The organism is Pseudomonas sp. GD04015, assembly GCF_029837675.1.
GTDB lineage: Bacteria > Pseudomonadota > Gammaproteobacteria > Pseudomonadales > Pseudomonadaceae > Aquipseudomonas > Aquipseudomonas paralcaligenes.
In genome coordinates this window covers 1-112349 of record NZ_JAOEEE010000010.1, presented here as the reverse complement: position 1 = coordinate 112349, position 112349 = coordinate 1, and the positions used below count along the sequence as shown (strand labels likewise).

Genomic DNA, 112349 nt, shown 5'->3' with positions numbered 1-112349 from the left:
GAGCTGCCCGGCGACGCGCGCCTGCTGCTGCGCCGCGCCGGCCACATCCTCGGCGCGGCCACCGCGCAGATCGACATCGGCGGCCGGCGCGTGGTGTTCTCCGGCGACCTGGGCCGCTACGACGATCCGGTGATGCTCGACCCCGAGGACGTGCCGGAGGCCGACTACGTGGTGATCGAGTCCACCTACGGCAACCGCCACCACGACCCCGCCGACCCGCTCGACGCCCTGGAGGAGGTGATCAAGCGCACCGCTCAGCGCGGCGGCACCGTGGTGATTCCCGCGTTCGCCGTCGGCCGCGCCCAGTCGCTGATCCACAGCCTCTGGCAACTGCGCCGCAGCGGTCGCCTGCACAACCTGCCGGTCTACCTCGACAGCCCGATGGCGACCAGCGCCAGCGAGCTGCTGCACCGGTACCCGAAGGACCACCGCCTGTCGGCGCAGGAATACGAGGCCGCCTGCGACTCGGTCACCTACGTGCGCGACGTGGAGGAATCCAAGGCCCTGTCGGCCAACCGCTACCCGAAGGTGATCATCTCGGCCAGCGGCATGGCCACCGGCGGGCGGGTGCTGCACCACATCGCCGCCTTCGCCCCGGACCACCGCAACACCCTGCTGTTCTCCGGCTACCAGGCCGCCGGCACGCGCGGCCGCAAGCTGCTGGAAGGTGCGCGAGAGACCAAGGTGTACGGCCAGTGGCTACCGGTGAACGCGGAAATCGCCGAACTGCCGATGATGTCGGCCCACGCCGACAGCGACGAGCTGATGCGCTGGCTGTCCGGCTTCCGCCGCGCGCCGCGCAAGGTCTTCATCGTGCACGGCGAGGCCGATGCCTCGGAGGCGCTGCGCGAGCGCATCCAGCGCGAGCTGGGCTGGAGCGCCTGCGTGCCGCTGCAGAACCAGGCGTTCGAGTTGTAAGCAGAGGGTTGAGAGCCAGGGAGAAGCAGGTGTGGGAGCGACCTTGGTCGCGATGGTTTTGCGCGGGCACTCATCGCGACCAAGGTCGCTCCCACAAAGATTGTTCCCTGGATTGCTTCCACCAGGTGGAGTGGGCGCCGGTAACAAACCTGCCCACTTTCGGGGTGGAGGAGAAACACCTCGCCCATTCGTGGTGCGTGGCCGGGACGGCGAGAGCGGCTGAAACCCGGTGGCAGGAGGGAAGTAGAGAATGCTGGCCCGCTTATTGCTGCTTTCAAGGGTTTGAGTTTCTGTCTCGCTGGTCATCTTTTGGATGGCCTGTCAATATGCGCGCCGCGCCTGTCCTGGGCTTCTGTAATTTGTTGTCGCTTTGAAGAAATATCGACCTACCCCTGGTCGATAGAATGCCGCCCACTTGGCCAAACCCTCTCGCCGGGCATCCATGCCGGCAAAGACGGGGACACTTTCTACAATTCACCCACGGCCATGGCGAATTCATTCTGCCCATGCGGTACCCCATTCGAAGGAGCACAAGATGAAGAAGATCGTACTTCTCGGCGCGCTGGCGCTGACCGCTTTCAGTGCGCTGGTTCAGGCAGATGAGAAACCCCTGCGCATCGGCATCGAGGCGGCCTACCCGCCCTTCGCCTACAAGACCCCGGACGGCAAGATCACCGGCTTCGACTACGACATCGGCAACGCCCTGTGCGCCGAGATGAAGGTCGAGTGCAAGTGGATCGAGCAGGAGTTCGACGGCCTGATCCCGGCGCTGAAGGTGCGCAAGTTCGACGCCATCCTGTCGTCCATGTCCATCACCGAGGAGCGCAAGCGCTCCGTCGACTTCACCGGCAAGTACTACGCCACCCCGGCGCGCCTGGCGATGAAGGCCGGCAGCGAGTACACCGACGTGGCCGGCCTCAAGGGCAAGAAGATCGGCGTGCAGCGCTCCTCCATCTACGACCGCTACGCCAGCGACGTCTTCGCCCCGGCCGGCGCCGAGATCGTGCGCTACAGCTCGCAGAACGAAATCTTCCTCGACCTGGCCTCCGGTCGCCTGGACGCCACCCTGGCCGACGTGGTCAACATCGACGACGGCTTCCTCAAGACCGACGCCGGCAAGGGCTTCGCCCTGGTGGGCCCGGACTTCACCGACGAGAAATACTTCGGCGAAGGCCAGGGCATCGCCGTGCGCAAGGGCGACAAGGCCCTGGCCGACAAGATCAGCGCCGCCATCCTGGCGATCCGCGCCAACGGCAAGTACCAGGAAGTGCAGGACAAGTACTTCCAGTTCAACGTCTACGGCGAGTAACGCCGCTCAACCTTCCCGGCGGGCGCCTCTCCCATCCGTGGGAGCGGCGTCCCGTTAGCCCGGACACCATCCGGGCTACGCTTGCCGGGAGGGCGCCGCGTCAGCGACGAACAGTCGCCTCCGCCCTCGCTCCGAGCAGGAGCGCTCCTGCTGTCTGCAGAGGATAGATTTCATGTTCAACGGCTACGGCTCGACCATTCTCGAGGGCGCCTGGCTCACCGTGCAGCTGGCCCTGCTGTCGATGGCGGTGGCCGTCACGCTCGGCCTGATCGGCGCGGCGTTCCGCCTGTCCCCCGTGAAATGGCTGGCCCTGATGGGCGAGACCTACGCCACCGTGATCCGCGGCATTCCCGATCTGGTGCTGATCCTGCTGATCTTCTACGGCGGCCAGGACCTGGTGAACCGCCTCGCGCCGCTGGTCGGCTTCGACGACTACATCGACATCAACCCCTTCGTCGCCGGTGTCGGCACCCTGGGCTTCATCTACGGCGCCTACCTGTCCGAGACCTTCCGTGGCGCCTTCATGGCGATCCCGAAAGGCCAGGGCGAGGCCGGCATGGCCTACGGCATGAGTTCGCTGCGGGTGTTCCTGCGCATCCTGGTGCCGCAGATGATCCGCCTGGCGATCCCCGGCGTGACCAACAACTGGCTGGTGCTGGTCAAGGCCACCGCGCTGATCTCCCTGGTCGGCCTGCAGGACATGATGGCCCGCGCCAAGAGCGCCGGCGACGCGACCCGCGAGCCCTTCACCTACATCCTGCTGGCGGCGGCCATCTACCTGGTCATGACCAGCGTGTCGCTGCTGGTGCTGCGCTACCTCGAACGTCGCTATTCGGTCGGCGTGAAAGCCGCCGAAATCTGAGGGAGTTGCCATGCTTTTCGACTACAACGTGGTACTCGACAGCCTGCCGCTGTACTTCGGCGGTGTGCTGGTCACCCTCAAGCTGCTGGCGGTCGCCCTGGCGTTCGGCCTGGCGCTGGCCGTGCCGCTGGCGCTGATGCGGGTGTCCAGGCAGCCGGCGATCAACTTCCCGGCCTGGCTCTACACCTACGTCATCCGCGGCACGCCGATGCTGGTGCAGCTGTACCTGCTGTACTACGGCCTGGCCCAGTTCGAGGCGGTGCGCGAGAGCTTCATGTGGCCGTACCTGTCCAACGCCACCTTCTGCGCCTGCCTGGCCTTCGCCATCAACACCAGCGCCTACAGCGCGGAAATCCTCGCCGGCAGCCTCAAGGCCACGCCCCACGGCGAGATCGAGGCGGCCAAGGCCATGGGCATGTCGCGCGCCAAGCTGTACCGCCGCATCCTCCTGCCGTCCGCCCTGCGCCGCGCGCTGCCGCAGTACAGCAACGAGGTGATCATGATGCTGCACACCACCAGCCTGGCCTCGGTGGTGACCCTGATCGACATCACCGGCGCCGCCAAGACCGTCAGCTCGCAGTACTACCTGCCGTTCGAGGCCTACATCACCGCCGGCGTCTTCTACCTCTGCCTGACCTTCATCCTGGTGCGCCTGTTCAAGCTGGCCGAGCGCCGCTGGCTGGTCTACCTCGCGCCGCGCAAGGCCTGAGCCGCGCGTCCCCCGTATTCGATATCGAGAGCCGAGACCATGTACAAACTCGAAATCCAGGATCTGCACAAGCGCTACGGCGACCACGAAGTGCTGAAAGGCGTGTCGCTGGCGGCCAAGGCCGGCGACGTGATCAGCATCATCGGCTCCAGCGGCTCGGGCAAGAGCACCTTCCTGCGCTGCATCAACATGCTGGAGCAGCCCCACGCCGGCAAGATCCTGCTCAACGGCGAAGAACTCAAGCTGGTGAAGAACAAGGAAGGCGCGCTCAAGGCCGCCGACGCCAAGCAGCTGCAGCGCATGCGCTCGCGCCTGTCCATGGTGTTCCAGCACTTCAACCTGTGGTCGCACATGAGCGCCCTGGACAATGTCATCGAGGCGCCGGTGCACGTGCTCGGCGTGCCGAAGAAAGAGGCCATCGAGAAGGCCGAGCACTACCTGGCCAAGGTCGGCGTGGCGCACCGCAAGGGTGCCTATCCGGCGCACATGTCCGGCGGCGAGCAGCAGCGCGTGGCCATCGCCCGTGCCCTGGCGATGGAGCCGGAAGTCATGCTGTTCGACGAGCCGACCTCGGCGCTCGACCCCGAGCTGGTCGGCGAAGTGCTCAAGGTGATGAAGGACCTGGCCGTGGAGGGCCGCACCATGGTCGTGGTGACCCACGAGATGGGCTTCGCCCGCGAGGTCTCCAACCAGCTGATCTTCCTGCACAAGGGCCTGGTGGAAGAAACCGGCTGCCCGAAGGAGGTGCTGGCCAACCCGCAGTCCGAGCGCCTCAAGCAGTTCCTTTCCGGCAGCCTGAAGTAGGCACTAGACTCCTCCCATGACGTCCACTGCCCACTGCATCGGTTTCCTCATCTGGCCGGAAACCAGGCCCATGACCCTGGCCCTGGCCGAAGAAGCCCTGCGCGTGGCGCAGCGCGTCCACCCGGAGGTCGTCTACGAACTGCGCTTCCTGCAGGCCGAAGCGCCGGTCCAAGGCGCCTGGCAGATGCCCGGCGAACCCTGGGCCGGGCGGCTGGAGGGCTGCCACAAGCTGTTCCTGCTGGCCGACGAGCCGCCGGCCCAGGTCGCTCCGGGGCTGGCCTCGGCGCTCAAGCAACTGGCCCGTGGCGGCCTCGCCATCGGCGGCCTGTCCGCCGGCGTCTACCCGCTGGCCCAGCTCGGCCTGCTCGACGGCTACCGCGCCGCCGTGCACTGGCGCTGGCAGGACGATTTCACCGAGCGCTTCCCCAAGGTCATCGCCACCAGCCACCTGTTCGACTGGGACCGCGACCGCCTGACCGCCTGCGGCGGCCTGGCCGTGCTCGACCTGCTGCTGGCCGTGCTGGCCCGCGACCACGGCGCCGAGTTGGCTGGCGCGGTGAGCGAGGAGCTGGTGGTCGAGCGCATCCGCGAGGGCGGCGAGCGCCAGCGCATTCCGCTGCAGAACCGCATCGGCTCCAGCCATCCCAAGCTGACCCAGGCGGTGCTGCTGATGGAGGCCAACATCGAGGAGCCGCTGACCACCGACGAGATCGCCCAGCACGTCTGTGTGTCGCGGCGCCAGCTGGAGCGCATCTTCAAGCAGTACCTCAACCGCGTGCCCAGCCAGTACTACCTGGAGCTGCGCCTGAACAAGGCGCGCCAGCTGCTGATGCAGACCAGCAAGTCGATCATCCAGATCGGCCTGTCGTGCGGGTTCTCTTCCGGGCCGCACTTCTCCAGCGCCTACCGCAACTTCTTCGGCGCCACGCCGCGGGAAGATCGCAACCAGCGACGCAGTGCCAGTCCGTTCGAGATCGCGCCGGCGGCGGTTGAGCGGGGATAGTCGGCTCGTTTTCGGAGCTTCGTGCAAAAGCAGTCAGAAACACTTGCCCCACCTCTGGCCCTTGGTTTCGCTCCCTCCTGAAGAGGCTGTGGTGCCGCTGACGTAGGGTGCGCCGTGCGCACCGCCTCCGAGCCATCGGTGCGCACGGCGCACCCTACCCGTAGCCCGGATGAAATCCGGGAAAAGGCGCCGACCCACCCCGGATTGCATCCGGGCTACATGAAAGCGTTGCTTTCATTCAACTCCGCCAGAGCTTTCAGGCAACTCGTAGCCCGAGTCCTCGTCAGGAGGCTGTATGTCGAAGTGGTCTTCTCTCTGGTCACTTTCTCCCGGTCACAAGGGCAAGTGACCCGCGCTGCGCGGCGAAATCTGTAGCCCTGGCCGAGGAAAGCGCCGAGCTCAGGCTGTTAAGCGAATTACCCCGCCCCAGCCCCTCTGCGTTTAAACTGCGCAATTCCGGACCTTTCTGTCGCATTGCCGAAAGCCCCGGAAAATCACGGGTGGCCGCTGTAAGAAGTTGTCGCATGGCGACAATGCGGGCCCGTGGGCAGTCCCTACAATCCTTTCATCACCTGTGTGCCTTCTTCAGGAGAGCCCCGATGTCCGTTCAGCACGAGCCGGTGCAACGCGCCGATTTCGACCAGTACCTGGTGCCCAACTATGCTCCAGCCGCCTTCATTCCGGTGCGCGGCCAGGGCTCGCGAGTCTGGGACCAGAGCGGTCGCGAGCTGATCGACTTCGCCGGCGGCATCGCCGTCAACTCCCTCGGCCACTGCCACCCGGCGCTGGTCAAGGCGCTGACCGAGCAGGCGAATACCCTGTGGCACATCTCCAACGTGTTCACCAACGAGCCGACCCTGCGCCTGGCCCACAAGCTGGTGGACGCCACCTTCGCCGAGCGCGTGTTCTTCTGCAACTCCGGCGCTGAGGCCAACGAGGCCGCGTTCAAGCTGGCCCGCCGCGTCGCCCATGATCGCTTCGGTCCGGAGAAGTACGAGATCATCGCTGCGCTCAACAGCTTCCACGGTCGCACCCTGTTCACCGTCAGCGTCGGTGGTCAGCCCAAGTATTCCGACGGCTTCGGGCCGAAGATCGAAGGCATCAGCCACATCCCGTACAACGACCTGGACGCTCTGAAGGCGGCCATCTCCGACAAGACCTGCGCCGTGGTGATCGAGCCGATCCAGGGCGAAGGCGGCGTGCTGCCGGCCGACCGGGCCTACCTGGAAGGCGCCCGCCAGCTGTGCGACCAGCACAACGCGCTGCTGATCTTCGACGAAGTGCAGAGCGGCATGGGCCGCACCGGCGAGCTGTTCGCCTACATGCACTACGGCGTCACCCCGGACATCCTCTCCAGCGCCAAGAGCTTGGGCGGCGGTTTCCCCATCGGCGCCATGCTGACCACCACCGACCTGGCCAAGCACCTGGCCGTCGGCACCCACGGCACCACCTACGGCGGCAACCCGCTGGCCTGCGCGGTGGCCGAGGCGGTGCTGGACATCGTCAACACCCCGGAAGTGCTGAACGGCGTCAAGGCCAAGCACGCGCGCTTCAAGCAGCGCCTGCAGGCGATCGGCGAGCAGTACGGCCTGTTCAGCGAGATCCGCGGCCTCGGCCTGCTGCTCGGCTGCGCCCTGACCGACGCCTGGAAGGGCAAGGCCAAGAGCGTGCTGGACGCCGCCACCGCCGAGGGCGTGATGGTGCTGCAGGCCGGCCCGGACACCGTGCGCTTCGCCCCCAGCCTGGTGGTCGAAGACGCTGACATCGACGAAGGCCTGGACCGCTTCGAGCGGGCCGTGGCCAAGCTGGTCCAGGGCTGATCCGCCCGTGACCGGCAGCGGCGGCGCAGGGAGGCGCCGCCGTGCGCTCAGGAAGAGCCGTTCCATGCGTGATCGGATTGCGTTCCGATCTTTTCTCCAGAGGGCCGCGCGCCTTTTGGAGCTTTTATTCGAGAGACGCTCCGCCGTGGCGGAGTGCGGTTCCTGAAGGAGTGACGCCATGCTGGTGATGCGCCCTGCGCAGATGTCGGACCTTGCCGAGGTACAGCGTCTGGCCGCGGACAGCCCGGTGGGCGTCACCTCGCTGCCCGACGACGCCGGCCGCCTGGGTGACAAGATCGCCGCGTCCGAGGCCTCCTTCGCCGCGGAAGTCAGCTTCAACGGCGAGGAGAGCTACTTCTTCGTCCTCGAGGACGCGGCCAGCGGCAAGCTGGTCGGCTGCTCGGCCATCGTCGCCTCGGCGGGCTACTCGGAACCCTTCTACAGCTTCCGCAACGAGACCTTCGTGCACGCCTCGCGCGAGCTGAAGATCCACAACAAGATCCACGTCCTCTCGCTGTGCCACGACCTCACCGGCAACAGCCTGCTGACCAGCTTCTACGTGCAGCGCGACCTGGTCGACAGCCCCTTCGCCGAGCTCAACTCCCGTGGCCGCCTGCTGTTCATGGCCGCCCACCCGGAGCGCTTCGCTGACGCGGTGGTGGTGGAGATCGTCGGCTACAGCGACGAGCAGGGCGACTCGCCGTTCTGGGACGCGGTCGGCCGCAACTTCTTCGACATGCGCTACACCGACGCCGAGCGCCTGTGCGGGCTGAAGAGCCGCACCTTCCTCGCCGAGTTGATGCCGCACTACCCGATCTACGTGCCGCTGCTGCCGGACAGCGCCCAGGAAGCCATGGGCCAGGTCTACAGCCGCGCCCAGGTGACCTTCGACATCCTGATGCGCGAAGGCTTCGAGACCGACCACTACATCGACATCTTCGACGGCGGCCCGACCCTGCACGCGCGCACCTCGGGCATCCGCTCCATCGCCCAGAGCCGGGTGGTGCCGGTGCGCATCGGCGAGCCGGGCAAGGGCGGGCGCCAGTACCTGGTGTGCAACGGCCAGCTGCAGGACTTCCGCGCCATCATCGCCGAACTCGACTGGGTGCCCGGCAAGCCGGTGACCCTGAGCCCGGAAGCGGCCGAGGTCCTGGCGGTGGGCGAGGGCGCCAGCGTCCGGCTGGTGGCGGTATAAACCCGAGCGGCAAGCTGCAAGCCACAAGCGGCAAGCCAGTCTGCCCATCTACTTGTAGCTTGCCGCTTGAAGCTGATAGCTGATCCGGAGGATCCATGATCGTTCGTCCCGTCCGTAGCGCCGACCTGCCGGCGCTGATCGACCTGGCCCGCAGCACCGGCACCGGCCTGACCACCCTGCCGGCCAACGAGGAGCGTCTGGCGCACCGGGTCGGTTGGGCGGAGAAGACCTTCAACGGCGAAGCCGAGCGGGCCGACGCCGACTACCTGTTCGTGCTCGAGGACGACGACGGCAAGGTCGTCGGCATCTCCGCCGTGGCCGGCGCCGTGGGCCTGCGCGAGCCCTGGTACAACTACCGGGTCGGCCTCACCGTCAGCGCCTCCCAGGAACTGAAGATCCACCGCGAGATCCCGACCCTGTTCCTGGCCAACGACCTGACCGGCAACTCCGAGCTGTGCTCGCTGTTCCTCCACGCCGACCACCGCAGCGGGCTCAACGGCCGCCTGCTGTCCAAGGCGCGCTTCCTGTTCATCGCCGAGTTCCGCGAGCTGTTCGGCGACAAGGTGATCGCCGAGATGCGCGGCATGTCCGACGCCGGCGGCCGCTCGCCGTTCTGGGAAAGCCTGGGCCGGCACTTCTTCAAGATGGAATTCAGCCAGGCCGACTACCTCACCGGCGTCGGCAACAAGGCCTTCATCGCCGAGCTGATGCCCAAGTTCCCGCTCTACACCTGCTTCCTCTCCGAGGAGGCGCGCGGCGTCATCGGCCGCGTCCACCCGGACACCGAGCCGGCGCTGGCCATGCTCAAGGGCGAGGGCTTCAGCTACCAGGGCTACGTCGACATCTTCGACGCCGGCCCGGCCATCGAAGTGGAGACCGACAAGATCCGCGCGGTGCGCGACAGCCAGACCCTGGTGCTGGCCGTGGGCACTCCGGGCGAGGACGCCATCCCCTACCTGATCCACAACCGCAAGCGCCAGGATTGTCGCATCGCCGCCGCCCCGGCGCGGGTGGCCTCCGGCACCCTGGTGGTCGACCCGCAGACCGCCAAGCGCCTGCAGATGAGCGCCGGCAGCCAGGTGCGCGCCGTGCCGCTGTCGGCCAAGGAGAGCAAGCAATGACCACCCACTACATCGCCGGTCTCTGGCAGGCCGGGCAGGGCGAGGCCTTCGACTCGCTCAATCCGGTGACCCAGCAGGCCGTGTGGAGCGGCCAGGGCGCCGACGCCGCCCAGGTCGCCGCCGCCGTGGCCGCCACCCGCGCCGCCTTCCCGGCCTGGGCGCGCCGTCCGCTGGACGAGCGCATCGCCATCCTCGAACGCTTCGCCGCCACCCTGAAGAGCCATGCCGACGAGCTGGCCCGGGCCATCGGCGAGGAGACCGGCAAGCCGCTGTGGGAGTCCGCCACCGAGGTGACCAGCATGGTCAACAAGGTCGCCATCTCCATCCAGAGCTACCGTGAGCGCACAGGTGAGAAGAGTGGTCCGCTGGCGGATGCGACGGCGATTCTGCGCCACAAGCCGCATGGCGTGGTCGCCGTGTTCGGCCCCTACAACTTCCCCGGCCACTTGCCCAACGGCCACATCGTACCGGCACTGCTGGCCGGCAACGCGGTAGTGTTCAAGCCCAGTGAGCTGACTCCCAAGGTCGCCGAGCTGACCGTGAAGTGCTGGGTCGAGGCCGGCTTGCCGGCCGGCGTACTCAACCTGGTGCAGGGCGCCCGCGAGACCGGCGTAGCCCTGGCCGGCCATGCCGACATCGACGGCCTGTTCTTCACCGGCTCCAGCCGCACCGGCAACCTGCTGCACGCTCAGTTCGCCGGCCGTCCGGACAAGATCCTGGCGCTGGAGATGGGCGGCAACAACCCGCTGGTGGTGGACGAGGTCAAGGATCTGGACGCCGCCGTCTACACCATCATCCAGTCCGCCTTCATCTCCGCCGGGCAGCGCTGCACCTGCGCGCGCCGCCTGCTGGTGCCGCGCGGCGAGTGGGGCGACGCCCTGCTGGCGCGCCTGGTGGCGGTGGCCTCGACCCTCAAGGTCGGCGCCTTCGACGAACAGCCGGCGCCGTTCATGGGCTCGGTGATCTCCCTGGCCGCCGCCGAGCACCTGCTCAAGGCCCAGCGCCACCTGCTCGACAAGGGCGCCACGGTGCTGCTGGAAATGATCCAGCCGGTGCCCAACGCCGCGCTGCTGACCGCGGGCATCCTCGACGTGAGCGAGGTCGCCGAGCGCGTCGACGAGGAATTCTTCGGCCCGTTGCTGCAGGTGATCCGCTACGACGACTTCGAGGGCGCCATCCGCGAAGCCAACAATACTCAGTACGGCCTGGCCGCCGGCCTGCTGTCCGATTCGCCCGAGCGCTACGAGCAGTTCCTGATCGAAAGCCGCGCCGGCATCGTCAACTGGAACAAGCAACTGACCGGCGCCGCCAGCAGCGCGCCGTTCGGCGGCGTGGGCGCCTCCGGCAACCATCGCGCCAGCGCCTACTATGCGGCCGACTACTGCGCGTACCCGGTCGCCTCGCTGGAGAGTGAAACCCTGAGCCTGCCCGCCACCCTGACCCCGGGAGTGAGTCTGTGATGTCCGCCTATGAAATGAACGTCGACGGTCTGGTCGGCCCGACCCACAACTACGGCGGCCTGTCCTACGGCAACGTGGCGTCGCAGAGCAACAGCCAGGCGGTCTCCAGCCCGAAGGAAGCGGCCCGGCAGGGGCTGGGCAAGATGAAGGCGCTGATGGACATGGGCTTCAAGCAGGGCGTGTTCGCCCCGCAGGAGCGCCAGGACGTCGCCGCCCTGCGCAGCCTGGGTTTCACCGGCACCGACGCCGAAGTGATCGCCAAGGCAGCCAGGGAATCCATGCCGCTGCTGGCCGCCGTCAGCTCCGCGTCCAGCATGTGGACGGCCAACTCCTGCACCGTCAGCCCCAGCGCTGACACCGTGGACGGCCGTGTGCACTTCACCGCCGCCAATCTCAACTGCAAGTTCCACCGCTCCATCGAGCACCCGACCACCAGCCGCGTGCTGCGCGCCATGTTCAATGACGAGCAGCACTTCGCCCACCACGCCGCGCTGCCGGCCGTGGGCCAGTTCGGTGACGAGGGCGCGGCCAACCACACCCGTTTCTGCAAGGGCTACGGCGAGGCCGGCGTGGAGTTCTTCGTGTTCGGCCGCAGCGCCTTCGACAGCCGCTTCCCGGCACCCCAGCGCTACCCGGCGCGGCAGACCCTGGAAGCCTGCCAGGCGGTGGCCCGCCTGCACGGCCTTTCCGACGACGGCGTGGTCTACGCCCAGCAGAATCCGGACGTGATCGACCAGGGCGTGTTCCACAACGACGTGATCTCGGTGGGCAACGGCGAGGTGCTGTTCTATCACCAGGATGCCTTCCTCGACACCGACAAGGTGTTGGCCGAGCTGGGCGACAAGCTGGCCCGCCGCGGCGGCAACTTCCAGCCGGTGAGGGTGCCGCGCGACGCCGTGAGCGTCGACGACGCGGTACGCTCCTACCTGTTCAACAGCCAGCTGCTGACCCGCGAAGACGGCGGCATGCTGCTGATCGTGCCGGAGGAGTGCCGCAACAACGCCAACGTATGGAACTACCTGAGCGAGCTGACCCGCGGCAACGGCCCGATCCGCGAGGTCAAGGTGTTCGACCTCAAGCAGAGCATGCAGAACGGCGGCGGCCCGGCCTGCCTGCGCCTGCGCGTGGCGCTCAACGAGCGGGAACTGGCGGCGGTCAACCCGGGCGTGGTGATGACGCCGACGCTGTTCGACACCCTCAACGCCTGGGTCGACAAGCACTACCGCGACCGCCTGACCGAGAGCGACCTGGCCGACCCGCAACTGCTGATCGAATGCCGCACGGCATTGGATGAACTGACCCGGATCCTTAAACTGGGCTCCGTCTACCCCTTCCAACTCGCCTGAGAATCCTGAACATGTCCGAAGCCCTGCAACTCATCCTCGAAGATACCGACGGCACCCAGCTGGAAACCTCCTGCACCCGCTTCGCCGTGGTCTGGCAGGGCCGGGAAGTGTGGATTCAGGCGGTCGGTGACCAACTGCTGATCGGCGTGGACGTGGAGGAAGGCGATACCGAGTACGCCAACCTGCTGCTGCGCCCGCAGGCCACCAACCTGGTCGGCCTGCAGCTGGAAATGGAGCCGGCCGACCTGGCCGGCGATGACGACGAAGACCATGTCCACGGCCCCGACTGCAACCACTGAGAGCCTGTTTGCGATCTGCTGCGCGTCGGCCAGGTGTCGTTAAAAACAGCTCGGAAAGCAGCTTGCTGCTAACGCGCTAAAGCGCAGCCCGAAGGGCGAACGCAGTGAGTCATGCTCATTTATCACTTATAAACTGCGCTTCCTCGCCTGTTTTTGCCTAACCTGGCTCTAGCTCGCGAGATCGTAAACAGGCTCTGAGGTAGTTATATGCTCGCCCTCGGCAAACTGCTCGAACTGACCCTGGCCGGCCGCGAGCCGACCGAGAAGATTCAGCTGACCCGCGAGGGCGCTCGCCTGCACTGGCTGGGCGAGGGCGCGCTGGAGGTGACCCCGCCGGCCAGCGAGGACAGCGGCCTCGACCTGCTGCTGTCGGCCGGCATCCACGGCAACGAGACGGCGCCGATCGAACTGCTCGACCGTCTGGTGCAGGCGGTGGCGTCCGGGCAGCTGCTGCCCAGGGCGCGCATCCTGTTCCTGTTCGGCAACCCCGAGGCCATGCGCCGGGGCGAGCGCTACGTGGAGCAGGACATCAACCGCCTGTTCGACGGTCGCCACGAGCAGAGTAGCGGCTTCGAGGCCCTGCGCGCCAACGAGCTGGAACGCCATGCGGCGGTCTTCTTCGGCAAGGAAGGGCGCACCCGCCTGCACTACGACCTGCACACCGCGATCCGCGGTTCGAAGATCGAGCAGTTCGCCCTCTATCCCTACGTCGAGGGTCGCGAGCACTCGCGCGCCGAGCTGGCCCGACTGAGCGCCGCCGGCATCGACGCCGTGCTGCTGCAGCGCAAGACCGGCATCACCTTCAGCTCCTACACCTACGCGCGCCTGGGCGCCGAGGCCTTCACCCTGGAGCTGGGCAAGGCACGACCGTTCGGCCAGAACCAGCTGGTCAACCTCGACCTGCTGGAGAAGCGCCTGCGCGAACTGATCGAGAACTGCGAGCCGCAAACCGACTCGCTGGGCGACATGCAGCTGTTCGCCGTGTCCCGTGAGGTGATCAAGCACAGCGACGCCTTCAAGCTGCACCTGCCGGCCGACATCGAGAATTTCACCGAACTGGAGCCGGGCTTCCTGCTGGCCGAGGACATCGCCGGCACCCGCTGGCTGGTGGAAGAGCAGGGTGCGCGCATCATCTTCCCCAACCCCAGGGTCAAGAACGGCCTGCGCGCCGGCATCCTGATCATCCCCACCGAACTCTGACCCACCCCTCTCCCCCTGGGAGAGGGGGAGGGGCGGCCCGCGTAGGGTGAGGGTGTTCTTGGCCGCTCGTTCCCGTGACCAACTCGGTACTCGATAGTCGCTTTCTATCCAAATTCCCCGCAAACGGGCTGTCCAGCCCGCGCCGGGCCTATATAATGCGGCCCTTTGCCGGCTTTGCCGTGGCCGCCGTTTGCCTGGATGAAATAGATGAAAAGCGCAGAAATCCGTGAAGCCTTCCTCCGCTTCTTCGAAGAGAAGGGGCACACCCGCGTCGCCTCCAGTTCGCTGATCCCGGCGAACGACCCCACGCTGCTGTTCACCAACGCCGGCATGAACCAGTTCAAGGACTGCTTCCTCGGCCTGGAGAAGCGCGCCTACACCCGCGCCACCACCAGCCAGAAGTGCGTGCGCGCTGGCGGCAAGCATAACGACCTGGAAAACGTCGGCTACACCGCGCGCCACCACACCTTCTTCGAGATGCTGGGCAACTTCAGCTTCGGCGACTACTTCAAGCGCGATGCGATCCACTACGCCTGGGAATTCCTGACCAGCGACAAGTGGCTGAACCTGCCGAAGGAAAAGCTCTGGGTCACCGTCTACGCCACCGACGACGAGGCCTACGACATCTGGACCAACGAAGTCGGCGTGCCGGCCGCGCGCATGGTGCGCATCGGCGACAACAAGGGTGCGCCCTACGCCTCCGACAACTTCTGGGCGATGGGCGACACCGGCCCATGCGGCCCGTGCACCGAGATCTTCTTCGACCACGGCGAGCACATCTGGGGCGGCCCGCCCGGCTCCCCGGATGAGGACGGTGATCGCTACATCGAGATCTGGAACAACGTGTTCATGCAGTTCAACCGCACCGCGGACGGCGTGCTGCACCCGCTGCCGGCGCCGAGCGTGGACACCGGCATGGGCCTGGAGCGCATCAGCGCCGTGCTGCAGCACGTCAACTCGAACTACGAGATCGATCTGTTCCAGAGCCTGCTCGACGCCGCGGCCAAGGCCATCGGCTGCGCCAACCAGGCCCAGGCCTCGCTGAAAGTGGTGGCCGACCACATCCGTTCCTGCGGTTTCCTGATCGCCGACGGCGTGACGCCGTCCAACGAAGGTCGTGGCTACGTGTTGCGCCGCATCATCCGCCGCGCCTGCCGCCACGGTAACAAGCTGGGCGCCAAGGGCAGCTTCTTCTACCAGATCGTCGCGGCCCTGGTGGCCGAGATGGGCGAAGCCTTCCCCGAGCTGAAACAGCAGCAGGCGCACATCGAGCGCGTGCTCAAGACCGAGGAAGAGCAGTTCGCCAAGACCCTGGAGCAGGGCCTGAAGATCCTCGAGCAGGACCTGTCCGGCCTGCAGGGCACCGTGATTCCCGGCGATATCGTGTTCAAGCTGTACGATACCTACGGCTTCCCGGTGGACCTGACCGGCGACATCGCCCGCGAGCGCGAGCTGACCCTCGACGAGGAAGGCTTCGAGCGCGAGATGGAGGCCCAGCGCGAGCGCGCCCGCTCCGCCAGCGCCTTCGGCATGGACTACAACAGCCTGGTCAAGGTCGACAGTGACACGGTCTTCCTCGGCTACGCCGGCACCAGCGGCAGCGGCAAGGTCGTCGCCCTGTTCAAGGCGGGCGGCTCGGTCGACAGCCTGGGCGAAGGCGAGGAGGGCGTGATCGTCCTCGACCGGACGCCGTTCTACGCCGAGTCCGGCGGCCAGGTCGGCGACAGCGGCTACCTCTCCGCAGCCGGCGTGCGCTTCGACGTGCGTGACACCACCAAGGTCGGCGGCGCCTTTCTGCACCACGGCATCGTCGCCCAGGGCGGCCTCAAGGTCGGTGCCGAGCTGCAGGCCGAGGTCGACGCCTCGGTGCGCCAGGCCACCGCGCTGAACCACTCCGCCACCCACCTGCTGCACGCCGCGCTGCGCCAGGTGCTCGGCGAGCACGTGCAGCAGAAGGGCTCGCTGGTCGACAGCCAGCGCCTGCGCTTCGACTTCAGCCACTTCGAGGCGATCAAGCCCGAGCAGCTGAAGCAGCTGGAAGACATCGTCAACGCCGAGATCCGCCGCAACTCCGCGGTCGAGACCGAGGAAACCGACATCGACACCGCCAAGGCCAAGGGCGCCATGGCACTGTTCGGCGAGAAATACGGCGACCAGGTGCGCGTGCTGAGCATGGGCGGCGGCTTCTCCGTCGAACTGTGCGGCGGCACCCACGTGGCGCGCACCGGCGACATCGGCCTGTTCAAGATCACCAGCGAAGGCGGCGTGGCCGCCGGCGTGCGTCGCATCGAGGCAGTGACCGGCGCCCATGCGCTGGCCTGGCTGAACGGCGCCGAGGAGCAGCTCAAGGAAGCGGCCGCGCTGGTCAAGGGCAGCCGCGACAACGTGCTGGACAAGCTGTCCGTCCTGATCGAGCGTAATCGCCAGCTGGAGAAGGAACTGGAGCAGCTCAAGGCCAAGGCGGCCAGCGCCGCCGGCAACGACCTGGCCGGCTCGGCCGTGGACGTTAAAGGCATCAAGGTGCTGGCCTCGCGTCTCGACGGCCTGGACGGCAAGGCCCTGCTGGCCATGGTCGACCAGCTCAAGAACAAGCTCGGTAGCGCGGTGATCCTGCTCGGCGGCGTGCAGGACGACAAGGTCGTGCTGGTCGCCGGCGTCACCCAGGACCTGACCGCCAAGCTCAAGGCCGGCGACCTGATGCGCCAGGCCGCGGCGGCGGTGGGCGGCAAGGGCGGTGGTCGCCCGGACATGGCCCAGGGCGGTGGCGTGGATGCTGGCAAGCTGGACGAGGCTCTGGCGCTGGCGGCGACCTTCGTCGAGCAAGGCGCCTAGAGACGTTGAAACCAGGGCCCGCAGTGCGTCCGGCAGGCCTTGGCAGTGTGACCCGATGCGGGTTTAATGGGCGCCCTTCGAGGAATCAGGCGGCTTTTTGACATGGCGTTGATCGTACAGAAGTTTGGGGGCACCTCAGTCGGTACCGTGGAGCGTATCCAGCAGGTGGCCGACAAGGTGAAGAAATTCCGCGAGAAGGGCGACGACATCGTCGTGGTGGTCTCCGCCATGAGCGGCGAGACCAACCGCCTGATCGACCTGGCCAGGCAGATCAGCGACGGTCAGCCGGTCCCGCGCGAGCTGGACGTGATGGTCTCCACTGGCGAGCAGGTGACCATCGCCTTGCTGGCCATGGCCCTGATCAAGCGTGGCGTGCCGGCGGTGTCCTACACCGGCAACCAGGTGCGCATCCTCACCGACAACGCGCACACCAAGGCCCGCATCCTGCAGATCGACGACCAGAAGATCCGCGCCGACCTCAAGGCCGGCCGCGTGGTCGTGGTCGCCGGCTTCCAGGGCGTGGACGAGGAAGGCAACATCACCACCCTCGGCCGCGGTGGCTCCGACACCACGGGCGTGGCCCTGGCCGCGGCGCTGAAGGCCGACGAGTGCCAGATCTACACGGACGTCGACGGCGTCTACACCACCGATCCGCGCGTGGTGCCCAGGGCCCAGCGTCTGGACAAGATCACCTTCGAGGAAATGCTGGAAATGGCCAGCCTCGGCTCCAAGGTGCTGCAGATCCGCTCGGTGGAGTTCGCCGGCAAGTACAACGTCCCGCTGCGCGTGCTGCACAGCTTCCAGGAGGGTCCGGGCACCCTCATTACCCTTGATGAAGAGGAATCCATGGAACAGCCGATCATCTCCGGCATCGCCTTCAATCGCGACGAGGCCAAGCTGACCATCCGTGGCGTACCGGATATCCCCGGCGTGGCCTTCAAGATCCTCGGCCCGATCAGCGCCGCCAACATCGAAGTCGACATGATCGTGCAGAACGTGGCCCACGATAACACCACCGACTTCACCTTCACCGTGCACCGCAACGACTACCAGAACGCCATGGGCGTGCTGGAGAACACCGCGCGCGAACTGGGCGCCCGTGAAGTGATCGGCGACACCGACATCGCCAAGGTCTCCATCGTCGGCGTCGGCATGCGCTCCCACGCGGGCGTCGCCAGCCGCATGTTCGAGGCGCTGGCCAAGGAAACCATCAACATCCAGATGATCTCCACCTCCGAGATCAAGGTCTCCGTGGTCATCGAGGAGAAATACCTGGAACTGGCCGTGCGCGCGCTGCACACCGCCTTCGAGCTGGATGCCCCGGCCCGACAGGCCGAGTGATGTTCTATTCGAAAGGCGCGGTCATCCGCGCCTTTCTCGTTTTTGGCCGGTTTGGCAGGGGACTTTTCTTTTGCTCTTGCTGGTCAATACTTGGGTGAAGGCGCCGCGCTTGATATACGTGGAGCCGTCACCATTTTATTTCTTGCAGACTGTTGTCCCGTAATTCAATCCGTAAGGAGAAAGGAATGCTGATTCTGACTCGCCGGGTCGGAGAGACCCTGATGGTGGGTGATGATGTCACTGTCACCGTGTTGGGTGTGAAAGGTAACCAGGTGCGCATCGGCGTCAACGCTCCGAAGGAAGTCGCCGTGCACCGTGAGGAGATTTACCAGCGTATCCAGAAAGAGAAGGGCGACGAACCAAGCCACTAATTTTTCTCGAAATTTTGTCTTTGCAAACGGGGAAAACATGGTTATCATGCGCCCCGTGTTGCGGAGAGGTGGCCGAGTGGCCGAAGGCGCTCCCCTGCTAAGGGAGTACACCTCAAAAGGGTGTCGGGGGTTCGAATCCCCCCTTCTCCGCCATATTCACAACTCCGGTTGTGTTTGCGCTAGGTTCGGTAAGTCATTGAGCTTATTCGGAAAAGTGCTTGACCGTAAGGTGAGGCTCTTTATAATGCGCAACCCACGCACTCATAGCTCAGCTGGATAGAGTACCCGGCTACGAACCGGGCGGTCGGAGGTTCGAATCCTCCTGAGTGCGCCATCTTGAAATGGCTTGCAGCGATGCAAGCCATTTTGCTTCAACCAGCGGTGATCTGGTCTAAAAGCGCCACACGCACTCATAGCTCAGCTGGATAGAGTACCCGGCTACGAACCGGGCGGTCGGAGGTTCGAATCCTCCTGAGTGCGCCATACTTGGAAGGCCCGCAGAGATGCGGGCCTTCTGCTTTTCAGTGTCTGCCTTTTTCCCTCACGCAGCCGTGCTCGTCGAACGTCACCTGGCGGCGATTCCCTTGCCTGTCGGCGTAGTGGTAGCGGGTCTGGCCGTCGGTGCTGGTGACCTTGTCCGGCGTGCCCAGGGCGCTTTCCACGTCCCGGCGGCTCATGCCGCCGCGCACCTCCTGGCGAATGACTGCGCTGCGCCGCTCGCTGGAGCTGAGCCTGTTGCCGCAGCCGTCCTGCCGGGTGCCGACTACCACGACTTGCGATTCGTCCTTCTTCTCGCCTTTCTCCTGGCTACGAGTCTTGCTGGTCTTGGCCAGTGGCACGGCCTTGCCCTTGCCGGGCGTTAGGTTGCGGGCTTCCTGTAGGTCCTGGCTGGCGCTCTCCGGGCAGCCGTGCAGGGTATAGGTGACATGGCCCTTGGCGTCCTCGCAGCGGAGCACGGTGGTGGCCTGGGTGCCGATGGCGGGGTAGAGCAGGGATGCGCAGATTCCGGCGCGGATGACTCGCAGCATGATTCGTCCTCCATGACGATTTCATTCTCCAGCCTAGCCGGAATTTTTCCTGGCGCCAGCGTGTCCTCTCATGGGATGGATGCGTCGGAAAGGGCAGGGGCAAGCGAGCCGAGGGATGCCGCAAGTGCTTGTTCTAGCCCTGATTTTATCGCGTCGGCGCGGGCGGGAGTGCTATCATTGAAGCGTCAGCCCCGCCGGGGCTCGTGGATCGCCACCATGGACTTACCCAGTAGTTACTCAAACTGTTCTTCGCCCAATCGCGTTTTGACTGATTGACCCCTGCGGCGCGCCCTGCTGCTGGGGTGGAGCGTGCCGTATGACTGAAGTAGAAGCCAAGAAGCCGCAAGAGAGCCTGCAGGACCGCCTCGCCCAGGTGGTTGAACTGCTGCATCGCCACCGCCTGGTGGAGAGCCTGACCCATCGCCAGGAAGGTCAGCATCAGGATCTGGTGGAAAGCCTGGTTCACCGGCAGAACCTCGTCGAACTTCAGCGCAAGCTCGATGAGCTGCACTCCGCCGACGTCGCCCACATTCTCGAAGCCCTTCCTCTCGGTGACCGCCTGACGGTCTGGCAGCTGGTCAAGGCCGAGCGCGACGGCGACATTCTCCTCGAGGTATCCGACGCTGTTCGCGAATCGCTGATCGCGGACATGGACAATCACGAGATCCTGGCCGCCGCCAGGGATCTGGATGCCGACGAGCTGGCCGACCTGGCGCCGGAGCTGCCGCGTGACGTCGTGCTCGAACTCATGGAGTCCCTGGACGCCCAGCAGCGCGAGCGGGTGCGTTCGGCCTTGTCCTACGAGGACGACCAGGTCGGTGCGCTGATGGACTTCGAGATGGTGACCATTCGCGAGGATGTCAGTCTCGAGGTGGTGCTGCGCTACCTGCGTCGCCTGAAGGAGCTGCCGGGGCACACCGACAAGCTGTTCGTGGTCGACTACGACGGCATTCTCAAGGGGGTGCTGCCGATCAAGCGCCTGCTGGTCAACGACCCGGACAAGCAGGTCGGCGAGGTGATGGCCAGCGATCCGGTGAGCTTCCATCCGGACGAAGATGCTCACGATGCGGCTCAGGCCTTCGAGCGCTACGACCTGATCTCGGCTCCGGTTGTGGAAAGGGATGGCAAGCTGATCGGTCGTCTGACCATCGACGAGATGGTCGACCTGATCCGTGAGGAGAGCGAAAGCGAAGTGCTCAACATGGCCGGTCTGCGCGAGGAGGAGGATATCTTCGCGTCGGTGTGGAAATCGGTCGGCAACCGCTGGGCGTGGCTGGCGGTCAACCTGGTCACCGCCTTCCTGGCATCGCGGGTGATCGGTTTGTTCGAGGGCTCGATCGAAAAGTTGGTGGCCCTGGCCGCGTTGATGCCGATCGTGGCTGGCATCGGCGGTAACTCCGGCAACCAGACCATCACCATGATCGTGCGCGCCCTGGCGCTGGACCAGGTCAGTACTGGTAACACGTCACGTCTGCTGCGCAAGGAGCTGGGTGTGGCGCTGATTAACGGCGTGCTGTGGGGCGGCGTGATTGGCGTGGTGGCCTTCTGGCTTTATGACAGCTGGTCGCTGGGGCTGGTGATGACGGGTGCCATGACGCTCAACCTGCTGCTCGCCGCGCTCATGGGCGTGCTGATTCCCATGACGCTGATCCGTCTGGGGCGGGACCCGGCGATGGGCGCCAGTGTGATGATTACCGCCATGACTGACAGTGGCGGCTTTTTCATCTTTCTCGGCCTGGCGACCCTGTTTCTCCTCTGACGGGGCGCCGAAAACAAAAATGCCAGTCGGCATGGCCGACTGGCATTTTTTGTTGCTCGTCGCTGGAGGCTCAGGCTTCCTGGGCGGCAAGCTCCGTGTCGTGGGCAATCAGCGCCACGAGGGCATTCTGTTGTCGGTGGGAGAGTTGGCGAAAGCGCTGGAGCAGTTCGCGTTCGTGCAGGGAAAGCTCGGGGCTGTCCAGGCGCAGATTGAGTTCGTCGCCCAGCGCACCTTCCTGAACCAGGCTCTGTTCCAGGCGGGCGATGATTTCCGAGTTCATGCTGCGGTGATGGTTACGCGCCACGTCGGCGATGCGTTCACGCATTCCGTCAGGGAGGCGGACTACGAATTTGTCAGCTGTACGGCTGGAATAGATGGCCTGTTTCATAGGGGCGTATATATAAACCGGTTAGTTCAGGAGGGCGATGCTGGCATTCAGCTACTGACTGTCGCTCGTTTGACCGCAGCAGCTGTTGCTCGTTCAGTGAGGCGGCAGCATCGGGTTATTTGCTGGTTGTCCTGCTAATTGGCGCCAATTATACGTCGTTTATTTTGGTTCGGGTGAAGGCGCATTGCCAGCACCGGCCGTCAGAAATGTGTTCGGTTAGGCAAAACGCGACAAAGGGCGAACTGCTGAGCAAGTGCGCGCGTCTGGGGTGGGTGCTGGGCAATGGGCGTGGTGTGCGGTGGAGCGGGTGTAAATCACATGACAAACATGCGGATGCCAGTTAGCATACGGCGCGCTGTACGAGGCAGTTGTCCAGATAATTCAAATGGATAGCTGAGGTCGGTGGCTCTATCGGCAGCATATGTCCCCTTAGTTCAATGGATAGAATAAACCCCTCCTAAGGGTTAGATGCTGGTTCGACTCCAGCAGGGGGCGCCACTTCGCGGGTGTGCCGACACGGTGCGGCATCTTCGAGTCCGATCTCCTTCTCCGGAATTCTCTTTTGATCGCCTTCAGGCCATGGAGGCGGTCGTCGCGGTGTGCATGATGGCGCGGTTGCGACCTTCCTTCTTGGCCTGGTAGAGGCACTGGTCTGCACGCTGCAGCCAGTGGCCCCAGGGCTCCTCGGCATTCAGTAGGGCTCCTCCGATCGAGACGGTCACCGGGCCGCCGGGGCCGCGGAGGCCTTCATGCACGGTCTTCAGCAGGTTCTGTGCTGCTGCCTCGAGGCCTTGTGCATCGGTGTCCGGAAGCAGCAGGAGAAACTCCTCGCCGCCGAAGCGGAACAGTCGGTCTTCCTGGCGGGAGCAGTCCTTGATCAGCTTCACGTAGTCGATCAGCACCTGGTCCCCGGCCTGATGGCCATACAGGTCGTTGATCTGCTTGAAGTGGTCCAGGTCCATGACCAACACCCCGTAGCTGCGTCCATGCCGGCGCTTGCTGGATACCGCGATCTTCAGCTCCTCGTTCATCGCTCGCCGGTTGCGGGCGCCAGTCAGCGGGTCCTGGATGGCCAGCAGTTGCAGTTGTTCGCGCTGGGTGCGGGTGCGGTAGGCGAAGATGAAGGTCAGTACGCCGGCCATGGCATTGGTCACCAGGAAGGAAACCATCTGGTAGTGGCTTTCGAACACGCTGCCGGGCGTCCACAGGGCGTGCCCCACCAGTCCCGCGAGCACCAGCAGGCTGGCGGCTATCGCCTTGCCTGGTGACACCATGAAGAAGTTGAAGAGGATCAGCGGGTAGATCCAGAAGAGGCCGTTGACCCCCAGGTTGATGGCGATCAGCGTGGCGCCGACGGAGAAGACTCCTGCCAGGTAGAGGCCGGGCTTTTCCGTATCACCGGTGCGCCAGGCGTAGATGACGGCGATCAGGGTTGATAGCACGATCACCGTGTCGGCAATGCCCACCATGAGGTTGCCGTGCAGCAGGCGGTAGAACGCATAGGGTGTGATGCCACCCACCCCGATGATGCCCATCAGCGTGATGATGGACAGCTGAAAGTCGTTGCGCAGTCGCTTGAACATCAGCGCGGCTCTCTACCTCATGGCATGTTGTCATTGTTATGAGCCAAGAATGCAGGGCTTTGTTCGTATCGGCAAGGATGTTCGGGCAAAGTGCCATTATCTGCCGATTACTGGAAGGGTCTACTTCCTGCTGATGACGATGTGGCGGCTGGGGGCGGACCAGGATTGGCCGCTGACGCCCTTGGCGATCTGCTGGATTTCACCACCCGAATTGAGGAAGGCGGCTACTTGGGCTTCGAGGGATTCGCGGGTTTCCACTGCCGGTTGCGGCTTGGGTTGCTGGACTTTCTTGACGCGCATGGTTTCCCCCTCGAGGAATGTCGGAGCTATACGAAGGCATAGCAAAAGTGACAGGGATAAAAAAACCGGCCCGTGGGCCGGTTTTTTCGGCAGAGCTGAGGGTCAGATGACCTGAACCTCGTCAGCCTGCATGCCTTTCTGGCCTTGTACAGCGATGAAGGAAACCTGTTGGCCTTCCTTCAGGCTCTTGAAGCCGGCGCTCTGGATGGAGCGGTAGTGCACGAACAGGTCGGCGCCGCTTTCCGGAGTGATGAAGCCGAAACCCTTCTCGTCGTTGAACCATTTGACGGTGCCGGTTTGACGTGCGGACATGGAATATCTCCTTGAACAAAGTGAACATAGCGCTGGAACAGCCCAGGCGATGACTGAGTGCAAAGAGTAAAGAAACCGAGGTAGGTCGGACCGAGATCTAAACCGGTCGATTTGCGGTGACACATGCAACACAGTCCCGCCACCCTACAGGTAAAACGTCCATTTATCTAATCTTTTCTGCCTTTTCCGTTAAATGGTCCGGGGCAGGCGCGCAGGTCCGCTTCTTCGACGAAGGGGTTGCTCCAGCCCATGACGCAGGCGATGCGCTGGTTGCGCTGGCGCTCCCAGGGCTTGGCCGGATAGTGCCGGTTCCACACGTCGAACAGCTGGCGTTCCTGCCGTGACAGACGCAGGCCGTAGCGCTGGCTCATGTAGAGGTAGGTGCGGGCGATCATGCCGCGTACTTCCGGGCGGGGCATGGCCTTGCCGGCCTTGAAGTCGACCACCATCGGGCAGGTCCCGTACTGGTGGGGCTTCTGCGGCAGCCAGGCGAAGGGGAAGTTGCTGCGGTCGCCATTGATCTCGCCGATGCTGGGTACCAGGTTGAACAGGTCGGCCTCGGCGCGGCGGAAGGTGTCGTCGCTGTGCGCGCAATGCTGCCTCCCGCCCTGCTTCCAGCAGCGTCGCTGGTGGCCTATGACCCAGGCCGGCACCAGGTGCTCCCATTCGATGCGTGCGGCGCGCTGCGGGTTCTTGCGGGGCGTGTAGCCGCAGCTTCTCAGGTCGATCCGGTTGCCGCTGTAGCGGCAGCCGCAATAGAACTCCACCGACTGCGGGGCATAGAGTTGCCAGGCGATCTTCTTCGCCTCGGCGAAGGTGCGTGGCGGCGCGGCGTGGGAGGGCAGGGAGATACAGCAGAGCAACAGCAGGGCACAGCGCCAGGGCATGGAGATGGCATCCCGAAAAAAGCGCCGCATGATAGCGGCGCCGCTCCGCTTGCCAATCGTGGCGCGGTGCTGGCCAGGCTTCGCAGCCCGTGCCTTGGGGCGTAGCATCGGCTGATCGAAGAGGTGGAGGTTTCCCATGCGGATCGTCGTACTGCTGCTGACCGGCGCCCTGAGCGGAGCGGTGCTGGCCGCCGAGCCGATATACTGGCCGATCCCCATCGAATACGTCAGCCCCGGCGCCAGTGGCAGCGTCAGCACCTACAGCCGCAGCCAGAGCTATCCGCTCTACGGCGGCCACGCCGTGCCGGGGCTGGGCTACGGCCGCAGCCAGGTGGAGATACGTGGCGGTTCCGCCGTGCGTCAGAGCGGCGGCATCCGCCAGAGCGTCGAGTACCCGGGCGGGCTGGAGGTGCAGCGCTATCCGGGGCAGCGCGGTTATGAGATACGCCGCGAACGCTGATGACTGCTTAACACTTCGAGCGCTTCGGGCTGACAGCGCCGGCCCGGCCCAGCATCATGCGCGGCAATGCATTTCGGAGGGTGAGCGACTGTCATGTCGATGCAGTTCCTGGGGTTCGCGGCGCAGAGCGTGACGGGGCGGGTGCGCGGGCACAACGAGGATGCCGTGCTCTGTCTCCCCGAGTTCGGCCTGTGGGCGGTGGCCGACGGCATGGGCGGGCACCAGTTCGGCGAGGTGGCCAGCGCGCTGGCGCTGGACACCCTGCGCGCGGCGGTTGCCGCCGGCGACGATCTCGAGGCCGCGATCCACGCCGCCAACCAGGCGGTCCTCGACGCGGGCAGGGACAACGGTGGCCGGCGCATGGGCAGCACCGTCGTCGCCGCCCGTTTCGTCGGCGCCGACTTCGAGGTGGCCTGGATCGGTGACAGCCGCGCCTACCTCGTCACTCTGGACGGGATCGCCCGCCTGACCCGCGACCACAGCTGGGTGCAGGCGATGATCGACGCCGGCGAGCTGAGCGTCGAGGAGGCCCGCCAGCATCCGCGGCGCAATATCGTTACCCAGTGCCTGGGGCTGAGCGAGGAGTTCCTCGAGGTCGGCAGGGTGCAAGGGCGCCTGGCGCCCGGTGAATTGCTGCTGCTGTGCAGCGATGGCCTGACCGGCGAGTTGAACGACGGCCAGATCGAGGAGGTCTGTGCTGGTGCGGCGACCCTCGACGAGCTGGTCGAGCAACTGATAGGGCTGGCAAACCGGCTGGGCGGCAAGGACAATATCTCCTGCATCGTCCTGGGCCACAGCCTGCCCGAATCGACGAAGATCGACGCCAAGCCGCGCAATTTCCTCAGCCGGTGGCTCCACTCCCGCAAGCACTGAACGATCGACATCATGGCCACCACTCTGCTTGAGATTCCCGGCTACCGGGTGCATGGACAACTGGGCAAGGGCGGCATGGCCGAGATTTTCCTGGCCACCCAGGAATCGCTGAGCCGCAAGGTGGCGATCAAGGTGCTGCGCCGCGCCGAGGACGAAGCCTTCAGCCAGCGCTTCGTCAGAGAGGCGCACATGGTCGCCTCGCTCAACCACCCCTCCATCATCACCATCCACGACATCGACCGCCTCGCCGATGGCCGCCACTACCTGGCCATGGAGTTCCTGCCGGGCGGCGACCTGGCGCGGCACAAGGGCGAGCTGTTCGCCCCCGAGCGCGCGCTGGAGGTCGTCAGGCAGATCGCCAGCGGCCTGGCCGTGGTCCACGACAAGGGCATGGTGCACCGCGACGTGAAGCCGGCCAACGTGCTGTTCCGCGCCGACGGAACCGCCGTGCTCACCGACTTCGGCGTGGCCAAGGACCTGGACATCGACAGCGAGCTGACCCAGTTCGGCGTCGCCGTCGGCAGCCCGGCCTACAGCAGCCCGGAGCAGGCCCAGTGCCAGCCGCTGGACGCGCGCAGCGACATCTACAGCCTGGGCGTGATCCTTCTGGAGATGCTGACCGGCAGCAATCCCTTCCGTGGCGGCAACTACACCCAGACGGTGGTCAATCACGTGCAGATGGAGCCGCCGCTGGCGGACAGCCTAGGCGCCTTCCGTGGCGTGCTGGCGCGCATGCTGGCGAAGAGCCCGGACCAGCGCTTCGCCGACTGCCGCGCCCTGCTGGCCGCGCTGGACGAGGTGGAGCTGAGCGACCTGGAGCAGACCCAGATACGCCCCGCGGCGCCGGTCACGGGGGCGCCCGCGCCGCGCCGCCGCCGGTCTGCCATGCCGCTGCTGGCGACGTTGAGCGTGCTGGTGCTGATCGGCACCCTGACCTTCGCCGGCCTGTACCTCAAGGAGCGCCGGGAACTCCAGGCCCTGCTGGACGAGGCCGAGCAGCGCTTCGCCAGCGGCCATCTGGTCGAACCGGAGGGGGACAGCGCCGAGCACTACTTCAACCGGGTGCTGGCGCTCGACGAGCAGAATGGCGAGGCGCTGAATGGCCTGCGGCGCATCCGCGAGTCGCGCATCGGCGCGCTGCTGGTCCAGGCCGACCAGCGCCTGGCCGAGGGCCTGCTGACCGAGCCCGCCGAGGACAACGCCGACTTCTACTATCGCCAGGTCCTGGCCATCGACCCGCAGCACGCCGGGGCGCTCGAGGGCCTGCAGCGGCTGCTGGCGGCGCGTATCGCCCGCTCCCTGGCGCTGGCGGAGCAGAGCATCGCCGACAAGCGCCTGCTGCTGCCGGAGGGCGACAGCGCGGTGCACTACTTCCGCCAGGTGCTCGGCTGGTCGCCGGACAACGCCGAGGCCCTGGCCGGGCTCAACCGGGTGGCCCTGCGCTACCGCGAACTGGCCGGCAGCGCCTACCGACGTAGCGACTTCCCCGGCGCGCTGGCGATGATCGAGCGGGGCCTGGAGGCCGAGCCGCAGAACACCGAGCTGCTGCGCATGCGCGGCGAGCACCAGCGGCTGCTTGACGAGGCCCGTGTCGCCAGCACCCGCGCCGCGGCCGCCAAGGTCGAGCGCGAACACGACAGCAACCCGATCAAACGTGTCTGGAACAACCTCTTCGGTCAGTAGGAACGCATCCATGCTCAAACTGCATTTCAAGGACAGCCGCCAGGCCCCCGTCTGGCTGGTCGAGGAGCGTTTCACCCTGGGCCGCGACCGGCGCAACGACCTGGTGCTGGAAGACCCCGGCATCAGCGCCTTCCACGCCGAGATCCGCCAGGAGGGCGGCCTCTACTACATCAGCGACTGCGAGAGCGAGCAGGGCACCTTCGTCAATGACGAGCGCGTTGCCAGCCGCTACCAGCTGCGCTCGGACGACCGGGTGCGTCTGGGTGACGTCGAGCTGCTGCTGGTCGACCCGGGCAAGGCCGGCGCCCGTGCCGAGGTCGGCCAGCGCTGGTTCCTGCAGGTGATCCAGGGTGAGCACGAGGGGCGCAAGTTCCACATCAGCGGCTCGATGACCTTCGGCCGCTCGGTGAAGTGCGAGCTGTGCTTCAGTGATGCCCAGCTGTCGCGCCGCCACTGCGAGTTCTTCCTGCGCGATGATGGCCTGGAGGTCAAGGACCTGGCCTCCGCCAACGGGCTGACGGTCAACGGCGAGAAAACCAGCGGCGCGGTGCTCGAGCCCGGCGATCAGGTGCGCATGGGCTCGGTGGTGTTGCTGGTGATCGGCCCCAGGGTCGAGGCCCGGGAGGCGGAAGAGGAGGTCGGCGAGGACGCCACCGTGTTCGTGCGTGCCGTCGATCTGCCCCGGCCCATGCCCCGGTCGACCCCCAGGAGCGCCCAGGGGACCGTCAACCCGCTGCACGCCGCCGCCCGCGCCCAGGCCGCGCCGCCTCCGGTAGCAGCCAAGAGCGGCGGCGCGGCGCTGGGCATCGGCCTGATGCTCCTGGTGCTGGCGGTGGGTGGAGGGTTGGCCGCCGCCTTCCTGCTCTGAGAGCCTGTTCACGATCTTCTGGCTGTCGGCCACACAGCGTTAAAAACGGCTCCGTTACGTGTGGTAGCGCCCCCTTCTGGATCCCCGCCTGCGCGGGGATGACGAGGCTGGGGTGAGGGTTTCTTCCGGAGCCGTCATTCCCGCGTAGGCGGGAATCCAGGGGCAGGCAGCTGCAGTGCCCAGATAGAGGGCCTTGATCCAGAGGACCGTGAACAGGATCTGAATCCGGCCCGGGTCACTACCGCTCGGCATTCTTCATCAAACTGTCATCGAACTGTGGCAGCGGGAACCCTTGAACGTCAGCAAACTTGCGTCCTACTGGGGTTCTGCGTTCTGGGTGTTTCCGATGCGTGCGTGGCTTCTATTCGCCGCACTCTTGTGTGGCTGGCCGTCCTTTGCGGCCGCGAAATGCGATGTGCAGGTGCCGGCCGCCACGGCGGACGTGGGCGACGTGCGCCTGGTCTACCAGAGCATCGGCCGCGACAGCGATCCAGCCCTGCTGCTGGTGATGGGCCTGGGCGGGCAACTGATCCACTGGCCGGACGAGGTGGTCGAGCGCCTCTGCCAGCAGGGTTTCCGGGTGATCCGCTTCGACAACCGCGACGTCGGCCTGTCGACCTGGCGCCATGAGCCGCCGCCCGCCAATCTGGGCTACGAGGTATTGCGCTTCCAGCTTGGCCTGGGAGCCACCGCGCCCTATTCGCTGCGCGACATGGCGGGTGACGCCCTCGGCCTGATGGACGAGCTGGGCGTGCGCCGCTTCCACGTGCTTGGCGCCAGCATGGGCGGGATGATCGCTCAGCACATGGCCGACCTCGCGCCGCAGCGGGTGGAGAGCCTGACCCTGGTGATGACCAGCTCCGGCGCGCCCGGCCTGCCGCCACCCAGCGCCGAACTGCTGACGCAACTGGCGCGGCGCGAGGCACCGAGCCGGCAGGCCGCCATCGAGCAGCAGGCCGATCTGCTGGCCGCCCTTGGCAGCCCCGGCCAGCCGGTGGAGCGCATCCAGTTGCTGCACGAGGCCGAGCGCAGCTACGACCGCGCCTTCAATCCGCAGGGTGTGCAGCGGCAGATCCTGGCGATTCTCGCCGAGCCGAGCCGGGTGGAGATGCTCAACCGCCTGCGGGTGCCGACCCTGGTGGTGCATGGCACGGCCGATCCGCTGCTGCCGGTGATGCACGGGGTGCACGTGGCCGCACATATCCGTGGCAGCCAGCTGCGCCTGATCCCGGGACTGGCACACCGCTTCCAGAGCGCCTTCCGCGAACCGTTGCTGGCCGCCGTGCTGCCGCACCTGCAGGCACATCGCCTGGACGACACCCAACTGGCCCACCTGGAACCGTACAGCCCGGCGGCATCGAGCCTCTAGAGCGAAGCGGCCTGGATGACCGGCTGCGGCGCCGGCTGGCTGCCGTGCAGGTAGTCGCGCAGGCGCGCCTGCTGGCCGGGTGTCATGAACAGGCCGAGCTTGGTGCGACGCCAGAGGATGTCCTCGGCCTCCTGCGCCCATTCCTCGCGGCGCAGATAGTCCACTTCGCGGGTGTAGAGGCCGGCGCCCAGGTGCTCGCCCAGGTCGCCTTGCTGGCGCACGCCTTCCAGCAGGCGCCAGGCGCGGCTACCGTAGGTGGCGGTCCAGCGCCGGGCCAGGTCGCGGTCGAGCCAGCCGAAGCGGGTGACCAGTTGCTCCGCCAGCGCCTCGCGGCTGGTCATATCCTCGCCGCCGGGCAGCGGCGCCTGGGCGGTCCAGGCCGGGCCGAGGCGGGGGAAGGTCGGCGCCAGCAGGGCCATGGCCGACTCGGCGAGCTTGCGGTAGGTGGTCAGCTTGCCGCCGAACACCGACAGCAGCGGCGCCTCGCCGGGGGCGCCGGCCAGCGACAGGGTGTAGTCGCGGGTGATCGCCGAGGGCATGTCGGATTCGTCGTCGCACAGCGGGCGCACGCCGGAGTAACTGTGCAGGATGTCGGTGCGGCCCAGCTGGCGCTTGAAGTGGGCGTTGACCACGGCCAGCAGGTAGTCGGTCTCCTCGTCGCTGATCGTCACCCGCGCCGGGTCGCCAGTGAATTCGCGGTCGGTGGTGCCGATCAGGCTGAAACGCTCCAGCCAGGGGATGACGAAGACGATGCGCTGGTCCTCGTTCTGCAGGATGTAGGCCTTGTCCTGGTCATGCAGGCGCGGCACCACGATGTGGCTGCCCTGGATCAGGCGGATGCCGTAGGGCGCCTTCTGCTTCAGGTCCTCGCCGAGGAAGCGGGCCACCCAGGGGCCGGCGGCGTTGACCAGGGCGCGCGCGCGGATCGAGAACAGGCTGCCGTCGGCGCGCTCCAGGTGCAGGTGCCACAGGCCCTTGCTGCGCCGGGCGCTGACGCAGCGGGTGCGGGTGTGGATGTGGGCACGCCGTTCGCGGGCAGCCATGGCGTTGAGCACCACCAGACGGGCGTCGTCGACCCAGCAGTCGGAATATTCGAAACCGCGCACCATCTCCGCGCGCAGCGGGCTGCCGGCGCCGAAGCGCACGCCGTGGGAGCCCGCCAGCTTCTCGCGCTTGCCCAGGTGGTCGTAGAGGAACAGGCCGGCGCGAATCATCCAGGCGGGGCGCAGGTGCGGACGGTGCGGCAGGATGAAGCGCATCGGCTTGACGATGTGCGGCGCCTTGGCCAGCAGTACCTCGCGCTCGGCCAGCGCCTCGCGCACCAGGCGGAATTCGTGGTGTTCCAGGTAGCGCAGGCCGCCGTGGATCAGCTTGCTGCTGGCCGACGAGGTGTGGCTGGCCAGGTCGTCGCGTTCGCAGAGGAACACCGACAGGCCGCGCCCGGCCGCGTCGGCGGCGATGCCGGCGCCGTTGATGCCGCCGCCGACCACGGCCAGGTCGTAGATTTCGGCGATGGGGGGCGTCTGGCTGTGCGGCATGGCGAGGCACCTTTGTTTGAATTCGAAATTAAATATTCGTTTCCGAAAATAGCCTAGCCGAACGAGCGCGCTTGCGCCAGCCCGGACGTCGGCAAGTGGGAGTAGGGCGGGTGCAACCCGCATGTGCATCGGAGGCAGGGGCCGCGCGGGTTGCGCCCGCCCTATGTTCAGACGATATGCAGGCGGATCTGCTGCTCGGCCAGCAGCTGGGCGATGGCGGGGGCGGGCGGGGCGTCGGTGTAGAGGTGGTCGACCAGGGCGATGGCGCCCAGGCGCACCACCGCGTTGCGCCCGAACTTGCTGGAGTCGGCGGCCAGCAGCACCTGCCGGGCGTTGTCGATGATCGCCTGGGAGACGCGCACTTCCTGGTAGTCGAAGTCCAGCAGGCTGCCGTCCTCGTCGATGCCGCTGATGCCGACCACGGCGAAGTCGACCTTGAACTGCTGGATGAAGTCCACCGCCGTCTGGCCCACCACGCCGCCGTCGGCGCGCACGCTGCCGCCGGCCACCAGCACCTCGAAGTCGGCCTTGTCGGCCAGGGTGGCGGCCACGTGCAGGTTGTTGGTGATCACCTTGAGGTGCTTGTGCCCGAGCAGCGCGCGGGCGATGGCCTCGGTGGTGGTGCCGATATTGATGAACAGCGAGGCATGGTCGGGGATGGCTGCGGCGACGGCCTCGGCGATGCGCTGCTTTTCGTCGCGCATCTGCCCGGCGCGCATGGCGTAGGCGGTGTTCTGGATGCTCGATGCCTCGCTCGCCGCGCCGCCGTGGGTGCGGCGCAACAGCCCTTGTTCGGCGAGCTGGTTGATGTCGCGGCGGATGGTCTGCGGGGTCACGGCGAAGGCCTGGGCCAGCTCGTCGATGCTGACGTAGCCGCGCTCGCGGGCGCGTTCGAGGATGCTCTGCTGGCGGGGCGGGAGGCTCATGGGCTGTCCTTCGGCGTGGGTCGGGCGATTATAGCGAGCTGCCGGCCGCAGGCGACCGTCATGCCAGCCATCCATGGCAGCCACTCTTGCGGGCCGTCGCCGGGCGAGGTTAAAAACTGCTCCCGGCGGTTTTTTCCGCTAAGGTACGCGAATTCCGACTGGGATTTTCACATTCGAACATGACGCCCGCCATCGATCTGCTGAAAAAGGCCAAGGCCGAGCACAAGGTGCACAGCTACCATCACGACCCCAAGTCTGCCTCCTATGGCCTGGAGGCCGCCGAGAAGCTCGGCCTGGACCCGGCGCAGGTGTTCAAGACGCTGCTCGCCGCCACCGAGAAGGGCGAGCTGCTGGTGGCGGTGGTGCCGGTGGCCGGCAGCCTCGACCTCAAGGCTCTGGCCCACGCCGCCGGCGCCAAGAAGGCCGACATGGCCGATCCACAGCAGGCCCAGCGCAGCACCGGCTACCTGGTGGGCGGCATCAGCCCGCTGGGGCAGAAGAAGCGCCTGCGCACCTTCATCGACGAGAGCGCCCGGCGCTACCCGACCATCCACGTCAGCGCCGGCCGACGCGGCCTGGAGGTGGAGCTGGCAGCCGAGGTGCTGGCCCAGCACACCCAGGCGAGCTTCGCCGACATCGGCCGGCCCTGAGCGGCCGATCACCACCAGGGAAGGAGGACAGCATGGCGTACGACAGGATCGACTGGCATTCCGGCGGCGACTATCCGGCGGGCCTGCCGGAGGAGAACGGCGGCATCCATATCGGCATGTTCCTGGCCTGGGCCTTCGGCCAGGGCATGGCGGGAGAGGTTCACCGCGAGGACTCGGCAGACCTGCTGGCTGCGCTGCAGCGGCGCGAGATCACCGGCCTGGAGTTCCTGTTGCGGGCCTGTGACAGCAAGTTCTGGGACGAGGATCTGAACGAGGAAGGCAACGCCTTCGCCATCGACTACTACAACACGGGCGACGAATCGCCGTTCGCCCGCCAGCACGGCGACTACCTGGGCGACTACTGCGATTTGTTCAACCGCCACGCCGAGGCGCACGGCTTCGAGTACGAGAGCACCTACCACGTCGAGAACACCTGGGAGAACTTCGAGCGGGTGCGGGCGATGCTCGACCAGCGCCTCGCCCAGTGGCGCGCCTGGCGCGAGGACGATGCCAATCGCACGCTCGACCCGAAGGCGCAGTTCCTGCGTGCCTGCGCCGAGGTCGGCGACGTGCTGGCGGCGCAGGGCTTCAAGCCCAACAAGCACGGCACGCTGTGGAAGAAGGCGGCGGCCGACCGCGATACGCTGTTCGAGGTCGAGTTCGAGGCGGAGCGCTACAACACCCGCGCCAACGTGCAGATGACGGTGAACGTGCGCATCTCCAGCAAGCGGCTCAAACATTGGCTGCAGGAGATCACCGGCAATAGTCACTGCGACGGCTACCTGCTGTTCGGCTCGCTGCGTCGGCCGGAGAAGGCCGCCAGGGTCATCGTCTGGCAGGTTTCCGGCGTCTCCCTGGCACAGTCGGTGCGGGAGATGCGCGAGGCGATAGCGCAATACCTGCTGCCGCTGTTCGAGCTGTTCGGTGACCGAGAGCGTGCACTGGAGCACCTGGCCGCCCATGGTGCCGGCTTCACCGGCGTGTGCCAGCCCGAGGCCACGCCGATGGCCTTCATGTTGTTCTACGGCAGCAGGGAACAGGCCCAGCGCTTCTTCGAGCACTACTACGCGAGCCGTCCCGGACCGTGGCGCGGCAACATCGCCAAGACCTTCGCCCGGCTCCAGGCGGGGGAGGAAATCCGCTGGAACATGTCCGCCTATTCCGACGAGCACCGCATCAAGCTGGCCTTCGCCCAGGGCCTGGCGCTGCCTGCCCGGACAGGCGGGAGCTGAGGCGGCCGCCGTGCCGACAACCCGATTACAAGTAGAACAAGGAAGCAAGACGCCATGACCCAGTACCTCCTGGCCATCGACCAGGGCACCACCAGCTCCCGCGCCATCGTCTTCAGCGCCCAGGGCCTGCCGCTGGCCAGCGCGCAGCGCGAGTTCAAGCAGTACTTCCCGCAGGACGGCTGGGTCGAGCACGACGCCGAGGAAATCTGGCTGAGCACCTTGGAGGTGTGCCGCGAGGCGCTGGCCAGCAAGGGCCTGAAGGCCGAGGAGGTGCTGGCCATCGGCATCACCAACCAGCGCGAGACCACCCTGGTGTGGGACGCGGCCACCGGCACGCCGATCCATCCGGCCATCGTCTGGCAGGACCGGCGCACGGCCGATTACTGCGCCGGGCTCAAGGCGGCCGGCCACGAGGCGCGGGTGACGGACAAGACCGGCCTGCTGATCGACCCCTATTTTTCCGCCACCAAGCTGCGCTGGATTCTCGACCAGGTACCCGGCGCCCGCGAGCGCGCGGCGCGCGGCGAACTGCGCTTCGGCACCGTCGACAGCTTCCTGCTGTGGCGCCTGACCGGCGGCAAGGCGCACCGCACCGACGCCAGCAATGCCTCGCGCACCCTGCTGTTCAACATCCACGAGCAGCGCTGGGACGACGAGCTGCTGGCGCTGTTCGACATTCCGCGCAGCCTGCTGCCGGAAGTGCTCGACTGCGCCGCCGGGTTCGGCACCACCGAGCCGGGCCTGCTCGGCGCCGCCATCCCGGTGCTGGGCATGGCCGGCGACCAGCAGGCGGCGCTGATCGGCCAGGCCTGCTTCCGCCCCGGCATGGTCAAGAGCACCTACGGTACCGGCTGCTTCATGATCCAGAACACCGGCGACACCCCGGTGCGCTCGCGCAACCGCCTGCTGACCACCGTCGGCTACCGGCTGAACGGTAAGGTCACCTACGCGGTGGAGGGCAGCATCTTCGTCGCCGGCGCCGCCGTGCAGTGGCTGCGTGACGGCATCAAGCTGATCGGCCACGCCCGCGACAGCGAGGCGCTGGCCGAGCAGACCGGCGACGCCTGCGGGGTGTACCTGGTGCCGGCCTTCACCGGCCTCGGCGCGCCGTACTGGGACCCCAAGGCGCGTGGCGCCATCTTCGGCCTGACCCGCGACACCGGGATCAAGGAGATCGTCACCGCCGGCCTGCAGTCGGTGTGCTACCAGACCCGCGACCTGCTCGAAGCGATGCGCCAGGACGGCGCCGCCGAGCCCAGCGCGCTGCGCGTGGACGGCGGCATGGTAGTCAACAACTGGGTCATGCAGTTCCTCGCCGACATCCTCGGCGTGCCGGTGGAGCGTCCGGTGGTCACCGAGACCACCGCCCTCGGCGTGGCCTACCTGGCCGGCCTGCAGGCCGGGCTGTACCGCGACCTGGACGAGATCGCCGGCCACTGGCACCGCGAGCAGCCGTTCGCCCCGCGCATGGCCGGCGCCCACCGCGACCGCCTCTACGCCGGCTGGCTGGACGCGGTGAAGCGGGTGCGCAGCGAAGCCTGAGGGTGATACAAGTGCATCGGTTCCCTGCGCGAGGTCGTCGCATGCCTGGAAGTCGCCTGCCTGCCTTGATCGCCCTGCTGGCCAGCCTGAGCGCACCCCTGGCGGCGCGCGGCGAGACGCTGGTGATCGCCGCCGATCCCTGGTGCCCGATCAACTGCGCGGCCGATGCCGAGCGGCCGGGCATCTTCGTCGAGCTGGCGCGGGACATCTTCGCCGAGGCTGGCATCGAGGTGCGCTACGAGACACGCAACTGGGCGCGGGTGCTGCAACAGGTGCGCCGCGGCGAGATCAACGCCGCGGTCGGCGCCGGCCGCGAGGACGCCCCCGACTTCCTGTTCACCGACACGCCGGTGGCGCTGTCGCGCAACTGCTTCTATACGCTGCCGGCGTCGACCTGGCGCTACACCGGGGTCGATTCGCTGCCGGGTGTGCGCCTCGGCGTGATCAACGACTACAGCTACGGCGAGCTGATCAACGCCTACGTCGAAGCCCATCGCCGCGACGATCAGCACGTGCAGGTGGCCGCCGGCGACCGCGCGCTGGAGATCAACCTGAACAAGCTGCGCCTCGGCCGCCTCGATGTCGTGCTGGAGAACAGCTGGGTGCTGCAGGCGCACCTGGCCGCGCGGGGGCGCCCGGTCGAGGTGCGCGAGGCCGGCTGCCGCGAGCCGGACGTGCCGATCTACCTGGCCTTCTCCCCGGCGCGGGAGGACAGTGCGCGCTACGTCGAGCTGTTCGAGCGGGGCCTGCGGCGCTACCGCGCCGACGGCCGCTTGGAGGCGCTGCTGCGGGCCTACGGTGTGGACCTGTAACGGCGCAATCGTCGGCGACTGTATCGGGCGATGCCGGCCCGTGCCCGGCATGCTGGAGACTCACGCACAAGGAGCCTCGCATGTCCCTCGAATTCCACCAGATCGACGCCTTCACAGACCGGCCCTTCCACGGTAACCCGGCCGTGGTCTACCGCCTGGACGCCTGGCTGGACGAGGCGCTGATGCAGCGCATCGCCGCCGAGCACAACCAGGCCGAGACCGCCTTCGTGGTGCGCGAGGGCGCCGCCTGGCGAATCCGCTGGTTCACCCCGGCCTGCGAGGTACCGCTGTGCGGCCACGCCACCCTGGCCAGCGCCCATGCGCTGTTTACCCTGTATGACGAGCCGGGCGAGCGGCTGGATTTCGTCTGCCAGTCCGGCGCGCTGGCGGTGACCCGCGAGGCCGGTCGGCTGGTGCTGGATTTCCCGGCCATGACGATGGAACCGGCAGCCATGGAGAGCGAACTGGCGACGATCCTCGGCCAGCCGGTGCTGGCCGTGCGCCTGGGCAAGGAGCTGCTGGCGGTGCTGGAGTCGGAGGCGGCGGTGCGCGCCTGCACGCCGGACCTGGCGGCGCTGGCGCGGTTGCCGGGGCTGGGCGTGATCGTCACCGCGCCGGGCGAGCGGCACGATTTCGTCTCGCGCTACTTCGCGCCGGGCATCGGCATCGACGAGGATCCGGTCACCGGTTCCACCCACTGTGGCCTCGTGCCCTACTGGGCGGAACAGCTCGGCAAGACGGAGCTGAGCGCCTTCCAGTGCTCGGCGCGGGGCGGCGAACTGCACTGCACGTTGCAGGGCGAGCGGGTGAAGATCGCTGGCCATGCGGTGCTGGTCGCCAGCGGCAAGTTGTTCCTGTAGGGCGGGTGAAACCCGCGTTCTCGATCTGCGCGGGTTTCACCCGCCCTACGGTCCTCAGTTACCGCTGTAGCGGCGCACGCCGGATTCCGCCAGGTTGACCTGGGCCGCCACGCTGCCCTGGGCGGCGAACACCACCAGATGCTCGGCGGCGATGCGGATGCCCACCTGCTGGCCCGGCAGGTGATCGGCGTGGCTGGGGAAGATGGCTTCGAGCTGGGTGCCGGTCGGCAGCTGCAGGCGGTACAGGGTGGCGGCACCGAGGAAGGTCTTGCCGACCACCTGGGCGTGCAGGCCGCTGTCCGCCGCCGGCACGATGTCGTCCGGGCGCAGCAGCACGTCCACCGCGCTGCCTTCCGGCCACTGGTAGGCGCGGTTGCCGCGGATCACGCCGAGTTCGGTCTGCACCGTGTCGGGGCTCTGCAGTTGGCCGCGGATGAAGTAGCCCTGGCCGACGAAGCTGGCGACGAAGGGCGTGGCCGGCTCGTGGTAGAGGTTGAAGGGGGTGTCCCACTGCTCCAGGCGGCCCTTGTTGAACACGCCGACTTGGTCGCTGACGGCGAAGGCCTCTTCCTGGTCGTGGGTGACCAGGATGGCGCTGGTGCCGCGCGCCTTGAGGATGTCGCGCACCTCGTGGCTGAGGCGCCGGCGCAGCTCGCCATCGAGGTTGGAGAAGGGCTCGTCGAGCAGCAGCAGCTGCGGTTCCGGCGCCAGGGCGCGGGCCAGGGAGACGCGCTGCTGCTGGCCGCCGGACAGCTCGTGGGGGTAGCGCTTGCCCAGGGCGGTGAGCTTGACCAGCTCCAGCAGCTCGGCCACCACCGCATCGCGCTGCGGATGCTTGCGGATGCCGAAGGCCACGTTCTCCGCCACGGTCAGGTGGGGGAACAGGGCGTAGTCCTGGAACACCATGCCGATGCGGCGTTTCTCGGGGGCGAGGGTGAAGCCGGGGCGGGAGATCACCTCGCCGGCCAGCTCGATCTCGCCTTCCTGCACCGGCTCGAAGCCGGCGATGGCGCGCAGGGTGGTGGTCTTGCCGCAGCCCGAGGGGCCGAGCAGGCAGCCGATGTCGCCGGCGTTGAGGTGCAGGTTGAGGGTCTGCACCACGCGGTGGTCCTGATAGCCGCAGGCGAGGCCGCGCAGCGACAGCAGCACCTGGCTCATGGGCGGTATCCCGGGGCGACCAGCAGCTCCAGCAGCGCCTTCTGCGCATGCAGGCGGTTCTCGGCCTGCTGCCAGGCCAGCGAGCGCGGGTCGTCCAGCAGGTCCTCGCTGATCTCCTCGCCGCGGTGGGCCGGCAGGCAGTGGAGGAAGATCACGTCGTCCGCGGCGGCGTCGAGCAGCGCGCGGTTGACCTGGTAGGGGGCGAACAGGCGCAGGCGCTTGGCGCTTTCCTCTTCCTGGCCCATGGAGGTCCACACGTCGGTGCTCACCAGATGGGCGCCGGCCACCGCCTCGCGCGGGTCGCGCACGATGCGCGCGCGGTCGCCGGCCAGGGCGAGGAACTCGGCCTTGGGCTCGTAGCCCTCGGGGCAGGCGATGCGCAGCTGGAAGTCGAAGCGCACGGCCGCCTCCAGATAGGTGTTGCACATGTTGTTGCCGTCGCCGACCCAGGCCACGGTCTTGCCGGCGATGGCGCCGCGCGCCTCCTCGAAGGTCTGCATGTCGGCCAGCAGCTGGCAGGGGTGCAGGTCGTCGGACAGGCCGTTGATCACCGGCACCGCGCTGTGGGCGGCGAACTCGGTGAGGTTGCTGTGGGCGTAGGTACGGATCATCACCGCGTCGAGCATGCTCGACATGACGATGGCGGTGTCGCCGATCGGCTCGCCGCGGCCGAGCTGGGTGTCGCGCGGAGACAGGAAGATGGCCTGGCCGCCGAGCTGGATCATGCCGGCCTCGAAGGACAGGCGGGTGCGGGTGGAAGCCTTCTCGAAGATCATGCCCAGGATGCGGCCTTTCAGCGGCTCGTGGGCCACGCCTCGGCGGCGCAGGTCCTTCAGCTCGATGGCTCGACGGATCAGGCCGCTCAGTTCCTGCGGGCTGTAATCCATCAACGAGAGAAAGTGCCTGGCGCTCATCTGCTTCACTACCTTGGTTTCGAACAACGGTCGCGGCCCCGAATTTTCCGGGGAAAAACCATCCACACGGCGGCTGTAACCGCCCGGGCGCGACGAATGGGGGAGGCGCGATCTTATAAGCAAATGTCGCGGCGTGCCAACCTGGCACAGGATCGAGGGGCTGCCGAAGGATCTTCAGGGTGCCGCCATGGACTTGTCATGGCGGCGCCGGATGGCTATCGGCGATAGCCGGTTTTCGTCAGATTCGGGTCCATCCTCCCAGGTAGACCCCTACATTGATGAACCACTCCGCGAACTTGCCATGGCCTGCCTCATTCAGGTGAAGGCCGTCCACGAAGTCGGAGGCGGCCGCGCTGAAGGTGAGGGTGGCCACGCCATACTCAGCGCAGACGTCGGTCATCGCCTGCTGGTAGTGGGAAAGCGTGAGGCCGACGGCATTGGGCACATCCTGGCTGATCTTCCAGATCGGCTTGATGCACATCACGCCCAGTCCCTTGGACTGGATGCCCGAAACCAGCGTGCGCAGGCTGCTTTTATAGGTTTCCAGCGGGACGCCCAGGCCATGGTCGTTGGTGGATACCTGGATGAACACGCCGTTCATGCCGCCGCGACCGCTGATGAACTCGATGGCGTCCAGCATGTCGGCCGCGCCCAGATAGCCGCCCTGCGGGGCGACCGTGGCGCCGGGGGAGCCGACGACATGGACGATGGCGTCGATCCTGGTGTTGACGAGGTTGAATGCCATCTTGCTCGGCCGCGTGGTGCCGTAGGCCTGCGTGAAGATGCTGTCCGACAGGACCACGTACCGGTTGGCTGCGCTGGCGCCGAGACTGGCCAGCATCAGCGAGGTGGCGACGATGATCGTTTTCATGTTCATGGCAATGCTCCTTGCTCGTTATTGTGGTTTTCCGGGTCGAGCGACCCGGTGCAATCCTGCCGCCTCGCCGGCACAGATGCCAGCGGTCTGCCGGTGCTCTTGAATCCGTGGCCCTGATGCCTGTCGATTCATGAAGCTGAGGGCCCTGGCCAACCCGTGCCGGGCGCTCCATAGTCAGCGGATGACGACTAGACCGGTCGTCTCGAACAGAACAATAGAGGCTAGGCCATGACCAAGACCCTCCATTACCGTGCCTGTCACCTGTGCGAGGCCATCTGCGGCCTGACCATCGAAACCGAAGACCAGGAGGACGGCAGCCGCCGGATTCTCTCCATCAAGGGCGACGCCCAGGACGCGTTCAGCCGTGGCCATATCTGCCCGAAGGCGGTGGCGCTGCAGGACATCCAGAACGACCCGGACCGGGTGCGCCAGCCGCTGCGCAAGGTCGACGGCCAGTGGCAGCCGGTCGGCTGGGACGAGGCCTTCGAGCTGGTCGCCGAGCGCCTGTCGGCGATCCAGGCCGAGCACGGCAAGAACGCCGTGGCCGTGTACCAGGGCAACCCCAGCGTGCACAACTATGGGCTGATGACCCACAGCAACTACTTCCTCGGCCAGTTGAAGACGCGCAACCGCTTTTCCGCTACCTCGGTGGACCAGTTGCCGCATCACCTGACCAGCTACCTGATGTATGGCCACGGCCTGTTGCTGCCGATCCCGGACGTCGACCATACGCAGTTCATGCTGATCCTCGGCGGCAACCCGCTGGCCTCCAACGGCAGCATCATGACCGTGCCGGACGTGGAGAAGCGCCTCAAGGCGCTCAAGGCGCGCGGCGGCACGCTGGTGGTGGTCGACCCGCGGCGCAGCGAGACGGCGGCCATGGCCGACCGGCATCTCTTCGTGCGCCCGGGTAACGACGCGGCGCTGCTGCTCGGCCTGCTCAACACCCTGTTCGAGGAGGGCCTGACCCACGAGGGCGGGTTGCCGGTGAACGGCCTGGCGCAGGTGCGCGAGGCCGTAGCGCCGTTCAGCGCCGAGGCCATGAGCGCGCGCTGCGGCGTGCCGGCGCAGGACATCCGCCAGCTCGCCCGCGACTTCGCCGCCGCCGAGTCGGCCGTGTGCTACGGGCGCATGGGCGTCTCCACCCAGGCCTTCGGCAGCCTCTGTCACTGGTTGATCCAGTTGATCAACCTGGTCACCGGCAACCTCGACCGGGTCGGCGGCGCGCTGTGCACCAGCCCCGCGCTGGACCTGGTGGCGACCACCTCGGGCGGCCACTTCGACCGCTGGAAGAGCCGCGTCTCCGGGCTGCCGGAATACGGCGGCGAGTTGCCGGTGGCGGCACTGGCCGAGGAAATGCTCACTCCCGGCGAGGGCCAGGTACGCGCGCTGGTCACCGTGGCGGGCAACCCGGTGCTGTCCACGCCCAACGGCCGCCAGCTGGAGCAGGCGCTGGACGGGCTCGACTTCATGGTCTCGGTGGACCTCTACATCAACGAGACCACCCGCCATGCCGAACTGATCCTGCCGCCCACCGCGCCGCTGGAGCACGACCACTACGACACCACCTTCAACGTGTTCGCCGTGCGCAACGTCACCCGTTTCAACGAGCCGGTGCTGGCCAAGCCCGTCGGCGCGCTGGACGACTGGGAAATCTTCGTCGGCCTGGCCCGCGCCTTCGCGGCGAAGAACGGTAGCGAACTCAAGCCCACCATGCCGCCCGCGCAGATGATCGACATGGGCCTGCGCTTCGGTCCGTACGGCGACAAGTCCGAGCACAAGCTGAGCCTGGCGACGCTGCGCACGGCCCCCCACGGTATCGACCTGGGGCCGCTGCGGCCGAACCTGGCGGCGCGCCTGAAGACTGGTTCCGGCGCCGTCGAGGCCGCGCCGGAACTGCTGGTGGCGGACCTGGCGCGCTTCGCCGCCCAGCCCCTGCCGGCCGCGGGCGAGCTGGTGCTGATCGGCCGCCGCCACGTGCGCAGCAACAATTCTTGGATGCACAACTACCAGCGCCTGGTGAAGGGCAAGCCGCGCCACCAGTTGCTGATGCACCCGCAGGACATGGCCGGGCGCGGCCTGGCCGACGGCCAGCGGGTGCGGGTGCAGTCGCGGGTCGGGACGATCGAGGTGGAGGCGGTGGCCAGCGAGGAGATGATGCCCGGCGTGGTCAGCCTGCCCCACGGCTGGGGCCATGCGCGCCCCGGCGTGCGCATGGAGATCGCCAGTGCCCAGCCGGGTGCCAGCGCCAACGACCTGACCGACGAGCGCCAGCTCGACGCGGTGTCCGGCAACGCCGCGCTGAACGGCGTGCCGGTGCGGGTCGAGGCGGCGTAGCCGCGCGGCGGTCCGGATCGCATCCGGGCTGCGCCGGCGGGGATCGATGGGCGCTTCTCCGAGCCCGCCGCTGGGGCTTTCGTGTACAATCGCCCCACCGCGCCCGGCACAGGTCCGGGAAAGTTCAGACGAGGTGAGTCGTGGATATTATCGATACCATCAAAGAGCAGATCGCCAACAACACCATCCTGCTGTACATGAAGGGTTCGCCGAATGCGCCGCAGTGCGGCTTCTCCTCGCGCGCCGCGCAGGTGGTGATGGCCTGTGGCGAGAAGTTCGCCTACGTGGACATCCTGCAGAACCCGGAAATCCGCGCCAACCTGCCGAAGTACGCCAACTGGCCGACCTTCCCCCAGCTGTGGGTCGGCGGCGAGCTGGTCGGCGGCAGCGACATCATGACCGAGATGTTCGAGAAGGGTGAGCTGCAGACCCTGATCAAGGACGCCGCCGAGAAGGCCAAGGCCGAGTAAGTCCCGGTGGTGCCCACGAAGAAGCCGATGCGATTGCATCGGCTTTTTTATGGCCGGCGTTTTCTGCCGGCCAGCGCGAGCCAGCCATGAGCCAGCCGGCAGAGCGCCTGGCGCACAGCTGGCAGCTCAACGCCGAGGGCTGGACCCGCGCGGTGCGCGAGGGGCGGATCGAGAGTCGACGCCTGGTCACGGACGCGGCGATCATCGAGGCCGCGCTGGCCCTGCGTCCGCGCCGGGCGCTGGACATCGGCTGCGGCGAGGGCTGGCTGTGCCGCGCCCTGGCCGAGCGGGGCGTGGCAATGTGTGGTGTGGACGCTTCGCCGGCGCTCATCGCCACGGCCCGGGCGGCGGGTGGGGCGGACTACCGCGTGTGCAGCCATGCCTATCTGTCCGGCGCTGGGCTCGGCCGCTTCGACCTGCTGCTGTGCAATTTCGCCCTGCTGGACGAGCACCTGCCGCTGCGCGACTGGCGCGAACTGCTCGAACCCGGTGGCCGGCTGCTGATCCAGACCCTGCATCCGCGCATGGCCGGCGATCCCTACATGGATGGCTGGCGCCTGGAGCGTTTCGAGGGCTTTGGCGAGGGTTTCGTCGAGCCGATGCCCTGGTATTTCCGCACCCTGGAGTCCTGGCTGGACCTGCTGGCCGATGTCGGCTGGACGCTGGAGAAGCAGGTGGAGCCGCTGCATCCCCAGACCGGCAAGCCCGCGTCCCTGCTGTTGCAGGCGGTTTGACCTTTATCGGTGCGCATGGCGCACCCTACGGTATTGCACCGCCCCGTAGGGTGCGCCATGCGCACCGCTTCTAGGTAGGTGCTAGCGAGCGCCGTAGATCAGCTGTGGCGGCGGGTCGCGCGGTGCCGGCTGCGTACGGCGCTGGCCGACGCTCTTGATGAAGTCCAGCCAGACCGCCAGCGCCATCATCAGGCCGAGGCCGGCCATGGCCGTGGCGAAGCGCACCAGCCAGTGCTCGCCGAGCAGGTTGTTGGCGGCGTCGGCCAGCGGCGCCAGCACCACGCCGAGGCAGAACACCTCCAGCGAATACTGGCCCATGCGGCACATCTCCCGCGCCGGCCAGCGCCTGAGCCAGTCGCCGCTCGGCAGCACCACGGCGACGCAGTAGGCCAGGGCGAGGAAGTGCAAAAGGCGCAGGGGCGACAGGTCGGTCTTGTCGATGGGGTAGATCAGGTCCGCCAGCGCCTGGGGCATCCATTGCTCGTGCAGCGGCGGGAATTTCCACGACAGCGCCAGCGCGGCGCATAGCACCAGATACAACGCGCAGGCGACGAACAGCGGATGGCCGATCCCGGGGCGCGGCGCCTCCGCCGGGCGGCGCTGGGCGTGCAGCGCCGCGCCGCCGCCGAGGAAGAACAGGAACTGCCAGGCCAGGGGGTTGAAGAACCACTCGCCGCCCTGCGGCCCGGCCAGGTTCATGTCCGGCAGCGGCGCCAGCAGGTAGAGCACGAACGACGCCCCGAGCAGCGCCACCGGCCAGCGCAGCAGCAGCGGCAGGCACACCGGCAGGGCGGCCAGCAGCACGATGTACAGCGGCAGCGGGTCCATCAGGTTGGGCTTGAAGCGCAGCAGCAGCTCGTCGGTGACGGCCTGCTGCGGGTGGCTGAGGAAGTAGTCCAGCCCCATCGCCCCGACGAAGTCCTTCTGCTCCACGTGGTTGTTGGTGAAGAACACGATGCCCATCAGTACCGCCAGCAGGAAGATGTGCGCCACGTAGAGCACCCACACCCGGCGCAGGATGCGCAGGCAGGCGACCAGGTAGCCGTCGCGCTGCAGCAGCTTGCCGTAGGCCAGCACGGCGGCGTAGCCGGCGAGGAACACGAAGATTTCCGCCGCGTCGCTGAGGCCGACGTTGCGCGGCGTGACCTGGGCCAGCGGGTTGCCCGGGATGTGGTCCCAGAAGATGAAGACCAGCGCCAACCCGCGGAACAGGTCGATGCGCAGGTCACGGCCGCTGTGCGTCATGATGCGTCCTCGCGTGGCACGGACGGACCCGTTCCGCCCGCAGGTCGATAACGCTGTGACTGCGGCCGGTGGCCGGTTGATGCGCCGGCATGACCAGCGGTCATGCCCGGCGATGCGCCTCAGCGGCGCGCGCGGTCCTCGGCGTAGCGGCGCAGCACCCACTGGCCGGCGGGGCGCGCGGCCAGTTCGTCGAGGAATGCCTGGGTGCTGCTGTCGTGCCCGGCGATGTGTTCCCAGGGCGTGCCGGGCGGCGTGAATAGCGGGCCGTAGAGCGCGGCGGCGCTGACGTCGGCCAGGCTCAGCCGGTCGCCGACCAGGTAGCGCGCGGGATCGCCGCCGGTGAGCTGTTCGATCAGGTCGAGGCCGGCCAGCAGCTCGTCGCGGGACTTGGCCACCCGGTCCGGACGGATGCCGTAGAGCTTCTTCACGCCATTGATCAGCAGCGGCTTCATCAGGTCGCGCAGGCCGAACCAGGGGCGGTAGACCTTGAGCATGGCGTGCATCACGCTGCTCCAGTCCTCGATCTGGCCGTACAGCCAGCGCCGCACGTGAACGCCGAGGCGGTCGAAGCGTTCCTCCAGCTCCAGAATGCGGGCGCGTTGCTCGGCGTCATCGGGCAGCAGGGGATGCTCGGGGTAGCGCTGTTCAAGATGCAGGGCGATGGCGGTGGAGTCGCCCACCACCTGCTCGCCGTCGCGCAGGATCGGCAGGGTGACGATACCGGCCAGGCGCTTGCTCTTCAGGCGATGGACGCCGGGGAAGAGGTTGTCCACCCGGTAGTCGAGCCCCTTGTGGTCCAGATGCCAGCGGGTCTTCTCGCAATAGTGGGAGATCGGGAACTGGTAGAGGGTGCGCATCGGGCGGGCCTTCGACGGAGGGAAGGGCGGAGTGTACGGGCTGATGCAGCGACCAAGAAGTCGCGTCAGCCGCGCGCCGCGCTGACCCCCGACAGAGTGGCGAAGGAGGTGTCCTTGGCGGTGAGCAGGAAGTCGCGCATGAACGGCGCGTCGAGCATGTCGCTGCGGATGCCGGCCTGCAGGGTGGCGAACAGGCCGCGCTCGCCCAGGCGCTTGGCGGTCACGTAGCCGCGCGAGCTGTACTCGTGCAGCGCCCAGTTGGGCAGGCTGCACACGCCGCGGCCGCTGGCCACCAGTTGCATCATCATCACCGTCAGCTCGGAGGTGCGTACCTGGGCCGGCTCCACGTCGGCCGGTTCGAGGAAGCGGGTGAAGATGTCCAGGCGGTCGCGTTCGATCGGATAGGTGATCAGGGTTTCCCGCTCCAGGTCCTCCGGGGTCACGTAGGGGCGGCCGGCCAGCGGGTGCTGGTTGGCCACCGCCAGCAGCGCCTCGTAGGTGAACAGCGGCACGTAGGTGATGCCGGGCAGCTCGATCGGGTCGGAGGTCACCACCAGGTCCAGGTCGCCGCGGGCCAGCGCCGGCAGCGGGGCGAAGGAGAAGCCCGAGGCCAGGTCCAGCTCCACTTCCGGCCAGGCGTCGCGGAACTGGTCGATGGTCGGCATCAGCCACTGGAAGCAGCTGTGGCACTCGATGGCCATGTGCAGCCGCCCGGCGGTGCCGCCGGCCAGCCGCGCCATGTCGCGCTCCGCCGCGCGCAGCTGCGGCAGCAGGCTGTCGGCCAGTTGCAGCAGGCGCAGGCCGGCGCTGGTGAAGCGCACCGGCTTGGTCTTGCGCACGAACAGCTGCATGCCCAGGCGCTCCTCCAGCTCCTTGAACTGGTGGGACAGGGCCGACTGGGTCAGGTGCAGGCGCTCGGCGGCCTCCACCAGACTGTCGGTTTCGCGCAGGGCGTGCAGGGTCTTGAGGTGGCGCAGTTCCAACATGAGCGAATCTCAATGAATAAAACTTGTGATCATCACGAATATGTTGAGTTTGTCTCATGAGGTGCCGGGTGTCGAGAATGTGCGCCATTCACGAACACTGGAGACAGACAGATGGCATTGGCACACAACCTCGGCTTTCCCCGCATCGGCCGCGACCGCGAGCTGAAGAAGGCGCTGGAAGCCTACTGGAAGGGCGAACTGGACGAAGCCGGCCTGCGCGCCGTCGGCCGCGAGCTGCGCGCCGCCCACTGGCAGGTGCAGAAGGACGCCGGCATCGAGCTGCTGCCGGTCGGCGACTTCGCCTGGTACGACCAGGTGCTGACCCATTCGCTGACCTTCGGCGTGATTCCCGAGCGCTTCCACGCCCATGGCGGCAAGCCGACCCTGGACACCCTGTTCGGCATGGCGCGGGGTGTTTCTGGAAGCAGCCAGAACACCTGCTGCGGCGGTGCCCACGCCCAGGAAATGACCAAGTGGTTCGACACCAACTACCACTACCTGGTCCCCGAATTCAGCGCCGACCAGCAGTTCGCCCTGAGCTGGGAGCAGCTGTTCGAAGAGGTCGACGAAGCCAAGGCCCTGGGCCACAACGTCAAGCCGGTCATCATCGGCCCGCTGACCTATCTCTGGCTGGGCAAGGAGAAGGGTAGCGACTTCGACCGCCTCGACCTGCTCGAACGCCTGCTGCCGGTCTACGGCGAAATCCTCCAGCGTCTCGCCGCTCAGGGCGCCGAGTGGGTGCAGATCGACGAGCCGATCCTCGCCCTCGACCTGCCGCAGGACTGGAAGAACGCCTTCGAGCGCGCCTATAACCTGCTGCAGAAGGAGCCGGGCAAGAAGCTGATCGCCACCTACTTCGCCGGCCTGGAAGACAACCTCGGCCTGGCCGCCGGCCTGCCGGTGGATGGCCTGCACATCGACCTGGTGCGCGCCCCGGAGCAGTTCCCCGGCATCCTCGACCGCCTGCCGGCCTACAAGGTGCTGTCGCTCGGCGTGGTCAATGGCCGCAACGTCTGGCGCGCCGACCTGGAGAAGGCCCTGGACATCCTGCGCGTGGCCCACGAGCGCCTGGGCGAGCGCCTGTGGGTGGCGCCGAGCTGCTCGCTGCTGCACAGCCCGGTCGACCTGGCCCGCGAAGACAAGCTGGACGCCGAGCTGAAGAGCTGGCTGGCCTTCGCCGTGCAGAAGTGCCGCGAAGTTGCCGTGCTGGCCCAGGCCCTGCGCGACCCGCAGAACGCCGACGTGCAGGCCGCCCTGGCCGAGAGCGGCAAGGTGCAGGCCAGCCGCGCCGCCTCGCCGCGCATCCACAAGCCGGCCGTGCAGGCCCGCCTGGCGGCCATTACCGAGCGTGACAGCCAGCGCCAGTCGCCGTTCGCCACCCGCATCGAGCTGCAGCGCGCCCGCCTGGACCTGCCGGCGTTCCCGACCACCACCATCGGTTCGTTCCCGCAGACCTCGGCGATCCGCCTGGCGCGCCAGTCGTTCAAGGCCGGCAAGTTGTCCGCCGCCGAATACACCGAGGCCATGCACAGCGAGATCCGCCACGCGGTGGAAGTGCAGGAGCAGCTCGGCCTGGACGTGCTGGTGCACGGCGAGGCGGAGCGCAACGACATGGTCGAGTACTTCGCCGAGCAGCTCGACGGCTACGCCTTCACCCGCTTCGGCTGGGTACAGAGCTACGGCTCGCGCTGCGTGAAGCCGGCGGTGATCTACGGCGACCTGAGTCGTCCGCGACCGATGACCGTGGAATGGATCCAGTACGCCCAGAGCTGCACCGACAAGGTGATGAAGGGCATGCTGACCGGCCCGGTGACCATGCTGATGTGGTCCTTCCCGCGCGACGACATCTCCCGCGAGCAGCAGGCGCGCCAGCTGGCGCTGGCCATCCGCGACGAGGTGGTCGACCTGGAGGCCGCCGGCATCAAGGTCATCCAGATCGACGAGGCCGCGTTCCGTGAAGGCCTGCCGCTGCGCAAGGCGCAATGGCAGGAATACCTGGACTGGGCGACCGAATCGTTCCGCCTGACCGCCTCCGGCGTGCGCGACGAGACCCAGATCCACACCCACATGTGCTACAGCGAGTTCAACGACGTGATCGAGTCCATCGCCGCCATGGACGCGGACGTGATCACCATCGAGACCTCGCGCTCGGACATGGAGCTGCTGGACGCCTTCGAGCGCTTCGAGTACCCCAACGAGATCGGCCCGGGCGTGTACGACATCCACTCGCCGCGCGTGCCGGACAGCGCCGAGATGGTCCGCCTGATGAAGAAGGCCGCCCAGCGGGTGCCGGCCGAGCGTCTGTGGGTCAACCCGGACTGCGGCCTGAAGACCCGCGGCTGGCCGGAGACCGAGGCGGCGCTGGTCAACATGGTGGCCGCGGCCAGGCAGCTGCGCGCCGAGCTGGCCTGAGCCGGGCGTGTGTCACGGACGGAACGGAGCCTCGCGCTCCGTTCCGTTTTTTCATGGAGAAATGCCCATGTCCGAGTTCGTGAGACCCCGGCTGACCCTGCCGGGCGGCGCCGACAGGCTGCTGCTGCATTCCTGCTGCGCGCCCTGTTCCGGCGAGGTGATGGAGGCGATAGCTGCCTCCGGCATCGACTACACCATCTTCTTCTACAACCCCAACATCCACCCGACCCGCGAGTACCTGCTGCGCAAGGAAGAGAACATCCGCTTCGCCGAGCAGCAGGGCGTGCCCTTCATCGACGCGGACTACGACACCGACGACTGGTTCGCCCGGGCCAGGGGCATGGAGCACGAGCCGGAGCGCGGCATCCGCTGCACCATGTGCTTCGACATGCGCTTCGAGCGCACCGCGCTGTACGCCCACGAGCACGGCTTCCCGGTGATCTCCAGCTCGCTGGGCATCTCGCGCTGGAAGGACATGCAGCAGATCAACGCGAGCGGCGCGCGCTCGGCCGCCAAGTACCCCGGCATCACCTACTGGGACTACAACTGGCGCAAGGGCGGTGGCTCGGCGCGGATGATCGAGATCAGCAAGCGCGAGCGCTTCTACCAGCAGGAATACTGCGGTTGCATCTACTCGCTGCGCGACACCAACCACCAGCGCAAGGCGCAGGAGCGCGACATCATCCGCATCGGCGTGCAGTACTACGGCGACGACTGACGGCCGCACCGGTCACGCGACCTGAACCGCGCCGCCACCGGCGCAGTCCGAACCCCTGAGGGGCATCGGCCCGGCCGACACGGACGGGCCGCCCACCTGCAGGAGATTCGCGATGGTGATGCACTACAAGGTCTCCGGCCACCTCGCCTGTGGCTCTCACGGAGAAAAGCTGCCTTCCACGACCGAACTGGCCAAGGTGAAGTGCCGCAACTGCCGCAAGACCGAAGCCTTCACCGAGGCCCGGCGCAGCGCGCGCAATGCCGCGCGGCGGGCGTCGCGGCAGAAGAAGATCGCGCGGGCGACCAGCGACTGGCGCACTTCCTGGGAGGCCCGTCTCAGCGGCCTGCCAGGCCGCCAGCGCCTGCCCCGAGGCTTCGGCAGGCAGGCGTTTGTCTAGCGAGGGGCAATTGCGACGACGCTGAGCAGGTAGTCGTCGTACTCGCGGTACTGCCCGCTCAGCCGGGTGCCTGGGCGCCATTCGGTGCCCAGGTCGATCAGCAGAACTAGCTCGGCACGGCCGTCCTCGTTCAGTTCGAGCAGTTCGGCGTCGTGGAAATAGAAGCGCTGCAGCACCAGCGGGTAGAGGGCCTTGAACAGGCTCTCCTTGAGCGAGAAAGTCAGCGTCACATGGCGGGCGAAGGCCTCGGGCGACAGCCCGGCGGCGCGCTCCATCTCGGCAGGCGTGAGGATTTCCCCCGCCAGCCTCGCCGCACGCTCGGCGCCCAGGCGCTTCTCCAGGTCCAGCCCCAGCCCGCGCCAGTGCCTGCCGAAAGCGACCAGTGCCGCGGCCTGCCCGGCGCCATGGGTGATGGAACCGACCACGCCGGCCGGCCAGATCGGCACGCCTTCCTCGTCACGCCCCGGCACCAGCGCCTGGCCGCACAGCCGGCGCAGCGCCTCGCGGGCACACAGCCGGCCAGCCAGGTACTCGCCCTGGCGCTTGGCCACGCCCCGCACCGGTTCGATGGCGCAGCGATGGAAGTCGTCCGCCGCCAGCCGCGTGGGGTCGAAACTGGCGCATACCAGCTGGATGTCGGGCAACGCGAGAAGAGGCGGGGTGGCCAGCAACTGGCAGAAGGGCGGGATATGGGCGGTCATGGCCGCATTCTGCCGTGGCCGTCCGGAGCGGGCCAGCCGTTTACATTTCTTTGCAGGCTGGCTACGAAGTGATACGGAGCAAACGCTTGTTTTGTGCCAGATTGCAACCTGCGCCCTCAATGGGCGCTGGTGAGGTTGTAGCCGCGACAGGCGATGCCGTCGTGGTTTTACTCTACTGATCGAGTGCGGGAGCCCTTTGCGGCTCCCGTTTTTTTGCCGGTCCGTAACATCCTTCACGCCAGGTCATTAACGAAAAAACCGGCCAGGTGGCCGGTTCTTCGCGTCTCGGAACAGCGATGAGGCTACTTCGCGCTGTCGCAGGCGCTCATGGCCGACAGGCGCAGCTGCTGGTCGGAGATCCTGAGCACGCGCCTGATGCAGTCGTCGTACTGGATACCTGGCTTCGCGGATGCGGTCGCTGGAGTCAGCGCGGCCGGTGCTCGGGCTGGAGCGACGAGCGGGGTCGGCGTGCTGCCCAGTGCCTTGACGATCTCATGATCCCCTAGCGCCTGATTGAGGACATCGGCGCCGGCGTTGAGGAAGTGGGTGATCGCGCCGCGACCTTTTGCAGTCTTGGTCGCCAGCACCAGGCCCTGCTCGTCCTTGACCTCTGCCGTCACGTCGTAGTCGAACCGCACTCGCATGTAGGCGTCGGACTTCCATTCGCGCACGGTCAGCACCAGCAGGCGGGTGCCGGAAGCCGAGGCGCGATCCCTGTTCTGGGTTGCCCTCGCTTGCACCGAAGGGTCGCGGGCCAGCGCGGTGATCATCGCGCTCTGCAGGTCGGTGACCAGGCCGAGCCCGCTCGCCGTATTGATGTTGTAGGGGTTGTAGTACAACGCCCGCGATACACCCACGAACTGCGGCCGCTTATTACCGCTGAGGATATAAGGCCGCTGATCCACGGTTGCCACCTCGATGACACGCTTCTCGGTCGATGGCTCCAGCTGGACGTAAGGCAACGCCATCCGATAGTCGACCTTGATTCCGAAGGCGCAGCCTGTGAGCAGCGCCATTGTGGCGATTACAGCAATGTTCCGAAGTTTCATGAGGGGGATACATCCTGGCAGAAATCAGTGCCTATGAAGCTGGAGGGCAAAGGGGGCTCTTCGTGGACTCAAGTTATTGAGCGCTATCGCAGGCCTCAAGGGCCTGCATACGCAGGTCGTGATCAGATATCCGTAGCACTCGCCTCATGCCGTCGTCATAGCTGGAGCTAGGCTTTGAGGAGGTTGGGGTTGCGACTGCTGTCGCTGCAATCCCGATGTGCATCAGTTTCTTAGTTGGGTTCCTTCGTTTTGGATGGCTGCGTCACAGGCGCTCATGGATTGCAAGCGAAGTTGTTTGTCTGTGATCTTCAGCACGCGACGCATGCACTCGTCATAAGTTGGGCGGGCGCCTTGTGGGGCTGCCGTATGCGCTGCTGGGGTCGCATCCGGTGGCTCGATGGCAAGCCGGCCAGTTAAAGCGGAAACCACTCGATCATCATCCAGTACCTCCTGAAGTACTGAAGTGCCGGCGACGATGAAGTGATTGACGGCGCCTTTATGTTTCGCGCTCTTCGAGGCCAGCACGGTACCGTTGTGGTCGATGACCTCGGCTGTCACGTCGTAGTCGAAGCGGGCGCGCATGTAGACGTCGTTTTTCCAGTCACGCAAGGTCATCCGTAGCAACAGATGATCAGGGCTGCTGGCCTCGTTGGCGCCTGGGAGCACGGCTCGGGCGGTAAGGTAATGTCCGCCTAGCGCAGACATCGTTGCCTGTTCAATGTCACTGGACAGCTCAAAGCCGCTGACAGTGGTGATGTTGTAAGGGACGTATGCCAACGCTCGCATCACGCCTACGAAGTTGGGCTTCTTGTTGCCGGAGATGACGTAGGGGCGCTGATCGACCACCAGCACCTCGATTCCTTTCTTCTCTACGGGAGAGGGCAATGAAATGGTCGGTACCGATTCGCGGTAGTCGATCCTTTTGCCGGCGGCGCAGCCACTAAGGAGTGCGGACAAGACGAGAACTATCCCTGTAACGAACCTATTCACGACAGATTCCTGTGATGGTGAAGTGCCATTATTTTACGCGCTATGGGTTGGTATGCGGTAGAAGCTAAGGGCTGCAAGCGGGAAGTTTGCGCGGATAAGGGGCGCTTAGCGAGCAACGAGCACACAAGCAGGTGTACACGAAGAGGCGTTTGGGGTGAGAAGGCCAGAAACAACAAAGCCCGCACTAGGCGGGCTTTGTTGATGTGTTTCCTGAGCTGCTGGCTACAGCAGGAAACCGGGATATGGTCGGAGCGACTGGATTCGAACCAGCGACCTTCTCGTCCCGAACGAGACGCGCTACCAAGCTGCGCTACGCTCCGAAGATGGCGCGCATTCTACCGAAAAAGTTTTATTGCACAAGGTGTTAGCTGAATTTTTTTGCGTGGCGCATTGTCGCGAGGTGACGAGGGCCGGGTTGACGGCCACGAGCCGCTTCCTCAGGAGGGAGCGCCAGGCGGGGTCTCGGCCAGCAGTTCCGGTGTGTTCAGGTTCGCCAGTCGCGGGTCGTGTTCCGCGCAGGGCAGGGCGAGGATGCTCAGCGACAGCAGCGCGCGGCGCGGGCTACGTTCGCCGGCCTGCCAGGCTTGTTGCAGAGGGGCCAGGAATGCCTTGGGCAGCAGGCAGAAGAGGGGTTCCCACTGTTCTCCGCGGCGGATGAGCACCGCCTTGTCCGGCTCGTGCCGGGCGAGGATGCGCATGTCTTCGATCAGGGCGAGGTCCGCCCGAGGCGCATCGCAGGGCAGCACGAGCAGGTGCGGATGGCGGGCGGCCGCCAGGCCGGCGAGGATGCCGGCGAGGGGGCCGGGGAAGTGTTCCTCGGCGTCTGCCACCAGTCGGTCGGCGTAGGGGGCGTAATGCTCGGCGTTGCGGTTGCAGGAGATGATCAGGTCGTCGGTCAGCGGTCGCGTCAGCGCGTGCAGGTGGGCGATCAGCGGCCGGCCCTGCCATTCCAGCAGGCCCTTGTCCCGCCCGCCCATGCGCTGGCCCCGGCCGCCGGCCAGGAGGAGGATGGAGCAGGGCAAGGGCTCGTCGACGGTCATCGGGGAATTCCAGGGAAGGCGCGTGATATAACACCGGCCTGACTTCATCACAACCGGATCACGCCATGAGCCACAAGGACGAGGCGGCTTTCGTGCCGCTGAATATCGCCGTTCTCACCGTCAGCGATACCCGCTCCCTGGAAACCGATACGTCCGGCCAGCTGTTCGTCGACCGGCTCACCGAGGCCGGGCACCGGTTGGCCGCCCGGGTGCTGTTGAAGGACGATCTGTACCGCATCCGCGCCCAGGTGGCGCAGTGGATCGCCGAGGATGAGGTGCAGGTGGTCCTGATTACCGGCGGCACCGGTTTCACCGGCCGCGACAGCACGCCCGAGGCGGTCGCCTGCCTGCTGGATAAGCATGTCGATGGCTTTGGCGAGCTGTTCCGGCACATTTCCCTGGCGGACATCGGCACGTCCACCATCCAGTCGCGGGCGCTGGCGGGGCTGGCCAACGGTACGCTGGTGTGCTGCCTGCCCGGCTCGACCAACGCCTGCCGCACCGCCTGGGACGGCATCCTCCGCGAGCAGCTGGACAGCCGCCATCGGCCGTGCAATTTCGTCCCCCACTTGAAGCAGGCGGACGCCTGCGAGAGCCGCGGATGAGCCTGATCCCGCTGGAAGAAGCCCTGCAGCGCCTGCTGGCGCTGGCGGAGCAGGCCGAGGCGTTGCCCTGTGAGGATGTCCTGCTGGAGCAGGCCGACCGCCGGGTGCTGGCCGTGGACCTGGTGGCGTCCCTGGACCTGCCGCCCTGGCCCAACAGCGCGATGGACGGTTATGCGCTGCGCCACGCCGACTGGCGTGGAGAATCGTTGCCGGTCAGCCAGCGCATCCTCGCCGGCCAGGCGCCGGGGCCGCTGCAGCCCGGCACCTGCGCGCGCATCTTCACCGGTGCGCCGATGCCGGAGGGCGCCGACACCGTCGAGATGCAGGAGAACGCCGAGGAGGCGGAGGGTCGTGTGCGTTTCACCCAGCCGCTCCGGCCGGGCCAGCATGTGCGCCCGCAGGGGCAGGAGACGCGCGCCGGTGAGCGGGTGTTGCAGGCCGGGACACGCCTGGGACCGGTGGAGCTGGGCCTGGCCGCCTCGCTCGGCCAGGCGCTGCTGACTGTGCGGCGCAAGGCGCGGGTGGCCGTCGTGTCCACCGGGGACGAACTGGTGGAGCCAGGCCGGCCGCTTGCCCCGGGTCAGATCTACAACAGCAACCGCAGCCTGCTGATCGCCTGGTTGCGGCGCCTGGGCTGCGAGGTGCGTGACGCCGGCATCCTGCCCGACGATCCCCGGCGGACCCGGGAAGTGCTGGCTGGGCAGGCGGACATGGACCTGATCCTGTCGACCGGCGGCGTTTCGGTGGGGGAGGCCGACTGCCTCGGCCAGGTGCTGCGCGAGGAAGGCGAACTGACGCTGTGGAAGCTGGCGATCAAGCCTGGCAAACCGCTGACCTGCGGCCACTTCCGTGGCGTGCCGGTGCTCGGCCTGCCGGGTAATCCGGCGTCGACGCTGGTCACCTTCGCGCTGCTGGCGCGCCCCTACCTGCTGCGGCGGATGGGCGTCCAGGCGGTGGAGCCGCTCAGCGTCGAGGTGCCCGCCGGCTTCGCCTGGTCCAGGGCGGGCAACCGCCGCGAATACCTGCGCGCCCGGCTGGAGGCGGGACGGGCGGTGCTCTATGCGAACCAGAGTTCGGGAGTGCTGCGCAGCGCGGTGTGGGCGGACGGGCTGGTGGAGGTGCGCGAGGGGCGCAGCCTGGAGGAGGGCGAGCCGGTGCGCTTCATCCCCCTGAGCGAGCTGCTGGGCTGAGCCGGCCGCTCAGCGACCTTCCTTGCTGTAGTGCGCGCCCCGGTCGTACAGCTCCAGGACCTTGCATTCGACCTTCGAGCTGAACTGCAGCTTGTTGTCGTCCGAATAGGGGATGTAGAACAGGATGGCGTTCTCGCTGTAGGCCGGCTCCAGGCACTGGTGGGTGCGGATGTAGAGCAGGTCGTCCATGGTCGAGTACAGGTCCCGGTCGTACTGCTTGATGATCATCCGTATCGGGTCGTCGTCGGCGGCCTGCGCCAGCGGGGCGACCGTCGCCAAACACAGCAGCAGGGACAGGGCGATGTTCCGGGTTGCAACTTGATGAGTCATGTGTGACTCCGCTTCTCCAACGGGTTCTTTCGGGGACGACAAAGGGTGGAAGAGTCAGGATTCCGCCGCCCCGGTCGAGGGGCGTCCATCGCGACAGCCGTGCCTTGCCAGGCTCCCGGGCATGATGGCATCCTGCCGCAAATTACGCACGTACGGCCTCCAGGCCCCTTCCTTTTCTCTTTCTGCCAGTTTATTGGCGCTATTTTCTGGCGCATTCCTGCGTTGCCGCGGGAGGCGTTGCAGTTCCGGAGCACGGCATGTCGAAGTTGAACAGTCTCCAGGCGTTTCGTTGTCTGGGCCTGACCGGGGTGGTCATCGGCCACATGACGTTCGCCGAGGAGAAGTATGCCGGGCTGTCGCTGCTGCCGGCCGCGATCAAGGACTTCAATCAGTTGTTCATCGACTGGTTCTTCGTGGTCAGCGGTTTCATCATGGTGATGGTGTCCCGCGGCCGCTTCCAGGTGCCGCGGGAAATCGTCAAGTTCGCCTACGCCCGCGTGGCGAGGATCTACCCGCCGTACTGGGTGTACTTCTTCATCACCCTGGCGGTGTTCCTGATCATGCCGGCCTGGGTCAACAGCGGGCATGACCAGCCGAACCTGTGGAAGTCGTTCTTCCTGATCCCGGACGAGAACCTGCCGCTGGTGATGGTCGCCTGGTCGCTGATCTTCGAGATGTGGTTCTACCTGGTCTTCACCTCCCTCATGCTCTGCCGCGAGCGCTACCTGCCCTGGATTCTCGCCGGCTGGGCCGGCCTGATCATCTGCGCCAACCTGGTGCTCGACACCGCCAGCCTGAATCCCTTCCTGCGGCTGATCCTGCATCCCTACGCCGTCGAGTTCGTGCTCGGCAGCATGATCGCCCTGTTCTATTTCAGCCCGGCCAGCGAGCGGGTTTCCAGCCGCCTGGCCCTGGGCATGCTGCTGTTCGTTCCGCTGGTCGGGGTGCCCGTCGGCTACACCTACGGGCTGTTCCGCGGCGAGGGGCTGGTCCGGGTGTTCAGCCTGGGTTGCCTGTTCGGGCTGCTGACCATGGGCGCGACCCTGCTCGAACGTCGCGGCCTGCTGCGGGTGCCCGGCTTCATGGTGGCCATCGGCGACAGCTCCTATACCACCTACCTGTCGCACCTGCTGGTGCTGGGCGTGGTCGGCAAGTGCTGGGTGCTGTTCGGGCCGTCCTCGCCGAGCGTGCCCGGCAACGTCGTGTTGCTGGTGCTGATGTTCACGGCGGTGATGGTCTATGGTCTGGTCGGCTTCCGACTGATCGAGGAACCGTTGATGAACGGCGCCAATCGCCTGGGCAAGCGCCTGTTCAGCCGAAAGCCGGCCCAGGAGGACACCGCCAAGCTGTCGGTGAAGCCCGCCAAGTGACCGGGACGACCATGCGCATCGACAGCCCGCGCCTGCGGCAGAACAACTTCGACCTGATCCGCCTGCTGCTGGCGCTGGCGGTGTGCCTGCTGCACGCCCACGAGCTGTCGGCGGCGGGCGAGCTGTCGATCATCGACACGCTGCTCTCCGGCAAGATCGCCATCGAGTCGTTCTTCGTGATCAGTGGCTTCCTGATCTTCATGAGCTACGAGAAGTCACGCTCGCTGGCCGACTACTTCGAGAAGCGCGGCCGGCGCATCTACCCGGCCTATTTCGTCTCGGTGACCCTGGCGGCGGTCCTGCTCTGCGGCGTCAGCGAGCTGCCGCTGGCGGACTACTTCCTGTCCAGCGGCTTCTTCCGCTACCTGGCCTTCAACCTGGGCTTCCTGAACTTCGTCCAGCCCGACCTGCCCGGGGTGTTCACCGACAACCGGCTGGCTTCGGTGAACGGCGCGCTGTGGACCATCAAGATCGAGGTGATGTTCTACCTGAGCGTTCCCGCCATCGTCTGGCTGTGCCGGCGCGCCGGCTACCTGCGAGTGATGCTGGCGCTGTTCGTGGCCTCGACGGTCTATTCGCTGGTCATGCTGCACCTGCTCGAAAGCACCGGGCGTGGCCTGTACGAGCTGCTGGAGAAGCAGCTGCCGGGGCAGCTGCGCTTCTTCATTGCCGGCGCGCTGCTCTATTACCTGCTGCCGCGTTTCGAGCGGCACCTGAAGTGGCTGGTGCTGGCCTCCGTGGCCTACTTCCTGCTGCGCCCGGTGGTCGAGATCGAGGCCCTGAGGCCTCTGGCGCTGGGCGTGCTGGTGATCTTCTTCGCGCTGTACAACTACGTCGGCAACTTCTGCAAGTTCGGCGACTTCTCCTATGGCGTGTACATCCTGCACTTTCCCATCGTGCAGACGCTGGTGCATTTCGGCGCCTTCGACGCCAACCCCTGGCTGGCCCTGGGCGTCGCGGTGGGCCTGACCCTGTGCGGGGCGGCGTTGATGTGGCACGGCATCGAGAAGCGCTGGCTGCTGAAGAACAGCCACTACGTGCGGGCGGGGCAAGAGGGCGAGGCGCAGGGGACGAGCGGGGAGAAGGCGCCGCGTTAGCGGGCAGGCCTTGCCCGGTGCGCGCGGCGCACCCTACTTCCAGGGTTTGAGCAGGACTGCCAGGGCGCCGAGCAGGGCCAGGCCGGCGAGGGTGGCGGCGCCGAGCTGCCACCAGCCGTGGGGCAGGGCCAGCGGGATGAGCAGGGCCAGGGCCGGCAACGCCAGTGCCAGCGCCCATTGCCGCCGCCAGTCCAGCCGCGCCAGCAGGTGTTGCCTGCGCATCAGCAGCAGGCCGGTCAGCACCACCCCCAGCAGCGCGGCCAGGGCGATGCCCTTCAGGCCCAGCCACCAGGGCAGGCTGAGCAACAGCACGGCGTTCAGGGCGTTGCCGGCGAGTTCGCAGGCCAGCGGCAGGCGGGTGTCGCCGACCGAGTAGGCGTAGCGCGCCAGCAGGGCGTTCCAGGCCGCGAACAGCAGCGTCAGGCTCAGCCAGCCGAGCAGGGCGGCCAGCACGCCGCCGCTGGCCTGGGCGGGCAGCAGCAGTTCGATCAGCGGCTCGGCCGCGCCGACCACACCCGCCGCGACCGGCAGGGTCAGCAGCGTCGCCAGGGCCGTGCCGCGACGCAGCAGGGCCAGGCGTTCCTGTTCCGACTTGCCGCCCATCAGGCCGAGCAGGACCTGGTTCAGGCTCATCAGCGCGACCATCGGCAGGTTGATCAGCTTGCGGGCGAAATTCAGCCAGGTGACCGCGCCTTCGCCCAGCAGCGAGGCGACCATCCGTTCCAGCAGCGCCAGCCCCTGGCTCGCCAGGGTGCTGGCCAGCAGCGGGCCGAGCCGGCCCAGCAGCTGCCGGCCGCAGTCGTCGTCCGCGCGGACGTGCCAGGGCCGCCAGCCCATGCCGCGCATCGCCGGCAGCAGCGCCAGCGGCATCAGCAGGCTGCCCACCACGCAGCTGGCGGCGAGCCCGGCCGGCTCGGCCTGCCCGCCCTGCAGCGCCAGGTAGACCACCGGCGGCAGGTTGAACAGCAGCGAGCCCATGCCCGCCAGGACGAAGCGGGCGTGGGCCTGCAGCGGAATGCACAGCAGGGCGTGGAGGAGAAAGCCGGGCACACACCATGCCAGCAGTTGCAGGCTCTGCCCGGCCAGGGCCCGTCCGGCGTCGGACAGACCCGGGCCGATGAGCCAGACCCACAGGGGTGCGGCCAGGTAGAAGAGCCCGGCGATGGCGAAGCCGGTGCCGAGCACCCGCGCGGTCAGGGCCGACAGCCAGGCCGCCCGCTGTGCGGCGTCGCGCTTCTGATAGAGGGGCAGGGCGGCGGAGCTGAACAGGCCGGTGGCCATCGCCATGCGCACCGCCTCGGGCAGGAACAGCGCGACCAGGAAGGCGTCGCTGCGCAGGCTGGCGCCCCAGGCGTCGACCAGCAGCCACTCGCGGGCGAAGCCGGCCGCCAGGCCGACCAGGGTGGCCAGCGTCAGCCACAGCGTGGAGCCGAACATGCGGTCAGGCGCCGGCGGACGGAGTGGGATCGCCCGTGACGACCCGCTCCTCGGCCGCGCGCAGCCGGCGTGCCTCCTGCAGGCTCAGCCCGATCATCAGCCAGAACAACCCGACCAGCACCGGCTGGAAGCCGAAGTAGTGGTCGAACAGGCCGCTGAACAGAGCCGCCAGCAGGCCGGCGGTAGTGCCCAGCCAGATGGCGTTGTCCGGGGTCAGGTCGATCCGCGCGGTGCGCGGGCGCGCTTCCTTCCACCAGCACCAGGTCGCGGCGATGAACAGCAGCATGCCGGGCAGGCCGAGCCGGTAGATGAAGTTCAGCCAGAGGTTGGAGATGCCCAGCAGGTCCGTGCCCGGCACCGGCGGCTCGACCTTGAAGCCGATGCCGAAGGGGTAGGCCGCCATCGCCCGGGGGAAGTTGGCGTACTCGTCGAAGCGCACCGAGGTACTGGCGTCGCCGCTGAACTCGAACATGGTCGAGATGCGTTCCTGCAGCGGCGGGTAGGACAGCACCAGCAGCAGGCCGAGGGCCGAGCCGGTGAGCAGCAGGCGCCCGGTGAAGGGCACCCGGCGGATCGCCATCCACACCAGCACCACCGCCAGGCTCAGCAGGGCGCCGCGCGAGCCGCTGAGCAGCAGGGCGACCACGCCCAGGCCGCCGACCGCGATGCCCAGGGCGCGGCGCCAGCCGTGGCGGGTGATGCCGTAGCAGAGGGCCAGCGGCAGCACCAGGGCCATGGCGCCGCCGAGGGTGTTGGGGTGGACCCAGGGCGAGCCCATGCGCAGGAACACGGCGCCGGAGGTGTCGCGGATCACCTCGTCCAGCATGGCGTAGCCGAGCCGGGTGAGCAGTGGGTTGATGGCCGCCGCCGAGCGCTCGACCAGGAAGATCGGCAGCGACAGCAGCAGCATCGCCAGGGTGCCGAACAGCAGTGCCTGGACTATCCGCTCGCGGGTCGGCTCGTTCTGCACCAGGCGCGCGACCAGGAACAGCAACGATACGTTGGCCAGCCAGCGTATCCAGTTGGCCACGCCACCGCCTTCGGCGTTGACCGTGAGCTGGCCGACCACGAAGGGAAACGCGCTGAACAGGATCAGCGCCAGCACGTAGCGCTCGGTGCGGCCCTTGACCAGCGTGGGGCGCGAGTCCTCGAAGATGTTCTGGAACAGGATGCAGGCCCAGACCACCAGGATCAGCAGCTCGGACACCGTGGTACGGATGCCGACGTTGATGGTCGAGTAGGGCAGGAAGGTGGCGATGGCGGCGAACAGCAGCAGGCCCAGCAGGGGGCGGCGCAGCAGGTTGAGGCCGATCACCATGGCGACGATCAGCACCGCCACCTTCAGCGGCGAGAGGAACCACAGCAGGATGCCGAACACCAGGCCGACGGCGGCGGCAATAGGCATGCCGAAGGACGAGGTCATGCCTGCAGCTCCTGTAGCAGTTCGCTGACCCGGGCCCGGTAGGGCTGCTCGGCGTAGCGGCCGGCCCAGTCACGCAGGGCCTGGCGATCCGGGGCTGTGGGGCGCGCCAGTTCGCGCATCAGGGCGACCGCCGCGGCGCCGTTGTGGGGGCTGAAGCGGGGCGTGCCCGGCGGCACGATCTCGTCGAGCGAGGTGCCGCTGGCCACGGCCACCGGCGTGCCCATGGCCATTGCCTCGATCACCGGCAGGCCGAAGCCCTCGGCGTAGGACGGCTGCCAGAGCCGCTCGGCGGCTTGGTAGAGCCATTGCAGCTCGGCGTCGCCGAGCGGCGGCATCAGGTGCAGGCCGGGCAGCGCGTGTTGCTGCGCCGGTACGAATTCGGCGCCGCCGACCAGCACCAGGTCCGGCACCGCCGGGTCGTCGGCGCGCGCTTGGGCCCAGTGCTCGACGAACCAGGGAATGTTCTTGCGCGGCTCGCGGGTGCCGACCGCCAGCCAGAAGCGCTCCGGCAGGGCGATGGCCGGGCGCACCGGCGCCGGGGTGTGGGCGGGCACCAGGTTGGGCAGCACCCGGACCTTGCCGGCGGCTTTCGGGAAGGTGCGGGCGACCTCGTCCGCGCTGAATTGCGACGGCGTCCAGATGCGGTCGGCGACGGCCACCGAGTAGCGGATCGAGAGGTTGTCGCTGATCCGGTACACCGTCTCGCGCAGCCAGGAGCTGTGGCGGTTCTTCAGGTGCAGCTGGAACAGGTCGTGCAGTTGCAGGACGTAGCGCAGGCCCGGTGGCCTGGGCGGCAGCGGCAGGCCCATGTTGAAGGTGCTGATGTGCACGTCGATGCCGGCACGGCGCAGGGCACCGGGCAGATAGCCCAGCTCGAAGCGCAGGCGGCGCGGCAGGCGGTGCTGGCCGTCGACACTGCTGTCCCAGGCCGGGCAGTGGGCCCGGGCCCTGAGCGGATGGTCCAGGGGCGCCGGGGTGAACAGGTGTAGCTCGACGTCGGGCAGCTCGCCCAGTACCGAGGCCAGCGCCACGTTCTGCCGGCCGATGCCGTTGTTGGGGTTGCTGATCCCCGGGCGGTAATCCAGCCCTACGCGCATGGCTGAGTCTCCCGGCTACGGTGGGCGAGGCAGTCGGCGTAGACGGCCTGCAGTTGTCCGGCCGCCGCCGCCCAGTCGTGGGCCCGGCGCACGTAGGCCCGGCCCGCCGCGCCGATGGCGGCCGCGCCCGCCGGGGCCGCCAGCTGGCGCAACAGCGCGCCGGCCAGGGCCTCCGCGTCGTCGCCGCCGTCGTATTCCGCGCCGGCCGTGACGGCCAGGCCCGAGACGCCTTGCGAGGTGGTTACCACCGGCAATCCGGCGGCCATCGCTTCGAGCACCTTGAGCTTGGAGCCACCGCCCTGGCGCAGCGGGGCGAAGAACAGCGCGGCCCGGGACTGCAGCACGGTCAGGTCCGGCACGAAGCCGTGCCACTCGATGCGGGCGTCGGGCCAGCGTTGCGGCCAGTCCTGCGGCAGGGCGTGGCCGGCGATGGTGATGGTGGCTTCCGGACACTGCCGCCAGACCCGTGGCATCACTTCGTCCAGCGCCCATTCCACGGCGTCGACGTTGGGCGGGTATTCGTAGTTGCCGATGAACAGCAGCCGGCGGCTGTCATGGGCCGGCGTCACCGTGGCGTAGCGCGCGCAGTCGACCCCGTTGACCACCACGGGCACCGGGCCGCCGACGATGCGGCCGAGCGCCACGGCGTCGCTCTCGGTCACTGCCACCACCCGCTCGGCCTGGCGCATGACACGCCGTTCCCAGCGCCGGTAGCGCCACTGGTCGAGCAGCACCAGGGGCTTCAGCCAGGCGGGGAAACGGTCGTAGGTGGCGCCGCCGAGGGCGGACTCGACGTTGTGTTCGGTCAGGATGAACGGCTGGGCGGCCTGGCGCAGCCCCTTCTCGAACGGCTGGAAGCTGTAGCTGTGCTCGATCTGCACGATGTCCCAGGGCTCGTCCAGCAGCTCGGCGAAGCGTTTGCCCAGCGCCGGCGCGTAGCCGTTGATGCTGGCCAGCATCGGCAGCGGCGAGGCGGCCAGCGCCAGCAGGGTGGTGGCGCTGCGCAGCGGCCTGCGCGGCAGCACGATCAGGCGTTCCAGCAGGGGTTCCAGCGCCTGGCGGGCGTCCTCGTCCAGCGCGGTCTTGCTCTGTACCAGCAGGGTGATGCGGTGGCCGGCCCCGGCCAGCGTGCGCAACAGGTGGTACTGGCGGGTCTTGCCGCCGCTGCTGGTCGGCCAGGGCAGGTAGGGGAGCACCCAGAGTATTTTCAGTGGCATCGATCAGTCCAGAACCAGTAACTGCAGGCTGGGCTTGAGCGAGACCGTGAGGGTGCCGCTGTCCGCCGCGAGGCTCTGCTCCTTGCCGCTCAGCGGGTCGTGCAGGGTCGCCTGGCGCACGCCGCGCAGGCCCAGCTTGCCCGCCGAGGCGCTCCACACCATCAGCAGGCGGCGGCCGTCGTTGCGCTTCCAGGCCACGCTGTAGAGGTCCCGCGGGGCATTGGCGAAGGCGGGCGGGTCGGCCGGCGCCAGCTTCGGCCCGGTGACCCGGAGGAAGTTCTTCAGGGCGGTGTACACGGGCTTCGGGTTGCCGTTGAGGTCGAGCAGGCCGTAGGACTGGTCGCGGACGCTGGCGCGGGCGTCCAGGTCGCTCAGGTTGAACAGGAAGATGCGGTCGAAGTCCAGCGCGCTCATCAGGGCGAGCCGGCGCAGGGTGTAATCGGCCTGGCCGGAGACGCCGATGATGGCCTGCGCCTCTTCCGGCCCGGCGTAGCTGGACCAGCCCCACTCGGTGGCCCAGACCTGCTTGACGCCCGCGCCGCGCAGCCCGCCGTTGATGTAGCGCACGGTGTCCAGCAGCTCGTTCTTGCCGGCCGAGTTGCCTTCCGGGTATTCGGTGTAGGGGTGGTAGGAGACGATCAGGTTCTTGCTCGCCAGGCCCCGCTCCAGCAGCACCTTGAGCATCAGTTCCATGTTGCGCGACGGCATCTGGCTGAAATAGGCCATGCCGGCGGTGCCCAGGGGCGTGTCCGGGAAGCGCCGGCGCACGGTGTCGACCGCGTCCACCAGCAGCGCGGCGTAGGCGTCCGGGTCTTCCCGGGGGCGCCAGAAGGACGGCAGGTTCGGCTCGTTCCAGATCTGCCAGGCCTTGAAGCTCGGGTAGCGCTCGATGAAGCGCGTCAGGCTGTCGCTGTACAGGCGGTTGTTGGTCGGCGGGTAGGAATCCTGATAGGGCGAGTTGGCCGGCGCGCTGGTGGCGAACGGCGCAGAGCCGGCGAGGAAGCCGACGGGCTTCAGCTGGTTCTCGGCCATCGCCTGGGCGGCCTCGTCGAACGGCCGGTAGTACTGGCCGCGCTCGGGTTCCAGCACGGCCCAGTGCATGGCGATGCGCACCCATTCCAGGTCCAGCTCGCGCAGGCGGGTCATCTGCTTGCGGTAGGTGGCCTCCGGGAAGAAGTGGAACTGGGCGTTGACCCCCAGGTAGTCCTTCCACACCACGGTTCGGCTCGGTTTCAGGCTGGTCACCGCCTCGGCGTCGCGCACGCTGAACATGGCCACGCCGACGATCAGGCAGACGATGGGGATCATCAGCCAGAGAACGCGTCTATTCCACATGATGGTTTCCTCCGCTCAAGTCGGCGAACAGCGCCTTGAAACGCGTCGCGGTCAGCGGCCAGAGCCGCTCCCGTCCGATTTCGGCGGCCCGTTCGGCCCACTGCCGGCAACGCTCCGGTTGCTCCAACAGGTCTTGCAGGCGGGCGGCCAGTGCCTGGACGTCGCCCTGAGGAAAAGTGGTGCCATTGCCCGTCGAGACTTCCTCGGCGAAGGCCCGCGCGTCGGACGTGATCACGCCGCGCCCGCAGGCCGCCGCCCAGGACAGCGCGCCGCTGGTGCCTCGCTGAGCGCCCAGCAGCGCGAGCTTCTTCGACTCCCGATAAGGTAGCACCATCACGTGATGGGCCTGGATTTCACCCGCGATTTCCTGCGCGGGAATGTCCAGTCGCCACTCGATTTGCGACGCCAGTCCCTTTTCGACAATCCGCCGGCGCAACTGGTCGAGATAACTTTCGCCCGGCTCGAAGGCCGTTTCCGGGGCGCTGCCGCCGGCCAGGGTCAGGCGCAGGCGCTTGCCGGCATCCGGCTGGCGGGTGATGACCAGCGCCAGGGCGTCGACCAGGTCCTCGATGCCCTTGCCCCGGTAGATGAAGCCGAAGTAGAGCAGGCGCAGCGGCTCCAGGGGCGGCAGCGGCGCGGGCGCGATGGCCTGGTTGCCGTGGTGGATGACGTGGACCTTGCCCGGGGCGAGGCGCATGCGCTGGGTCAGGCAGTCGCGGCCGGTGGCGGTGAGGGTGATCAGGGCGTCCAGGCTGTGCGCCAGGCGCCGTTCCTCATGCAGGCACAGCGGGTCTGCCAGCACTGTCGCGGCCTGGGGCCAGGGCGAGGGCAGGGCGCTGGCCAGCGACAGCGGCCAGGGCAGGCTGGCGCGGCGCCAGACCAGGCGCTCGGGGTCGTGCACGGTCGCGCTCAGCGGCAGGCGCGGGAAGCGCGCGCGCAGGGCGCGCAGCGCATGGAACTCGGCCAGGCGGCCGCCGCCCAGTTCGGCGTGGACCAGGTCCACGCCGCTCCAGTCGAAAGTCTCCACCCTGGCGACGGCGCGCTCCGGGTCGTTGCCGCAGCCCTCCAGGGGCGTGAGCACCTCGACGTCGACCGACTGCAGGGCGGCGCGCAGCAGCGCCGCGTAGTCGGCGATGCCGGTCTGCTCGGGCGGCAACGGCGCCAGCAGCGCGATCCGCATCAGACCGCGCCCCGGGCCTTGGCCATCACCCGCAGCACGCGATCGGGCACCTCGAAGCGGCGCCGGTTGATGATCACCCCGTCGACCTTGTCGAAGGCGGTGTTGAGCACGTCGATGGCATGGGCCACGGTGGGCACGTTGCTCTGCTGGGCCTCGACCACCAGCGCGACCAGGTCGGCGCCGCGCAGGCTGACGATGGCTTGCGGGTTGGACAGCAGGGCGGAGGCGTCCACCAGCACGATTTCACCCGGCTGGGCCGGGCCTTCGCCGACGCGCACCCAGTGGCCGCGCTCGGTCAGCAGGCGCTGCAGGTGGTCGATGATGAAGCTGACGCCCTCGCCACGGCGCGCCGCGGTCAGGCCGAGCACCAGGCCGCGTTCCGCGATGCGCTCGAACGGCAGCAGCCCGTAGAGCCGGTACAGCGCGGCGACGAAGCCGCTGTTGCGGTTCGGGTCGCCGGCCACTTCCGGCAGGGTGGTCCACAGCGGGATGCCGAACTTGCTGGCGAAGCGGCCGCCGTCGTGGATGCGCTGGTCCAGCAGGTAGCACAGGTACACCACCAGGAAGCCCACCAGCACGCTCAGCGGTACGGCCAGGAGGATCATCAGCAGGCTCTTGGGGAAGACCCGGCTGGGGTTGTAGGTGGCCTGCTCGATGATGGCGATGTTGCTGATGCGGCTGTTGTCCAGCTCGCGGTCGATGCGGGCCTTCTCCAGGCTCTCGTTGTACAGCGCGAAGTTCTTCTCGGCCGCGCTCAGCTCGCGCTGCATGCGGGCCAGCTCGGGTTCGATGGACAGGGCCTTGGCGCGCTGTTCCTCGAGGGTCTTCAGCTCCTCGTCCTGGCGGATCAGTTGGGCCTTCAGGCGGGCGAGGTCGGACTGCTGGTCCATGAAGTTGCTGCGCAGGCGCTCCGCGATCGGGTTCGGCGCCTGGTTCTGCGACACCTGCACGGTGGCCTCGGCGGCCTTGGCCCGCTTCTCCAGGTTGGCGATGGTCTCGTCGATGCTCTTCACCGGCGGGGCGTTCTCGGTGAAGGTGCGCAGCAGGTCCTCGCGCTCGGCCAGCTTGGCGTTGAGGGTACGCAGCAGGTCCTGGTGGATCGGGTTGAGGGCCATCTCGCGGACGGTGCGGACCTCGGACGGCAGGCTCTTGATCTGCCGGTCTAGGGTGGCCAGGCTGCCCTCGGTCGAGGAGATCAGGCGCCAGGTGTTGAAGCGGTCGCTGCGCAGCTGGTTGATGCGCTCGGAGAGGTTCTGCAGGTGCGCCTCGATGCCCACCGCGCCCAGGTCGTTGAGGCGTTTGGCCAGCTCCTGCTTGTGCTGCAGGATGCTGGCGGTGCTGGCCTCGCTCTGGGCCAGGTAGAAGTCGTACAGGCTGCGCCGGCCGAGGGCGCGGGTGCGCTCTTCCATGTACAGGTCGACCCAGCTCTGCACCACCGACTGCGCCACCGCCGGGTCGCTCCAGCGGAAGCTGATCTCCATCACCGAGGAGCCCGGCGCGTGGGTGACGCTGAAGTTCTTCTTCAGCTTGGTGGCCAGGCGGTCGACGGGGGTCTGGTCCTCGGACAGGCCGAGCAGCTGGACGAAGTCCCGGGCCAGCTCGACCGTGCCGCTGACGGCCTTGCCGACGTAGTACTTGACGGTGGCGAAGAAGCCTTCGGGGCGCGGCGCGTTGGCCAGTTCCTCCAAGTAGCGCTCGGCCACCTGGCGGCTGATCGGGCGGCCGGTGAGCATGCGCTCCTCGTCGAGGATCGGGTCGCGCTGGGTGGCCGGCATGACGATGGACGGGCGGTCCGCGACCTCGATGGGCAGGGTGTTGGTGTCGCGCCCCGGCTTCACCAGCAGGCGGGCGCTGGATTCGTAGGAAGTCGGCAACAGGAAGGCGCCGAGCATCACCACGGCGAAGGTGGCGATGACCGCCAGCCTGAACTCCCGGAAGAAGATGAAGAACAGGCGCAGCAGATCACGGAAAGTGCGGATTTCGATCATGAGCTGGTCCCTTAATTGTTGTTGCCGCGGAGGTCATAGTTGGCCCCGATGCCGATTGACTTGGTGAAGGGGATCAGCTGGTTGAGGTACAGGTCGACGCCGTCGATGCGGTCGCCCACGCCGGACTTGGGCACGAACACCACGTCGCCGCGCTGCAGGGCGGTGGACTGGCGGCCTTCGTCGCCGCCGTGGAGCAGCTGGCTGAAGTCGACGAAGTAGGTCTTGTAGCGGCCCTTGTCGTCCGAGCGCAGCAGCGCCACGTGGCGGCTGTCGGCGTTCGGCATCACGCCGCCGGCGGCCATGATGGCCCGCTCCAGGGTGTTGGCGACGCTGGTCGAGTAGGGCTGCGGGTTGCGCACCGAGCCACCGACGAAGACGGTGTTGCCCGGCGCTTGGTTGATGTTCACGGTGACCCCGGGCTCCCGGTAGTAGGGCGCCATGCGCTCGCGCAGCTCGGCGCTGAGCTGCTCGGGGGTCTTGCCCGCCGTTTCCACCCGGCCGATGAAGGGGTAGGCGAAGCTGCCGTCGTTCATCACCGTGTACAGCGTCAGCTCGTAGATCGAGTTGGCGGTGAAGGCGGAGATGGTGGGCGTCTCGCCGCTCTCGCGGACGATGCGCAGCACGTCACCGGGATAGATGCGCTCCTGTACGGGTGGCAGGTCGGCGAGAGTCAGCACGGCGGCCTGGCCGGCCTCGACGGTATCCGAGTCGGGCAGGCCGACCCGGGCCGGGGTGGTGCAGGCGGCCAGGCCCAACGTCAGAACAAGCAGCAGAAACGCTCTCATGATGGTGACTTTCCTTTGAAAACCCATATTCACTTCCAGTAACCCGGGAACATGCTGAGGCGGCGCTTCAGCCCGACGCCGAGCAGGTGCTCGCGCTGGCCGAGGTGGTAGCCCAGCAGTTTCATGGCGGTGCGCAGCAGCACTTCCGGTGCCCGCCACAGGGCGCCGGCGGCGCGTAGCGCCTGCAGCTCCGCCTGCACGTAGCGCAGGCCCTCGCCGCCGGCGGAGCCGAATGCCTGGCGAATCCACTCCTCGCGCCCGTAGAACACACCGATGTCGAAGTAGCGGCGAAACTCCTCCAGCACCCGGTAGTCGTGCGAGTGGTAGACCTCGGCGTCGGCGGCGTAGCGCACCGCGAAGCCGGCCAGCAGCATGCGCGCGGCGACGTAGGCGTCCTCGCTGCCGATCACGTCCTCGGGGAAGCCGTCCACGGCCTCCAGCGCGTCGCGCCGGTAGGCGGAGAAGGAGTCCGAGCTGAAGCAGGTCTTGATGCCCAGTTCGGCAGCGTCGCGCTGGCGCTTGGTGCGGCTGCGCTCGGGGTAGTTGAAGCGCCGCGACTGGGCGCCGAGCAGGCCGGCGCCCGGGTGCGGGAGCTGGCGCCCGTAGGCGACGCCGATGTCGTGTTCGCTGCCCAGGCCGGCGACCAGGCGGGCGAAGCTGTGCCGGTTGGCCGGGATGGCGTCCTGGGTCAGGTAGATCAGCACGTCGGCGTCGACCATCTGGCTGGCCAGGCGCCGCGTGCCGCCATGGTTGAAGCGCTCGGGCGCGATCGTCTCGACCCGGGCGCCGGCCGCGCGCAGGCGCGTCGCGGTGTCGTCGCGTGAAGCGCTGTCGACCACCAGGAACTCGTCGGGCTGCAGCGTCTGCGCGGCGAGGGCCGGCAGCAGGCGGTCGAGGTGGGCGCCCGCGTTGCGGGTCGGGATGATCAGGGCGGTGCGCATCAGGCTTTGTTCTCGGTACTCGCGATGCGGCCGTAGACGTCCTCGAAGCGCACGATGTCGTCTTCGCCCAGGTATTCGCCGCTCTGCACCTCGATCATCACCAGGTCGATGATGCCCGGGTTGCTCAGGCGGTGGCTGTGGCCCGCCGGGATGAAGGTGGACTGGTTGGTGTCGAGCAGGAAGTCGCGCTCGCCGTTGACCACCCGGGCCATGCCGCTGACCACGATCCAGTGCTCGCTGCGATGGTGGTGCATCTGCAGCGACAGGGCGGCGCCGGGGCGCACCACGATGCGCTTGATCTTGAAGTTCGAACCTTCCTCGATGACGCTGTAGGTGCCCCAGGGCCGGTTCACCGTGCGGTGCAGGCGGTAGGCCTCGTGGCCGCGCCGCTTGAGTTCTTGGGCGACGTACTTGACGTCCTGGCTGCGCCGGGCGTCGGCGATCAGCAGCGCGTCGGGGGTGTCGACCACGATCAGGTCGTGCACGCCCACCGCGCCGACCAGCCGGTCGGGGCTGTCGATGAAGCAGTTGCTGACCTCGTGCAGGATCGCCTCGCCGTTGACCTGGTTGCCCGCCTCGTCGCTCGGCGACAGGTCGCGCATGGCGCTCCACGAGCCGATGTCGCTCCAGCCCAGGTCGCAGGGCACCACGGCGACCTTGTCGGAGCGCTCCATCAGGGCGTAGTCGATGGAGATGTCGGGGGTCAGGGCGAAGGCCTCCTGCGGCAGCTCGCACTGCACGCAGTCGTTGCCGCGCAGCGGCGTGGCGGCGTCCAGGCTGGCGCGAGCGGTTTCCAGCACGTCCGGGGCGCAGCGCTGCAGCTCGCCCAGCAGGCTGTCCACCTGCAGGCAGAACATGCCGGCGTTCCACAGGTGGCGGCCGCCGTCGACGTAGGCCTGGGCGGTGGCGGCGTCGGGCTTCTCGACGAAGCGCTGGGCGCGGCGCCCGCCCTCGGTCAGCGCCTCGCCCGCCTCGATGTAGCCGTAGCCGGTCTCCGCCTGGGTCGGGCGGATGCCGAAGGTCGCCAGGTAGCCGGCCGCGGCCAAGGCGCGGGCCTGCTGCACGGCGGCGGCGAAGGCGGCTTCGTCGCCGATCAGGTGGTCGGCCGGCAGGATCAGCAGCTGGGCGTCGTCGCCGTACTCGCGCTGCGCGTGCAGGGCGGCGACGGCGATGGCCGGCGCGGTGTTGCGGCCGCAGGGTTCGAGCAGGAAGTCCAGCGGCAGGTGGCGCGGGTTGACTTCCCGGTAGTCGTCCCGGGTGCCGAACACCAGTTCGCGGTTGGTCACCGTCAGCACCCGCTCCACGCCGGGCAGGCGGCTGGCGCGCAGGAAGGTCTTCTGCAGCAGGCTCTCGCCGTCGGGCAGGCGCATGAACGGCTTCGGCCGCGCCTCCCGCGACACCGGCCAGAGGCGCGTTCCGGAGCCGCCGGCGACGATGCAGGGAATCAGGGCGCTCATCAGTAGGCCTCCTTGGTGATGACGATGGCCGGCAGGGTGCGGAAGAGGATGTAGAGGTCGAACCACACCGACCAGTGCTCGATGTATTCGAGGTCGAACTCGACCCGCTTCTCGATCTTCTCGAGGGTGTCCGTCTCGCCGCGATAGCCGTTGATCTGCGCCCAGCCGGTGATGCCCGGCTTGACCCGGTGACGGGCGCTGTAGGTCTCCACCGCGTCCTCGAAGAGGATGCCGGCGGCCTTGGTGGCCGTGGCGTGGGGGCGCGGGCCGACCATCGACATGCTGCCGAGCAGGACGTTGAACAGCTGCGGCAGCTCGTCCAGGCTGGTGCGCCGGATGAAGGCGCCGACCCGGGTCACGCGAGAGTCGCCGCGGGTGGTCTGGCGCTCGGCGTTGGCGTCGGCCATCTGGTGGTACATGGAGCGGAACTTGTAGACCTCGATCAGCCGGTTGTTGTAGCCGTAGCGCTTCTGGCGGAACAGCACGGGGCCGGGCGAGTCGAGCTTGATGGCGATGGCCAGCAGCGCCATCAGCGGGGAGATCAGGATCAGCGCCAGGCTGGCCAGCAGCAGGTCCTCGATCCGCTTGATCAGCGGCGACCAGCCGCGCAGCGGCAGCTCGGAGGCGTTGAACATCGGCAGCCCGGACACTTCCGTGATGCGGTTGTGGGCGTGCCGCAGGGCCAGCATGTCGGGGGCGAGCAGCACGGTGACCGGCAGCTTGCGCAGGCGGGCGACGATGTGGCCGATGCGGGTCTCGGCGCTCCAGGGCAGGGCCACCAGCACCTGCTGGACGCGGTCCTCGCGGATCATCTGTTCGAGCAGCTTGGTGTCGCCGAGCACCGGCAGGTCGGCGAGGGTGTCCTCTATACGGGTGTTGCGGTCGTCGATGAAGCCGATCACGCCGAGGCGGATGTCGCCGTTGCGCTGCATGTACTCGGCGATGCGCACGCCGTTGTCGGTGCCGCCGAGGATCACTGCGTTCTGCAGGTGCCGGCCGTGGCGCATCAGCCGGTGCAGCACGCCCAGCAGGAGCAGGCGTTCCGCCCCGAGCAAAAGGAGCACGGCGACGAACCAGACGAGCAGCTGTTGCAGGGGGATCAGCGGGAAGAGGCCCAGCGCCTGGTGCATGAACGCCAGCAGGGAGAAGGCCGCCAGCCAGCTGAGGAACATCAGGCGGAAGCGCAGCATGTTGCTGAACAGCTCGTCGTCGTAGACGCCGGTGGCCTGGAAGATGAGCACGGTGATCAGACCGAAGAACATCAGCAGGGCGGCGTAGTGCTGGTTCAGCGCACTTTCGCCGTTCAGCGCCCAGAGCAGCAGCAGGCCGGGCAGCACGGCGGTGAACCCGTGCAGCAGCCGAGTGAAGGCAACGAAGTACTGAACGAAGCCCACCTTCGAGATGGGCTGCTTTTCAATCGACTGCGGGCGCAAAAAAACTCCCTCCCGGGAAGGCCTTGGTGTCCTTTGGGGGCCAGCGAAACTGGGTGCAATTGACAGGCTTGGTCAATTAATTGGCGGGCGTATTTTTGACTGTCTTATGGGTGCCGGCTTTCTGTCGATTTGATCACAGAGTATCCCGTATAGGCAAACTGCTAGTAATGGCCTTTTGATGTTGCTCACGGTACATCCCTGGGGTCAGGCCGGTCCATGTCTTGAAGCTGCGGTGGAAGGAGCGCGACTCCGTAAAACCAAGGTAGCTGGCGATGTCCTGGATCGCCAGATCGCTACGCAGCAGGTAGTGCTCGGCCAGTTCCTGGCGCAGCTGGTCGAGGATTTCCTGATAGCTGGTGCCGGACTGCTGCAAATGGCGCTGCAGGGTGCGCACGGTCATGTGGAATTTCTCGGCGACCTTCTCCTTGCGCGGCAGGCCGTCCTTGAGCAGCAGGCGCAGGGCGTTCTTGACCCGCTGCGGCAGCGGCTCGTTGTCGTCCAGGCCGGCCATCATGGTCAGCGCGTGTTCTTCCAGGGTGCGCAGCAGGTTGGCGTCGGCCTGGCGCAGCGGGATGCCCAGGTAGTCCAGCGGCACCAGCAGGGCGTTGCACGGCTGGCCGAACAGCACCGGGCAGCCGAACACTTCCTCGTAGTCGGCCTGGGGCGCGTCGGCCGGGCGGTCGTGCTCGAACCACACCTCGCGCGGCGAGCGGTCCATGTCGGCGATCCAGCGCGCGTAGAGCAGCCAGGAGGCGAGGACGTTCTCGATCATGTGGCGGCGGATCTGCGGGTGTTCGTGGCGGCAGTTCCAGATCAGCCGCACGTGGTCGCCGGCCATCTCCACGCTGCTGGTGCCCATGTCGCCGACCAGCTTCTCGTACGGCACGATGCGGCCCATGGCCTCGCCGAGGGTGGCGCAGTTCATGGTGATGTAGCCGAGCACGCTCCATGAGCCGGGCTGTACGTAGCGCGCCGAGCGCAGCCCGAACAGCGGGTCGCCGGAGACGCGCAGCAGGTGTTCCAGCAGGCGTTCGTGGACTTCGCTGGGCAGGCGCCTGCCGTTGTCCGCCAGGTCGTCGGGGCTGATGCCGGCGGCGTCGCGGGCGGCTTCCACGTCCAGGCCGAGCTGTTCGGCGTGGCGCAGATACTTGATCAGGGCGGGGACCGAGGTATAGCCGAGGGTGAGCATGGTTTTCTTGTTGTTCTGCTTGGCTTGATTGGCGACAGCCGCTGGCCCGATTCGACAGTGACCGGGCCGGGCGGCTGGCTAGTATAGGCAGCCATCGGACAACAGCGGAACAGGTGGGAGAGGGCGGATGCGACGTTGGAACGGATGGGGCGACGAAGCCACCGTGGTGGAGCTGCCGGCGCACGGCGCGGCCTTTCTCGAGGGGCTGGTCGGCGCGGGCCGCCGCTTGCCGGACGCGAGCCTGGAGCAGGTGCTGGCGCGGGTGCCGGAGTCGCGCCTGGGCAGCCGCCACCCGCTGGTCAGCCTGGATGCCGAGGTGCGCGTGCGCCACGCCCGCGGCCAGAGCCTGCCGGACTGGCTGGCCATGCGCTCCGGCGAGTTCGGCGTCTTCCCCGACGGCGTGGCCCTGCCGGAGACCGCCGCGCAGATCCGCGAGCTGCTCGCCTGGGCGCGGCAGCAGGACGCCATCGTCATTCCCTACGGCGGCGGCACCTCGGTGGCCGGCCATATCAACCCGGCGGCCGGCGACAGGCCGGTGCTGACCCTGTCGCTGGAGCGTATGACCCAGCTGCTCGACCTCGACGAGCAGAGCCAGGTCGCCACCTTCGGCCCCGGCGCCACCGGCCCGCAGGTGGAGGCACAGCTACGGGCGCGGGGCTACACCCTGGGCCACTTCCCGCAGTCCTGGGAGCTGTCCACCCTCGGCGGCTGGGTGGCCAGCCGTTCCAGCGGCCAGCAGTCGCTGCGCTACGGGCGCATCGAGCAACTGTTCGCCGGCGGCAAGGTGGAGACCTTCGCCGGCACCCTGGACATCCCGACCTTCCCGGCCTCGGCCGCCGGCCCGGACCTGCGCGAGCTGATCCTCGGCAGCGAAGGCCGTTTCGGGGTGATCTCCGAGGTGCGCGTGCGGGTCACCCGGCTGGCCGAGCAGGAGAAGTTCTTCGCCGTGTTCCTGCCCAACTGGCAGCAGGCCCTGGCCGGCATCCGCGCCCTGGCCCAGGCGCGGGTGCCGCTGTCCATGCTGCGCCTGTCCAATGCCGTCGAGACCGAGACCCAGCTGGCCCTGGCCGGTCACCCGGAACAGATCGCCCTGCTCGAACGCTACCTGGCGCTGCGCGGTGCACGGGCCGGCAAGTGCATGCTGACCTTCGGCGTCACCGGCAACCGGGCGCAGAACGCCCTGTCGGTGAAGCAGGCCAAGCGCCTGCTCAAGGGCTTCGGCGGGGTGTTCACCGGCACCCTGCTGGGCAAGAAGTGGGCGGAGAACCGCTTCCGCTTCCCCTACCTGCGCCACGGCCTGTGGGAGGCCGGCTACGCGGTGGACACCCTGGAGACCGCCACCGACTGGAGCAACGTCGACAATCTGCTGAACCGGGTCGAGGACAGCCTGCGCCAGGGCCTGGCGGACGAGGGCGAGCGGGTGCACGTGTTCACCCACCTGTCCCACGTCTATGGCGAGGGCTCGAGCATCTACACCACCTACGTGTTCCGCCCGGGCGACAGCTACGAGGCGACCCAGGCGCGCTGGGCGAAACTCAAGCACGCCGCCAGCCGGACCATCGCCGACAACCGCGGCACCATCAGCCACCAGCACGGCGTCGGCCGCGACCATGCGCCGTACCTGGCGGCGGAGAAGGGCGAACTGGGCATGGCGGCGCTGCAAGCCATGGCCCGGCATTTCGACCCGGAGCAGCGGCTGGCCCCCGGCGTCCTGTTGGAAGACTGAGATGAGCTGGAACGCCGCCTGGCGTGAAGCCGCGCTGCCCGAACTGGCGGCGCGCGAGTGGGACCTGATCGTGGTCGGCGGCGGCATCAGTGGTGCCGGCATCCTGCGCGAGGCGGCCCGGCGCGGCTGGCGCTGCCTGCTGCTGGAACAGCGCGATTTCGCCTGGGGCACTTCCAGCCGCTCGTCGAAGATGGTCCACGGCGGCCTGCGCTACATCGCCAAGGGCCAGCTGGGCCTGACCCGCGACTCGGTGCGCGAGCGCCAGCGCCTGCTCGGCGAGGCGCCAGGGCTGGTCGATCCGCTGGGCTTCCTGTTTCCCCATTATCGCGGCCGGTTCCCCAGTCCGCGGGTGTTCGGCGGCCTGCTCAAGGTATACGACGCCCTGGCCGGCCAGCGCCTGCACCGCTACTACCCGGTTGGCGAGCTGCGCTACCTGGCGCCCGGGATGCGCGAGCAGGCGCTGCTCGGCGCCACCCGCTTCAGCGACGCGGTGACCGACGACGCCCGCCTGGTCATGCGCGTGCTGGACGAGGCGCGGGCGGACGGCGGCGAGGCGCTCAACGGCCTGCGCGTGGTCGAGCTGAGCCGCGACGGTGGGCGGGTGGTCGGGCTGGTCGCCGAGGACGCCGACAGCGGCCGCCGCTTCGCCTTCCGCGCCCGCGTCGTGGCCCAGGCCACCGGCGCCTGGGCCGACGAACTACGGCAGAAGAGCGGCCTGGAGCACATCCGCCCGTTGCGCGGCAGCCACCTGCTGCTGCCGGCCTGGCGCCTGCCGGTGGCCCAGGCGATCAGCTTCATGCACGTCGAGGACAAGCGCCCGGTGTTCGTCTTCCCCTGGGAGGGCGCCACGGTGGTCGGTACCACCGACCTGGACCATGACGAGCCGCTGAACCGCGACGCGCGGATCACGGCGCAGGAGGTGGACTACCTGCTGGCGGCCTGCGCTCAGGTCTTCCCTGGCGCTGGCATCGGCCGGGCCGACGTGCTGTCCACCTGGGCGGGCGTGCGGCCGGTGGTCAGCGAAGGGCAGGGCGCCATTCGCAGGCCGTCCGACGAGAAGCGCGAGCATGCGCTGTGGACCGAGCCCGGCTGCGTGACCCTGGCCGGCGGCAAGCTCACCACCTTCCGCCTGCTGGCCCTGGAAGTGCTGCGGGCCTGTGCGCCGATGCTCGGCCGGGAGGTGGCGGATGCCGGCCAGCCGGTGTTTCGGGCGGCCGATCCGACGCTGCTGGCGAACCTGGGCCCGGCCCAGCGGCGGCGCCTGGCCGGCCGCCACGGCGCCGCGCTGCCGCGCCTGGCCCGGCTGATCGAGACCCTCGGCGACGGCTGCGTCGGCGCCAGCAATACCCTGTGGGCCGAACTGGCGCTGGCCTGCGACGACGAGCTGGTGCTGCACCTGGACGACCTGCTGCTGCGACGCACGCGCATCGGCCTGCTGCTGGCGGGTGGCGCGGCGGCCGAGCTGCCGCGCATCCGCGAGCTGTGCCAGCCGCGCCTGGGCTGGAGCGATGCGCGCTGGGAACAAGAACAACAACGCTATCTGGCGCTGTGGCGCCAGTGCTACAGCCTGCCGGAGTAGGAGCGGGCTCCGCCTCGCGAACCGGAATTCATTCGCGAGCAGAGCTCGCTCCTACGGGATCAGAAAGGTCATCTTCGTGAACGACAAGAACTACCTGCTGGCCATCGACAACGGCACCCAGAGCGTGCGCGCGCTGCTCTTCGACCTGGCCGGCAACCTGGTCGGCAAGGGCAAGGTGGAACTGGAGCCCTATTACTCCGAGCACCCCGGCTGGGCCGAGCAGGACCCGGAATACTACTGGGCCAGCCTCGGCGAGGCCTGTCGCCGGCTGTGGGCCGGCGTCGACATCGACAAGCGCCTGATCGCCGGCGTCTCGGTCACCACCCAGCGCGGCACCCTGATCAACGTGGACCAGGCCGGCAAGCCGCTGCGCCCGGCCATCCTCTGGCTGGACCAGCGCCGGGCCGAGGTTCACGGGCGGATCAAGGGCCCCTGGGGCTGGCTGTTCCGCCTGCTGCGCGAAGAGGCGACGGTGGACTACTTCCGCACCCAGGCCGAGGCCAGCTGGATCGCCCAGCAGCAGCCGGAGGTCTGGGCGCGCACCCACAAGTTCCTGCTGCTGTCCGGTTTCCTCACCCACCGCCTGACCGGCCGCTTCGTCGACTCGGTGGGCAGCTGTGTGGCCTACCTGCCGTTCGACTACAAGCGCCTGCGCTGGGCCAGGCCAGGCGACTGGAAGTGGCAGGCCCTGCCGGTACGCCCGGAGATGCTGCCGGAGCTGGTCAAGCCGGGCGAGCGCATCGGCTCCATCACCGCCGAGGCCAGCGCCCACACCGGCATCCCCGAGGGCCTGCCGGTGATCGCCGCGGCCTCGGACAAGGCCTGCGAGGTGATCGGCGCCGGCGGCGTGGAGCCGAGCACGGCGTGCCTGTCCTACGGCACCACGGCGACCATCAACACCACCCGCGCCAAGTACCTGGAAACCATCCCGCTGATCCCACCCTATCCGGCGGCGATTCCCGACCACTTCAACACCGAGGTGATGATCTTCCGCGGCTTCTGGATGGTCAGCTGGTTCAAGGAGCAGTTCGGCCACGCAGAACGCCAGCGCGGCCTGGAGCTGGGCGTGGAGGCCGAGACCCTGTTCGACGAGCTGGTTGACAAGGTACCGCCGGGCTCCATGGGCCTGATGCTGCAGCCGTTCTGGTCGCCGGGCATCCGCGAGCCGGGACTGGAGGCCAAGGGCTCGATCATCGGCTTCGGTGACGTGCACACCCGCGCCCACCTGTACCGGGCCATTCTCGAGGGACTGGCCTACGCCCTGCGCCAGGGCCGGGAGCGCATCGAGAAGCGCTCCGGCACCCCGATCGAGCGTCTGCGCATCTCCGGCGGCGGCTCGCAGAGCGACGCGGCCATGCAGCTGACCGCCGACATCTTCAACCTGCCGGCGGAGCGCCCGCACCTGTACGAGACCTCCGGCCTCGGCGCGGCCATCGACTGCGCCGTCGGCCTCGGCCTGCACCCGGACTTCCCCACCGCCATCGCCGCCATGACCCGGATCGGCAAGGTGTTCCAGCCCAATCCCCAGGCCGTGGCGGTGTACGAGCGGCTGTACCGCGAGGTCTACCTGCGCATGTACAAGCAGCTGCGGCCGTTGTACGGCAGCATCCGCGAGATCACCGGGTATCCGGCGTAGCCATTGCCTAACCTGGGCCCGGCGACGGAAACTGCCGCAGCATTGTAACGACAGGGATGTTCATGAAGATCGCATGGGGAATGGTGATCGGGATTTCGATCCTGCATTACTCGGTGATGGGGTATTGGGGTGATTACCCTTCGCGCGAAGCGGAAACACTAATGAGCTGGGCCTTTGCGCTGATGCTGGCCTACTGGTGCCTGGCTGATGCGAAGCGGCGTGGCTACCATCGCCCCTACGAGTTTGGCGCCTTCCTGTTCTTTCTCTGGCCGGTAGTTCTGCCGGCTTACCTGGTGCATACCCGTGGCTGGCGAGGCCTGCTGCTATGTGCCGGACTGTTCTTGTTGGCTCTCGTTCCCTGGCTGAGCGGTACCGTCGCCTACTACGTCAGTTGATCTCCGCTGGGCTGCTCTAACGAGGGCACTTTCAGCCATCGGCGGCGGTCTGCTGTACTCGGTCGGTCGATGGGCGAGGGTTTGGCATGAGCGAACGCAAGGCACTGCTGATCCTGCATGGCAAGCAGGCGCAGAACGAAGAGGTGCGCGCCGCCGTGATGGCGTTGCGCGAGAACGGCTGGGAACTGGCAGTGCGCCTCACCTGGGAGGGCGGCGACGCCGCGCGGCTGGTGGATGAGGCGCTGGCCGCCGGCTATCCCACGTTGATCGCCGGGGGCGGCGACGGCACCCTGCGCGAGGTGGCCGAGGCCATGGCCCTGGCCAACGCCGAGGCGTCCCTGGCGCTGCTGCCGCTGGGCACGGCCAACGACTTTTCCCGTGCCGCCGGCATTCCGCTGCTGCCGGCCGAGGCGCTGTCCCTGCTGGAGTTCGAGCCTCACGCGATCGATCTGGGCGAGGTGGACGGCCAGCTGTTCCTCAACATGGCGACCGGCGGCTTCGGCTCCAAGGTCACCGCCAACACCTCGGAAGACCTGAAGAAGCTGCTCGGCGGCGCCGCCTACCTGCTCACCGGGCTGAGCCGCTTCACCGAGGTGCGCTCGGCGTTCGGCCGCTTCCACGGCCCGGACTTCGCCTGGGAGGGCGACTTCCTCGCCCTCGGCATCGGCAACGGCCGCCAGGCCGGCGGCGGCCACGTGCTGTGCCCGCAGGCGAGCATCGACGACGGCCTGCTGGACATCTGCATCGTGCCGGCCGCCCAGGACGTGGTCGGCACCCTGGGCACGCTGCTCTCCGGCGGCATCCTTGGCCTGGAGGCGGTGTCGGTGACGGCGCGCCTGCCGTGGCTGGAGGTGGAGGCGCCGGAAGGGCTGGACATCAACCTCGACGGCGAGCCGCTGACCGGCAACCGCCTGCGCTTCGCCGCGCGGCCCGGGGCGCTGCGCCTGCACCTGCCGGATATCTCGCCGCTGCTGTCCACGTCCTAGTCGTCGGCGTGGATGATTCCCTCGCGCAGGGCGTAGAGCACCAGGCCGGGCACGTCATGGATGTCCAGCCGCTTCATGATCTGCGCGCGATGCGCCTCGACCGTCTTCACGCTGAGGCCGAGGCCCTCGGCGATGGCCCGGGTGGGCGTGCCGCGGGTGATCAGCCGGAGAATCTCGATCTGCCGCTGGGTCAGCCCGTGGTCGCTGGGCGGCGGCTCGTGGGCTAGCGCCTGCTCGATCACCGGCTGGGCGATGGCCGAGCTGAGGTAGCGCTCGCCACGGCCGATGGCGCGTAGCGCCAGGTGCAGCTCGGCCATGGCGGCGTCCTTCAGCAGATAGCCCTGGGCGCCCCGGCGCAGGGCGTCGAGGACCACGCCGGCCTCGCTGTGCATGGACAGCATCAGCACCTTGCTGGCCGGCGCCACCTGGGCCAGCGGCCGCAGGGCCTCGAGGCCGCTGACGTCCTTCATGGAAATGTCGAGCAGGATGATGTCGGGCTTGAGTTGGCGGGCCTGCTCGACCACTTCCTGGCCGTCCTCCGCCTCGCCGACGATCTCGAAGCCCGGCAGTTCGTCGACCATGGCGCGCACGCCGACCCGGATCAGCGCGTGGTCATCCGCTAGCAGGAGACGGCAGTTCATCGCCGCCCCCCGGTGCCTGCTCTACGGCAGGTTGCGCAAGGCGCAACAGGGGAAAGCATCGTCCGGTTCCCTCCCGTTCTGCCCCGTATCCGACAGGGCGTCGACCGGCGGTCGACGTCGGGGCCAGGTGGTATCACTCTAGCTAAGGATTCGTCCGAGTGGTCAAGGTTCGCCCGAAAGGACCTGCGGTCGTATGCGGCCGTACTGGACGATCAGCTGGGGCAGGCTCTGCAGCGCTTCGCTGCTCTGCGCCGCGCCCAGGCGCAGGGCTTCCTTGGGCATGCCGAAGACCACGCAGCTGGCCTCGTCCTGGGCCACGGTGCGGGCGCCGGCCTCGCGCATGGCCAGCAGGCCGCGGGCGCCGTCGTCGCCCATGCCGGTCATGATCACGCCCAGGGCGTTGGGCCCGGCATGCCGGGCCACCGAGCGGAACAGCACGTCCACCGAGGGCTTGTGGCGATTGACCGGCGGGCCGTCGAGCACCTCGACGAAATACTGCGCGCCGCTGCGCTTGAGCTGCATGTGCCGGCCGCCGGGGGCGACCAGGGCCAGGCCGCTGCGCACCCGGTCCATGTGCCTGGCCTCGCGTACCTCGATGCGGCACAGGCCGTCCAGGCGCTGGGCGAAGGCGGCGGTGAACTTCTCCGGCATGTGCTGGACGATGACGATACCCGGGCAGTCCACCGGCAACTGGCGCAGCAGCACCTCCAGGGCCTGGGTGCCGCCGGTGGAAGTGCCCAGCGCCACCACCCGGTCGGTGGTGGCGAAACCGACCGCGCCGTTCCGCTCGGTACGGGGCGGCGCGGGGGCGGCCGGCGCCGGCGGGGTGCGCGGCATGGCGTGCGGCTGGCTGCGGGCGGCGGTCTCGATCTGCCGGATCAGGTCGCCGGCGATCTGCTGCAGGCTGTCCTTCAGGCCCAGGCGGGCCTTGGTGAACACTCCCACCGCGCCGGCGGCCAGGGCTTCCAGGGTGATGTCGGCGCCGGCCTCGGTGAGGGTCGAGCAGATGATCGCCGGGGTGGGGCGCTCGGCCATGATCTTGCGCAGGAAGGTGATGCCGTCCATGCGCGGCATCTCCACGTCCAGCACCAGCACGTCGGGCCATTGCCGGTGCATCTTCTCCAGGGCGAACAGCGGGTCGGCGGCCTGGCCGATCACGCGGATGCCGGGGTGGTTGTCCAGGCAGGCGGTCAGCACCTGGCGGACCAGGGCTGAGTCGTCGACGATGAAGACCTTGATCATGGCGGCCTCAGGTTCGCTCGAACACGGAAGGGCGCAGCGTGCGCAGCGGCAGCGCGAAGCCGTGCAGGCTCTCGGCGTGGCCGATGAACAGCAGGCCGCCGGGGCGCAGCCGCTCCACCAGGCGCTCGACGATGGCGCGCTTGTCCGGGTTGCTGAAGTAGATCAGCACGTTGCGCAGGAAGATCACGTTGAACGGCCCGACCTCCGCCGGCAGTTCGCGCATCAGGTTGAGTTCGGCGAAGGCCACCCGATGGCGCAACTGCTGGCCGATGCGGAAGCTGCCTTCGTGGTCGTTGACCCCGCGCAGGCAGTGGCGCTGCAGCCAGCCGGCGGGGAACTGTGCGGCCTGCTCCAGCGGGTAGATGCCCTGGCGCGCACGCTCCAGCACGCGCAGGCTGAGGTCGCTGGCGAACACCGACCAATGCGGCGTGCGGGCGTGCTCGGCGAGGGTCATGGCGATGCTGTAGGCCTCCTCGCCGGAGGAACTGGCGGCGCTCCACAGGTGCAGCGGGCCGCGCTGGGCGGCGGCCCATTGGCCGAGGAACTCGAAGTGCCGGGGCTCGCGGAAGAAGTAGGTCTCGTTGGTGGTCAGCAGGTCGATCACCAGGCGCCGCTCGTCCTGGTTGGCCGGCTGGCGCAGGAAGTCGACGTACTGGCGGAAGTTGCCCTGGTCCAGTGCCCGCAGCCGCGACATCAGCCGGCCGGCTACCAGCATGCGCTTGCTGTCGGCCATGTGGATGCCGGACACCTCCGCCATCATCTGCTGCAGGTAGCGGAACTCGCCGTCGGACAGCTTGGGCAGGTGCCGGTGGGCCATCACACCGCCTGTTGCGCCAGGCTCAGCTGGCGGATGTCGTCCAGCGACAGCACCCGGCGCACGTCGAGGATGATGGTGAAGCCGCGTTCGTCGCGGGCCATGCCGGCGATGAAGTCGGTGCGGATGCCGGTGCCGAACGGCGGCGCCTGCTCCACGTCGCGCGGGTCGATGTCGAGCACCGCGTCCACCGCGTCGACCACCAGGCCGATGCGCTGGGCCTGGCCGTTGCCGTCCAGCTCCAGTTCGATGATGACGATGCAGGTGCGCTTGCCCGGCTCGGTCAGCTCGAAGCCGAAGCGCGCCGCCAGGTCGAGCACCGGCACCACATTGCCGCGCAGGTTGATCACGCCGTGGATGAAGGTGGGCATCATTGGCACGGCGGTGACCTGGTCGTACTCGATGATCTCGCGCACCAGCTCGATCGGCAGGGCGTAGCGCGCCTGGCGCACGCGGAAGGACAGGTGCTGCACGCTGTCGTCCAGCGTTTCGCTGCCGTGGGGGGCGGTGATGGCGTTCATGTGACCCCCTCAGTTGAAGCTGACGAACTGGCCTTCGTCGGACAGCGGCTGCGGCCGCCGTTCCGGGCGGCGCAGCTCGCGCAGGTTGCTCGGCCGCGGCGGCTCGGGGCGGCGCTGGGCGCTGCCGGCGTGCTGGCCGTCGAGGCGGAAGTAGCCGATCAGCTCCAGCAGCTGGCCGGCCTGGGCGTTCATCTCCTCGGCGGTGGCCGCCAGCTCCTCGGAGGCCGAGGCGTTCTGCTGGGTGATCTGGTTCATCTGGCCCATGGCGATGTTGATCTGCGCCGCACCGCTGCTCTGCTCCTGGGAGGCGGCGGTGATTTCCTGGACCAGGTCCGAGGTCTTCTGGATGTTCGGCACGATCTCGTCGAGCAGATGCCCGGCCTGCTCGGCCAGGTGCACGCTGCTGCCGGCCACGCCGCCGATTTCCTGGGCGGCGACCTGGCTACGCTCGGCCAGCTTGCGTACCTCGGCGGCGACCACCGCGAAGCCCTTGCCGTGGTCGCCGGCGCGGGCGGCCTCGATGGCGGCGTTGAGCGCCAGCAGGTTGGTCTGGTAGGCGATGTCGTCGATGATGCCGATCTTGTCGGCGATCTGCTTCATCGCCTGGACCATCTCGCGCACGGCGCGGCCGCCGTCCACGGCGTCGTTGGCCGCCTTGCCGGCGATGCCGTCGGTGACCCGCGCGCTGTCGGTGTTCTGGGCGATGGAGGCGGACATCTGCTCGACCGAGGCGGTGGTCTCCTCGACGCTGGCGGCCTGCTCGGTGGCTGCCTGGCTCAGCGACTGGGAGGTGGCGCTGACTTCCTCGGAGGCCGAAGACAGCGAGTCGGCGGCGCTGCGCACGTCGGCCATGACGCTGCGCAGGCGCTCGGTCATGTGCTTCATCGAGGCCAGCAGGCGGCCGGTCTCGTCGCGGCTGTCGGCCTCCACGGTCACGCTCAGGTCGCCCTCGGCCAGGCTGTCGGCCACGCCCACCGCGCGATTCAGCGGGCGGGTGATGGAGCGGGTGACGAAGATGCCGATGGCGAAACCGATCAGCGCGGCGACCAGCACCAGCACCAGCATCTGCGCGCGGGCGCCGGTGTAGATCTCGGTGATACCGTCGTTGGCTTCCTTGGCGCGGGTCTTCTTCTGCGCCACCAGCTCGGAGATGGTGGCGTCGGCGCCATTGCCATGGGCGCGCAGCTGGGGCATCAGCGCGCTGAGTTCGCTGGTCTGGGCCAGGTCGCTGTTTTTGCTCGTCTCGAGCATCTGCAGGGCGGTCTTCTCGTACTCGGCGAGCTGGACGTCGAGTTCCGCCAGGCGGGCGATCGACTGCTCGCTGTCGAAGCTGGCGCGGGCCTTGTCGAGGTTCTGGTGCAGCGCCTTGATCGCCTCGTGCACCTGGGCGGCGGTGCTCTCGCGCTCCGCCAGAGAGGTGGCGAGCATGTTGCTGCGCAGGTGGCGGCCCAGGTAGATGAGGTCCATGTTGGCGTTCATCATGTTTTCCAGGGCCTGCATCTCACGGTTGTACATCTGGTCCGACAGGTCGTTGACCCGGGCCAGGTTGGCGATGCCCAGGGCGCCGACCAGGGCGGTGAGGAGCACCACCAGGGTGAACCCGGCGATCAGGCGCACGCCGATCTTCATGTTGCGGATGAATTGCATGGTGGACTCCTACGACCCGGTCAGGTCGGGTCGCGGTTGGGGGGAACGGAATTCGCTTTCGATGTGCTGCTGCAGCTGGCGCAGCAGGGCGGCGATGTCGAGGATCAGGGCGATCTGCCCGGAGCCGAGGATGGTCGAGCCGCTGATGCCCTGCAGGTGCTGGAACAGCAGGCCGAGCGGCTTGATCACGGTCTGCAGCTCGCCGTGCAGGCGGTCGACGATCAGCCCCGCCTGCTGGCGGCCCAGGCTCACCACCAGGATGTTGCGCCGGCCGCGCGGGCGCGACGGCAGCTCGAAGTGGGCGGCCAGGTCGATGCACGGCAGCGGTTTGCCGCGCAAGTTGAGGTAGCCGTAGCGGCCGTCCAGGCCGGCGTCCAGCTCCAGGCATTCGGTGACCAGCTCCAGCGGGATGACGAAGTGCTCGTCGCCGATGCCGACCAGGAAGCCGTCGATGATCGCCAGGGTCAGTGGCAGGCGGATGCGGAAGGTGCAGCCCAGGCCGGGGCGCGACTCGATCTCGATGCTGCCGCGCAGGGCGTCGATGGCGCTGCGCACCACGTCCATGCCGACGCCGCGGCCGGACAGGTCGGACACCGCGTCGGCGGTGGAGAAGCCGGCGGCGAAGATCAGCATGTGGGTGTCCGCCTCGGCCAGGCTGGCCTGCGGGTCGAGCAGGCCGCGCTCGATGGCCTTCTCGCGGATGCGCGCGGTGTTCAGGCCGCGGCCGTCGTCCTCCACCTCGATCACGATCATGCCGGAGTCGTGGTAGGCGTTCAGGCTCAGGCGGCCCTCGGCCGGCTTGCCGGCGGCCAGGCGCTGCTCGGCGGACTCGATGCCATGGTCGATGGCGTTGCGCACCAGGTGGGTGAGCGGGTCGGCCAGCTTGTCGATCACCGAGCGGTCCAGCTCGGTGTCGGCGCCGTGGATGTCCAGGCGGATCTGCTTGCCGAGCTGCTGGCTGACGTCGCGCACCACCCGGTGGAAGCGGTTGAAGGTGTCGCCGATCTCGATCATGCGCAGCTTCAGCGCGGCCTCGCGGATGGCCTCCACGTGCTGGTTGACCGTCTGGCTGCTTTCCACGCAGTCGGCGCTGCCCTGCAGCTGGGCCTGGAGCTGGGCACCGGCGGCGCTGATCACCAGTTCGCCGACCAGGTTGATCAGCTCGTCCAGCTTGTTGGCCGCGACGCGGATGTGGCTGCTCTCGCGCGGCGCCCGCTCGCGGGCCGACTGCTGCTTGGCCAGGGCGGCGTTGACCGCCTGCGGCGGCACCATGCCGGCCTCGACCAGCACCGAGCCGAGCGGCGCCTTGAGGCCGTCGCTCCCGGCCTGCAGGGCGAGGCCCTGGTTCAGCTCGTGCTCGGTGAGCAGGCCGCTGGCGATGAGAATGCGGCCGATGCGTTCGTCGGTCTCGGGCAGGTCCTGGATCAGCCGCAGATAGTCGTCCAGCTCGCTGTCCGGCGGCAGGATGCGCAGGGTGCAGAAGTCGTGGATGAACTCGAAGACGTCCTCGATCTCGGCCTTGCCGGCCGAGCTGCAGAGGGCGATCTCCAGGCCCAGGTAGCAGCTTTCCGGGTCCATCTCGGCGAGGTCGGGCATCTGCTCGGCGAGGGTTTCCAGGTGCAGGATCTGGCCCAGGCGACCCAGGTAGCGGACGAAGGAGGCCGGGTCGAAGCCGTTGCGCAGCAGGTCCGGGTGGAAGCGCAGGGAGATGTGCCAGGCGCCGGCCGCGTCGCAGCTGACGCAGCGCTCCAGGGCGCCGCGGCGGGCGCAATCGTCGTCGCCGTCCTGGCTGGCGATCAGGCGCGGCGCGCCGCTCTGCTCGGCCAGGGCGTCCAGCAACTGGGCCTGGTGCGCCTCGTCCACCGGCAGCTCGCCGCTGTCCGGGTCGATCAGTTCGAGCATCGAGGCGATCTCGTCGAGGCAGCGCAGCATCAGCGAGACCAGCGCCGGAGTCAGCTGGCGCTCGCCGTCGCGCACCGCCATCAGCAGGTTTTCCAGGTGGTGGGTGAAGTTCACCAGCGGGGTCAGGGTGAACAGCCCGGCCGAGCCCTTGAGGGTGTGCATGGCGCGGAACAGGCCGTTGACCGCCTGCGGGTCGTCCGGCGCCTGGTCGAGCGCGAGCAGGTATTCCTCGGCCTGCTTGGCGAGGTCGCGGCCTTCCTCGATGAAGCCGCGCAGCAGCTGGCTCCACTGGTCTTCATCGAGCATGGTCGTCTCCGTGCAGCAGCGCATCCAGGCGCAGCAGTTCGAGCAGTTCGCGCACCGCTTCGCCGGGCGCGACCAGCCGCAGCCCGCCGCCGGCGCCGTCGAGGTGGCGCCGGGCCGCCAGCAGCAGCTGGGCGCCGGCGCTGTCGAGTTCCTCCAGAGCGGCCAGGTCCAGCTCCCAGGCGGCCTCGCGCCCGGCGGCGAAGGCGGCGAGCAGGGCGTCGCGCGCCTCGGCCACCTCGTAGATGGTCAGGCTGCCGCCGAGGCTCAGGCGGGCGGGGGCGGGCTGGGCGAGCGCGAACATCTCAGCTGGCCAGCTTGTCGACCGCCGACAGCAGCTGCTGGGGCTGGAACGGCTTGACGATCCAGGCCTTGGCGCCGGCCGCCTGGCCTTCCGCCTTCTTGCCCTGTTCGCTCTCGGTGGTGAGCATGACGATGGGGGTGAAGCGGTACTCGTTGCGCGCCTTGATCTCCTTGACCAGGCCGATGCCGTCGAGGTTGGGCATGTTCACGTCGCTGATGATCAGGTTGATCTTCTGGCCGTTGAGCTTGCTCAGGGCGTCGCGGCCGTCCACCGCCTCGATGACCTGGTGGCCGGCACCGGTGAGGGTCATCTTCACCAGCTGGCGCATGGAGAGGGAGTCGTCGACGATCAGGATGGTCTTGCTCATGGCGTGCTCTCAGAAAAAGGTGATGTCGTCTTGCCGGGGCGCCGCCGCGGGTGCGCGGCGCCCATGGCGTTCCTCGGCGGTGGTGAACTGGCGGCGCAGGTCGGCCAGCCAGCGCTCCGGCTGCAGGTCGGGCTGCGCCTCGTGGGCGGTGCGCTGCAGGCGGTCGAGGTCGGCCTGCAGGTGGTCGAGCATCTGGTCGGCGCGGTCCTGAAACTGCAGGCTGACGACGATTTCCTGGATGTCGGCCTGGGTCACGCGGACGTCGTGCTGCAGCTGGCGGGTGGTCTCGGTGAGTTCGTCGAGGCTGCCGGTCAGCCCCTGCATCAGCTCGCCGGTGACCTGGTCGAGGTAGCGCAGGTTGCTTTCCTCGCTGCCGGACATCTCCTCGGCGGCGGTGACGGTGCCGCGGATGGCGCCGTTGATCTCGCCGACCTTCTCGACCATGCGCTGGCCGGTCTCGGCCGACAGGCTGGACAGCTTGCGCACCTCGTCGGCCACCACCGAGAAGCCACGGCCGTACTCGCCGGCGCGGGCCGCCTCGATGGCCGCGTTGAGCGCCAGCAGGTTGGTCTGGCTGGCGATGTCCTGCACGTGCTTGGACATGCCCTGCAGCTCGCTGGCGTACTGGTTGAGGCTGCCGATGGTGCCGAGCAGCTGGCGCTTGCGTTCGCCGGCGGCGTGGAAGGCGGCGGACACCTCGTCGAGCCGCTGGTTGGCGTGGCGCAGCCCTTCGGTGACGCCGCCGCCACCGATCACGCTCTCGGAGTGGCCGAGGGTCTGTTCCAGGCGCTGGGCCAGGCTGGAGAAGCGCTCGAACAGCCGGCCGATGTTGTCCTGCAGCACATGGCGGATCTGGCCGAGGTTCTCGCCCCAGGCCGGTAGCACCGTCTGCAGCAGCGGTGCGTAGGCCGGCGGCGCCGGCTCGGTGGGCGGGGCCTCGGCAGCGGAGGCGGGCGTCGGGGCGGCAGGTCGCAGCGGCAGCGCCGCACCGGCGCCGAGCAGCAGTCCGGCGCCGGCCAGCCAGGGCTGGAACAGCAGGGTGCCGGCGGTGGCGAGCGCCAGGCCGAGCCAGAGAAGGCAGTAGGCGAGCACGGGGCGGGGCCTCGGAGGGTCGGATGGATGTTGCGAACGGTAGGCCCGGATGCCCGGCGGCGAAATCGGGGAGACCCCTAGGGCCCCTAGGGGCGCCACCGATGCCTGCCGGTGGCGTGGCTGGGCGGGCGCTGGCATGATGGCATTCGGCCGCCTTCAGTCCCGGGGCGGCTGGCCGATATCTGGCACAGGCTCTGCCCGGGGCTCGGCTAGACTGATGGGACACGAAAGGAGTAGGCGATGGCCGGCATTCTCGATACGGTTGATCAACGCACCCAGCTGGTGGGCGAGAATCGCCTGGAAATCCTCATGTTCCGGCTGGCGGGGCGACAGCTGTTCGCCATCAACGTGTTCAAGGTGCAGGAGGTCCTGCAGCTGCCCAAGCTGACGCTGATGCCGCACCGCCATCCCTACGTCTGCGGTGTGGTCAACCTGCGCGGTCAGACCCTGCCGGTGATCGACCTGTCCCAGGCCATCGGCATGCGCCCGCTGACGCCCAACGAGAACAGCACCATCATCGTCACCGAGTACAACCGCTCGGTGCAGGCCTTCCTGGTCGGCGGGGTGGACCGCATCCTCAACCTCAACTGGGAATCGATCCTGCCGCCGCCGGGCGGGGCGGGGCGCCAGCACTACCTGACCGCCATCACCAAGGTGGACGACCAGATCGTCGAGGTGATCGACGTGGAGAAGGTGCTGGCCGAGATCGCGCCGATGAGCACCAAGGTCTCCGACGAGAAGCTGGCCGAGCCGCTGCTCGCCAAGGCGGTGGGCCGTGAGGTGCTGCTGGTGGATGACTCCGGCGTGGCCCTCACCCAGCTGCGCGGCACCCTCGGCCAGCTCGGCCTGCGCACCCATTCCGCCAGCGACGGCCTCAAGGGCCTGCAGTTGCTGAAGAAGTGGGCCGACGGCGGCGAGGTGATGACCGACAAGCTGCTGATGGTGATCACCGATGCCGAGATGCCGGAAATGGACGGCTACCGCCTGACCACCGAGATCCGCAACGACCCGCGCCTGCGCGACCTCTACGTGGTGCTGCACACCTCGCTGTCCGGCAGTTTCAACGAGGCGATGGTGAAGAAGGTCGGCTGCGACAGCTTCCTTTCCAAGTTCCAGCCGGACAAGCTGGTCGACGTCATCGTCGACCGTCTGCGCCGCGATACCTGACCGCCGGGCTTGAGCGCCCGGCATGCTCCCCGTATAACCGCCGTCTAATTTCGCAGGGCCGCCGGCGTCTTCCATGCCGGCGGCCCGGCCAGGCCCAATCGCCCAGGATGTCGGTTCATGCAGCTTTCCGCCCTCTATCGCTACCCCCTCAAGTCCGCCCGGGGCGAAAGCCTCGCCAGTTCGCCGCTGGAGGCGCTGGGCCTGCAGGGCGACCGCCGCTGGATGCTGGTGGAGCCGGAGAGCGGCCGTTTCCTGACCCAGCGTCTGCTGCCGCAGATGAGCCAGCTCACCGCCCTGTATAACGCCGATGGCGGCCTGAGCCTCAGCGCGCCGGGGTTCGGTAGCCTGGAAGTGGCGCTGCCGCACCCCGACGAGGGGCTACGCGGGGTGACCATCTGGCGCGACAGCCTGCGCGTGCCGGACGCCGGCGACGCCGCGGCCGAGTGGCTGAGCGCCTTCATCGGCCGGCCCTGCCGCCTGGTGCAGGCGCCCGAGTCGCGCACCCGCCAGGTCGACACCGCCTACGCCCAGCCGGGCGACCGGGTGGCCTTTCCCGACGGCTTTCCGCTGCTGCTGATCGGCCAGGCCTCGCTGGACGACCTATCCGCCCGGGTCGGCCGTCCGCTGGAGATGCTGCGCTTCCGTCCCAACCTGGTGGTGGAGGGCAGCGCGCCCTACGCCGAGGACGAGTGGAAGCGCATCCGCATCGGCGCGCTGGAGTTCGAGGTGGCCAAGGGCTGCAGCCGCTGCATCCTCACCACCATCGACCCCGGCACCGGCGTGCGCAACGCCGACCGCGAGCCGCTGACCACCCTCAAGACCTACCGTGAACGCAATGGCGAGGTCTATTTCGGCCAGAACCTGCTGCCGCGCGGCACCGGCGAGCTGCGCGTGGGGATGTCGGTGGAAGTGCTGGAATGACCCCGTAGACCGGATTGCATCCGGGTCATGGGGCCGGGCTTCGTAGGGTGCGCCGTGCGCACCTCAATGGGCACGGCATTCGCATCCGGTGCGCACGGCGCACCCTACCTGAAGGCGCCCGTCGTGCTCACTGGTCGTCGAAGAAGCGTTCGTGCCAGTCCACCAGCGGCTGCGGCACGCCGAGCTTCTGGCCGTAGATCACCGAATAGGACAGCACGTTCTGCACGTACTGGCGGGTCTCGTCGAACGGGATGTTCTCCACCCACACGTCGAAGGCCAGGTGGTCTGCGCCCCTCAGCCACTGGCGCACGCGGCCCGGGCCGGCGTTGTAGGCGGCGGAGGCGAGCACCCGGTTGCCGTTGAACTGGCCGTGCACCTGGCTCAGGTAGGCGGCGCCGAGCTGGATGTTCTTCTCCGGCACCAGCGCCTGCTGCGGATCGGCCAGCGGGATGCCGAACTTGCGCGCGGTCTCCTTGGCGGTGCCCGGCATCAGCTGCATCAGGCCCATGGCGCCGACCGGCGAGCGGGCGTCGGCCATGAACGCGCTTTCCTGGCGGGTGATGGCGAACACCCAGCTGGAGTTCAGGCCGCGCAGCTTGGCCTGCTGGGTGAGGCTGGACTTGTGCGCCATGGGGAAGCGGATGTCCAGGTCGTCCCAGTACTGGGCCTGGCTGATGGTGCGGATCGCCGGGAAGTACCACTCCTTGTCGTAGGCCAGCCTGGCCTGGGCCACCAGTTCCTCGCGGCTGAACAGGCGGCTGACGTGATACCACTCCCGGCGGCCGTCGACGATCTGGCCGCGGTCGTGGAATTCCAGGGCGCGGCGGATGCCGGCGGTGCTGCGCACCTTCTGCATCAGTTGCGGGTCGATGGCCATCGGCCGGTTGTTCAGGCTGTAGGGCGCCTGGATGCGGTCGGCGGCGAGGAAACCGTAGAAGTCGCGCTCCTTGGCCAACTGGCCGTACAGGGCCATCGCCTGCTGGTCCTGGGGCTTGGCCAGTTGCAGGCTGCGCGCATGCCAGTAGCGCCAGCGGCTGGTGGTGGCCAGGTCCGCCGGCAGGCGGCTGGTCAACTGGTAGGCGTCTTCCCACTGGCCATGACGCAGCAGCAGGCGGGCACGCCATTCGGACACGGTGTTGTCGCGCAGTTCCGGGTCGTACTGGGCCATGACCCGCAGGGCGCGGATGTCGAAGCGCTTGGCCAGGGTCAGGCCGATCTCGCGGGCGATGGCGACCTTCTCGTCGCTGGAGAACGGCAGCTTGCCCGCATAGACCTCGAGCAGGCTCAGGGCCTTTTCCGGGTCCTGGCGGGCCAGGCGGCGCAGGCCGAGGCCGGCGGCGTCGGCCATGTAGTGGTCGGCGGGGGCGAAGCGGGCGGTCTGGCTCATGATCTGTGGCTTCTGCGCCGCCTCGATCATCAGCTCGCCCTGCTTGCCTTGGCTCGGCAGGCCTTTCACCAGGTAGCTGGCGAGGCCGTAGTTGCGCGCCTCGGCCGCCAGCTTGGCGCGCTTCCAGCGCCGTTCCTCGGTGAGCTGGCCGTCGGCGCGCCAGGTGCCGAACAGGGTGTCGCAGGCTTCGGGCTGGGACTTGCCTACCAGCCACAGCTTCTCCGCCGCGGCGCGCGCCTCGGCCTGCATGCCCTGCTTGTACAGGTACTGGCCGTAGAGGCAGTCCAGCTCGGTGAAGTTGAGCTTGGGGTCGTAATGGTTGGCGAAGGTCTGCCATTCGCCGCGCTCGGCCAGCCAGCGCAGCCAGCGCAGCTTCATCCAGCCCGCCTGGGGCAGGTCGCCGTGCTCGGTGAGGAAGGCCTCGATCTCGTCGTTGCTCGCCCACTTCAGGCGCGCGGTCAGCTCGTCATAGGCCAGGTAGGGCTCCAGCGGGTAGTCGCGCAGGGCACTGGCGTAGCGCTGATAGGGGCCCTTGTCGCCCTTGGCCAGGGCGCGCTTGGCCTCGTCGTACATCTGCCGCTGCTGGGACAGGCTGGCGGCCTGCACGGCGGACAGGCCGAGGGTGCAGGAGAGGAAGGCGGAAAGCAGACAGAATAGAGGGCGGCGCATGACACATCCGGGCAGATAAAGGCGAAACGAAGCGGCGAGCTTCCTGAAATGCGCCTAGCTTAGCCTGTTGCTCCCTGCGCGAGAATGCCGCAGGACGCTCCAGCAAAGGCGCCAGCATTGGGCCAGCCTAACTGGGCTAGAATGCGCGCCTGTTTTTTTAGGTGGCCCGATATGACCCTGCTCAAGTTCTCCGACGTTTCCCTGGCCTATGGCGCCATGCCCCTGCTGGACCAGGTGTCTTGGCAGATCGCCCGGGGCGAGCGGGTGTGCATCATCGGCCGCAACGGTACCGGCAAGTCGAGCATGCTGCGCCTGGTCAAGGGCGACCAGATGCCCGACGACGGCGAAATCTGGCGCGCGCCGGCCCTGAAGATCGGCGAGCTGCCGCAGGAACTGCCACGGGCCGACGAACGGACCGTATTCGACGTGGTGGCCGAGGGCCTGGCCGGTGTCGGCGAGCTGCTCGCCCGCTATCACCACCTCAGCCAGAACATTCACGGCGAGGAAGACCTCAACCGGCTGATGCATGTGCAGCAGGAGCTGGAGGCGAAGGACGGCTGGCGCCTGCAGCAACTGGTCGACAGCACCCTGAGCCGCCTTCAGTTGCCGGCGGACAAGACCTTGGCCGAGCTGTCCGGCGGCTGGCGCCGCCGCGTGCTGCTGGCCCAGGCGCTGGTCTCCGAGCCGGACCTGCTGCTGCTGGACGAGCCGACCAACCACCTGGACATCGGCGCCATCGCCTGGCTGGAAGAGGCGCTGAAGGACTTCGGCGGCGCCGTGCTGTTCATCACCCACGACCGTTCCTTCCTGCAGAACCTGGCCACCCGCATCCTCGAACTGGATCGCGGCGGGCTGATCGACTGGAACGGCGACTACGCCAGCTTCCTGGTGCACAAAGAGCAGCAACTGGCCGCCGAGGAAACCGCCAACGCCCTGTTCGACAAGCGCCTGGCCCAGGAAGAAGTGTGGATTCGCCAGGGCATCAAGGCTCGCCGTACCCGCAACGAGGGCCGCGTGCGGGCGCTCAAGGCCATGCGCCAGGAGCGCAGCGAGCGTCGCGAACGCCAGGGCAAGGCGAATATCCAGCTGGAGTCGGGGGAGAAATCCGGCAAGCAGGTGATAGTGGCGGAAAATGTCAGTTTTGCGCACGCAGGGGGAGCACCGCTGGTGAGCGACTTCTCCCTGGTGCTGCAGCGCGGCGACCGGATCGGCCTGCTCGGGGCCAACGGAACCGGGAAGACCACCCTGCTGAAACTGCTGCTCGGCGACCTGCAGCCAAATACTGGCACGATAGTGGCAGGTACCCGGCTGGAAGTGGCGTACTTCGACCAGTTGCGCCATCAGCTGGAGCCGGAAAAGACGGTGATCGACAACGTCGCGGAGGGGCGCGACTTCATCAGCATCGACGGCCAGAACCGTCACGTGCTGAGTTATCTGGGGGATTTCCTGTTCAGTCCGCAGCGTGCGCGCACGCCGGTCAAGGCGTTGTCCGGGGGCGAGCGCGCGCGCCTTTTGCTGGCCAAACTATTCAGCAAACCGGCCAACCTGCTGGTGCTGGACGAGCCGACCAACGACCTGGACGTGGAAACCCTCGAACTGCTCGAAGAAGTCCTGCTGAATTTCCCCGGCACCGTGCTGATGGTCAGCCACGACCGGGCCTTCCTCGACAACGTCGTGACCAGCACCCTGGTCTTCGAAGGCGAGGGCAGGGTGCGCGAATACGTCGGCGGCTACCAGGACTGGCTGCGCCAGGGCGGTTCGCCCCGGTTGCTGGGTGTCGGCGAATCCAGGCCGGCCAAGGTCGAAACCGCCCCCGTTCCGGAACCGGAGCCGGCGGCAGTTGCCACAAGTGTTAGCGCGGCTCCGGCCGCGAAGAAGCTCAGCTACAAGCTGCAGCGAGAGCTGGAGGCCATCCCCGGGCAGATCGACGCCCTGGAGGCCCAGCTCGCGGAACTGCAAGGGCAGATCGCCGATCCGGCCTTCTACCAGCAGGCCCCGGCCATCACCGGGCCCGCGCTGGAACGCCTGCAGCGCCTACAAGAAGAACTGGACCAGCTACTGGAGCGTTGGGCCGAACTGGAAGACTGAAGCCTGCTGGAGACCTGCATGGCGATCGAGTACCGCATCACCCTGGACGACAACCATCAGTTCAGCTACAGGATCGAGCTGGACCGTCAGTATGATGCCCAGCATGCCGAGACGACCCCGAAGTGGACGCGTCTGGAACACAATCAGTGCAGCAATTGCCCGCTGAGGAAAGAAGAATTCAGCCGCTGCCCGGCGGCGGTCGACCTGCACCGGGTGATCGAGGATTTCCACGGCCTGCCGGCCGTCAAGCGGGCGCATGTCTGGGTGCGTACCCCGGAGCGCGAATACACCAAGCAGGTCGGGCTGGAAGAGGGGCTGCGCTCGCTGCTCGGGGTGATCATGGCCACCAGCGCCTGCCCGGTGCTGGGCAAGCTGCGGCCGATGGCGCACAACCACCTGCCGTTCGCCAGCAGCCAGGAATTCATCCTGCGCACCATCTCACAGTACCTGACCCGGCAGTACTTCAACTTCCGCGAGGGGCGCCGCCCGGACTGGGAGCTGAAGGGCCTGGTCAAGCAGTTCCAGCAGCTGCAGCTGGTCAACCAGGCCTTCTGGCAGCGCATCCTCGACGTGTGCGAGGGCGACTCCAACCTGAAGGCCTTCCTCACCTTCTTCTCCATGTCGTCGAGCCTCACCGTATCCATGGAGACCCAACTGCTGAAGATCCGCCCGCTGGTGATGAGCGCCGGCGACGGCGGCGAGTAAGCGGGCGTGCCCGCGACCCGGAGCGGGCCGCGGGCAAACGTTTCTATTCCTTGGGTTTCTTCAGGCGTACCGCCAGCACGTCGCACGGCGCGCTGTGCAGCACGTCGTTGGCGGTGGAGCCGAGCAGCAGGGCCAGACCGTGACGGCCGTGGCTGCCCACCACGATCAGATCGCAGCCCTGTTCCTCGGCCAGTCGGTGGATTTCCTGACGCGGCTGGCCGTAGGCCAGGTGGCGCTGGTCCGCGCCCAGCTGTGGGTAGCGGCCGGCGAAGGTCTCCAGGTGTTCGCGGGCCTGGTCGAACTGCTGTTGCTGCAGCATCGACAGGTCCATCGGTACGTCGCCGCCGAAGGCCATGGCCATGGGCTCGACGATGTGCACCAGCGAGACCTTGGCGCCGTTGCTGGCGGCGATGGCCAGCGCGCGCTCGGCCACCGGATGGCATTCGTCGGTGAGGTCCACGGCAATCAGGATGTGCTGATAGGGCATCTGGGTTCTCCTCCACTGAGTGGGCATGCTTGCAGTATGGTGCTGCTCCCTTCATAACACAGGCTTTTGCTTCTCGTGACAGATATGACCTGGTGGATCGTGCTTTTGCTGGTGGGTGCGGCGCTCAGCCCGCTGGTCTGGCTGCGCCCCTCGCCGCGCCAGCGCGGGCAGATGGCGCTGCGCCTGGCCGCGCGCCGCTTGGGGCTGGGCATGCAGCTGAGCCAGCAGGAATGGCCGCATTGGCTGGCTGGCTCGCCGCCGGCCAGCTGCGCCCAGTACCATCGGGGGCGCCGCTCGGGCAGGTCCGACAGCTGGACCTACTGGCAGGTCGCTCCGGGCCAGTGGTGCAACCAGTGGCGCGAGCCCTGCGCCGATGCGCCGATGCTGGAGCGCCTGCTGGGCCTGCCCGCCGACGTCTACAAGGTCGAGGCCGGGCCGCAGATGGTGGCGCTCTACTGGGGCGAGCGGGGCGGGGAGGACGAACTGCGCAGAATCGCCGAGCTGCTGGCCGCCGTCGCCTGAAAGTTCGTGCAGGCGTCGAGAGCGAGCCTTTCCGCGCAAGTCGTGGCTTTGCGACGGTATTCGGTCATTCTGTGACGCTCGGCTCATTCGGGGCACCTGCGACGGGCAATTGACAATTGCCTGGTTTTCACTGAATGTACCTCCACCCAAATCAAACGGGCGTATGAATCGAGCGTTGGGCCGCATCAGGCCGCGCCGTTCCAGCCCGATTATCGCGTCGGCGGGTGTGTCGGATCGATTGGGACTATGCTCGACGGCCTGTGCCTAGAGCGGCCCCGGCCGATTGGCTCCGATGTGTACAGTTCAGCTTCCATACCGTGGAGATCAGTTGATGATTTACGAAGGTAAAGCCATCACGGTTAAGGCTCTTGAGGGCGGCATCGTCGAATTGAATTTCGACCTCAAGGGTGAGTCCGTTAACAAGTTCAACCGCCTCACCCTGACCGACCTGCGTCAGGCCGTGGATGCCATCAAGGCAGACGGTTCGATCAAGGGCGTCATCGTCACCAGCGGCAAAGACGTGTTCATCGTCGGCGCGGACATCACCGAGTTCGTCGACAACTTTAAGCTGCCCGACGAAGAACTGGTGGCCGGCAACCTCGAAGCCAACAAGATCTTCAGCGATTTCGAAGACCTGCCGGTTCCGACCGTGGTCGCTATCAACGGCATCGCCCTGGGCGGCGGTTTCGAGATGTGCCTGGCCGGCGACTACCGTGTCGCCTCCGACGCCGCCAAGATCGGTCTGCCGGAAGTCAAGCTGGGCATCTACCCGGGCTTCGGCGGCACCGTGCGCCTGCCGCGCGTGATCGGTACCGACAACGCCATCGAGTGGATCGCCTCCGGCAAGGAGAACCGGGCCGCAGACGCGCTGAAAGTGGGCGCCGTCGATGCCGTGGTTACCGCGGACAAGCTCAAGGATGCCGCTCTGGACCTGGTCAAGCGCGCCATCTCCGGCGAGCTGGACTACAAGGCCAAGCGTCAGCCCAAGCTGGAAAAGATCAAGCTCAACGCCATCGAACAGATGATGGCCTTCGAGACCGCCAAGGGCTTCGTCGCCGGCCAGGCCGGTCCGAACTACCCGGCTCCGGTCGAAGCCATCAAGACCATCCAGAAAGCCGCCAACTTCGGTCGTGACAAGGCCCTGGAAGTCGAGGCCGCCGGCTTCGTCAAGCTGGCCAAGACCTCGGTCGCCGAAAGCCTGATCGGTCTGTTCCTGAATGACCAGGAACTGAAGAAGAAGGCCAAGAAGCACGACGAGATCGCCCGCGACGTGAAACTGGCCGCTGTGCTCGGCGCCGGCATCATGGGTGGCGGCATCGCCTACCAGTCCGCGTCCAAGGGCACTCCGATCCTGATGAAGGATATCCGCGAAGAGGGTATCCAGATGGGTCTGGACGAGGCCTCCAAGCTGCTCGGCAAGCGCGTCGAGAAGGGCCGCATGACCCCGGCCAAGATGGCCGAGGCGCTCAACGCCATCCGTCCGACCATGTCCTATGGCGACTTCAAGGAAGTCGACATCGTGGTCGAGGCCGTGGTCGAGAACCCGAAGGTCAAGCACGCCGTGCTGGCCGAGGTGGAAGGCCAGGTGAAGGAAGACGCGATCATCGCCTCCAACACCTCGACCATCTCCATCAGCTTCCTGGCCCAGGCCCTGAAGCGTCCGGAGAACTTTGTCGGCATGCACTTCTTCAACCCGGTGCACATGATGCCGCTGGTGGAAGTGATCCGTGGCGAGAAGTCCAGCGAAGTGGCCGTGGCCACCACCGTGGCCTACGCCAAGAAGATGGGCAAGAACCCGATCGTGGTCAACGACTGCCCCGGCTTCCTGGTCAACCGCGTGCTGTTCCCGTACTTCGGCGGCTTCGCCAAGCTGCTGGAATTCGGCGTCGACTTCGTGCGCATCGACAAGATCATGGAGAAGTTCGGCTGGCCCATGGGTCCGGCCTACCTGTCCGACGTGGTCGGCATCGACACCGGCCACCACGGCCGTGACGTGATGGCCGAAGGCTTCCCGGACCGCATGGCCGTGGAAGGCAAGACCGCCGTCGACGTGATGTACGACGCCAACCGCCTGGGCCAGAAGAACGGCAAGGGTTTCTACTCCTACGAAATGGACAAGCGCGGCAAGCCGAAGAAAGTCCAGGACCCGGAGGCCTACGAGATCCTCAAGCCTATCGTCAAGGAGCAGCGCGAGCTGACCGACGAGGACATCATCAACTTCATGATGATCCCGCTGTGCCTGGAAACCGTTCGTTGCCTGGAAGACGGCATCGTCGAGACCGCAGCCGAGGCCGACATGGGCCTGATCTACGGCATCGGCTTCCCGCCCTTCCGTGGTGGTGCCCTGCGTTACATCGATTCCATCGGTGTAGCCGAGTTCGTCGCCCTGGCCGACAAGTACGCCGACCTGGGCGCCCTGTACCACCCGACCGCCAAGCTTCGTGAAATGGCCGCCAAGGGCCAGAAGTTCTTCGGTTAATCGCGCAGCGAACAGAGCGAGAGAGAAATATGAGCCTGAATCCGAGAGACGCGGTCATTGTCGACTTCGGCCGCACCCCGATGGGTCGTTCCAAGGGTGGCATGCACCGCAACACCCGTGCCGAGGACATGTCGGCCCATCTGATCAGCAAGGTCCTGGAGCGCAACACCAAGGTCGATCCGGCCGAAGTGGAAGACGTGATCTGGGGCTGCGTGAACCAGACCCTGGAGCAGGGCTGGAACATCGCGCGCATGGCGTCGCTGATGACCCAGATCCCGCACACCAGCGCCGGCCAGACCGTCAGCCGCCTGTGTGGTTCCTCCATGAGCGCCCTGCACACCGCCGTGCAGGCCATCCAGACCGGCAACGGCGACGTATTCGTCGTCGGCGGCGTGGAGCACATGGGCCACGTCGGCATGATGCACGGTGTCGACCCGAACCCGCACATGTCCCTGTACGCCGCCAAGGCGTCCGGCATGATGGGCCTGACCGCCGAAATGCTGGGCAAGATGCACGGCATCAGCCGTGAAGCCCAGGACCAGTTCGGTGAGCGTTCCCACCGCCTGGCCCACAAGGCCACCGTCGAAGGCAAGTTCAAGGATGAAATCATCCCGATGCAAGGCTACGACGAGAACGGCTTCCTGAAGGTGTTCGACTTCGACGAAACCATTCGTCCGGAGACCACCGTCGAGAGCCTGGCCGCGCTGAAGCCGGCGTTCAACCCGAAAGGCGGTACCGTGACCGCGGGTACTTCCTCGCAGATCACCGATGGCGCCTCCTGCATGATCGTCATGAGCGCCCAGCGCGCCCAGGACCTGGGCATCCAGCCGCTGGCCGTGGTTCGCGCCATGGCCGTGGCCGGTGTCGATCCGGCGATCATGGGCTACGGTCCCGTTCCGTCGACCAACAAGGCGCTCAAGCGTGCCGGTCTGACCATCGACGACATCGACTTCGTCGAGCTGAACGAAGCCTTCGCCGCCCAGGCCCTGCCGGTGCTGAAAGACCTGAAACTCCTCGACAAGATGGAGCAGAAGGTCAACCTGCACGGCGGCGCCATCGCCCTGGGTCACCCGTTCGGTTGCTCCGGTGCGCGTATCTCCGGCACCCTGCTGAACGTGATGAAGCAGAACGGCGGTACTCTGGGCGTGTCCACCATGTGCGTGGGCCTCGGCCAGGGCATCACCACCATCTTCGAACGCGTCTAAGCACGTTCGCAGATGCGAAGACCGGGGCCTCGTGCCCCGGTTTTTGCTTTTTCGGGGAGAATCTCATGCAACTGCAACCCGGTCTTTACCGTCACTACAAGGGGCCGCACTATCGAGTGTTCGGCACCGCTCGGCATTCCGAGACCGAGGAGTGGCTGGTGGTCTACCAGGCGCTCTACGGCGAGTTCGGGATGTGGGTGCGGCCGCTGGAAATGTTCCGCGGCACGGTGGAACTGGACGGCGAGACGGTCCCGCGTTTCGCCTTGGTGGAAGCCGAAGCGGGCCTGCTCGAACAGGTGGCGGCAGGGAATCGTCCTTGACCTCGGCTCGACGGCCACTATATATAGCGGTGCCTTTATAGGCTCCTGCCGCTTATTTCTTCTTTTTCGTATTCAGGAATTCTCCAGTCCATGGGCAAATCGCTGGTCATCGTGGAATCCCCGGCCAAGGCCAAGACCATCAACAAGTACCTGGGCAACCAGTTTGTGGTGAAGTCGAGCATCGGCCATATTCGTGACCTGCCCACCAGCGGTTCCGCCAGTGCCAGCAAGGAGCCGGTCAAGCGCGGCAAGGCCGCGGCCGCCGAGGCGCCTGCGCTGTCGCCCAAGGAGAAGGCCAAGCGCCAGCTGTTCACCCGCATGGGCGTCGATCCCGAGCATGGCTGGAAGGCCAAGTACGAGATCCTGCCCGGCAAGGAAAAGGTGATCGAGGAACTGCGCCGCCTGGCCAAGGATGCCGACACCATCTACCTCGCAACCGACTTGGATCGCGAAGGGGAAGCCATCGCCTGGCACCTGCGCGAGGCCATCGGCGGCGATGACAGCCGCTACAAGCGAGTGGTGTTCAACGAGATCACCAAGAAGGCCATCCAGGAGGCCTTCTCCCAGCCCGGCGAGCTGGACATCAACCGGGTCAACGCCCAGCAGGCGCGCCGCTTCCTCGATCGCGTGGTGGGCTACATGGTCTCGCCGCTGCTGTGGGCCAAGATCGCCCGTGGTCTGTCCGCCGGCCGCGTGCAGTCAGTGGCGGTGAAGCTGGTGGTGGAGCGCGAGAAGGAAATCCGTGCCTTCGTGCCGGAAGAATACTGGGAAGTGCACGCCGACCTCGGCACCGGCAAGGGCGACAAGGTGCGCTTCGAGGTGACCCGCGAGAACGGCGAGGCCTTCAAGCCGCTCAACGAGGCCCAGGCCATGGCGGCCCTGGACAAGCTCAAGGCCTCCGCCTACAGCGTGGTCAAGCGCGAGGACAAGCCGACCTCGAGCAAGCCCTCCGCCCCGTTCATCACCTCCACCCTGCAGCAGGCGGCGAGCAACCGCCTCGGTTTCGGCGTGAAGAAGACCATGATGATGGCCCAGCGTCTCTACGAGGCTGGCTACATCACCTATATGCGTACCGACTCGACCAACCTGTCCGCCGATGCCATCGACATGGTGCGCGGCTTCATCGATGACGAGTTCGGCAAGAAATACCTGCCGGCCAAGCCGAATTTCTATTCAAGCAAGGAGGGCGCCCAGGAGGCGCACGAGGCCATTCGCCCGTCCGACGTCAACCTGCGCCCGACCCAGTTGTCCGGCATGGAGCGCGATGCCGAGCGCCTGTACGAGCTGATCTGGCGCCAGTTCGTGGCTTGCCAGATGCCGCCGGCCGAATACCTGTCCACCAGCGTCAGCGTGGGCGCCGGCACCTTCGAGCTGCGCGCCCGGGGCCGCATCCTCAAGTTCGACGGTTACACCCGCGTGCTGCCCCAGCAGGGCAAGCCGGGCGACGATGACGTGTTGCCGGAGATGAAAGAGGGCGATGCGCTCAAGCTGATCAAGCTCGATCCCAGCCAGCACTTCACCAAGCCGCCGGCACGCTATTCCGAGGCCAGCCTGGTCAAGGAGCTGGAGAAGCGCGGTATCGGCCGCCCGTCCACCTACGCAGCGATCATCTCCACCATCCAGGAGCGTGGCTACGTCACCACGCACAACCGCCGCTTCTACGCCGAGAAAATGGGTGACATCGTCACCGAGCGCCTCAACGAGAGCTTCGCCAACCTCATGGACTACGGCTTCACCGCCGGCATGGAGGAGCATCTCGACGACGTGGCCCAGGGCGAGCGCGACTGGAAGCATCTGCTCGACGAGTTCTACGGCGACTTCAAGAAGAAGCTGGAAGTGGCCGGAGAAGCCGACAAGGGCATGCGTGCCAACCAGCCGACCCTGACCGACATCCCGTGCCGTGAATGCGGCCGGCCGATGATGATCCGTACCGCGTCCACCGGTGTGTTCCTCGGCTGTTCCGGCTACGCGCTGCCGCCGAAGGAGCGCTGCAAGGCCACCATCAACCTGATCCCGGGCGACGAGATCGCCGCGGACGACGAGGGCGAGTCCGAGTCCCGCGTGCTGCGCAGCAAGCACCGCTGCCCGATCTGCAGCACGGCGATGGATGCCTACCTGCTGGACGAGACGCGCAAGCTGCACATCTGTGGCAACAACCCGGACTGCGCCGGCTACGAGATCGAGCAGGGCCAGTACCGTATCAAGGGCTACGAGGGGCCGAGCCTGGAATGCGACAAGTGCGGCAGCGAGATGCAGCTCAAGACCGGCCGTTTCGGCAAGTTCTTCGGCTGTACCAACCCGGCCTGCAAGAACACCCGCAAGCTGCTCAAGAACGGCGAGGCGGCGCCGCCGAAGATGGACGCGGTGAAGATGCCCGAGCTGAAGTGCGAGAAGGTCGACGACACCTACGTGCTGCGCGATGGCGCCTCCGGACTGTTCCTTGCCGCCAGCGGCTTCCCGAGGAACCGCGAGACGCGTGCGCCGCTGGTCCTGGAACTGGTGCCGCACAAGCAGGAGATCGATCCGAAGTACCATTTCCTGCTCGACGCACCGCAGAAGGACCCGGAAGGCCGTCCGGCAGTGATCCGTTTCAGCCGCAAGACCAAGGAGCAGTATGTGCAGAGCGAGGTGGACGGCAAGCCCACCGGCTGGCGCGCCTTCTTCGACGGCGGCAAGTGGAAGGTGGAAGACAAGCGCTGAGCGTCCGCGCCTCGCCCGTGGCCGGGTGGGGCGCCTCCCTGATCATCCGCACGGCGGCTAGCGAGGCAGTCCATGGCCCACGAACTCTATACCCGCACCAATCAGAAGATCTTCTTTGCCGGGCTGGCCCTGGAGAGCCTGCGCAAGGCCGAGGCCGGTGAGGCGGTAAACGCCCAGGCGCTGGTACAGGCCGAGCGCGAAGCCGCGCTGTTCCACCTGTACGGTGCGGTGCTCGGTCTCTGCCACGAGATCGCCGGCTACTACAAGACTGCCGAGGCCAATGCGCCACGGGTCGAGCTGTTGCTCAACCCTTCGGTGCTGCAGGCTTCGCCGAGTCCCGAGCTGTCCGAACTGCTGGAGATCGCCCAGCAGCCGGAAAGCTGGCTGGCCCGCCTGCTGGCCGCCCACGCCGAACTGTTCCAGCCGCCCCAGGCGCCGAAGACTGCCAAGGTCGACCCGACCCTGCCGCTGATCACCGCGGTCAGCGTCGAGGAAGAGGCGCCGCCATTGAGTCGTGACGAGTTGGAAAGCTGGCGTCAGCAACTGAAGCAACTGGTGCTGCGTTACCGGGGCTCGCTGAGCGAGTGCTGAGCAGGGCCGTCCATCGCCTGCCGACAGGCGCTTTCTGTGATGCGTATCCATGATGCCCTACCGCTGGACTAGGGCGTTCGCGTGGGGACTGTTACACTGGCGGCATATCAGGAGACCCCGACATGTCCACTTCCTTTCTCGAAATCGTCGAACTGCCCGACGGCCGCATCATTCTGCGCCGCGCCGAGGATGAGGAAGTGCTGGTGACCCTGGACTTCTCGGCGGACGCCAAGGCCTTCCTCCAGGGCCACCACGTCGAGGTGGCCAAGGCCATGCTCAACGTCGGCGTGCAGATGGCCGGCCGGCTGGCCGAAGGCGAGATCGAGCAGGAAGAGCAGCCGCGCGTGCTGCACTGAGCCCTCAAGCGGGCTCTTACCGAAGCATCACCCTATCAATCCAGACGAATATTCAGACTCTGCGCACTGCCCAGGCGCGCGGCGCTGGTCAGGATCGCCCGCTGGCCGGGCTGCAGGTCGATCCAGCTCACCACGGTATGGCTACGGCCGAGGCGCAATGCCTCGCGGGTGAGATCGAGCACGTCCTGGCCGGCGCGCGGCTGCAGTACCAGCAGGCGACCCAGGTCGAGGCCGGCGCCACGCAGCCAGGCGTTGGTGATGGAAGAGGGCGGGGCGACCAGAGTGAGCCAGCGTTCGTCCTGATTGCGGCTGAGCTCGCGCAGTACCGGCCCCAGCAGGTGCCGGCAATGACCGAGGGAGCCTGACAGGCGCAGTTCGCTGAAAGGCTCCGGCTCGTCGAGCCAGGGCGCCTCCACGGGCTCTTCGAGCAGCGGCAGGGTGCTGCCGATGAAGGCCTGGAACAGCGGGAGTTGCGAAGTATTCAGCGACTGCGGGAACTGCATGAAGCTCTCCTTGGTTCTCAGCGGCGGATCACGCCTACGCTCAGGCCTTCGATCACCAGGTCCTGTTCTTCGAGATTGACTTCGATGGGGGCGAACTCGGGGTTCTCGGCGATCAGCAGGACCTTGTTGCCGGTGCGCTGGAAGCGCTTGACCGTGACCTCGTCGTCGATACGCGCCACCACGACCTGGCCGTTGCGGGCCTCGCGGGTGGTGTGCACGGCCAGCAGGTCGCCGTCGAGGATGCCGATGTCCTTCATGCTCATGCCACGCACGCGCAACAGGTAGTCGGCCTTGGGATGGAAGAACTCCGGGTTGATCTTGCAGGAGTCTTCCACGTTCTGCTGGGCGAGGATGGGGGCGCCGGCGGCGACCCGGCCGATCACCGGCAGGCCTTCCTCTTCCGCGGCGGCCGGCTCGAAGCCGGGGATGCGGATGCCGCGCGAGGCGCCGGGCGTCATCTCGATCGCGCCCTTGCGGGCCAGTGCCTTGAGATGCTCCTCGGCGGCGTTGGGGGACTTGAAGCCCAGTTCCTGCGCGATCTCGGCCCGGGTCGGCGGATAGCCGTTGTCTTCCAGGCAGCGCTTGATGAAGGCGAGGATTTCGGATTGTCGCGGCGTCAGTTTGAGCATGCGGGCGGTCTGTCTGTTTATACAGTTGCTGTGATTATATACAGTGATTCGGCGCTGGCAACCCTTCTTTGCGTTGCGGCTGGAGGGTCATTCATGCCGCCTGGCGGAGCGCGCCGACATTTACCTTCATTCGACTATGGTTAAATGCCTGACCGATCAGCCATGAAAGTCGCCGTCCCGCTTGACAGGTCCACAAGCTGAAACGTATGTTTCAAACAAGTGTTTGTCAGGTGTATATCTCATGGCTCAATCGGAAACTGTCGAGCGCATACTGGATGCCGCGGAACAGCTGTTCGCGGAGAAGGGCTTCGCCGAGACCTCGCTGCGTCTGATCACCAGCAAGGCCGGAGTCAACCTGGCTGCCGTGAACTATCACTTCGGCTCCAAGAAGGCGCTGATCCAGGCGGTGTTCTCCCGCTTCCTCGGGCCGTTCTGCATCAGCCTGGAACGTGAGCTGGATCGCCGCCTGGCCAAGCCGGACGCCAAGGCCAGCCTGGAAGAGCTGCTGGAGATGCTCGTGGAGCAGGCCCTGGCGGTGAAGCCGCGCAGCGGCAACGACCTCTCCATCTTCATGCGCCTGCTCGGCCTGGCCTTCAGCCAGAGCCAGGGTCACCTGCGCAAGTATCTGGAGGAGGTGTACGGCAAAGTGTTCCGCCGCTACATGCTGCTGCTCAACGAGGCCGCGCCCAGGCTGCCGCCGCTGGAAATCTTCTGGCGCGTGCACTTCATGCTGGGTGCCGCGGCGTTCAGCATGTCCGGCATCAAGGCGCTGCGCGCCATCGCCGAGAACGATTTCGGCGTGGATACCTCCATCGAGCAGGTGATGCGCCTGATGGTCCCGTTCCTCGCCGCCGGCATGCGCGCCGAGAGCGGGGTCAGCGACGACGTGCTCGCCACCGCCCAGTTCAAGCCGCGGACCAAGTCGCAGGTCGCCGCCAAGGCGCTCTGACGCTGTGCCCGAGCGGAGCGATGGGCTAAGCTAGCGGCCCATGCGCCCGCTCGACTTCCTGCATATCTCCATCGCCGACCAGCGCCTGTACGGCTTCGCCGACGGGCAACTGGTCGTGCGTCTGCCCGTTTCCACTGCCCTCAACGGGCCCGGCGAACTCGGCGGTTCCAACTGCACGCCCCGTGGCCGGCATCAGGTGCGGGCGAAGATCGGCGACGGCCTGCCCCTGGGGGCGGTGCTACGTGGGCGGCGCTGGACCGGCGAAGTCTGGTCGGCGGCGCTGGACGAGCAATTCCCCGGCCGCGACTGGATTCTCACCCGCATCCTCTGGCTCAGCGGCTGCGAGCCCGGTATCAACCGCCTGGGCCAGGTCGACACCTTCCGCCGCTACATCTACCTGCACGGCACGCCGGACACCCAGCCCATGGGCGTGCCGCTCTCCCACGGCTGCGTGCGCCTGCGCAACGCCGACCTGCTGGACCTATACCCCCACGTACCGCCGCATTGCGCGGTGATGATCGACGAGGCGCCGTGCCCGCAGTGGGCGACGACCGATCTCGCTTGAGGATTCCCTTGTGACGACCCTGTTTGGTTCCCTGATGCTGGACATCCAAGGCACCTGGCTGACCGCCGAGGACCGCCGGATTCTGCGCCAGCCCGAGGTGGGCGGCCTGATCCTGTTCGCCCGCAACATCGAAGACCCGCGCCAGGTGCGCGAGCTGTGCGCTTCCATCCGCGCCGTGCGCCCGGACCTGCTGCTGGCGGTGGACCAGGAAGGCGGCCGCGTGCAGCGCCTGCGCAACGGCTTCGTGCGCCTGCCGGCCATGCGCGCCCTGGCCGACAACGACAATGCCGAGCAACTGGCCGAGCATTGCGGCTGGCTGATGGCGACCGAAGTGCTGGCCGTGGGCCTGGACCTGAGCTTCGCCCCGGTGCTGGACCTGGACCACCAGCGCAGCGCGGTGGTCGGCAGCCGCAGCTTCGAGGGCGATGCCGAACTGGCGACCCGTCTGGCCGGCGCCTTCATCCGCGGGATGGACGCCGCGGGCATGGCTGCCACCGGCAAGCATTTCCCCGGCCACGGCTGGGCCGAGGCCGACTCCCACGTGGCCATCCCGGTGGACGAGCGCAGCCTGGAAGAAATCCGCGCCAGCGACCTGATCCCGTTCCAACGCCTGGGCCGACAGCTGGCGGCGGTGATGCCGGCCCATGTCATCTACCCGCAGGTGGACGCCGGCCCGGCCGGTTTCTCGCGGCGCTGGCTGCAGGACATCCTGCGCGGCGAGCTGGGCTTCGACGGCGTGATCTTCAGCGACGACCTGTCCATGGCCGGCGCCCATGTGGTGGGCGACGCCGCCAGCCGCATCGAGGCGGCGCTGAATGCCGGCTGCGACATGGGCCTGGTGTGCAACGACCGCGCCTCCGCCGAGCTGGCCCTGGGCGCTTTGCAGCGGCTCAAGGTACAGCCGCCCAAGGGGCTGGCACGCATGCGCGGCCGTGGTTTCGCCCGCACCGACTATCGCGAGCAGCCGCGCTGGCTGCAGGCCATCGCGGCCCTGCGCGCGGCGCAGCTGATCGATTGACGGAGCAGGCCGCATGACCACCTACGCCATCATCGGCGGCACCGGCCTGACCCAGCTGGAAGGCCTGGTTCTCAGACAGGCGCAGAACTTCGACACGCCTTATGGCGCGCCCTCCGCTCCGGTGCTGTGCGGCGAGTACGCCGGCCGCGAGGTGCTGTTCCTCGCCCGCCATGGCCACCCGCACCGTATTCCTCCGCATCAGGTGAACTACCGCGCCAACCTCTGGGCGCTCAGGCAGGCCGGCGCCGAGGCCATCCTCGCGGTGAACGCGGTGGGCGGCATCCACACGGCCATGGGCAGCGGCCACCTGTGCGTGGCTCATCAGGTGATCGACTACACATGGGGCAGGGAGCACACCTTCTTCGAGGGTGACATCGAGCATGTCACCCACATCGATTTCAGCCACCCTTACGACGAGGCCCTACGCGGCCGCTTGATCGCCGCGCTGCAGGCGCTCGGCTACCCGCACAGCAGCCACGGTGTGTACGGCGCCACCCAGGGGCCGCGCCTGGAGACGGCGGCGGAGATCGCCCGCATGGAGCGCGATGGCTGCGACATCGTCGGCATGACCGGCATGCCCGAGGCGGCGCTGGCACGGGAACTGGAGCTGCCCTACGCCTGCCTGGCGTTGGTGGTCAACCCGGCGGCCGGCAAGTCCGATGGTGTCATCACCATGGCCGGGATCGAGGCGGAGTTGGCGCGCGGTATCGACAAGGTGCGCGCGGTGCTGGGCAAGGTCCTCGGCGCCTGATTCCCCTCAGGGCGCGGCCTTCCTGGCCGCCATGTGCGACAGGTAGCCGATCAGCGCCTGCAACTGCGCGTCGCTCAGGACGTCTTCGCCGAACCCCGGCATGCGCCCCTGGGGCCACTGCCTCAGGCTCTGGGGATCGCGGATGTAGCGCCGCAGGAAGTCCCCGCTGAAATACTCGGTCGGGTTGTGCGGCAGGTTCAGGTCAGGCCCGAACTGCGAGTCCCCGGCGCCGTTCAGGCGATGGCAGGCCAGGCAGTTCTTCTGGAACTGGGCGAACCCCTCCCGCACCTCGGCGCTGGCATCGGCGGCCGGCAGCAGGGCGGGGAAGCGCTGGGCCACCGGCGCCAGCAGGCGCAGGCGGACGACCTGGAAGGGCCACTGCTCGGGGCCGATCTGTGCCGCTTCCGGCTGCTGCCAAACCAGGTAGAAGGGACCGGCGCTGGGCTTGTTTCGGGACAGCCCGGGCCAGGGGCGGGCCGGGTCTTCCACGGCCAGCCAGGCGCGGGCGCCCTGGCGCGACAGCAGCGGGGCGGCGGGCAGCTCGGCGGCGAAGCCGTCCAGGGCCACGGCCTGCAGGTGGTCGCCGGGTTGCACGCCCTGCAGCAGTTCGGCCAGGGGAAGCGCGCGGTAGCGCATGGTGCGCTTGTAGGCCACGTCAGCCTCGATCTCGATGTCCTGTGCGCCGGGATGGGAGAGCAACTGTTCGCTGCTCCAACTGCGGCTGCCCTGGGGCAATTCCAGGGTGAGTTCGGCGGCGCCTGCGGTACCGGTCAGCAATGCGGCGAGCAGGGCGGCGATGTGGCGCATCGCCCTCAATCCCCGCCGAGCGCGGGTTGCAGCGAGTCGTAGCCGCCGGCGTTGATCACCTGGCGATAGCCGAGCGCCTGCAGCTGGTCCTGGGCGATGCCGGAACGGCGGCCGCTGCGGCAGTAGAGCACCACGGGGGTGTCCTTGTCCGGCACGAGCTGGGCGATGCGCGCGCCGATCTGGTCATGGGGGATCAGGGTGGCTCCGGGCAGCGCGCCAGTGGCGAATTCTTCCTGGGTACGCACATCGATCAGCACGGCTTCGGGCCGCTCCAGGGCCTGCAGGGCGGCGGCCCGGTCGATCTCGCCGGCCTGGGCGGCGAGCGGAAGGCAAAGGCTCAATACGAGCAGCAGGTGACGCATGGCGTGGCCTCGATAGTACGGGCCTCCACGCTAGCACAGCACGGCGGGAGAGGGTTGTTCCGCGACCCGGGCGCTACGGCACCGGGGCGCGGCGTGGAAGAGACGATCAACTGACCAGGCGGGTAACGTTGGGCAGGATCAGGATGACGGTAGTGGCCAGGACGATGAGGCTCGCCTGCCGGTACTTGGCGTGTTTGAACATGACGCGACTGCCTTTCTTCTTGTTGGCGTCGTGGCCGGTCAGCTTTCCGCAGCGCTTCGCGGAGCCGGCCCGCGCCGTGGCACGGATGGAAAAGCCGCCCCGGCAAATACCCCGGAAGCGGCACCTTGCATGCTTAATCCTAGGGGCCGGGTCACCGGCTTCTTAGATCGGTTGGTTTCTAGAGTCATCATGCTTGAAGGCCCGAGGTTATCGGTCGGGATTGGTGGACGGCGCGGTGCCCCGTGCCAGACAGGTCGAGACGCCCCGCAGTCGCTACAACGACAGGGCGACCATTCGTCTGAGCCCAATGGTCAACGGCCCTGAGCGCATCGGTCATTGAGTCTGACCGGCGCGGATTTATGGTAGGACGACCCGGCAACCGCCGCTGCCATGAACCGAGGACGTCATGACCGAAGCATTCATTTTCGACGCCGTGCGCACCCCGCGCGGCAAGGGCAAGAAGGACGGCGCGCTGTACAGCGTCAAACCCGTCAGCCTGGTGGCCGGCCTGCTGCGGGCGCTGCAGGAGCGCAACGGCCTGGACACCCGCCAGGTCGACGACATCGTGCTCGGCTGCGTGACTCCGGTGGGCGACCAGGGCGCCGATATTGCCAAGACCGCGGCCATGGTCGCCGACTGGGACGTGAGCGTCGCCGGCGTGCAGCTCAACCGCTTCTGTGCCTCGGGCCTGGAAGCGGTGAACATGGGCGCGATGAAAGTGCGCTCCGGCTTCGAGGACCTGGTGGTGGTTGGTGGCGTGGAGTCCATGTCCCGCGTGCCCATGGGCTCCGACGGCGGCGCCTGGGTGATGGACCCGGAAACCAACATCCACTCCAACTTCGTGCCCCAGGGCATCGGCGCCGACCTGATCGCCACCCTGGAAGGCTTCTCTCGCTCGGACGTCGACAGCTTCGCCCTGCGCTCCCAGCAGAAGGCCGCGCGCGCCAGCGCCGACGGCTCGTTCGGGAAATCCCTGGTGCCGGTGACCGACCAGAACGGCATCGTCATCCTCGACCACGACGAATTCATCCGTGGCGACTCCACCCTGGAAGGCCTGGGCAAGCTCAAGCCGAGCTTCGAGATGATGGGCCAGATGGGCTTCGACGCCACCGCGCTGCGCGTATACAGCCACGTCGAGCGCATCGAGCATGTGCACACCCCCGGCAACAGCTCCGGCATCGTCGACGGCGCG

At 67.5% G+C, this 112349-nt stretch carries 104 protein-coding genes and 5 tRNA genes (1 of these 109 running past the window's edge); 62 read left to right on the top strand and 47 right to left on the bottom strand.

What is annotated here, in order from left to right; translation table 11 throughout:
• The 19 genes from N7640_RS11525 to N7640_RS11435 all read left to right on the top strand — a co-directional run.
• On the top strand, positions 1 to 918 hold the 3' portion of the coding sequence (locus N7640_RS11525) for an MBL fold metallo-hydrolase (protein WP_279905285.1). It extends 441 nt beyond the left edge of the window; the window shows 918 of its 1359 coding nt (coding positions 442-1359); its start codon lies off the left edge, out of view; its stop codon occupies positions 916 to 918.
• Between the two features lie 535 nt (positions 919 to 1453).
• Positions 1454 to 2227 carry an ABC transporter substrate-binding protein gene (locus tag N7640_RS11520; RefSeq protein ID WP_279904843.1) on the top strand — a complete coding sequence of 258 codons (774 nt, stop codon included), beginning with the start codon at positions 1454 to 1456 and terminating at the stop codon, positions 2225 to 2227.
• Positions 2228 to 2399: 172 nt separating this feature from the next.
• Positions 2400 to 3089, top strand: coding sequence for an ABC transporter permease (locus tag N7640_RS11515; protein WP_220815032.1), 690 nt, complete (start codon positions 2400 to 2402; stop codon positions 3087 to 3089).
• Positions 3090 to 3099: 10 nt separating this feature from the next.
• The gene (locus N7640_RS11510) at positions 3100 to 3798 is read left to right on the top strand and encodes an ABC transporter permease (protein ID WP_279904842.1); all 699 of its coding nucleotides are present in this window, start codon (positions 3100 to 3102) and stop codon (positions 3796 to 3798) included.
• A gap of 39 nt (positions 3799 to 3837) precedes the next feature.
• The gene (locus tag N7640_RS11505; protein ID WP_220815030.1) at positions 3838 to 4602 is read left to right on the top strand and encodes an ABC transporter ATP-binding protein; all 765 of its coding nucleotides are present in this window, start codon (positions 3838 to 3840) and stop codon (positions 4600 to 4602) included.
• Between the two features lie 16 nt (positions 4603 to 4618).
• Positions 4619 to 5605 carry a transcriptional regulator ArgR gene (argR, locus tag N7640_RS11500; RefSeq protein WP_220815029.1) on the top strand — a complete coding sequence of 329 codons (987 nt, stop codon included), beginning with the start codon at positions 4619 to 4621 and terminating at the stop codon, positions 5603 to 5605.
• A gap of 599 nt (positions 5606 to 6204) precedes the next feature.
• Positions 6205 to 7425: an aspartate aminotransferase family protein gene (locus N7640_RS11495; RefSeq protein WP_279904841.1), complete on the top strand. Its 1221-nt coding sequence runs from the start codon at positions 6205 to 6207 to the stop codon at positions 7423 to 7425.
• Between the two features lie 178 nt (positions 7426 to 7603).
• The gene (gene aruF / locus N7640_RS11490) at positions 7604 to 8620 is read left to right on the top strand and encodes an arginine/ornithine succinyltransferase subunit alpha (RefSeq protein WP_220815027.1); all 1017 of its coding nucleotides are present in this window, start codon (positions 7604 to 7606) and stop codon (positions 8618 to 8620) included.
• A 95-nt stretch (positions 8621 to 8715) separates the two neighbouring features.
• Positions 8716 to 9741: an arginine N-succinyltransferase gene (gene astA, locus N7640_RS11485; protein WP_279904840.1), complete on the top strand. Its 1026-nt coding sequence runs from the start codon at positions 8716 to 8718 to the stop codon at positions 9739 to 9741.
• Positions 9738 to 11201, top strand: a complete 1464-nt coding sequence (gene astD / locus N7640_RS11480) for a succinylglutamate-semialdehyde dehydrogenase (RefSeq protein ID WP_279904839.1) — start codon at positions 9738 to 9740, stop codon at positions 11199 to 11201. Before astA ends, astD begins: the two co-directional genes overlap by 4 nt.
• On the top strand, positions 11201 to 12547 hold the full coding sequence (gene astB, locus N7640_RS11475; protein WP_279904837.1) for an N-succinylarginine dihydrolase: 1347 nt from the start codon (positions 11201 to 11203) through the stop codon (positions 12545 to 12547). The genes astD and astB overlap by 1 nt, the downstream gene beginning before the upstream one ends.
• 11 nt (positions 12548 to 12558) lie before the next feature.
• Complete coding sequence (locus N7640_RS11470) at positions 12559 to 12846, top strand: topoisomerase II (protein WP_220815023.1); 288 nt, start codon at positions 12559 to 12561, stop codon at positions 12844 to 12846.
• Between the two features lie 207 nt (positions 12847 to 13053).
• Positions 13054 to 14046, top strand: a complete 993-nt coding sequence (gene astE / locus N7640_RS11465; RefSeq protein WP_279904836.1) for a succinylglutamate desuccinylase — start codon at positions 13054 to 13056, stop codon at positions 14044 to 14046.
• A gap of 207 nt (positions 14047 to 14253) precedes the next feature.
• On the top strand, positions 14254 to 16878 hold the full coding sequence (gene alaS, locus N7640_RS11460; protein WP_279904835.1) for an alanine--tRNA ligase: 2625 nt from the start codon (positions 14254 to 14256) through the stop codon (positions 16876 to 16878).
• Between the two features lie 102 nt (positions 16879 to 16980).
• Positions 16981 to 18219 carry an aspartate kinase gene (locus N7640_RS11455; protein ID WP_220815020.1) on the top strand — a complete coding sequence of 413 codons (1239 nt, stop codon included), beginning with the start codon at positions 16981 to 16983 and terminating at the stop codon, positions 18217 to 18219.
• Between the two features lie 185 nt (positions 18220 to 18404).
• Positions 18405 to 18590 carry a carbon storage regulator CsrA gene (csrA, locus tag N7640_RS11450; RefSeq protein ID WP_003244478.1) on the top strand — a complete coding sequence of 62 codons (186 nt, stop codon included), beginning with the start codon at positions 18405 to 18407 and terminating at the stop codon, positions 18588 to 18590.
• A gap of 62 nt (positions 18591 to 18652) precedes the next feature.
• Positions 18653 to 18743: transfer RNA gene (locus N7640_RS11445), tRNA-Ser, on the top strand.
• A 104-nt stretch (positions 18744 to 18847) separates the two neighbouring features.
• Positions 18848 to 18924: transfer RNA gene (locus N7640_RS11440), tRNA-Arg, on the top strand.
• Between the two features lie 72 nt (positions 18925 to 18996).
• Positions 18997 to 19073 (top strand) — tRNA-Arg (locus tag N7640_RS11435).
• A gap of 38 nt (positions 19074 to 19111) precedes the next feature.
• On the opposite strand, the gene N7640_RS11430 is transcribed toward N7640_RS11435, so the two are convergent.
• Positions 19112 to 19618, bottom strand: a complete 507-nt coding sequence (locus N7640_RS11430) for a hypothetical protein (RefSeq protein WP_279904834.1) — start codon at positions 19616 to 19618, stop codon at positions 19112 to 19114.
• A gap of 316 nt (positions 19619 to 19934) precedes the next feature.
• Between N7640_RS11430 and mgtE the strand changes: the two genes are divergently transcribed.
• Positions 19935 to 21377 (top strand): magnesium transporter, encoded by a 1443-nt coding sequence (gene mgtE, locus N7640_RS11425; protein WP_220815018.1) that lies wholly within the window; start codon positions 19935 to 19937, stop codon positions 21375 to 21377.
• Positions 21378 to 21447: 70 nt separating this feature from the next.
• Here mgtE and N7640_RS11420 read toward each other — a convergent pair whose 3' ends face one another.
• Positions 21448 to 21765: an Arc family DNA-binding protein gene (locus N7640_RS11420; protein ID WP_220815017.1), complete on the bottom strand. Its 318-nt coding sequence runs from the start codon at positions 21763 to 21765 to the stop codon at positions 21448 to 21450.
• A gap of 423 nt (positions 21766 to 22188) precedes the next feature.
• Between N7640_RS11420 and N7640_RS11415 the strand changes: the two genes are divergently transcribed.
• Positions 22189 to 22263: transfer RNA gene (locus N7640_RS11415), tRNA-Arg, on the top strand.
• Positions 22264 to 22337: 74 nt separating this feature from the next.
• On the opposite strand, the gene N7640_RS11410 is transcribed toward N7640_RS11415, so the two are convergent.
• The 4 genes from N7640_RS11410 to N7640_RS11395 all read right to left on the bottom strand — a co-directional run bounded on the left by N7640_RS11410 (position 22338) and on the right by N7640_RS11395 (position 24847).
• Positions 22338 to 23348, bottom strand: a complete 1011-nt coding sequence (locus N7640_RS11410; protein ID WP_279904833.1) for a GGDEF domain-containing protein — start codon at positions 23346 to 23348, stop codon at positions 22338 to 22340.
• Positions 23349 to 23468: 120 nt separating this feature from the next.
• Positions 23469 to 23648: a hypothetical protein gene (locus N7640_RS11405; protein WP_220815015.1), complete on the bottom strand. Its 180-nt coding sequence runs from the start codon at positions 23646 to 23648 to the stop codon at positions 23469 to 23471.
• A 102-nt stretch (positions 23649 to 23750) separates the two neighbouring features.
• Positions 23751 to 23960 (bottom strand): cold-shock protein, encoded by a 210-nt coding sequence (locus N7640_RS11400; RefSeq protein ID WP_192317070.1) that lies wholly within the window; start codon positions 23958 to 23960, stop codon positions 23751 to 23753.
• 167 nt (positions 23961 to 24127) lie between these two features.
• Positions 24128 to 24847, bottom strand: a complete 720-nt coding sequence (locus N7640_RS11395) for an endonuclease I family protein (RefSeq protein WP_279904832.1) — start codon at positions 24845 to 24847, stop codon at positions 24128 to 24130.
• A 136-nt stretch (positions 24848 to 24983) separates the two neighbouring features.
• Between N7640_RS11395 and N7640_RS11390 the strand changes: the two genes are divergently transcribed.
• From N7640_RS11390 to N7640_RS11370, 5 genes are all read left to right on the top strand, one after another.
• A complete protein-coding gene (locus N7640_RS11390; RefSeq protein WP_279904831.1) occupies positions 24984 to 25307 on the top strand; it encodes a hypothetical protein in 324 nt (107 codons plus the stop codon).
• Between the two features lie 93 nt (positions 25308 to 25400).
• Positions 25401 to 26180, top strand: a complete 780-nt coding sequence (locus N7640_RS11385; RefSeq protein WP_279904830.1) for a protein phosphatase 2C domain-containing protein — start codon at positions 25401 to 25403, stop codon at positions 26178 to 26180.
• A gap of 12 nt (positions 26181 to 26192) precedes the next feature.
• On the top strand, positions 26193 to 27863 hold the full coding sequence (locus N7640_RS11380; RefSeq protein ID WP_279904829.1) for a serine/threonine-protein kinase: 1671 nt from the start codon (positions 26193 to 26195) through the stop codon (positions 27861 to 27863).
• A 10-nt stretch (positions 27864 to 27873) separates the two neighbouring features.
• A complete protein-coding gene (locus N7640_RS11375; RefSeq protein ID WP_279904828.1) occupies positions 27874 to 28731 on the top strand; it encodes an FHA domain-containing protein in 858 nt (285 codons plus the stop codon).
• Between the two features lie 346 nt (positions 28732 to 29077).
• Positions 29078 to 30100 (top strand): alpha/beta hydrolase, encoded by a 1023-nt coding sequence (locus tag N7640_RS11370; protein ID WP_279904826.1) that lies wholly within the window; start codon positions 29078 to 29080, stop codon positions 30098 to 30100.
• Here N7640_RS11370 and glpD read toward each other — a convergent pair.
• Together glpD and N7640_RS11360 are read right to left on the bottom strand one after the other, a co-directional pair.
• Positions 30097 to 31638, bottom strand: coding sequence for a glycerol-3-phosphate dehydrogenase (gene glpD / locus N7640_RS11365; protein WP_279904825.1), 1542 nt, complete (start codon positions 31636 to 31638; stop codon positions 30097 to 30099). The genes N7640_RS11370 and glpD overlap by 4 nt on opposite strands.
• Positions 31639 to 31805: 167 nt before the next feature.
• Positions 31806 to 32564: a DeoR family transcriptional regulator gene (locus N7640_RS11360; protein WP_279904824.1), complete on the bottom strand. Its 759-nt coding sequence runs from the start codon at positions 32562 to 32564 to the stop codon at positions 31806 to 31808.
• Positions 32565 to 32743: 179 nt separating this feature from the next.
• Here N7640_RS11360 and ybaK point away from each other — a divergent pair, with 179 nt between their 5' ends.
• From ybaK to N7640_RS11335, 5 genes are all read left to right on the top strand, one after another.
• Complete coding sequence (ybaK, locus tag N7640_RS11355; protein WP_220815006.1) at positions 32744 to 33214, top strand: Cys-tRNA(Pro) deacylase; 471 nt, start codon at positions 32744 to 32746, stop codon at positions 33212 to 33214.
• A gap of 32 nt (positions 33215 to 33246) precedes the next feature.
• Positions 33247 to 34446: a hypothetical protein gene (locus N7640_RS11350; protein WP_279904822.1), complete on the top strand. Its 1200-nt coding sequence runs from the start codon at positions 33247 to 33249 to the stop codon at positions 34444 to 34446.
• 54 nt (positions 34447 to 34500) lie between these two features.
• A complete protein-coding gene (gene glpK / locus N7640_RS11345; RefSeq protein WP_279904821.1) occupies positions 34501 to 35988 on the top strand; it encodes a glycerol kinase GlpK in 1488 nt (495 codons plus the stop codon).
• Between the two features lie 41 nt (positions 35989 to 36029).
• Entirely contained in the window at positions 36030 to 36800 is a 771-nt protein-coding gene (locus N7640_RS11340) for a transporter substrate-binding domain-containing protein (RefSeq protein WP_279904820.1), read from the top strand.
• Positions 36801 to 36880: 80 nt separating this feature from the next.
• Positions 36881 to 37660 (top strand): PhzF family phenazine biosynthesis protein, encoded by a 780-nt coding sequence (locus N7640_RS11335; RefSeq protein ID WP_279904819.1) that lies wholly within the window; start codon positions 36881 to 36883, stop codon positions 37658 to 37660.
• A gap of 54 nt (positions 37661 to 37714) precedes the next feature.
• On the opposite strand, the gene N7640_RS11330 is transcribed toward N7640_RS11335, so the two are convergent.
• The 3 genes from N7640_RS11330 to N7640_RS11320 all read right to left on the bottom strand — a co-directional run bounded on the left by N7640_RS11330 (position 37715) and on the right by N7640_RS11320 (position 40609).
• Positions 37715 to 38818, bottom strand: a complete 1104-nt coding sequence (locus tag N7640_RS11330; RefSeq protein ID WP_279904818.1) for an ABC transporter ATP-binding protein — start codon at positions 38816 to 38818, stop codon at positions 37715 to 37717.
• Complete coding sequence (gene argF, locus N7640_RS11325) at positions 38815 to 39732, bottom strand: ornithine carbamoyltransferase (RefSeq protein ID WP_279904817.1); 918 nt, start codon at positions 39730 to 39732, stop codon at positions 38815 to 38817. The genes N7640_RS11330 and argF overlap by 4 nt, the downstream gene beginning before the upstream one ends.
• Positions 39733 to 39970: 238 nt before the next feature.
• Positions 39971 to 40609 (bottom strand): SGNH/GDSL hydrolase family protein, encoded by a 639-nt coding sequence (locus tag N7640_RS11320; protein WP_279904816.1) that lies wholly within the window; start codon positions 40607 to 40609, stop codon positions 39971 to 39973.
• Positions 40610 to 40837: 228 nt separating this feature from the next.
• Here N7640_RS11320 and N7640_RS11315 point away from each other — a divergent pair, with 228 nt between their 5' ends.
• From N7640_RS11315 to N7640_RS11305, 3 genes are all read left to right on the top strand, one after another.
• The gene (locus N7640_RS11315) at positions 40838 to 42946 is read left to right on the top strand and encodes a molybdopterin oxidoreductase family protein (protein WP_279904815.1); all 2109 of its coding nucleotides are present in this window, start codon (positions 40838 to 40840) and stop codon (positions 42944 to 42946) included.
• Between the two features lie 140 nt (positions 42947 to 43086).
• Complete coding sequence (gene grxD, locus N7640_RS11310; protein WP_043309270.1) at positions 43087 to 43416, top strand: Grx4 family monothiol glutaredoxin; 330 nt, start codon at positions 43087 to 43089, stop codon at positions 43414 to 43416.
• Between the two features lie 86 nt (positions 43417 to 43502).
• Positions 43503 to 44150 (top strand): class I SAM-dependent methyltransferase, encoded by a 648-nt coding sequence (locus N7640_RS11305; RefSeq protein ID WP_279904813.1) that lies wholly within the window; start codon positions 43503 to 43505, stop codon positions 44148 to 44150.
• 81 nt (positions 44151 to 44231) lie between these two features.
• Here N7640_RS11305 and N7640_RS11300 read toward each other — a convergent pair whose 3' ends face one another.
• The 3 genes from N7640_RS11300 to metR form a co-directional block, all read right to left on the bottom strand.
• Positions 44232 to 45395, bottom strand: coding sequence for an OpgC domain-containing protein (locus N7640_RS11300; protein WP_279904812.1), 1164 nt, complete (start codon positions 45393 to 45395; stop codon positions 44232 to 44234).
• Between the two features lie 119 nt (positions 45396 to 45514).
• Positions 45515 to 46252, bottom strand: coding sequence for a glutathione S-transferase family protein (locus tag N7640_RS11295; RefSeq protein WP_279904811.1), 738 nt, complete (start codon positions 46250 to 46252; stop codon positions 45515 to 45517).
• Between the two features lie 65 nt (positions 46253 to 46317).
• Positions 46318 to 47238 (bottom strand): transcriptional regulator MetR, encoded by a 921-nt coding sequence (gene metR, locus N7640_RS11290; RefSeq protein WP_279904810.1) that lies wholly within the window; start codon positions 47236 to 47238, stop codon positions 46318 to 46320.
• Positions 47239 to 47349: 111 nt separating this feature from the next.
• Between metR and metE the strand changes: the two genes are divergently transcribed.
• The 3 genes from metE to N7640_RS11275 all read left to right on the top strand — a co-directional run bounded on the left by metE (position 47350) and on the right by N7640_RS11275 (position 50765).
• Positions 47350 to 49650: a 5-methyltetrahydropteroyltriglutamate--homocysteine S-methyltransferase gene (gene metE, locus N7640_RS11285; protein WP_279904808.1), complete on the top strand. Its 2301-nt coding sequence runs from the start codon at positions 47350 to 47352 to the stop codon at positions 49648 to 49650.
• Positions 49651 to 49717: 67 nt separating this feature from the next.
• Positions 49718 to 50368, top strand: a complete 651-nt coding sequence (locus N7640_RS11280) for an epoxyqueuosine reductase QueH (RefSeq protein WP_279904807.1) — start codon at positions 49718 to 49720, stop codon at positions 50366 to 50368.
• Positions 50369 to 50480: 112 nt separating this feature from the next.
• Entirely contained in the window at positions 50481 to 50765 is a 285-nt protein-coding gene (locus N7640_RS11275; protein WP_279904806.1) for a hypothetical protein, read from the top strand.
• Here N7640_RS11275 and N7640_RS11270 read toward each other — a convergent pair.
• From N7640_RS11270 to mobA, 5 genes are all read right to left on the bottom strand, one after another.
• Positions 50762 to 51466, bottom strand: a complete 705-nt coding sequence (locus N7640_RS11270) for a 4'-phosphopantetheinyl transferase superfamily protein (RefSeq protein ID WP_279904805.1) — start codon at positions 51464 to 51466, stop codon at positions 50762 to 50764. The two genes, N7640_RS11275 and N7640_RS11270, sit on opposite strands and share 4 nt — an antisense overlap.
• A 302-nt stretch (positions 51467 to 51768) precedes the next feature.
• On the bottom strand, positions 51769 to 52515 hold the full coding sequence (locus N7640_RS11265; protein ID WP_279904804.1) for a hypothetical protein: 747 nt from the start codon (positions 52513 to 52515) through the stop codon (positions 51769 to 51771).
• Between the two features lie 222 nt (positions 52516 to 52737).
• Complete coding sequence (locus N7640_RS11260; RefSeq protein WP_279904803.1) at positions 52738 to 53472, bottom strand: hypothetical protein; 735 nt, start codon at positions 53470 to 53472, stop codon at positions 52738 to 52740.
• Between the two features lie 276 nt (positions 53473 to 53748).
• Positions 53749 to 53825: transfer RNA gene (locus tag N7640_RS11255), tRNA-Pro, on the bottom strand.
• Positions 53826 to 53942: 117 nt separating this feature from the next.
• Positions 53943 to 54545, bottom strand: coding sequence for a molybdenum cofactor guanylyltransferase MobA (mobA, locus tag N7640_RS11250; RefSeq protein ID WP_279904802.1), 603 nt, complete (start codon positions 54543 to 54545; stop codon positions 53943 to 53945).
• 65 nt (positions 54546 to 54610) lie between these two features.
• On the opposite strand from mobA, the gene moaB reads away from it, so the two are divergent.
• Both moaB and glp read left to right on the top strand, forming a co-directional pair.
• Positions 54611 to 55150, top strand: coding sequence for a molybdenum cofactor biosynthesis protein B (gene moaB, locus N7640_RS11245; RefSeq protein WP_279904801.1), 540 nt, complete (start codon positions 54611 to 54613; stop codon positions 55148 to 55150).
• Entirely contained in the window at positions 55147 to 56340 is a 1194-nt protein-coding gene (gene glp / locus N7640_RS11240; protein ID WP_279904798.1) for a gephyrin-like molybdotransferase Glp, read from the top strand. The genes moaB and glp overlap by 4 nt, the downstream gene beginning before the upstream one ends.
• A 9-nt stretch (positions 56341 to 56349) precedes the next feature.
• On the opposite strand, the gene N7640_RS11235 is transcribed toward glp, so the two are convergent.
• The gene (locus N7640_RS11235; RefSeq protein ID WP_279904796.1) at positions 56350 to 56670 is read right to left on the bottom strand and encodes a hypothetical protein; all 321 of its coding nucleotides are present in this window, start codon (positions 56668 to 56670) and stop codon (positions 56350 to 56352) included.
• A gap of 257 nt (positions 56671 to 56927) precedes the next feature.
• On the opposite strand from N7640_RS11235, the gene N7640_RS11230 reads away from it, so the two are divergent.
• Together N7640_RS11230 and N7640_RS11225 are read left to right on the top strand one after the other, a co-directional pair.
• Positions 56928 to 58040, top strand: coding sequence for an acyltransferase (locus N7640_RS11230; RefSeq protein WP_279904794.1), 1113 nt, complete (start codon positions 56928 to 56930; stop codon positions 58038 to 58040).
• An 11-nt stretch (positions 58041 to 58051) separates the two neighbouring features.
• Positions 58052 to 59137, top strand: coding sequence for an acyltransferase (locus N7640_RS11225; RefSeq protein ID WP_279904793.1), 1086 nt, complete (start codon positions 58052 to 58054; stop codon positions 59135 to 59137).
• Positions 59138 to 59170: 33 nt separating this feature from the next.
• Here the strand turns inward: N7640_RS11225 and N7640_RS11220 are convergent, their stop codons facing one another.
• From N7640_RS11220 to N7640_RS11165, 12 genes are all read right to left on the bottom strand, one after another.
• A complete protein-coding gene (locus N7640_RS11220) occupies positions 59171 to 60574 on the bottom strand; it encodes a lipid II flippase MurJ (protein ID WP_279904792.1) in 1404 nt (467 codons plus the stop codon).
• A 4-nt stretch (positions 60575 to 60578) separates the two neighbouring features.
• Positions 60579 to 61997 carry an O-antigen ligase family protein gene (locus tag N7640_RS11215; protein ID WP_279904791.1) on the bottom strand — a complete coding sequence of 473 codons (1419 nt, stop codon included), beginning with the start codon at positions 61995 to 61997 and terminating at the stop codon, positions 60579 to 60581.
• Positions 61994 to 63094, bottom strand: coding sequence for a glycosyltransferase family 1 protein (locus N7640_RS11210; RefSeq protein ID WP_279904790.1), 1101 nt, complete (start codon positions 63092 to 63094; stop codon positions 61994 to 61996). Before N7640_RS11210 ends, N7640_RS11215 begins: the two co-directional genes overlap by 4 nt.
• The gene (locus N7640_RS11205) at positions 63085 to 64305 is read right to left on the bottom strand and encodes a glycosyltransferase family 4 protein (RefSeq protein WP_279904845.1); all 1221 of its coding nucleotides are present in this window, start codon (positions 64303 to 64305) and stop codon (positions 63085 to 63087) included. The genes N7640_RS11210 and N7640_RS11205 overlap by 10 nt, the downstream gene beginning before the upstream one ends.
• Positions 64306 to 64314: 9 nt before the next feature.
• Positions 64315 to 65646 carry a beta-xylosidase gene (locus N7640_RS11200; RefSeq protein ID WP_279904789.1) on the bottom strand — a complete coding sequence of 444 codons (1332 nt, stop codon included), beginning with the start codon at positions 65644 to 65646 and terminating at the stop codon, positions 64315 to 64317.
• Complete coding sequence (locus N7640_RS11195; protein ID WP_279904788.1) at positions 65636 to 66826, bottom strand: glycosyltransferase; 1191 nt, start codon at positions 66824 to 66826, stop codon at positions 65636 to 65638. Before N7640_RS11195 ends, N7640_RS11200 begins: the two co-directional genes overlap by 11 nt.
• Complete coding sequence (locus tag N7640_RS11190) at positions 66826 to 68814, bottom strand: exopolysaccharide transport family protein (protein WP_279904787.1); 1989 nt, start codon at positions 68812 to 68814, stop codon at positions 66826 to 66828. Before N7640_RS11190 ends, N7640_RS11195 begins: the two co-directional genes overlap by 1 nt.
• Positions 68815 to 68825: 11 nt before the next feature.
• Positions 68826 to 69599, bottom strand: a complete 774-nt coding sequence (locus tag N7640_RS11185; RefSeq protein WP_220814962.1) for a polysaccharide biosynthesis/export family protein — start codon at positions 69597 to 69599, stop codon at positions 68826 to 68828.
• A 29-nt stretch (positions 69600 to 69628) separates the two neighbouring features.
• Positions 69629 to 70540, bottom strand: a complete 912-nt coding sequence (locus N7640_RS11180; RefSeq protein ID WP_279904786.1) for a glycosyltransferase — start codon at positions 70538 to 70540, stop codon at positions 69629 to 69631.
• Positions 70540 to 71997 carry a mannose-1-phosphate guanylyltransferase/mannose-6-phosphate isomerase gene (locus N7640_RS11175; protein WP_279904785.1) on the bottom strand — a complete coding sequence of 486 codons (1458 nt, stop codon included), beginning with the start codon at positions 71995 to 71997 and terminating at the stop codon, positions 70540 to 70542. The genes N7640_RS11180 and N7640_RS11175 overlap by 1 nt, the downstream gene beginning before the upstream one ends.
• Positions 71997 to 73430 (bottom strand): undecaprenyl-phosphate glucose phosphotransferase, encoded by a 1434-nt coding sequence (locus N7640_RS11170; RefSeq protein WP_220814959.1) that lies wholly within the window; start codon positions 73428 to 73430, stop codon positions 71997 to 71999. Before N7640_RS11170 ends, N7640_RS11175 begins: the two co-directional genes overlap by 1 nt.
• A gap of 133 nt (positions 73431 to 73563) precedes the next feature.
• Positions 73564 to 74619, bottom strand: a complete 1056-nt coding sequence (locus tag N7640_RS11165; RefSeq protein WP_279904784.1) for an AraC family transcriptional regulator — start codon at positions 74617 to 74619, stop codon at positions 73564 to 73566.
• Between the two features lie 127 nt (positions 74620 to 74746).
• On the opposite strand from N7640_RS11165, the gene N7640_RS11160 reads away from it, so the two are divergent.
• From N7640_RS11160 to yegS, 5 genes are all read left to right on the top strand, one after another.
• Positions 74747 to 76345, top strand: coding sequence for an FAD-binding oxidoreductase (locus N7640_RS11160; RefSeq protein WP_279904783.1), 1599 nt, complete (start codon positions 74747 to 74749; stop codon positions 76343 to 76345).
• Between the two features lies 1 nt (position 76346).
• Positions 76347 to 77924, top strand: coding sequence for a glycerol-3-phosphate dehydrogenase/oxidase (locus N7640_RS11155; RefSeq protein WP_279904782.1), 1578 nt, complete (start codon positions 76347 to 76349; stop codon positions 77922 to 77924).
• A gap of 76 nt (positions 77925 to 78000) precedes the next feature.
• Positions 78001 to 79560, top strand: a complete 1560-nt coding sequence (locus N7640_RS11150) for an FGGY-family carbohydrate kinase (protein ID WP_279904781.1) — start codon at positions 78001 to 78003, stop codon at positions 79558 to 79560.
• A gap of 62 nt (positions 79561 to 79622) precedes the next feature.
• A complete protein-coding gene (locus N7640_RS11145; protein WP_279904780.1) occupies positions 79623 to 79955 on the top strand; it encodes a hypothetical protein in 333 nt (110 codons plus the stop codon).
• Between the two features lie 86 nt (positions 79956 to 80041).
• Positions 80042 to 80941, top strand: coding sequence for a lipid kinase YegS (yegS, locus tag N7640_RS11140; RefSeq protein WP_279904779.1), 900 nt, complete (start codon positions 80042 to 80044; stop codon positions 80939 to 80941).
• Here the strand turns inward: yegS and N7640_RS11135 are convergent.
• The 9 genes from N7640_RS11135 to N7640_RS11095 form a co-directional block, all read right to left on the bottom strand.
• On the bottom strand, positions 80938 to 81582 hold the full coding sequence (locus tag N7640_RS11135; RefSeq protein WP_279904778.1) for a response regulator transcription factor: 645 nt from the start codon (positions 81580 to 81582) through the stop codon (positions 80938 to 80940). The genes yegS and N7640_RS11135 overlap by 4 nt on opposite strands.
• A gap of 162 nt (positions 81583 to 81744) precedes the next feature.
• The gene (locus tag N7640_RS11130; RefSeq protein WP_279904777.1) at positions 81745 to 82824 is read right to left on the bottom strand and encodes a chemotaxis response regulator protein-glutamate methylesterase; all 1080 of its coding nucleotides are present in this window, start codon (positions 82822 to 82824) and stop codon (positions 81745 to 81747) included.
• A gap of 7 nt (positions 82825 to 82831) precedes the next feature.
• On the bottom strand, positions 82832 to 83641 hold the full coding sequence (locus tag N7640_RS11125; RefSeq protein WP_279904776.1) for a CheR family methyltransferase: 810 nt from the start codon (positions 83639 to 83641) through the stop codon (positions 82832 to 82834).
• On the bottom strand, positions 83641 to 84159 hold the full coding sequence (locus N7640_RS11120; protein WP_279904775.1) for a chemotaxis protein CheW: 519 nt from the start codon (positions 84157 to 84159) through the stop codon (positions 83641 to 83643). Before N7640_RS11120 ends, N7640_RS11125 begins: the two co-directional genes overlap by 1 nt.
• Positions 84160 to 84168: 9 nt before the next feature.
• Complete coding sequence (locus N7640_RS11115; protein WP_279904774.1) at positions 84169 to 85806, bottom strand: methyl-accepting chemotaxis protein; 1638 nt, start codon at positions 85804 to 85806, stop codon at positions 84169 to 84171.
• Between the two features lie 9 nt (positions 85807 to 85815).
• On the bottom strand, positions 85816 to 88014 hold the full coding sequence (locus tag N7640_RS11110) for a chemotaxis protein CheA (RefSeq protein WP_279904773.1): 2199 nt from the start codon (positions 88012 to 88014) through the stop codon (positions 85816 to 85818).
• The gene (locus N7640_RS11105; RefSeq protein WP_279904772.1) at positions 88004 to 88315 is read right to left on the bottom strand and encodes an STAS domain-containing protein; all 312 of its coding nucleotides are present in this window, start codon (positions 88313 to 88315) and stop codon (positions 88004 to 88006) included. Before N7640_RS11105 ends, N7640_RS11110 begins: the two co-directional genes overlap by 11 nt.
• A 1-nt stretch (position 88316) precedes the next feature.
• A complete protein-coding gene (locus N7640_RS11100; RefSeq protein WP_220814946.1) occupies positions 88317 to 88682 on the bottom strand; it encodes a response regulator in 366 nt (121 codons plus the stop codon).
• 9 nt (positions 88683 to 88691) lie between these two features.
• Positions 88692 to 89912: a methyl-accepting chemotaxis protein gene (locus N7640_RS11095; protein WP_279904771.1), complete on the bottom strand. Its 1221-nt coding sequence runs from the start codon at positions 89910 to 89912 to the stop codon at positions 88692 to 88694.
• 102 nt (positions 89913 to 90014) lie between these two features.
• Between N7640_RS11095 and N7640_RS11090 the strand changes: the two genes are divergently transcribed.
• Both N7640_RS11090 and N7640_RS11085 read left to right on the top strand, forming a co-directional pair.
• On the top strand, positions 90015 to 90941 hold the full coding sequence (locus N7640_RS11090) for a chemotaxis protein CheV (RefSeq protein WP_279904770.1): 927 nt from the start codon (positions 90015 to 90017) through the stop codon (positions 90939 to 90941).
• Positions 90942 to 91058: 117 nt separating this feature from the next.
• The gene (locus N7640_RS11085; protein WP_279904769.1) at positions 91059 to 91862 is read left to right on the top strand and encodes an MOSC domain-containing protein; all 804 of its coding nucleotides are present in this window, start codon (positions 91059 to 91061) and stop codon (positions 91860 to 91862) included.
• Between the two features lie 127 nt (positions 91863 to 91989).
• Here N7640_RS11085 and N7640_RS11080 read toward each other — a convergent pair whose 3' ends face one another.
• Entirely contained in the window at positions 91990 to 93918 is a 1929-nt protein-coding gene (locus tag N7640_RS11080) for a transglycosylase SLT domain-containing protein (RefSeq protein WP_279904768.1), read from the bottom strand.
• A 171-nt stretch (positions 93919 to 94089) separates the two neighbouring features.
• Between N7640_RS11080 and N7640_RS11075 the strand changes: the two genes are divergently transcribed.
• Together N7640_RS11075 and N7640_RS11070 are read left to right on the top strand one after the other, a co-directional pair.
• Positions 94090 to 96006 (top strand): ATP-binding cassette domain-containing protein, encoded by a 1917-nt coding sequence (locus N7640_RS11075; protein WP_279904767.1) that lies wholly within the window; start codon positions 94090 to 94092, stop codon positions 96004 to 96006.
• A gap of 18 nt (positions 96007 to 96024) precedes the next feature.
• A complete protein-coding gene (locus tag N7640_RS11070; protein ID WP_220814940.1) occupies positions 96025 to 96711 on the top strand; it encodes a hypothetical protein in 687 nt (228 codons plus the stop codon).
• Between the two features lie 43 nt (positions 96712 to 96754).
• On the opposite strand, the gene N7640_RS11065 is transcribed toward N7640_RS11070, so the two are convergent.
• A complete protein-coding gene (locus tag N7640_RS11065) occupies positions 96755 to 97198 on the bottom strand; it encodes a universal stress protein (protein ID WP_279904766.1) in 444 nt (147 codons plus the stop codon).
• 84 nt (positions 97199 to 97282) lie between these two features.
• Here N7640_RS11065 and N7640_RS11060 point away from each other — a divergent pair, with 84 nt between their 5' ends.
• From N7640_RS11060 to N7640_RS11030, 7 genes are all read left to right on the top strand, one after another.
• Positions 97283 to 97720, top strand: coding sequence for a hypothetical protein (locus tag N7640_RS11060; protein ID WP_279904765.1), 438 nt, complete (start codon positions 97283 to 97285; stop codon positions 97718 to 97720).
• A gap of 331 nt (positions 97721 to 98051) precedes the next feature.
• The gene (gene fadB / locus N7640_RS11055) at positions 98052 to 100199 is read left to right on the top strand and encodes a fatty acid oxidation complex subunit alpha FadB (protein ID WP_279904764.1); all 2148 of its coding nucleotides are present in this window, start codon (positions 98052 to 98054) and stop codon (positions 100197 to 100199) included.
• A 29-nt stretch (positions 100200 to 100228) separates the two neighbouring features.
• Positions 100229 to 101404: an acetyl-CoA C-acyltransferase FadA gene (gene fadA, locus N7640_RS11050; RefSeq protein WP_220814937.1), complete on the top strand. Its 1176-nt coding sequence runs from the start codon at positions 100229 to 100231 to the stop codon at positions 101402 to 101404.
• 65 nt (positions 101405 to 101469) lie between these two features.
• Positions 101470 to 101724 (top strand): DUF1653 domain-containing protein, encoded by a 255-nt coding sequence (locus N7640_RS11045; RefSeq protein WP_220814936.1) that lies wholly within the window; start codon positions 101470 to 101472, stop codon positions 101722 to 101724.
• Positions 101725 to 101814: 90 nt separating this feature from the next.
• The gene (gene topA / locus N7640_RS11040; RefSeq protein WP_279904763.1) at positions 101815 to 104424 is read left to right on the top strand and encodes a type I DNA topoisomerase; all 2610 of its coding nucleotides are present in this window, start codon (positions 101815 to 101817) and stop codon (positions 104422 to 104424) included.
• 72 nt (positions 104425 to 104496) lie between these two features.
• Positions 104497 to 105015, top strand: a complete 519-nt coding sequence (locus tag N7640_RS11035) for a DUF6586 family protein (RefSeq protein WP_220814934.1) — start codon at positions 104497 to 104499, stop codon at positions 105013 to 105015.
• Positions 105016 to 105137: 122 nt separating this feature from the next.
• Positions 105138 to 105371: a hypothetical protein gene (locus tag N7640_RS11030; RefSeq protein WP_220814933.1), complete on the top strand. Its 234-nt coding sequence runs from the start codon at positions 105138 to 105140 to the stop codon at positions 105369 to 105371.
• Positions 105372 to 105406: 35 nt separating this feature from the next.
• Here the strand turns inward: N7640_RS11030 and sulA are convergent, their stop codons facing one another.
• On the bottom strand, positions 105407 to 105874 hold the full coding sequence (gene sulA / locus N7640_RS11025) for an SOS-induced cell division inhibitor SulA (RefSeq protein ID WP_279904762.1): 468 nt from the start codon (positions 105872 to 105874) through the stop codon (positions 105407 to 105409).
• Between the two features lie 17 nt (positions 105875 to 105891).
• On the bottom strand, positions 105892 to 106503 hold the full coding sequence (gene lexA, locus N7640_RS11020; protein WP_279904761.1) for a transcriptional repressor LexA: 612 nt from the start codon (positions 106501 to 106503) through the stop codon (positions 105892 to 105894).
• 241 nt (positions 106504 to 106744) lie between these two features.
• Between lexA and N7640_RS11015 the strand changes: the two genes are divergently transcribed.
• From N7640_RS11015 to N7640_RS11000, 4 genes are read left to right on the top strand one after another with little or no spacing between them, the layout of a single operon-like run.
• Positions 106745 to 107452, top strand: coding sequence for a TetR/AcrR family transcriptional regulator (locus N7640_RS11015; protein WP_220814930.1), 708 nt, complete (start codon positions 106745 to 106747; stop codon positions 107450 to 107452).
• 40 nt (positions 107453 to 107492) lie between these two features.
• On the top strand, positions 107493 to 108017 hold the full coding sequence (locus N7640_RS11010) for a L,D-transpeptidase (protein ID WP_279904760.1): 525 nt from the start codon (positions 107493 to 107495) through the stop codon (positions 108015 to 108017).
• A gap of 19 nt (positions 108018 to 108036) precedes the next feature.
• Positions 108037 to 109035, top strand: a complete 999-nt coding sequence (gene nagZ / locus N7640_RS11005; protein ID WP_279904844.1) for a beta-N-acetylhexosaminidase — start codon at positions 108037 to 108039, stop codon at positions 109033 to 109035.
• Between the two features lie 13 nt (positions 109036 to 109048).
• The gene (locus N7640_RS11000) at positions 109049 to 109786 is read left to right on the top strand and encodes an S-methyl-5'-thioinosine phosphorylase (protein ID WP_279904759.1); all 738 of its coding nucleotides are present in this window, start codon (positions 109049 to 109051) and stop codon (positions 109784 to 109786) included.
• A gap of 6 nt (positions 109787 to 109792) precedes the next feature.
• Here N7640_RS11000 and N7640_RS10995 read toward each other — a convergent pair whose 3' ends face one another.
• Both N7640_RS10995 and N7640_RS10990 read right to left on the bottom strand, forming a co-directional pair.
• On the bottom strand, positions 109793 to 110593 hold the full coding sequence (locus N7640_RS10995) for a cytochrome c (RefSeq protein ID WP_279904757.1): 801 nt from the start codon (positions 110591 to 110593) through the stop codon (positions 109793 to 109795).
• Between the two features lie 5 nt (positions 110594 to 110598).
• On the bottom strand, positions 110599 to 110955 hold the full coding sequence (locus N7640_RS10990) for a rhodanese-like domain-containing protein (protein ID WP_279904756.1): 357 nt from the start codon (positions 110953 to 110955) through the stop codon (positions 110599 to 110601).
• Between the two features lie 608 nt (positions 110956 to 111563).
• On the opposite strand from N7640_RS10990, the gene N7640_RS10985 reads away from it, so the two are divergent.
• Positions 111564 to 112349 (top strand): beta-ketoacyl synthase N-terminal-like domain-containing protein (locus N7640_RS10985; protein WP_279904754.1); only part of this gene is annotated, 786 nt, incomplete at its 3' end.

Excerpts from the sequence above, each read along its gene's own strand:
- N7640_RS11235 (WP_279904796.1), bottom strand. The coding sequence starts at position 56,670 with ATGACTCATCAAGTTGCAACCCGGAACATCGCCCTGTCCCTGCTGCTG.
- N7640_RS11165 (WP_279904784.1), bottom strand. The coding sequence starts at position 74,619 with ATGCTCACCCTCGGCTATACCTCGGTCCCCGCCCTGATCAAGTATCTG.
- astB (WP_279904837.1), top strand. The coding sequence starts at position 11,201 with ATGTCCGCCTATGAAATGAACGTCGACGGTCTGGTCGGCCCGACCCAC.
- N7640_RS10990 (WP_279904756.1), bottom strand. The coding sequence starts at position 110,955 with ATGCGTCACCTGCTGCTCGTATTGAGCCTTTGCCTTCCGCTCGCCGCC.
- aruF (WP_220815027.1), top strand. The coding sequence starts at position 7,604 with ATGCTGGTGATGCGCCCTGCGCAGATGTCGGACCTTGCCGAGGTACAG.
- N7640_RS11330 (WP_279904818.1), bottom strand. The coding sequence starts at position 38,818 with ATGAGCCAGGTGCTGCTGTCGCTGCGCGGCCTCGCCTGCGGCTATCAG.
- N7640_RS11350 (WP_279904822.1), top strand. The coding sequence starts at position 33,247 with ATGGCGTACGACAGGATCGACTGGCATTCCGGCGGCGACTATCCGGCG.
- N7640_RS11105 (WP_279904772.1), bottom strand. The coding sequence starts at position 88,315 with ATGTTCGCGCTCGCCCAGCCCGCCCCCGCCCGCCTGAGCCTCGGCGGC.
- N7640_RS11320 (WP_279904816.1), bottom strand. The coding sequence starts at position 40,609 with ATGAACATGAAAACGATCATCGTCGCCACCTCGCTGATGCTGGCCAGT.
- N7640_RS11375 (WP_279904828.1), top strand. The coding sequence starts at position 27,874 with ATGCTCAAACTGCATTTCAAGGACAGCCGCCAGGCCCCCGTCTGGCTG.
- N7640_RS11045 (WP_220814936.1), top strand. The coding sequence starts at position 101,470 with ATGCAACTGCAACCCGGTCTTTACCGTCACTACAAGGGGCCGCACTAT.
- N7640_RS11385 (WP_279904830.1), top strand. The coding sequence starts at position 25,401 with ATGTCGATGCAGTTCCTGGGGTTCGCGGCGCAGAGCGTGACGGGGCGG.
- N7640_RS11190 (WP_279904787.1), bottom strand. The coding sequence starts at position 68,814 with ATGATCGAAATCCGCACTTTCCGTGATCTGCTGCGCCTGTTCTTCATC.
- N7640_RS11410 (WP_279904833.1), bottom strand. The coding sequence starts at position 23,348 with ATGTTCAAGCGACTGCGCAACGACTTTCAGCTGTCCATCATCACGCTG.
- N7640_RS11145 (WP_279904780.1), top strand. The coding sequence starts at position 79,623 with ATGAAGATCGCATGGGGAATGGTGATCGGGATTTCGATCCTGCATTAC.
- N7640_RS11390 (WP_279904831.1), top strand. The coding sequence starts at position 24,984 with ATGCGGATCGTCGTACTGCTGCTGACCGGCGCCCTGAGCGGAGCGGTG.
- N7640_RS11340 (WP_279904820.1), top strand. The coding sequence starts at position 36,030 with ATGCCTGGAAGTCGCCTGCCTGCCTTGATCGCCCTGCTGGCCAGCCTG.
- N7640_RS11110 (WP_279904773.1), bottom strand. The coding sequence starts at position 88,014 with ATGCTCGATGAAGACCAGTGGAGCCAGCTGCTGCGCGGCTTCATCGAG.
- glp (WP_279904798.1), top strand. The coding sequence starts at position 55,147 with ATGAGCCTGATCCCGCTGGAAGAAGCCCTGCAGCGCCTGCTGGCGCTG.
- N7640_RS11280 (WP_279904807.1), top strand. The coding sequence starts at position 49,718 with ATGTCCGAGTTCGTGAGACCCCGGCTGACCCTGCCGGGCGGCGCCGAC.
- N7640_RS11270 (WP_279904805.1), bottom strand. The coding sequence starts at position 51,466 with ATGACCGCCCATATCCCGCCCTTCTGCCAGTTGCTGGCCACCCCGCCT.
- astD (WP_279904839.1), top strand. The coding sequence starts at position 9,738 with ATGACCACCCACTACATCGCCGGTCTCTGGCAGGCCGGGCAGGGCGAG.
- N7640_RS11265 (WP_279904804.1), bottom strand. The coding sequence starts at position 52,515 with ATGAAACTTCGGAACATTGCTGTAATCGCCACAATGGCGCTGCTCACA.
- csrA (WP_003244478.1), top strand. The coding sequence starts at position 18,405 with ATGCTGATTCTGACTCGCCGGGTCGGAGAGACCCTGATGGTGGGTGAT.
- fadB (WP_279904764.1), top strand. The coding sequence starts at position 98,052 with ATGATTTACGAAGGTAAAGCCATCACGGTTAAGGCTCTTGAGGGCGGC.
- N7640_RS11370 (WP_279904826.1), top strand. The coding sequence starts at position 29,078 with ATGCGTGCGTGGCTTCTATTCGCCGCACTCTTGTGTGGCTGGCCGTCC.
- mobA (WP_279904802.1), bottom strand. The coding sequence starts at position 54,545 with ATGACCGTCGACGAGCCCTTGCCCTGCTCCATCCTCCTCCTGGCCGGC.
- N7640_RS11000 (WP_279904759.1), top strand. The coding sequence starts at position 109,049 with ATGACCACCTACGCCATCATCGGCGGCACCGGCCTGACCCAGCTGGAA.
- N7640_RS11085 (WP_279904769.1), top strand. The coding sequence starts at position 91,059 with ATGCAGCTTTCCGCCCTCTATCGCTACCCCCTCAAGTCCGCCCGGGGC.
- N7640_RS11065 (WP_279904766.1), bottom strand. The coding sequence starts at position 97,198 with ATGCCCTATCAGCACATCCTGATTGCCGTGGACCTCACCGACGAATGC.
- N7640_RS11095 (WP_279904771.1), bottom strand. The coding sequence starts at position 89,912 with ATGCCAGCGCCCGCCCAGCCACGCCACCGGCAGGCATCGGTGGCGCCC.
- N7640_RS11220 (WP_279904792.1), bottom strand. The coding sequence starts at position 60,574 with ATGTTCGGCTCCACGCTGTGGCTGACGCTGGCCACCCTGGTCGGCCTG.
- N7640_RS11135 (WP_279904778.1), bottom strand. The coding sequence starts at position 81,582 with ATGAACTGCCGTCTCCTGCTAGCGGATGACCACGCGCTGATCCGGGTC.
- argF (WP_279904817.1), bottom strand. The coding sequence starts at position 39,732 with ATGAGCGCCAGGCACTTTCTCTCGTTGATGGATTACAGCCCGCAGGAA.
- argR (WP_220815029.1), top strand. The coding sequence starts at position 4,619 with ATGACGTCCACTGCCCACTGCATCGGTTTCCTCATCTGGCCGGAAACC.
- ybaK (WP_220815006.1), top strand. The coding sequence starts at position 32,744 with ATGACGCCCGCCATCGATCTGCTGAAAAAGGCCAAGGCCGAGCACAAG.
- N7640_RS11455 (WP_220815020.1), top strand. The coding sequence starts at position 16,981 with ATGGCGTTGATCGTACAGAAGTTTGGGGGCACCTCAGTCGGTACCGTG.
- N7640_RS11275 (WP_279904806.1), top strand. The coding sequence starts at position 50,481 with ATGGTGATGCACTACAAGGTCTCCGGCCACCTCGCCTGTGGCTCTCAC.
- mgtE (WP_220815018.1), top strand. The coding sequence starts at position 19,935 with ATGACTGAAGTAGAAGCCAAGAAGCCGCAAGAGAGCCTGCAGGACCGC.
- N7640_RS11010 (WP_279904760.1), top strand. The coding sequence starts at position 107,493 with ATGCGCCCGCTCGACTTCCTGCATATCTCCATCGCCGACCAGCGCCTG.
- N7640_RS11195 (WP_279904788.1), bottom strand. The coding sequence starts at position 66,826 with ATGCGGATCGCGCTGCTGGCGCCGTTGCCGCCCGAGCAGACCGGCATC.
- N7640_RS11080 (WP_279904768.1), bottom strand. The coding sequence starts at position 93,918 with ATGCGCCGCCCTCTATTCTGTCTGCTTTCCGCCTTCCTCTCCTGCACC.
- metR (WP_279904810.1), bottom strand. The coding sequence starts at position 47,238 with ATGTTGGAACTGCGCCACCTCAAGACCCTGCACGCCCTGCGCGAAACC.
- N7640_RS11510 (WP_279904842.1), top strand. The coding sequence starts at position 3,100 with ATGCTTTTCGACTACAACGTGGTACTCGACAGCCTGCCGCTGTACTTC.
- N7640_RS11060 (WP_279904765.1), top strand. The coding sequence starts at position 97,283 with ATGACCTGGTGGATCGTGCTTTTGCTGGTGGGTGCGGCGCTCAGCCCG.
- N7640_RS11160 (WP_279904783.1), top strand. The coding sequence starts at position 74,747 with ATGCGACGTTGGAACGGATGGGGCGACGAAGCCACCGTGGTGGAGCTG.
- N7640_RS11505 (WP_220815030.1), top strand. The coding sequence starts at position 3,838 with ATGTACAAACTCGAAATCCAGGATCTGCACAAGCGCTACGGCGACCAC.
- N7640_RS11180 (WP_279904786.1), bottom strand. The coding sequence starts at position 70,540 with ATGCGCACCGCCCTGATCATCCCGACCCGCAACGCGGGCGCCCACCTC.
- N7640_RS11030 (WP_220814933.1), top strand. The coding sequence starts at position 105,138 with ATGTCCACTTCCTTTCTCGAAATCGTCGAACTGCCCGACGGCCGCATC.
- N7640_RS11380 (WP_279904829.1), top strand. The coding sequence starts at position 26,193 with ATGGCCACCACTCTGCTTGAGATTCCCGGCTACCGGGTGCATGGACAA.
- lexA (WP_279904761.1), bottom strand. The coding sequence starts at position 106,503 with ATGCTCAAACTGACGCCGCGACAATCCGAAATCCTCGCCTTCATCAAG.
- N7640_RS11300 (WP_279904812.1), bottom strand. The coding sequence starts at position 45,395 with ATGACGCACAGCGGCCGTGACCTGCGCATCGACCTGTTCCGCGGGTTG.
- fadA (WP_220814937.1), top strand. The coding sequence starts at position 100,229 with ATGAGCCTGAATCCGAGAGACGCGGTCATTGTCGACTTCGGCCGCACC.
- N7640_RS11210 (WP_279904790.1), bottom strand. The coding sequence starts at position 63,094 with ATGCGCGTAGGGCTGGATTACCGCCCGGGGATCAGCAACCCCAACAAC.
- N7640_RS11015 (WP_220814930.1), top strand. The coding sequence starts at position 106,745 with ATGGCTCAATCGGAAACTGTCGAGCGCATACTGGATGCCGCGGAACAG.
- N7640_RS11470 (WP_220815023.1), top strand. The coding sequence starts at position 12,559 with ATGTCCGAAGCCCTGCAACTCATCCTCGAAGATACCGACGGCACCCAG.
- N7640_RS11175 (WP_279904785.1), bottom strand. The coding sequence starts at position 71,997 with ATGAGCGCCCTGATTCCCTGCATCGTCGCCGGCGGCTCCGGAACGCGC.
- yegS (WP_279904779.1), top strand. The coding sequence starts at position 80,042 with ATGAGCGAACGCAAGGCACTGCTGATCCTGCATGGCAAGCAGGCGCAG.
- N7640_RS11335 (WP_279904819.1), top strand. The coding sequence starts at position 36,881 with ATGTCCCTCGAATTCCACCAGATCGACGCCTTCACAGACCGGCCCTTC.
- N7640_RS11075 (WP_279904767.1), top strand. The coding sequence starts at position 94,090 with ATGACCCTGCTCAAGTTCTCCGACGTTTCCCTGGCCTATGGCGCCATG.
- N7640_RS11215 (WP_279904791.1), bottom strand. The coding sequence starts at position 61,997 with ATGACCTCGTCCTTCGGCATGCCTATTGCCGCCGCCGTCGGCCTGGTG.
- metE (WP_279904808.1), top strand. The coding sequence starts at position 47,350 with ATGGCATTGGCACACAACCTCGGCTTTCCCCGCATCGGCCGCGACCGC.
- N7640_RS11395 (WP_279904832.1), bottom strand. The coding sequence starts at position 24,847 with ATGCCCTGGCGCTGTGCCCTGCTGTTGCTCTGCTGTATCTCCCTGCCC.
- N7640_RS11035 (WP_220814934.1), top strand. The coding sequence starts at position 104,497 with ATGGCCCACGAACTCTATACCCGCACCAATCAGAAGATCTTCTTTGCC.
- N7640_RS11360 (WP_279904824.1), bottom strand. The coding sequence starts at position 32,564 with ATGAGCCTCCCGCCCCGCCAGCAGAGCATCCTCGAACGCGCCCGCGAG.
- N7640_RS11155 (WP_279904782.1), top strand. The coding sequence starts at position 76,347 with ATGAGCTGGAACGCCGCCTGGCGTGAAGCCGCGCTGCCCGAACTGGCG.
- topA (WP_279904763.1), top strand. The coding sequence starts at position 101,815 with ATGGGCAAATCGCTGGTCATCGTGGAATCCCCGGCCAAGGCCAAGACC.
- N7640_RS11115 (WP_279904774.1), bottom strand. The coding sequence starts at position 85,806 with ATGCAATTCATCCGCAACATGAAGATCGGCGTGCGCCTGATCGCCGGG.
- N7640_RS11200 (WP_279904789.1), bottom strand. The coding sequence starts at position 65,646 with ATGTGGAATAGACGCGTTCTCTGGCTGATGATCCCCATCGTCTGCCTG.
- N7640_RS11230 (WP_279904794.1), top strand. The coding sequence starts at position 56,928 with ATGTCGAAGTTGAACAGTCTCCAGGCGTTTCGTTGTCTGGGCCTGACC.
- alaS (WP_279904835.1), top strand. The coding sequence starts at position 14,254 with ATGAAAAGCGCAGAAATCCGTGAAGCCTTCCTCCGCTTCTTCGAAGAG.
- N7640_RS11430 (WP_279904834.1), bottom strand. The coding sequence starts at position 19,618 with ATGCTGCGAGTCATCCGCGCCGGAATCTGCGCATCCCTGCTCTACCCC.
- moaB (WP_279904801.1), top strand. The coding sequence starts at position 54,611 with ATGAGCCACAAGGACGAGGCGGCTTTCGTGCCGCTGAATATCGCCGTT.
- N7640_RS11305 (WP_279904813.1), top strand. The coding sequence starts at position 43,503 with ATGAGCCAGCCGGCAGAGCGCCTGGCGCACAGCTGGCAGCTCAACGCC.
- N7640_RS11100 (WP_220814946.1), bottom strand. The coding sequence starts at position 88,682 with ATGAGCAAGACCATCCTGATCGTCGACGACTCCCTCTCCATGCGCCAG.
- glpD (WP_279904825.1), bottom strand. The coding sequence starts at position 31,638 with ATGCCGCACAGCCAGACGCCCCCCATCGCCGAAATCTACGACCTGGCC.
- N7640_RS11520 (WP_279904843.1), top strand. The coding sequence starts at position 1,454 with ATGAAGAAGATCGTACTTCTCGGCGCGCTGGCGCTGACCGCTTTCAGT.
- N7640_RS11495 (WP_279904841.1), top strand. The coding sequence starts at position 6,205 with ATGTCCGTTCAGCACGAGCCGGTGCAACGCGCCGATTTCGACCAGTAC.
- glpK (WP_279904821.1), top strand. The coding sequence starts at position 34,501 with ATGACCCAGTACCTCCTGGCCATCGACCAGGGCACCACCAGCTCCCGC.
- N7640_RS11125 (WP_279904776.1), bottom strand. The coding sequence starts at position 83,641 with ATGGCCCACCGGCACCTGCCCAAGCTGTCCGACGGCGAGTTCCGCTAC.
- N7640_RS11400 (WP_192317070.1), bottom strand. The coding sequence starts at position 23,960 with ATGTCCGCACGTCAAACCGGCACCGTCAAATGGTTCAACGACGAGAAG.
- N7640_RS11090 (WP_279904770.1), top strand. The coding sequence starts at position 90,015 with ATGGCCGGCATTCTCGATACGGTTGATCAACGCACCCAGCTGGTGGGC.
- N7640_RS11405 (WP_220815015.1), bottom strand. The coding sequence starts at position 23,648 with ATGCGCGTCAAGAAAGTCCAGCAACCCAAGCCGCAACCGGCAGTGGAA.
- N7640_RS11515 (WP_220815032.1), top strand. The coding sequence starts at position 2,400 with ATGTTCAACGGCTACGGCTCGACCATTCTCGAGGGCGCCTGGCTCACC.
- N7640_RS11315 (WP_279904815.1), top strand. The coding sequence starts at position 40,838 with ATGACCAAGACCCTCCATTACCGTGCCTGTCACCTGTGCGAGGCCATC.
- N7640_RS11120 (WP_279904775.1), bottom strand. The coding sequence starts at position 84,159 with ATGAACGCCATCACCGCCCCCCACGGCAGCGAAACGCTGGACGACAGC.
- N7640_RS10995 (WP_279904757.1), bottom strand. The coding sequence starts at position 110,593 with ATGCGCCACATCGCCGCCCTGCTCGCCGCATTGCTGACCGGTACCGCA.
- N7640_RS11225 (WP_279904793.1), top strand. The coding sequence starts at position 58,052 with ATGCGCATCGACAGCCCGCGCCTGCGGCAGAACAACTTCGACCTGATC.
- N7640_RS11295 (WP_279904811.1), bottom strand. The coding sequence starts at position 46,252 with ATGCGCACCCTCTACCAGTTCCCGATCTCCCACTATTGCGAGAAGACC.
- N7640_RS11420 (WP_220815017.1), bottom strand. The coding sequence starts at position 21,765 with ATGAAACAGGCCATCTATTCCAGCCGTACAGCTGACAAATTCGTAGTC.
- astE (WP_279904836.1), top strand. The coding sequence starts at position 13,054 with ATGCTCGCCCTCGGCAAACTGCTCGAACTGACCCTGGCCGGCCGCGAG.
- N7640_RS11130 (WP_279904777.1), bottom strand. The coding sequence starts at position 82,824 with ATGATCAAGGTCTTCATCGTCGACGACTCAGCCCTGGTCCGCCAGGTG.
- N7640_RS11070 (WP_220814940.1), top strand. The coding sequence starts at position 96,025 with ATGGCGATCGAGTACCGCATCACCCTGGACGACAACCATCAGTTCAGC.
- astA (WP_279904840.1), top strand. The coding sequence starts at position 8,716 with ATGATCGTTCGTCCCGTCCGTAGCGCCGACCTGCCGGCGCTGATCGAC.
- sulA (WP_279904762.1), bottom strand. The coding sequence starts at position 105,874 with ATGCAGTTCCCGCAGTCGCTGAATACTTCGCAACTCCCGCTGTTCCAG.
- N7640_RS11185 (WP_220814962.1), bottom strand. The coding sequence starts at position 69,599 with ATGAGAGCGTTTCTGCTGCTTGTTCTGACGTTGGGCCTGGCCGCCTGC.